The sequence below is a fragment of the Pseudomonas sp. UBA6562 genome, assembly GCF_002434265.1.
Taxonomy (GTDB): domain Bacteria; phylum Pseudomonadota; class Gammaproteobacteria; order Pseudomonadales; family Pseudomonadaceae; genus Aquipseudomonas.
Window position 1 is genome coordinate 253079 of sequence record NZ_DJJS01000004.1, and the last position, 112758, is coordinate 365836.

A 112758-nucleotide genomic window follows, 5' to 3' on the forward strand; every position below is an offset into this window, starting at 1 on the left:
AGATCGCAGGTAGGGGCTTGTCCAGGCGGGGGGCGCCGGATCGGCAGGTTGACCATGCTGACGAGTGGCGTGGTCGGAGAGTGCAGCGTGGGCGTTTGCAAACGCCCACGCCATGGGCCTCAAAGCGCGCCGAAGACTTTCTTGGCCAGGCTGGTAGCGGCCTGGGCCGGGTTCTGGCGAATGCTCTGTTCTTGCTTGGCGATGATCTCGAACAGACCGTCCAGGGCCTGCTCGGTCACGTAGTTCTCGATGCTGGCGCTCTTGGCGTCGACCACGCCCAAGGCCATGGCCTGGCCGGCGAAGTTGTTGTACTGCTTGGCCAGCCCCACCTGGTCGGTGGCCTGCTTGACGATCGGCAGGAACTTGGCGCGGATCTGTTCGCGGCTGGTCTTGTCGAGGTATTGCGTAGCCGAATCCTGGCCGCCGCTGAGGATGCCTTTGGCGTCGGCCACGCTCATCTTCTTCACGGCGTCGAGCAGGATCGCCTGGGCCTGCGGAACGGCGGCTTCGGCGGCTTTGTTCATACTGGCTTCCAAGGCATCGACCTGTTCGCCTTTGCCGAACATCTTCATGGCCTTGGCGGCCTTGCCCAACTTGCCGGGCAGCTCGATGCGCACCTGCGGATCGTTGCTGAAGCCGCCGGGCGTGCCCAGTTGCTTCACGGCCACTTGGGCGCCTTGGGTGAGAGCGTCCTTGAGCCCGCTGGAAGCGTCGCTCTGACTGAGGTCGCCAAGGGACAGCGCCAGCGCGCTGGCCGAAAGCAACAGGCCGGCGCACAGGGTGGTCAAGCGCAGAGAGGTACGGATCATGGATGGGTCCTTGGTAAACGGGTGGAGATCTTAGCGGGCCGGGTCGACCTTGATGCGCAGCGGTTGCGGATCATGGCCGTCGAGCGCTACGGCCTGTTGCGAGGTGCTTGTGAACAGCAGCTCGCCCTCCAGTTCGATACGGGCGCTGATCGCGTAGCGATGGCCGGGTTTGATCTGGGCGGGGTCGTAGCTCAGCTGGAATGGCAGCGGAACGTTGCCCTTGACCGGGCCTGCCTGGCGCGCCAGAACTACGGCGGGGGCGTCCATCAGGGAAACGTCCTGCAACTGCACGCTCAGCGTGGCGGCAGGTGGCAAAGCCATGCGTTGCAGGTAGAAGACCTCGCCATGCAGGCTGGCCTGGGCAGGCGGGGTAGGGCTGGAACAGGCTGCGAGCAAGGAGGCGCAACACAGCATAAAGAGCTTTTTCATGGAATCTCCGATGTCCAGGGGTCGGCTTACCGCCAACGCCCAAGACTGTAACGGATTTCCCTCGACGAATCAGCGTGGCGGCAGCTTGAGTGTGATGGCCGAGAGGTCGGGCGGATTGCTCAGGTCCAGATTCTTGAAGTTTTTCCCCGCATAGACTTGAGTGCCCTCATGGTCGTACAGACCAAGGTTAAGGCGCAGCGGTCGATCGACAGGAACACTGTCGGCGTCGACGAACAGCGAAAAGGCCGCCTCCGAGCCGGTGATGTGCAACGAGTGCTCGGCCAGGTTGCTGGAGGCCTGATTGACATAGCCATCCGCCTGGACTGCCAGCAGCGTCACGTCGAGCTTGTTCGTGGCTTGAACCACTTCGGGCGGAATATGCACGTGTCCGCTCAGTTCGATCAGGCTCATTTCGACAGGCTGCTTGCGGTCGGGACTTTCGAAGCCCTCAGGCGTCTCAAGCTCCAGGTCTACGGGGGCCTGGGTGGCTTGCGCCAGCGCCAGTACAATGCTGGCATCGGCGATTATCAGCGACGACCCGACGGCCGCCCGGCAGCGCGCCTTGAACGTGATCGGGGCATCGTCTGCCAGCGACGAACGGTCGATATGGATACGAAACGGCAGCGGCGACCCACTGACCTGCGCGCCTGCGCCACCCAACACGACCCCGTCGGCATCGAGCGCTTCGATGCACAGCCAAGGCAGGTCTGGACCCGGACTTGGCAAGTAGGGGGTGCTGAGGGTACCGGTTATTTCAACAACGTCGGACATGTCGTCGTTTCCTTGAAAGCGTGGGGAGTGTACAGGCGAGCCGGGGTTCGATGGGCGCGTGGCGGTCCATTGGCCAGGACGCCTGTTTGTTGCATCGATCGATCAGGATGCGAACCTGTATCGAGCTGCCGATGGGATCAGTTATCCGCGCTCCGCAGCACCAAGGCCGACAGGTCAGGCAGGTTGTCGAGGTCCAGCGGAAGCTGACCTCCAACGTAGATTTCGTTCCCGGTCTGGTCGCACGATGTCATGTCCAGAACGACTGGCCGACCGTCGGGAATGACAGCGGGGTCGACGAACAGGGCGAAGGGCACGTCGTCGCCCGACGCACTTACGGCATATTCGGCCACATTGCTAGTACGCTGGTTGCTTTGACCGTCCTCCTGCACGACGTACAGAGCTACAAGGAGCAGTGCGTCGGCATGGCGCAACTCGGGCTGGACCGAGACGCGCCCGCTGATTTCGACGAAGTGCGCTTGTGTGGGGTGCTCTTGCCATACGGGATCGATGTCCGGCAGCGTCTGCAAAGCCAACTGCAGAGGCTCACGCGTTGCCTCGGCAACGGTCAGAGTGCGTTCGCAGCGAGCCACCTCAAAATCCGAAGATATAGCTGTATCGCATGTCGCTGTGAGCGTCAGCAGGCTGTCCGGCGTGAAGGCTTCACGTGCGAGCTGGATTCTAAACGGGACCTGGGTGCCACTGGTTTGGGCGAAGCTGCTGGCAAGCCTCACCTTTGCCGCATTCGTCACCTTGATACTTATAGGCGGATAGCCCCAGGGCGCGAAGGGCAGGCGCGAGAGGTTGAGGGTACCGGAGATTTCAATAAATTCAGACATGTGTCATTCCTCGAGCAGATTGTCGTGATGAAACATGCCGATGCTCACATCCGGCGCCTCCATGTATCAGGCTGAAAGCCTACCCTTGCACGACATCCGCCGGCTCGTCGCGGTGCAGCGCCACCTGCCGGATCGACAAGCGCAGTTCGGCCGACAGCACCCGTTTGGCCACGCCTTCGGCCAGCTCGCCCAGGCGGTCGGAGTAGTCCAGCGTGCCGTGCTCGTCGACGCGCAGCACGCCTTGGTCTAGCAACGTCTGGATGAAATGGCGGAACAGGCTCTTGTCGAAAAATTCCGGGGCGTTCAGCCCATGCAGGATCGACAGCCGCTGGGCCATGGTGACGCACAGGTTCTCCAGCCCTTCGGCGCTCAGGCTGTGCTTGCCGCTGCTGAGCAGCAGCGAGGTGGCCATGTAGAAACGCTGCAAGGTCTGGGTGATGGTGCGCGCCAGCAGGGTCAGCAGCACGAAGGCGCGCGAACTTGGGGCCGGCCGCAGGTATATGTTCCGCTCGCAGCGCAGCAGGCCCTGTTCGACCAGCGCGGCCAGCCATTGGTCGATGACCTCGTCCAGTTCCTCGGGTGTCCAGCGTAGGAACAGCTCGGCTTGCAGATACGGATACAGGGCGCGCACGTACTGGCCCAGCAGCTCGCGGCTCATGCGCGAGCTGCTGAGGAAGAAGCTGGCCAGCAGCGCCGGCAGGGCGAAGATGTGAAGGACGTTGTTGCGGTAGTAGGTCATCAGTACCGCGTTGGTTTCATCCAGGTAGAGGATGCGCCCGAGCGCGTCCTTCTGTTCTGCCAGCAGGTCCATGGCGCGTACGTGTTCAATCAAATGCTGGCCATCGCCTTCAGGCAGCGTGGTGTGCGCCGAGTAGGGCACTTGGCGCAGCAAGGCCAGGTACAGGTCGAGCACTCGCACCAGCGCCTGTTCGTCCAGGGCCAGGCGGCTGGTGGACAGCAGCGCCAGGGCCACCAGGTTGACCGGATTGATCGCTGCGGCTTCGTTGAGACGGCGGGCCACGGTGGCGCCAAGTTCGGTCGTGGCCCTGCTCAGCCATGCCGGGCGAAAGTCCGGCCCGTGGACCTGCTCGCGCCACCCCGGCTGACGTTCGTCGAGAAACGCGCCCAGGCGGATCGGTTCGCCAAAGTTGACGTAGACCTGGCCGAAGCGTTGGCGCAGGGCGCCGAACACCTTGAAAAGATCGAAGATCGACTCTTTCTTTTTGCTCGCTCCGCGCAGCTCGCCCAGGTAGGTGCGGCCCTCCAGCACACGCTCGTAACCGATGTACACCGGCACGAAGGCGATGGGCGTGCGCGAGGAGCGCAGAAAGCTGCGCAGGGTGATCGCCAGCATGCCGGTGCGCGGCTGCAGCATGCGTCCGGTGCGCGAACGCCCGCCTTCGACGAAGTACTCCACCGGAAAGCCTTTGCTGAACAGGGTATGCAGGTACTCGTTGAACACGGCCGTGTACAGCGGGTTGCCCTTGAACGTGCGGCGCATGAAGAACGCGCCGCCACGGCGCAGCAAGCCCCCGATCACCGGCATGTTGAGGTTGATGCCGGCCGCGACGTGGGGCGGCGTCAGGCCGTTGCGAAACAGCAGGTACGACAGCAGCAGGTAGTCGATATGGCTGCGGTGGCAGGGTACGTAGACCACTTCGTGGTCCGGCGCGATGGCCTGCACCTGCTCGATGTGGTTGACCTTGATGCCATCGTAGATCTTGTGCCAGAACCAGCTCAGCACCACTTCCAGAAAGCGGATGGCGGTGTAGGTGTAGTCCGAGGCGATCTCGTTGGCATAGCGCAGCGCTTGGGCCTCGGCTTTGGCCTGGCTGATGTGCTGGCGCTGCATCTCGTCGTCGATAGCCTGGCGTACCAATGGCCCGTGCACCAGGCCCTTGACCAGGTTGCGCCGGTGCGAAAGGTCCGGGCCGATGACCGCGCTCTTGAGATTGCGAAAGCGCACGCGCAGCAGGCGCTGGGCCATGCGCACCGTGCGTTCGGGGCTCTTGTTGTGGCGCACCAGCTCGCCCAGGGAGAGGGGCGTGGAAAACTGCACGCGAGTCTTGCGCCCCAGGATCAGCACGGTCAACAAGCGCCGCAGCCGCCCGGTGACGGCCCAGCTGTCGGCGAACAGCAGCCGCCAGGGGCTCGATTCACTCTCCGGGGACTGCCCCCAGAACACACTGACCGGAATGACCTGCGCATCTTCTTCGGCATGTTCGCCCAAGGCCTCGATCACCCGTTCCAGGGTCGGCGGGGCGCCACGCTTGTCGTGGCGGCCGAGCCAGTCGGGGTCGGGGGTGAGGTAGAAGAAGGCCGCCGGCTCGCGCAGCGTGCCGACGTCGACCGGCAACACTGGGCGTGGCAGCCCGGCTTTGGTGCATTCGTGGTCGAGCACCGCCAGGTCGGTCAGTGCCGGCGAGGGCAAGACATAAAATACCGGGCGGCTGCGGTCCAGGTTCAACGAGGTCGAAGACTGGTTGATGGTCTCGGAGCGCACCCATAGGTACAGCGCACGGCGCAAAATGCTGAAGATCAGGCGACGCAGGGGGGAACGTGTCATTGGCGGCAGGCCCTGGGCAATAAGGTACGGTCGAGGTGCAAGCAGTTAGTCCGCGTGGTCGGCATAAGTTCAGCGGAGCCCAGACCGTCAGCTTGGTAAATTTTCTCTACGGGTTATCGAATATCCGGCCTGTCACTTGCAGGCATTTTCCTACGCTTGGCCGATCAGCCCATTGGACCTGTCAGTCAACGCGCTCTTCATAATAAAAGCGGAGTAGTTCAGATGTCGTCTCGTGAGACTGGGAATGTCAAATGGTTCAACGATGCCAAGGGCTTTGGCTTCATTCAGCGCGAAGGCAGTGCCGACGTGTTCGTCCATTATCGGGCGATCCGCGGTGAAGGGCATCGCTCGCTGAGCGAAGGGCAGCGCGTGGAGTATGCCCTCGTGCAGGGCCAGAAGGGTCTCCAGGCCGAGGATGTGGTCGGCCTGTAAGCACCGGGCCAGAGGTGTTGGGGCGATGCAGTCGGAACTCCGTCGCCCCACCTTCGCAGCGCTCCTCACGCCGTGCGCCAGACGATCTCCTCTTCGCCGTCGGCGCTCACGCGGATCCAGCGGTCGGCGTCTTCCTCGCCGTCGGCTTCGCTCCAGCTTCCCGGCGCACAGCGCACTTCCACCGCCAGTGCGGCGTGGGCGGCCCGCGCGCAAGCGATGTCGTCCTCCCATGGGGTCTGGTCGCTTTCCAGCAACAAGCTGTTCCATTTTCCTACAGCTTTGGGAATCCAGGTGACCGGGATGTTACCGGCCTGGCATTTCCAGGTGTGACCGCGTTGCTGCCAAGGGCTGCACGGGCCGAGGGCGCGTCCGAGCCAATCGGCGATCTGTTGATGGCCGACGTCGGCGTCCTTGAGGTAGATCTCGATATCAGGTTGGCGCATGGGAAGGGCTCCGGTTGTGCTCAGGCTTGGCGCACGAAATAGTCATAACGCATGGAAACCGTGACCTCGAACGGTGCGGTCTGTTCGATCACGCGAGTGCGGCGTTCGGCGCTGGCGCGCCAGCCGTGCGGGGTCATGGCCAGCAGATCGGCACGGGCCTTGGCCTCGCTCAGGCGCAGGCGCCATTGCAGCACTTCGCTGTGCGCGTGGCGCATGCCGTCGGGGACCAGCGCCAGGTGCTTGTCGTCGGCGTAGGGGCGCACCTCGTCGTAGAGCGCCTCGCGCAGCTCCATCAGGTGGCCCTCGGTAGGGCCGACTCGCATCAAGCCGCCGCCCGGCGCCAGCAGGCGCTTGGCTTCGGCCCAGTCGAGCGGGCTGAAGACGCTGGCGATGAACTGGCAACTGGCATCGGCCAGCGGCACGCGTGCCATGCTCGCGACCATCCAGGTCAGCCGCGGATCGCGCCGGCAGGCACGTTTGACCGCTTCGCGGGAGATGTCCAGCGCATAGCCGTCGGCCGCCGGCAACGCCTGGCCGATGCGGGCGGTGTAATAGCCTTCGCCGCAACCGATGTCCAGCCAGGTGCCCGGCGCGCGCTCCTGGGCCAGTTGCGCCAGGCGCTCGGCCACTGGCGCGTAATGGCCGGCGTCGAGAAAATCGCGCCGGGCCTCGACCATGGCCTGGTTGTCGCCCGGGTCGCGGCTGTTCTTGTGCTGCACCGGCAGCAGGTTCAGGTAGCCCTGGCGGGCGCGGTCGAAACGGTGCCCGGTCGGGCAGACGACACCGTTGTCGAGGCGGCTCAGCGGGCCTTGGCAAAGCGGGCAGGTGAGCATCAGGCGAGCAACCGTACCAGGGTCTGGTAGTAGATTTCGGTCAGCAGGTCGAGGTCGCTGGCCAGAATGCGTTCGTCCACCTGGTGGATGGTGGCGTTGACCGGCCCGAGCTCCACTACCTGAGTGCCCATGGTTGCGATGAAGCGCCCATCGGAGGTGCCGCCGCTGGTGGACGGTCGGGTCTCGCGGTCGGTGACCTGCTTGATGCTGGCGGCGACGGCGTCGAGCAGCTCACCCGGTTCGGTGAGGAATGGCAGGCCCGACAAGGCCCAGTCGATCGACCAGTCCAGTTGGTGGCGGTCGAGGATCGCGGCGACCCGCTGCTGCAAGCCTTCGACGGTGGACTCGGTGGAAAAGCGGAAGTTGAACAGCGCCGTCAGCTCGCCCGGCACCACATTGGTGGCACCGGTACCGGCGTTGAGGTTGGAGATCTGGAAGCTGGTCGGCGGGAAGAACGCGTTGCCTTCGTCCCAGTGCTCGCCGGCCAGCTCCGCCAGCGCCGCGGCAGCCAGGTGGATCGGGTTACGCGCCAGGTGCGGATAGGCCACATGGCCCTGCTTGCCGCGCACGGTGAGGGTCGCGCCGAGCGAGCCACGCCGACCGTTCTTGACCACGTCGCCCAGCAGGTCGGTGCTTGACGGCTCGCCGACGATGCACCAGTCGAGCCGTTCGTTGCGCGCCTTGAGGCGCTCGACCACGGCCTTGGTGCCATGGTGGGCAGGGCCTTCTTCGTCGCTGGTGATGAGAAAGGCAACCTTGCCGCGGTGGTCAGGGTAGTCACGCACAAAGCGCTCGCTGGCGACCACCATCGAAGCCAGGCTGCCCTTCATGTCGGCGGCACCGCGCCCGCAGAGCATGCCGTCGGCGTCGATCAGCGCGTCGAACGGCTCGTGCTGCCACTGCTGCACGGGGCCGGTGGGCACCACGTCGGTGTGGCCGGCGAAGCACAGCACTGGGCCGTCCTGGGTGCCGTGGGTGGCCCAGAAGTTGTCGACGTCTTCGATGCGCATCGGCTCCAGCGCGAAACCCACCGCGCCCAGACGGTGCATCATCTGCGCCTGGCAGTCGGCATCGACCGGGGTGACCGAAGGGCGGCGAATCAGGTCGCACGCCAGTTGAAGGGTGGGTGAGCGCTCGGCTGAGGCCGTCATGAAGAACTCCGGGCAAGGCAAGGCAAAAACGGGGGCGTTATCTTATAGCAATGTGCGCGTCCTTGCGCCTGTAGAAGCGGCCGGTCGGCTCCTTCTACGCCTTCTCCACGGGCTTTGGCAGTGACGACAGCAGCGCCATCACCAGCGCCGCCAGGTAGGGCAGCGACTGCACCAGCAGCATCGCCACCCAGAAACGCATGTCCGAGCTGGGCAGGCCCTGCACCAAGTAGATGCCCCCGGCGGCGCCCCACAGCAGCAACATGATGAACACCTCTTCCCGAGCCTCCGACAATGCCTTGAAGAACCCGTGGCTGTCGGCATGTTTGGGTGTGCGGATGAACGGCATGCTGCTGGTGAAGAAACCGTACAGCACCGCTTTGGCGATGGTGTGCGACAGCGCCAGCCCCGCCAGCGCCGCGGCGAAGGCATCGCGCAGATCGACGCCCACCGCGCGGCGGTAGAGGAACACGATCTTGCCGACCTTGAAGAAAAACAGCGCCAGCGGCGGAATGGCGAAGATCATCAGCGGCGGATCGACCCGGTGCGGCACGATGATCATCGCCGCCGACCACAGCAACGCACCCACGGTGAAGAAGATGTTCATGCCATCGGCCACCCACGGCAGCCAGCCGGCCAGGAAGTGGTAGCGCTGGCCACGGGTCAGCTCGCTGCCCTTGCCGCGCAGCAGGGCGCTGGCGTGGTGCTTGATGATCTGAATGGCCCCGTAGGCCCAGCGGAAACGCTGCTTCTTGAAGTCGATGAAGGTGTCGGGCATCAGGCCCTTGCCATAGCTGTTGTGGGCGTAGGCCGCCGACAGCCCTTTCTCGAACACCCGCAGGCCCAGTTCCGCGTCTTCGCAGATGCACCAGTCGGCCCACCCCAGTTCGTCGAGCACCGCGCGCCGGGTCATGGTCATGGTGCCGTGCTGGATGATCGCGTCGCGGTCGTTGCGGGTGACCATGCCGATGTGGAAGAAGCCTTTGTATTCGCTGTAGCAAAGCTTCTTGAACGCGCTTTCGTGCTGGTCGCGGTAGTCCTGCGGCGATTGCACCACGGCGATCTTCGGGTCGGCGAAGTGCGGCACCATGTGCTTGAGCCAGTTGCGGTCGACGCAGTAGTCCGAGTCGATCACCGCGATCACTTCGGCATCGGGTGCGGTATGCGGCAGCAGGTAGTTCAGCGCGCCGCCCTTGAAGCCCGCCAGCGGCGCGACGTGGAAGAAGCGGAAGCGCTCGCCCAGGGCCTCGCAATGGGCCTTGAGCGGCTCCCACACGGCCGGGTCCTTGGTGTTGTTGTCGATCACCAGCACTTCGAAGTCGGGGTAGTCCAGCGCGGCCAGGGCGTCGAGGGTCTGCTTCACCATCTCCGGCGGTTCGTTGTAGCAGGGCACGTGCACCGACACTTTGGGCCGGTAGGGCGAGTCGCCCTCCACCGGCAGGAATTCGCGGCGCCGCTTGTGCGTCCAGACCGCCTCGGCCAGCTCGTGCGCCTCGGTCAGCAGGACGATGAACACCCCGAGCGCGCCCAACGCCAGCAGCACCCCCACCGAGAGGCTGAACCAGGTGCTGTACTGCTGGCTGTAGTCGTAGGCGATCCACACCAGCACCGAGCCGCACAGGAAGGTAATGAAGGTCAGGAAGGTACGGCCGCGCTGGCGCAGCGACGAGCCATCGATCAGCAGCACCGCCAGGGCGATCATCGCCAGCACCACCGAAGCGACCGCCAAGGCGCGCCATTGCGGAATCGCCACCACCGGCCCTTCGAAATTGAATTTCTGCTGCCGCGCGGCGTTGAACACGCCCCAGTAGGCGCCCACCGAACCTTCGTCGCTGGCCTTCCACGGCTGGTCATAGGCCTCGATGACGAAGTAGTTGTAGCCCTGGCGGTTGAGGGTGTTGACCAGGGTTCGCAGGTAGATGGCCTGGTCGGCCTGGGTGGCATCGGCGCCGCCGCGCATGCGGCCGTTGCTCGGCCAGCCGACTTCCGACAGCAGCAACGGCTTGCGCGGGAACTGCTGCTTGAGTTCGCGCGCGCGCTCCAGCACGAAGGCGATGGAGTCGCGCATCGGAACGAACTCCCAATACGGCAGGATGTGCGCGGCGATCAGGTCGACGTGCTTGGCCAGTTCCGGGTGCTCCTTCCAGATGTGCCACTGCTCGCTGGTGGTGACCGGCACCTTGACCGCGGCGCGAACCCGGTCAAGGTACTGGATCAGGCCCTCGGGTGTGACCTCCTCGCGGAACAGCGCTTCGTTGCCGACCACCACACGCACCACGCTGCGGCTGGTATTGGCCAGCTCGATGGCGGTGGCGATCTCGCGCTCGTTGCGCTCCAGGTCGGGGCTGATCCAGATGCCGACGGTGACCCGCAGGCCCAAATCCTCGGCCAGGCGCGGAATGTTGGCCTGGGTGCCCTCGACGGTGTAGATGCGGATGCTGTCGGTGAGCTTGCTCATCTGCTCGAGGTCTTGGCGCATCTCCTCGTCGGTCGGGTATTGCCCGCGCTGCGGGCTTTCCCCGAGGCGAAACGGCGAATAGGAAAAGCCGGAAATCTGCTCGGGCCAGGCCGGCGCCGACACCGGGCGGTTGATCAGCGCCCAGAAGCCGGTGAACAGGGCGGCGATGGCCAGGACCACCACCAGGTTGAGGCCGAGTTTGCGTGAAGACATAGGGATGCGTCGGTTCCGATGAAGCGGGGTCAGGTCAGTGACCGGCTGGGTGCAAGGACTGCGGACAGGCGCGAGGCCGCTCCTGAAGAGGTAGCCGAGATCCCGCTTTGTTGTCGTCCATTTCTGATTCTTCAGAGGGCATTAAAGCAGGGTTCTGCGTGTCTTTCCTAACCCGATACGGCCGATGGCGCCTGCAGTGGGTGTCGGTCGACCCGTGCGTGGCCTATACTGCGCGCCGTTTTTTCGGAGGTGAGCCATGAGCACAGAAGATCCGCGCTTCGCCGGAGTTGCCCGCCTGTACGGCGATCAGGGGCTGGAGCGCCTGCGCCAGGCCCATGTCGGCGTGGTCGGTATCGGCGGCGTGGGCTCCTGGGTGGCCGAGGCGCTGGCGCGCAGCGGCGTGGGCGAGATCAGCCTGTTCGACCTCGACGACGTCTGCGTCAGCAACACCAACCGCCAGGCCCATGCCCTGACCGGGCAGGTGGGGCGGGCCAAGGTCGAGGCCACCGCCGAGCGCCTGCGCGCCATCAACCCCGAGTGCGTGGTGCATGCGGTGGCCGACTTCGTCACCCGCGAAACCATGGCCGACTACATCACCGAGGGCATGGACTGCGTGGTCGATTGCATCGACAGCGTGATGGCCAAGGCCGCGTTGATCGCCTGGTGCCGGCGGCGCAAGATCGCCGTGGTCACCACCGGCGGCGCCGGCGGGCAGATCGACCCGACCCAGGTGCAGGTAGGCGACCTCAACAAGACCTTCAACGATCCTTTGGCCTCGCGAGTACGCTCCACGCTGCGCCGCGACTACAACTTCTCGCGCAACGTCAGCCGCAACTACGGGGTGCCGTGCGTGTTCTCCAGCGAGCAACTGCGCTACCCCAAGGGCGACGGCAGCGTATGCCTGCAGAAGAGCTTCGTGGGCGAGGGTGTGCGCCTGGACTGCTCCGGCGGGTTCGGTGCGGTGATGATGGTCACTGCGACCTTCGGCATGGTGGCGGCGAGCAAGGCGGTGGAGAAGCTGGTGGCCGGCGCGCGGCGGCCATCGGAGCGTGTTCGGGTGTCGGGGCCGGATACCTCGGTGTAGCGAGCCTCACTCGCAAAGGCCGGCGCAGCTAGCCGCGCCAACACGGGTTCTGACCATCGGGTTGCTGCGCGTTGTCGTCGTACGCTGGACGTGTTGGAGCGGCTTCAGCCGCGATGGGCCGCAAAGCGGCCCCCGTCCAGGCGCTGCGCAATCACCTCAAGGAACTGGGTTGGATCCATTGGAGCGGCTTTGCCGCCCATCGCGGCTGAAGCCGCTCCAACAAGCTTAGGCCATCGGGGCTGCTACAGAGCGGCGTGCTTCGGCTCGATAGCCTGCGTCGTCAGCCCTTCGTTAGCAACTCTGCCATCCGCAGCACCACCGCATGCAAGCCATTACTGCGCGACGGTGACAACTGCCGCTCCAGGCCGAGCTGGGCGAACCATGCGCGTAGGTCGAGTGCCGCCAACGCATCTCGGTCCAGGCCTTCCACTCGCACCAGCAACAGCGCAAGCAGCCCGCGCAGCAGGCGTGCATCGCTGGTGGCCTTGAACTGCCAGTCAGTGCCGTGATGCCGAGCGCCATTGTGCAGGGCGTCGCTGCGCTGCACCACCAACCACACCTGGCTCTCACAGCCATGCACCCGGTTGGCCTCGGTCTTCTCGGCCTCGGCCATGGGCGCCAGGTGCTCGCCCCACTGCATCAGCAGGCGTGCCCGCTGCTCCCAGCCTTGTGCTGCGGCGAAATGCTCCAACGCGTCTTGCGCTTCGTTCGGCAGGTTCATCGCAGCAACTCCAGGCCTTGGTCCAATGCGTCGAAGAAGCGCTGCACGTCGTCGCTGTCGTTGTACAGCGCCAGCGATACCCGTATCGCACCGTTGAGCCCCAGCCGAGCGAACAGCGGCATGGCGCAGTGGTGCCCGGCGCGGACGGCGATGCCCTGTTCGGTCAGCACATGGGCGATGTCGGCGTTGTGCACGCCTTCGACCACGAAACTGGCCAGCGCCGTCTGCGGCGCACCCAGCACGCGAATCCCCTGGCGCTGGTCGAGGCCGTGCAGCAACTGCTGGTGCAGACGCGCCTCATGCAGGGCCACTGCATCGCCATCCAGGCCGGCCAGGTAGTCCAGGCTCGCGCCCAGGCCGATCACCCCGGCGATCGGCGGCGTACCGGCTTCCAACCCTAGAGGTGCGTGGCGAAAGCTCGCCTCGTGGTAGTCGGCCAGGTGCACCATCTCACCGCCGAACTGCCAGTGCTTCACATGCGCCAAGGCCTGGGCACGGCCGTACAGCACACCGACGCCGTCGGGGCCATAGAGCTTGTGGCTCGACAGCACATAGAAGTCGCAGCCCAATTGCTGCACGTCGTGCCGGCCATGCACCACACCCTGGGCGCCGTCGACCACGCTCAGCGCGCCTTGCGCCCTGGCATGGGCCAGCAGCGGGGCCAGGGGCTGCCAGGTGCCGAGCACGTTGGACAGTTGGCTGATGGCGACCAGACGCGTACGCGGCCCGATCAACTGCAAGGCGGCATCCACCTCGATCCGGCCTTGTTCGTCGATCGGCAGGATCACCAGGCGCAGACCGCGCCGTTGCGCCAGCTGCTGCCAGGGCAGCAGGTTGGCGTGGTGCTCCAGGGCGCTGACGGCGATTTCGTCGCCTGCCTGGAAGCCATGTTCCAGGCCATAGGCGAGCAGGTTCAGCGCCGAGGTGGCGCCGTGGGTGAAGACGATCTGCTGGGGGCTGGCGGCATTGAGCCAGGCCGCGACCTTTTCGCGGCTGCGCTCGAACGCCTCGGTGGCGAGCGCGCCGGGCAGGTGCTGGGCGCGGTGCACGTTGGCGGCGCCGTGGCCGTAGTAGTGCGCCAAGGCGTCGAGCAACGCTTGCGGCTTCTGACTCGTGGCTGCGCTGTCGAGGTAGGTCTGCTGCTGGGCTTGCAGGGCGGCGATGGCCGGAAAATCGGCGCGCCACGGAGAGGGCTGGAACATGATCGCGGGGCCTGGAAAGAAAACGGGGCCGGCATTGAGCCGGCCCCGAATCTTAGCACTTCGAACCGCGAGGTTCTCAGTTGTGCGCGTGCAGCGCCTCGTTCAGCTCGATGGCCGACTGGTGCGTTTTGCACTCGACCGCACCCGAAACCGAGTTGCGGCGGAACAGCAGGTCGGTCTTGCCGGCCAGGTCGCGCGCCTTGACCTCTTTGACCAGCTGGTTCTGGCCGTCGAGCAGTTGCACCTTGGTGCCGGCGGTGATGTACAGGCCCGCTTCCACGGTATTGCGGTCGCCCAGCGGGATACCGATACCGGCGTTGGCGCCGATCAGGCAGCCTTCGCCCACGGTGATGACGATGTTGCCGCCGCCCGACAAGGTGCCCATGGTCGAGCAGCCGCCGCCCAGGTCCGAGCCTTTGCCGACGAACACGCCGGCCGAGACACGCCCTTCGATCATGCCCGGGCCTTCGGTGCCGGCGTTAAAGTTGACGAAGCCTTCGTGCATGATCGTCGTGCCTTCGCCGATGTAGGCGCCCAGGCGCACGCGGGCGGTGTCGGCGATACGCACGCCGGCCGGGACCACGTAGTCGGTCATCTTCGGGAACTTGTCGACCGAGAACACCTCCAGCAGCTCGCCTTTGAGGCGCGCTTCGAGTTGGCGCTCGGCCAGCTCGCCGAGGTCGATCACGCCCTGGCTGGTCCAGGCCACGTTCGGCAGCAGCGGGAAGATGCCGGCCAGGGACACGCCATGGGGTTTGACCAGGCGATGCGAGAGCAGGTGCAGCTTGAGGTAGGCCTCGGGGGTGGAGGTCAACGCGCCGTCTTCGGCCAGCAGGGTGGCGACCAGCGGCTTGTGGCTTTCGGCCAGACGGGTCAGCAGTGCGCCTTGCGCGGCATCCAGGGGCTTGACCGCTTCGGCCAGCTGCGCGGCCTGCGCGGTGCTGAAGGCGATGGCCTGGTTGCCGCCCTGGTAGCCCAGGATCGGTGCGATGGCGGCCACCAGCTCGGCGCTGGGGTTGAGCAGAGGCTGCGCGTAGAAGACTTCCAGCCAGTTTTCCTGACGGTTCTGGGTGCCGACCCCGAAGGCCAGGCTGAACAGGGTAGTGGACATGGGATTACCTCATGCAAATGGGGAATGAGACGGCTGGCGTTCAGGCCAGCGCGGCGGCGTAGGTCTCAGGCTTGAAGCCCACCAGCGTGCGCTCGCCCAGGTCGAGGACCGGACGCTTGATCATCGACGGTTGGGCGAGCATCAGCTCGATGGCCTTGGCCTGGTCGAGGTCGGCCTTGCTGGCTTCGTCGAGCTTGCGGAAGGTGGTGCCGGCGCGGTTGAGCACGACTTGCCAGCCGTGCTCGTCGCACCAGCGGCCCAGGCGTTCACGGTCGATGCCTTGGGTCTTGTAGTCGTGGAACTGGTAGTCGAGCGACTGTTGCTCCAGCCAGCTGCGCGCTTTTTTCATGGTGTCGCAGGCTTTGATGCCGTAGAGGGTGTAGGCCATTGAATGCTGAGGGCAGTGCCGGTCGGGCCGGCGCTTGCCCGCGATCTCCGGGGAAAAATTGATGGGCGATTATGCGGGAATGGGTCGGCGAGCGCCACGGGGGCGGGAACCGAACCCCGGTGGCAGGCCTCTACACCGTTCGACCCGTGGGCGCGTCGAGGCCGACGCCTGTACCTGTCCGTCTTCGACGAAGGTGCAACGGTATCCCGCCCGCTGCTGGCGCTAGGCTCTTGAGCCCAAGATGCCTGTATCGGTCGGCCAGCCGTCCCGCGCAGGCCGACCCGCCGTCGTCATCTCTCCGTTACCCGTAAAGGAACTCCGCCCCATGCAGTCCGCCTACACCGTCCTCATCCTGCTGACGCTGGTGAGCCTGTCGAAATTGCTCGGACGCATGATCCCGCTACCGGTGCCGTTGCCGCTCCTGCAGATCGCTGCCGGGGCGCTGCTGGCCTGGCCTACGCTGGGCTTGCACGTAACGCTGAACCCCGAGCTGTTCCTCTTTCTGTTCCTGCCGCCGCTGCTGTTCGTCGATGGTTGGCGCATGCCCAAGCGCGAGCTGTGGCGCCTGCGCGGGCCGGTGGTGGCGCTGGCCGTGGGGCTGGTGCTGTTCACCGTAGTGGGCGCGGGCTACTTCATCCACTGGTTGTTGCCCAGCATTCCCTTGCCGGTGGCCTTTGCGCTGGCGGCCATCCTGTCGCCCACCGACGCCGTCGCCGTGTCGGCGATCACCCAGAACCGTTTGCCCACGCCCTTGATGCACATGCTGCAGGGCGAGGCGCTGCTCAACGACGCCTCGGGGCTGGTGACCTTCAAGTTCGCCTTGGCGGCCGCCATCACTGGCGCTTTCTCTCTGGCCGAAGCCAGCGTCACCTTCATGCTGGTGGCGCTGGGCGGCCTGGCCGTAGGTGTGGCCTTGAGCTGGCTGGTAGGCAGGCTGCGCATGTGGATGATCACCCGCGGCTGGGACGACCCGGCCACCCATGTGGTGTTCATGCTCTTGCTGCCGTTCGCTGCCTATGTGCTGGCCGAGCGTTTGGGCGCGTCGGGTATTCTCTCGGCGGTGGCTGCCGGCATGATGCAGAGCTGGCTCGACCTGCTGCCGCGCCAGACCAGCACGCGCTTGCTCAACCGCAGTGTGTGGTCGTTGCTGGAGTTCGCCTTCAACGGCTTGATCTTCCTGCTGCTGGGCTTGCAACTGCCGGACATCGTCAAGGCAGTGGCAAGCCACGAACCGTCGCTGTGGCCCACGTTGGCCTATCGCTGCCTGGACGTGCTAGCGATCTTCGTGGTGCTGGTGGTGCTGCGCTTCGTCTGGGTGCAGAGCATCTGGCGCGCCATCGGCGCGTGGCGGCACTGGCGCGGCAAGTCGGCCCTGGTGCTGTTGCCCAGCGCCCGTTCCTGCTGGTTGCTGACGTTGGGCGGCGTGCGCGGCGCAGTAACCCTGGCCGGCGTCATGTCGGTACCGCTGTTGATCGGCGCAGACCAGGCCTTCCCCGAGCGCGACCTGCTGATCTTCATCGCCGCCGGGGTGATCCTGCTGTCGCTGGTCAGCGCCTGTGTGGCCTTGCCGTTGCTGCTGCGCGGGGTGGACAAGAGCCCGGACGAGCGCCGGCAAAAGGAAGTGCAGGACGCTTGGCGCCGCACTGCCGAAGCGGCCATCCACGCCTTGGAAGCGCAGGAGGTGGTCGACGCCGAAGCGCCGCAAGACGCCACCCAGGCGACCCTGGCCGTGGAACTCAAGGCGCGTCTGATGGCCGAGTACCGTGCCGAGCTGGACCGCTTCGAAGACACCGCCGAGGCCCGCGCGGTCGCGCAGCAGATGGACGCCCTGGAGCGCCGCCTGCGACTGCACGCCTTGCGGGCGCAGCGTCTGGAACTCTACAAGCTGCTGCGGCAACGGCAGATCGGCGATGAGGTGGTGCGGCAGATATTGGGGGAGCTGGACTTGAGCGAGGCCAATCTGGGCTCGGGCAAGTAATTTCGGGGGCGGTACTGCTGCTGAAGAGCACTGTCGCGCAAGGCTTTGGCAGCGCCTCGCAACCGGTCATACACCTTGCCATCCAAGGAAAGCGGATTTGAATCCAACGTACCCCTCATGGACAATCGCTGCTTTTGGCCCGAAAGGATGCGGTGATGAAGTTCGAGGGTACTTTTCAATATAGGGGTCATCACGGAATCGTCTTCAGCGTATCGCAGATCACCCTTATGGAGAGCGACCGCGGACGTCTGCGCGAACTGCACTTTGGCGAAGCGAAAAGCGCTCACTACGAAGTGAGCCGTAAGGTCGTCGAGGTGTATGACAAGATGCTGGCAAAGGATTTGCCCTGTTTGATGATGATCGGCATTTCCACGCCCTTGACTCGAGGCCAAGCCGACACGCTCAACGCTCAACGCACCCAGATCGCCAACCTCGCAGCCTCGGCCTTCGCTGGCGCAGCCTCCTCGGTAACCTCTCCTTATGTAGGCGTTCCTGTGGGTGCCGGAGTACGTATGTACGTGAACGAAATCCTGCCTACCTACCATGCCGGCGACGTGCTGGTCAGCATCGAAGCGCAAGTCAGCGGTGGCATCGGCCCACAGCGCAGCACTTCCACCTTGATCATCAAGACCTAAAGGAAGCGACACATGCCTGACTTTATCCAGTTGATCATTGCGCTCGTGGTGTTCTTTTTGCTCGATCAATTTCTCAAAGCGTACCCACTCCGCGCATGGCTGGGCGTGGTATTGATGGCAGTGGGTGCGTTTGGCTGCATCGCGGCCAGCCAAACGCGCCTGTTCGGACTCGACCTGGGCCTGCTGTCAGTCTTTGCCGTGGCACTGGGCGTCGGGTTGTTTCTCAAGCGGCGACGGTTCGAAGACATGGACTGAAGCGTCGCGCTTTGTGCTGTGCCGTTCCTAGGCGAGGAACCGACGGATGCGTTGCGCCGCCTCGATGCACTCGGCCAGTGGCGCGACCAGCGCCATGCGCACGCGCCCAGCCCCTGGATTGACGCCATCGACCTCACGCGATAGGTACGAACCCGGCACCACGGTCACATGCTCGGCCACGAACAGGTCGCGGGTGAATTCGGCATCGCAACCCGGCACCTTGGCCCACAGGTAGAAGCTACCATCGGGACGCTGCACGTCCATCACCGGTTGCAGGATCTCCAGCACCGCATCGTACTTGGCCCGGTACTGATCGCGATTGGCGCGCACGTGCGCTTCGTCCTGCCAGGCGGCGATGCTGGCCAACTGGGTCTGCACGGGCATGGCGCAGCCATGGTAGGTGCGGTACAGCAGGAACGGCTTGACGATCTCGGCGTCGCCGGCCACGAAGCCCGAGCGCAGCCCCGGCAGGTTGGAGCGCTTGGACAGGCTGTGGAACACCACGCAGCGCTTGAAGTCGCTGCGCCCGAGCTCGGCGCAGGCGCTGAGCAGGCCCGGCGGCGGGGCGTCTTCGTCGAAGTACAGCTCGCTGTAGCATTCGTCGGCGGCGATCACGAAGTCGTGTTCGTCGGCCAGGGCGATCAGCTTCTTCAACGTTTCCAGCGGCACCAGCGCCCCGGTCGGGTTGCCGGGCGAGCACAGGAAAAGAATCTGGCAGCGCTGCCAGACGTCGGCCGGCACGGCGTCGAAGTCCGGGTTGAAGCCGTTGCCTTCCAGGCAGGGCAGGTAGTGCGGGGTCGCCCCGGCGAGCAGGGCCGCGCCTTCGTAGATCTGGTAGAACGGGTTCGGGCTGACCACCAGGCCATCGGCCTCGCGGTCCACCACGGCCTGGGTGAAGGCGAATAGCGCCTCGCGTGTGCCGTTGACCGGCAGGATGTGCCGATCGGCCTGCAACCAGCCGGCCGGTACGCCGAAGCGCCGTTCGCACCATTGGCCGATGGCCTCGCGCAGCGCAGGCAGGCCGAGGGTGCTGGGGTAGACGGCGAGCTTGTCGAGGTTGTCGCTCATGGCCTGGGCCACGAAGGCCGGCGAGGTGTGCTTGGGCTCCCCGATCGACAGCGCGATGGCGCGCTTGTCGGCCGCGGGGGTGACGCTGCCCAGCAGGGCGCGCAGTTTCTCGAACGGGTAGGGCTGCAACTGGGTCAAGGCAGGATTCATTGGCGCAAGGTCTCGGCAAAGGTCTCGGCGGGCATTAGATGTTCACGCGGGTCGGGCTGGCCTCTGCGGCTTGGCCTGCCTGCAACTGCTGGATGATCGCCTCCTGCAAGCGCAGGCACAGTTGCGCGTCGGAGAGCGGCTGGTTGTGGGCGTCGGTGACGAAGAACACGTCTTCGACCCGTTCGCCCAGGGTGGCGATCTTGGCGTTTTGCAGCGACAGGTCGAACTCCAGGAAGATCCGGCCCAATCGGGCCAGCAGGCCAGGGCGGTCGGGGGCGGTGATCTCGAGGATGGTCACCGGTCGCTGCGCGTCGTTGTGGATGGTCACCTGCGGGGCGAAGGTGAAGTGTTTGAGCTGGCGCGGCACGCGGCGCTGGATGATGGTCGGGTAGTCTTCCGGGTGGCGCAGGGCTTCGCTCAGGCCATCGCGGATCTGCCGCACGCGCTGCGGGTTGTCGCCGATCGAACCGCCGTCGTTGTCCAGCACGATGTAGGTGTCGAGGGTGAACTGACTGCTCGAGGTGATGATCCGCGCGTCGTGGATGTTGAGGTTGAGCTGGGCCATGGCCGCCACCGTCACGGCGAAGAAGTCGTGCTGGTCGGGCGCATAGATGAAGATCTGCGTGCCGCCTTCGAATTCGCGTTGGGTGGTTTCCTTGATCAGCACCAGCGGGCCGCCGTCGGCCGGTTGCCGGAGGATCGCATCGGTGTGCCAGGCCACGTCCGCGGCGGTGTGGCGCAGGAAGTAGTCGTCGCCCAATTGCGACCAGAGCTGTTCGACGTCGTCGGGGTCGGTGCCTTCGCGCACCAGGGTGTCGAGTGCGGCACCCTGGGTCTGGCGGATCAGCTCTTCGCGGTCCAGCGGGTTCTCCAGGCCGCGGCGCAGGGCGCGCTTGGTCTCGTTGTAGAGCTGGCGCAGCAGGCTGGCGCGCCAGGAGTTCCACAGGCTGGGATTGGTCGCGTTGATGTCGGCCACGGTCAGCACGTAGAGGTAGTCCAGGCGCGTGTCATCGCCCACCAACAGGGCGAAGTCGTTGATCACCTGCGGGTCGGACAGGTCCTTGCGCTGGGCGGTGGTGGACATCATCAGGTGGTTCTGCACCAGCCAGACAATCAGCCGGGTGTCCCAGGTCGGCAAATGATGGCGCTCGCCGAAGGCCTGCGCATCGATCGCGCCCAGGTCGGAGTGGTCGCCCTGGCGGCCTTTGCCGATGTCGTGGTAAAGCCCGGCCAGATAGATCAGCTCGGGCTTGGGCAGGCGCCCCATCAGCTCGCTGGCCAGCGGGAATTTCTCCGACACTGGCGTATAGCGCAGCTTGCGCAGGTGCTTGATCAGGTTGAGCGTGTGCGCGTCGACCGTATAGATGTGGAACAGGTCGTGCTGCATCTGCCCGACGATGAAGCCGAACTCGGGCAGGTAGCGGCCGAGGATGCCGTAGCGGTTCATGCGCCGCAGGTTGCGGTGGATACCCGTCTCGCACTTGAACAGCTCGATGAACAGGCTGGTGTTGCGCAGATCGCTGCGAAAATCGTCGTCGATCAGGTGCCGGTGCTCGCGCAGCAGGCGCACGGTGTCGGCGCGCACGCCCTTGATCTCCGGATGCTGGGCCATGAGCACGAAGATTTCCAGCATGGCGAACGGCGTGCGCTCGAAGATTTTGGCGTGGGCCGCTTCGATGTAGCCGTCGTGCAGGCGGAAGCGCGCGTTCAGGGGCTGGGTGGTGCCGCTGTCGTCATCGGCGAGGATGACTTCCTCGAAATGCTGGATGATCAGGTCGCACAGCTGGCTGATGCTCATCACCACCCGGTAGTACTGCTGCATGAACTGCTCGATGGCGCGCTTGGGGTTTTCGTCGGTGTAGCCGAGCAAGGTCGCCACGCTGCGCTGGTGGTCGAACAGCAGGCGGTCTTCGGCGCGCCCGGCAAGCATGTGCAGGGCATAGCGCACTTTCCACAGGAACGCCTGGGAGGAGGCCAGCACCGCGTTCTCGCTCTCCAGCAGGAAACCCTCGCCGGCCAGTGCGTGCAGGTTGAGCGTGCCGTATTGGCGGCGTGCCACCCAAAGCACGGTCTGGATGTCGCGCAGACCGCCCGGCGAGCCTTTGACGTTGGGCTCGAGGTTGTATTCGGTGTCGTTGTACTTGTGGTGGCGCGCTTGCAGTTCGGCGCGCTTGGCCAGGAAGAACGCCTTGCTCGGCCACAGGTGCTCGGTGCCGGTGGCCTCGAGCATGCGCTTGCGCAGGGATTCGGGGCCGGCGATGGTGCGGCTTTCCATCAGGTTGGTGATGATCGTCAGGTCGGCTTTGGCCTGCTCGGCGCATTCCTCGATGCTGCGCACGCTCTGCCCGACCTCCAGGCCAATGTCCCAGAGCAGGGTGAGCAGACGCTCTATGGGGTCGCGGTACTGCTCGTGGCGGGCGCCGTCGAGCAGGATCAGCAGGTCGATGTCCGAGTGCGGGTGCAGCTCGCCGCGGCCGTAGCCGCCGACCGCCACCAAGGCGATGCCGGACGCATCGCCCCAGTCGAACTGGCTCCAGGCCTGCTGCAGGATGTTGTCGACCAGCCACGCGCGATCCTCGATCAGGCGACGGATGTCACGGCCTTCGCCAAAGCGCTTGTCGAGCACCTCGCTGGCCTGACGGATGGCTTTCTTGAACGCGGCGATGGGGCTCGCCTTGAGCGCCAGTTCCGCCTGGAACTGGCCGCGGTCGAACAGCTCTGGGTCCACCTGGGGCATCGGTTCGCTTTCCTGTGCTGAATGTAGGCCTGGTCGGGCTCAGGCGGAGGTGCGGGCGATGGTGTCGTCCTTGCGCAAGGTGAAGATCTCGTAGCCGGTGGCGGTCACCGCCAGGGTGTGCTCCCACTGCGCCGAGAGCTTGCGGTCCTTGGTGATGGCGGTCCAGCCGTCGCCCAGCACCTTGGTCTCGGCCTTGCCTTGGTTGATCATCGGCTCGATGGTGAAGGTCATGCCTTCTTTGAGCTCCATGCCGGTGCCGGCCTTGCCGTAGTGGACGATCTGCGGCTCTTCGTGGAACACCTTGCCGATGCCGTGGCCGCAGAAATCGCGGACCACCGAGAAACCGTTCTTTTCGGCATGCTTCTGGATCACTTCGCCGATGTCGCCCAGGCGGCAGCCCGGCTTGACCAGCTCGATGGCCTTGTACAGGCATTCCTGGGTGACCACCGACAGGCGTTCGGCCCAGGCCGCGACGGTGCCGACGTGGAACATGCGGCTGGTGTCGCCGTGGTAGCCGTCCTTGATCACGGTGACGTCGATGTTGAGGGTGTCGCCGTTCTTCAAGGGCTTGTCGTTGGGAATGCCGTGGCACACGACATGGTTGATCGAGGTGCAGACCGACTTGGGGTAGCCCTTGTAGTTCAGCGGTGCGGGAATGGCCTGCTGCACGTTCACGATGTAGTCGTGGCACAGACGGTTGAGCTCCTCGGTCGTCACCCCGGGCTTGACGTGGGGTTCGATCATTTCCAGCACATCGGCGGCCAGGCGGCCGGCCACGCGCATCTTCTCGATCTCTTCGGCAGTCTTGATGGTTACGGTCATTGCAGGCTCTCTACGGCGCAGGCTAGGCGCGGGCAAACGGGAAACGCGAAATTCTACCAGAGCCTCGGCATACCGGCCGGGCCAATCGGTGAATCCCATGGCGATGGCGGGCATTCTGAGGGCAATGGCCGGGCGCTGCAAAAAAGGCTGACGGGCGCGTCAGCACGCAGTTCCGTTTCCGGCAGGCCTGTGGTATAACATGCGCCGCTTTCGGGGACCCCTGAAAGCTCAAACCCACACACGTGTCGACACGATGGCCTGGGTGCCCCGGATCCACAGGATTCGCGGGTTGGTCATTGGGATGCGTGGAGGCCCAACCCGACTTACCAAGGAACTATCATGTCCCAAGTCAACATGCGCGATATGCTGAAGGCCGGTGTGCACTTCGGCCACCAGACCCGTTACTGGAACCCGAAAATGGGCAAGTACATTTTCGGCGCGCGCAACAAGATCCACATCATCAACCTGGAAAAAACCCTGCCGATGTTCAACGACGCTCTGGCGTTCGTAGAGCGTCTGTCCCAGGGCAAGAACAAGATCATGTTCGTCGGCACCAAGCGTTCGGCCGGCAAACTGGTTGCCGAGCAGGCTGCTCGTTGCGGTTCGCCTTACGTTGATCACCGTTGGTTGGGCGGCATGCTCACCAACTACAAGACCATCCGTGCCTCGATCAAGCGCCTGCGCGACCTGGAAACTCAGGCCGAAGACGGTACCTTCACCAAGCTGACCAAGAAAGAAGCGCTGATGCGTTCGCGCGATCTGGAAAAGCTGGACCGCAGCCTGGGTGGTATCAAGGACATGGGCGGCCTGCCTGACGCACTGTTCGTCATCGACGTCGATCACGAGCGCATCGCGATCACCGAAGCCAACAAACTGGGCATCCCGGTTATCGGCATCGTCGATACCAACAGCAGCCCTGAAGGTGTTGACTACATCATCCCAGGTAACGACGACGCCATCCGCGCCATCGAGCTGTACATGACTTCGATGGCTGACGCCGTCATCCGCGGTCGCAACAACGTTGCCGGCGGTACCGAAGTCTATGTTGAAGAAGCGGCTGCACCTGCTGCCGAGTAAGTGACGCCTGGCGTCTGACTTGGCACGCGAAAAGGGGGCTTTGCCCCCTTTTTGCCACCTTGAAATCCTGCTGTCAGCAACAGGCTCCCATCATGGGCGTGCTGAACCCGACAGCGGATTAGCAGAATTGAACGCCCGTGACGAGCGGGTGGAATGGTTGAAAAACTTTCCAAGAGGATTTTGAAATGGCAGCAATTACTGCAGCGTTGGTCAAAGAACTGCGCGAGCGTACCGGCGAAGGCATGATGGATTGCAAGAAGGCCCTGGAAAAGGCTGACGGCGACATCGAAAAAGCCATTGATGACATGCGTGCTTCCGGCGCCATCAAGGCCGCCAAGAAAGCTGGCAACGTCGCCGCTGAAGGCGCCATCGCCATCAAGGCCGACGACAAGTCCGCCGTCCTGCTGGAAGTGAACTCGCAGACCGACTTCCTGGCGCTGCAAGACGACTTCAAGACTTTCGTCGCCGAAAGCGTCGAACAAGCTTTCAACGAGAAGCTGACCGACGCCGCGCCGCTGATCGCTGCCCGCGAAGCTGCCCGTGAAGCGCTGGTCGCCAAAGTCGGTGAGAACGTCAACATCCGTCGTCTGGTGCGTGTTGAAGGCGACGTCGTAGGTGCCTACCTGCACGGCAACAAGATCGGTGTTGCAGTGGTTCTGAAAGGCGGCGACGTACAGCTGGCCAAAGAAATCGCCATGCACGTCGCGGCTTCCAACCCCGAGTTCCTGGATTCGTCGGAAATCTCCGCCGAAGCCATCGAGCGCGAAAAAGCGGTCTTCCTGCAGCTCAACGCTGACAAGATCGCCGGCAAGCCGGAAAACATCGTTGAAAACATGATCAACGGCCGCATCACCAAGTTCAAGGCCGAAGCTTCGCTCAAAGAGCAGGCGTTCGTCATGAACCCGGAAGTCAAGGTCGGCGAGCTGGCCAAGAAAGCCGGTGCTGAAATCGTTTCCTTCACCTACTTCAAGGTCGGCGAAGGCATCGAGAAGCCAGTCGACAACTTCGCCGAAGAAGTTGCCGCGCAACTGGCTGCCGCCAAGCAGTAAGACAGACCCGTCTGTCGCCCCCAAGAGGCTGCCCGCTCACGCGCGCAGCCTCTTTGTCAAAGCGGGCAAGGGGTTTATCAGGCCCCGTTCCGCTGGCGCCCAAACGGCGCCGCGCTACAGTAAGCAGGCCGGCAACGGCCGCATGAATTCTAGAAAACGCCGCAGGAGAGACACGCAATGGCTCAGCAGGTGAGTGGTCGCCAACCTCGCTATAAACGCATTTTGCTCAAACTTAGCGGCGAAGCCCTGATGGGCTCCGAAGACTTCGGCATCGACCCCAAGGTGCTCGATCGCATGGCCCTGGAAGTGGGCCAGCTGGTCGGCATCGGTGTGCAGGTCGGTCTGGTGATCGGCGGTGGCAACCTGTTCCGTGGCGCGGCCCTTAGCGCGGCCGGCATGGACCGCGTCACCGGTGACCACATGGGCATGCTCGCTACGGTCATGAACGCCCTGGCCATGCGCGACGCCCTGGAGCGTTCGAACATCACCGCGCTGGTCATGTCGGCCATTTCCATGACCGGTGTCACCGATCATTACGATCGCCGAAAAGCAATTCGTCACCTCCAATCGGGGGATGTGGTAATTTTCTCCGCCGGTACCGGCAACCCGTTCTTCACCACCGATTCCGCAGCCTGCCTGCGTGGCATCGAAGTCGATGCAGATGTGGTGCTGAAGGCGACCAAGGTCGACGGTGTCTACACCGCCGACCCGTTCAAGGACCCACACGCCGAGAAGTTCGATTACCTCACGTACGACGAAGTGCTGGATCGCAAGCTCGGTGTCATGGACCTGACCGCCATCTGCCTGTGCCGCGACCACAAGATGCCATTGCGCGTTTTCAACATGAACAAGCCCGGCTCCCTGCTCAACATAGTGGTGGGTGGCGCCGAAGGCACCTTGATCGAGGAAAGCCAAGCATGATCAACGATATCAAGAAAGACGCCCAGGACCGCATGGGCAAGTCCCTCGAGGCGCTGGGCCGCAACCTGGCGGCCATCCGTACCGGCCGCGCCCACCCAAGCATCCTGGACACCGTCAAGGTCACTGCCTGGGGCAGTGAAATGCCGCTCAACCAAGTGGCCGCGATTTCCGTCGAGGACGCGCGCACGCTGAAGATCGTCGCCCACGACAAGAACCTCAGCGCCGCCATCGAGAAGGCCATCCTGACCTCCGACCTGGGTCTGAACCCGAGCAGCGCCGGCACCACCATCCGCGTGCCGATGCCCGCGCTCACCGAAGAGACGCGCAAGGGCTACACCAAGCAGGCGCGCGGCGTCGCCGAAGACGCCAAAGTCGCCGTGCGCAACGTGCGCCGCGATGCCCTGGCCGACTTGAAGAAGCTGTCCAAGGACAAGGCCATCAGCGAGGACGAAGAACGTCGCGCCGCTGACGAGCTGCAGAAGCTGACCGACAAGTTCGTCGGTGAAGTGGACAAGACCCTGGAAGCCAAGGAAAAGGACCTGATGGCCGTCTAAGGCCGAGGCTCTTTCATGGAAAAGACCAAGCTGGCGGCACCGGGTCCGGTGCCGCGTCATGTCGCGATCATCATGGACGGCAACAACCGCTGGGCGAAGAAACGCCTGCTGCCTGGCGTCGCCGGGCACAAGGCCGGCGTCGATGCGGTGCGTGCGGTGATCGAAGTGTGTGCCGAAGCCAAGGTCGAGGTGCTGACCCTGTTCGCCTTTTCCAGTGAAAACTGGCAAAGGCCGGCAGACGAGGTCGGTGCCTTGATGGAGCTGTTCTTCTCGGCCCTGCGCCGTGAGGCGCGGCGGCTCAATGAAAATCAGATCTGCCTGCGCATCATCGGCGATCGCTCACGTTTTCATCCCGAATTGCAGGCGGCCATGCGTGAGGCCGAGGCGCTGACCGCTGGCAACAACCGCTTCATCCTGCAGGTCGCCGCGAACTACGGCGGCCAGTGGGACATCGCCCAGGCCGCCCAGCGCCTGGCGCGCGAAGTGCAGGCTGGCCATCTGCAGCCCGAGGACATCACGCCCGGCCTGCTGCAGACCTGCCTGGCCACCGGCGATCAGCCGTTGCCCGACCTGTGCATCCGCACGGGCGGCGAGCATCGCATCAGCAATTTCCTGCTGTGGCAATTGGCCTACGCCGAGCTGTATTTCTCCGACCTGTTCTGGCCGGACTTCAAACACGAGGCCATGCGCACTGCGCTGGCCGATTTCGCTTCGCGCCAGCGCCGCTTCGGGAAGACCAGCGAGCAGGTCGAAGCTGGAGCCCGCGCCTAATGCTCAAACAACGCATCATTACTGCACTGATCATGCTGCCGGTCGCCCTGTGCGGCTTTTTCCTGTTGCAGGGTTCGGCGTTCGCGCTGTTCATCGGCCTGGTGGTGACCGTAGGCGCCTGGGAATGGGCGCGCCTCGCGGGCCTGGTGGCGCAACCGTTGCGCCTGGCTTATGCGGCGGTGGTCGCTGGGGCGCTGATGCTGCTCTACCTCATGCAGGAGCTCGCGCCCTGGGTGCTGGGCGCCTCGGTCATCTGGTGGGGGCTGGCCACCTGGCTGGTGCTGACCTATCCGCGCAGCAGCGAGCTGTGGTCCAGCGCCGCCTGCCGTTTGCTGATCGGCCTGTTGGTGCTGTTGCCGGCCTGGCAGGGTTTGCTGTTGCTCAAGCACTGGCCGCAAGGCAACGGCTTGATCCTGATGGTGATGCTGCTGGTCTGGTCCGCGGACATCGGTGCGTATTTCTCGGGTAGGGCCTTCGGCAAACGCAAGCTGGCGCCTCACGTCAGCCCTGGCAAGAGCTGGGAAGGGGTGTATGGCGGTCTCGCCGTGAGCCTGTTGATCACCTTGGGCGTGGCGCTGTACCGCGATTGGAGCCTGGGCAGCCTGCTGCTCGGTCTGCTGGGCGCCGCCGTGGTGGTGATGGCCTCGGTGATCGGCGATCTGACCGAAAGCATGTTCAAGCGCCGCGAAGGCATCAAGGACAGCAGCAACCTGTTGCCGGGCCACGGCGGCGTGCTCGACCGCATCGACAGCCTTACTGCGGCGGTGCCGATGTTCGCCGTGCTGCTGTGGGCCGCCGAATGGGGTGTGATGTGAGCCGTACGCAACGGATCAGCGTGTTGGGTGCCACCGGCTCGATCGGTCTGAGCACCCTGGACGTCATCGCCCGCCACCCCGAGCAGTACCAGGTGTTCGGCCTCAGCGGCCATACCCGCATCGACGAGCTGCTCGCCCTGTGTCTGCGCCATCGGCCCGCGTATGCCGCCGTGCCGGGCGCCGAAGCGGCGGCTTCGCTGCGCGCCGGCCTGCAGGCAGCCGGGTGCGCCACCGAGGTGCTGGAAGGCGATGCCGGGCTTGCCCACATCGCCAGCGCGGCCGAAGTGGATGCAGTGATGGCCGCCATCGTCGGCGCCGCTGGGCTCAAGCCGACGCTTGCGGCCGTCGAAGCCGGCAAGAAAGTGCTGCTGGCCAACAAGGAGGCGCTGGTGATGTCCGGCGCCCTGTTCATGGACGCGGTGCGGCGTAGCGGGGCGGTCCTGTTGCCGATCGACAGCGAGCACAATGCGATCTTCCAATGCCTGCCGGGCGACTATGCGCGTGGCTTGCAAGCGATCGGTGTGCGGCGGATTCTGCTGACCGCCTCGGGCGGGCCATTTCGGGAAACGCCCCTGGCGCAGCTTGCCGACGTCACGCCGGCGCAGGCTTGCGCCCACCCCAACTGGTCGATGGGGCGCAAGATTTCGGTCGATTCGGCCAGCATGATGAACAAAGGGCTGGAGCTGATCGAGGCCTGCTGGCTGTTCGACGCGGCGCCGGCCAAGGTCGAAGTGGTGGTGCACCCACAAAGCGTCATCCACTCGTTGGTGGACTATGTGGACGGTTCGGTGCTGGCCCAACTGGGCAACCCGGACATGCGTACGCCCATCGCCAATGCCCTGGCCTGGCCGCAACGCATCGATTCGGGCGTGGCGCCGCTGGACCTGTTCGCCATCGCCCGCTTGGACTTCCAGGCCCCTGACGAACAGCGCTTCCCGTGTCTGCGCATCGCCCGCGAGGCGGCCGAGGCCGGTCGGAGTGCGCCTGCCGTGCTCAATGCCGCCAACGAAGTGGCGGTGGAGGCCTTCCTGGCTGGGCGTATTCGCTTCCCGGAAATCGCCAGCCTGATCGAACGCGTGCTGCAACAAGAGCCTGTGGTCGCACTGACGTCGCTCGACGCCGTGTTCGCCGTCGATGGGCGGGCCCGCGCACTGGCGCAGGAATGGCTGGCGCGCCATGGTCGTTAACTCCATCGTTTCGCGCTGAACCTTTTGCGGAGAAGCCTATGTCTGCGCTTTACATGATTGTCGGCACCTTGGTGGCCTTGGGTGTGCTGGTCACCTTCCATGAGTTCGGCCATTTCTGGGTGGCGCGTCGCTGCGGGGTCAAGGTGCTGCGGTTCTCCGTAGGCTTCGGTACGCCTCTGGTGCGTTGGCATGACCGCCACGGCACCGAATTCGTGGTAGCGGCGATTCCGTTGGGCGGCTACGTGAAAATGCTCGACGAGCGCGAGGGCGACGTTCCGGTCGGCCTGGAGGCACAGTCGTTCAACCGCAAACCGGTGCTGCAACGCATCGCCATCGTCGCTGCCGGGCCGATCGCCAACTTCTTGTTGGCGATCGTGTTCTTCTGGGGCGTGGCCATGCTCGGCAGCCAGCAGGTGCGTCCGGTGATCGGCGCCGTCGAGTCCGGAAGCCTGGCGGCGCAGGCCGGTTTGAAGGCGGGCGAGGAAATCGTCTCCATCGATGGCAAACCGACCAATGGTTGGTCGGCGGTCAACCTGCAGCTGGTGCGACGGCTGGGCGAGAGCGGAACGCTGCGTCTGGGCGTGCGCGAAGAGGGCGCAAGCGTCGAGCAGCCGCGCGAGGTCAAGCTCGATCGATGGCTCAAGGGCGCCGACGAGCCGGACCCGATCCAGTCGCTGGGCCTGCGTCCGTGGCGGCCGAACGTGGTGCCCGTGCTCGCCCAGCTCGACCCCAAAGGCCCGGCCGCCGCCGCAGGGCTGAAGACCGGTGATCGCCTGGTGGCGCTCGACGGCGTCGCCTTGAGCGACTGGCAACAGGTGGTGGATGCCGTGCGCAGCCGTGCCGATACCCAGGTCCAGGTGCGTGTGGAACGCGACGGCGCGCTTGTGGACATGCCGGTGACCCTGGCCAAGCGCGGCGAAGGTGCCGCTGCTGGCGGCTACCTAGGGGCGGGTGTCAAAGGCGGCGAGTGGCCGGCCCACATGCTGCGCGAGGTCCGCTACGGGCCGCTCGAAGGCTTGGCCGAAGGGTTGTCGCGCACCTGGAACATGAGCGTCCTGACCCTCGAATCCTTGAAGAAAATGTTGTTCGGGGAGCTCTCGGTAAAAAACTTGAGCGGACCGATAACCATTGCTAAAGTGGCGGGCGCTTCGGCCCAGTCGGGCTTGGGAGATTTTTTGAACTTCCTGGCCTACCTGAGCATAAGCCTAGGGGTTCTGAACCTGCTGCCCATCCCGGTACTGGATGGGGGGCATTTGCTGTTCTACCTGATCGAATGGGTGCGTGGTCGCCCGCTGCCGGATCGGGTGCAAGGTTGGGGGATTCAGATCGGTATCAGTTTGGTCATTGGCGTCATGTTGCTCGCCCTGGTCAACGATCTGAGTCGACTTTAACGATCAAGCTCAATTGCAGACCTGCCGCCTCATCGCGGCGGGTCGTTTATTGCCAGTTGGAATAAAGGACTTCATGAAACGTCTGCTGCTAACCACGGTGCTCACCGCACTGATGATCACTGAAGTTCACGCCGAGTCCTTCACTATCTCCGATATCCGTGTCAACGGCCTGCAGCGGGTATCCGCCGGCAGCGTGTTCGGCGCGCTGCCGCTCAATGTCGGTGATCAGGCTGACGACCGGCGTCTGGTCGACTCCACCCGTTCGCTGTTCAAAACGGGCTTCTTCCAGGACATTCAGCTCGATCGCGACGGCAACGTCCTGATCATCAACGTGGTCGAGCGTCCGTCGGTATCGAGCATCGAGATCGAAGGCAACAAGGCCATCAGCACCGAAGACCTGATGAAGGGCCTCAAGCAGTCGGGTCTGGCCGAAGGCGAAATCTTCCAGCGCGCGACCCTCGAAGGCGTGCGTAACGAACTGCAGCGCCAGTACGTCGCCCAGGGCCGCTACTCGGCCGAAGTAGACGCCGAAGTGGTGCCCGAGCCGCGCAACCGCGTCGGCCTGAAGATCAAGATCAACGAAGGCACGGTCGCGGCCATCCAGCACATCAACGTCGTGGGCAACACCGTGTTCGACGACGACGAGCTGAGCAGCCTGTTCGAGCTCAAGACGTCCAACTGGCTGTCGTTCTTCAAGAACGACGACAAGTACGCCCGCGAAAAACTGTCCGGCGACCTCGAGCGTCTGCGCTCCTACTACCTGGACCGCGGCTACATCAACATGGACATCGCCTCCACCCAGGTGTCCATCACGCCAGACAAGAAACACGTGTACATCACCGTCAACATCAACGAAGGCGAGAAGTACACCGTTCGCGACGTGAAACTGTCCGGCGACTTGAAAGTGCCTGAAGACCAGGTCAAGTCGCTGTTGCTGGTCCAGCCGGGCCAGGTGTTCTCGCGCAAGGTCATGACCAGCACCTCCGAGCTGATCACCCGCCGTCTGGGCAACGAAGGCTATACCTTCGCCAACGTCAACGGCGTGCCGCAGGCGCACAACGAAGACCACACCGTCGACATCATGTTCGTCGTCGACCCGGGCAAGCGTGCCTACGTCAACCGCATCAACTACCGCGGCAACACCAAGACCGAAGACGAAGTGCTGCGCCGTGAAATGCGCCAGATGGAAGGTGGCTGGGCCTCGACCTACCTGATCGACCAGTCCAAGACCCGTCTCGAGCGTCTGGGCTTCTTCAAGGACGTCAACGTCGAAACCCCGCCGGTGCCGGGCACCGACGACCAGGTCGACGTCAACTACGCGGTCGAAGAGCAAGCTTCCGGTTCGATCACCGCCAGCGTCGGCTTCGCCCAGAGCGCCGGCCTGATCCTGGGCGGCGCCATCAGCCAGACCAACTTCCTCGGTACCGGTAACAAGGTATCGGTCGGTCTGACCCGCTCGGAATACCAGACCCGCTACAACTTCGGCTTCGTCGACCCCTACTTCACGCCCGATGGCGTGAGCCTGGGCTACAACGCCTTCTACCGCAGCACCGACTACGATGACCTCGACGTCGACGTGGCGAGCTATGCGGTCGACAGCCTGGGCGCCGGTGTCAGCCTGGGTTACCCGATCAGCGAAACCTCGCGTCTGACCTACGGCCTGACCGTGCAGAAGGACGAGATCAAGACCGGCCGTTACACCGTCGATGAGATCTTCGACTTCCTCGACAAAGAAGGTGAGGACTTCCTCAACTTCAAAGGATCGGTGGGCTGGTCCGAGTCGACCCTCAACAAGGGCGTGCTGGCTACCCGCGGTCACTCGCAAAGCCTGACCCTGGAAACCACGCTTCCTGGCAGCGACCTGTCGTTCTACAAGATCGACTACCGTGGCCAGCTGTTCAAGCCACTGACGCCTGACTACACCCTGCGCCTGCACACCGAGCTGGGCTACGGTGACGGCTTTGGCGGTACTTCGGGTCTGCCGTTCTATGAGAACTACTACGCCGGTGGCTTCAACTCGGTGCGTGGTTTCAAGGACAGCACATTGGGGCCGCGTAGTACGCCGAGTACTGGTAACAACGGTACCGAGAAGGACCCGGACCAAGATCCGCTTCCCTTCGGCGGCAACATCCTGGTGCAAGGCGGCGTAGAACTGTTGTTCCCACTGCCCTTCGTCAAGGACCAGCGCTCGCTGCGCACTTCCGTGTTTTGGGACGTGGGTAACGTATTCGACAGCAATTGCAGTGACAAGCCCGCCACAGCCGAACGCGGAAAAGTCGATTGCGCCAAACTTGGCTTCGCCGACATGGCCAGCTCCGTTGGCCTGGGTGTGACCTGGGTCACCGCGCTGGGCCCGCTGAGCTTCAGCCTGGCGATGCCGATCAAGAAGCCTGACGATGCCGACACCCAAGTGTTCCAATTCTCCCTGGGCCAGACCTTCTAAGGTCGGCCCCTGCTCAACGACAACGGTTTATTCAGGAGTGCATCGTGCGTAAGTTGACCCAACTGGCCTTCGTGGCCGCGGCGCTGGTCGCCACCCCCGCTTTCGCCGACATGAAAGTGGCTGTTCTGAACTACCAAATGGCGTTGCTCGAATCCGACGCTGCCAAAAGCTATGCCGTTGACGCCGAGAAGAAGTTCGGCCCGCAACTCAACAAGCTGAAAAGCCTGGAAACCAGCGCCAAGAGCATCCAGGACCGCCTGATCAAGGGCGGCGACAAGATGGCCCAGCCCGAGCGCGAGCGTCTGGAACTCGAGTTCAAGCAAAAAGCCCGCGACTTCCAGTTCCAGTCCAAGGAACTGAACGAAGCCAAGGCCACCACCGACCGCGAGATGCTCAAGAAGCTCAAGCCCAAGCTCGACGGCGCCGTGGAAGAAGTCATCAAGAAGGGTGGTTTCGATCTGGTGCTCGAGCGCGGCGCGGTCATCGATGTCAAACCACAGTACGACATCACCCGCCAAGTCATCGAGCGCATGAACCAAGCGCGTTGATATGACCCAGACCCTCACGCTCGGCCAGCTGGCCGAAGCGCTCGGAGCCACCGTGAAAGGCTCCGCAGCGCTGCCGATCACCGGGCTTGCCACCTTGCAGGAGGCAGGCCCGCAACAGTTGAGCTTCCTGGCCAACCCGCAGTACCGCAAGTACCTGGAAACGACCCAGGCCGGCGCGGTACTGCTCAAGGCTGCGGATGCCGAAACCTTCTCCGGCAATGCGCTGGTGGTGGCCGACCCGTATCTGGCCTATGCCCGTATCTCGCACTTCTTCGACCCCAAACCCAAGGCTGTGGCGGGTATCCATCCCAGCGCCGTGGTGGCCGACGATGCGCAGGTCGATCCCAGTGCCAGCGTCGGTGCGTTCGCCGTCATCGAAAGCGGCGCGCGCATCGACGCGGGTGTGAGTATCGGCGCGCACTGTTTCATCGGCGCGCGCTGCACGATCGGCGAAGGGGGTTGGCTGGCACCGCGGGTGACGCTCTACCACGACGTCACCATCGGCAAGCGAGTGGTCATCCAATCGGGCGCGGTGATCGGCGGTGAAGGCTTCGGCTTCGCCAACGAGAAGGGCGTGTGGCGCAAGATCGCCCAGATCGGCGGCGTGACCTTGGGCGACGACGTGGAAATCGGCGTGAACACGGCCGTGGACCGTGGCGCGTTGTCCGATACGCGCATCGACGATGGCGCCAAGCTCGACAACCAGATCCAGATCGCCCACAACGTGCACATCGGCGCACACACGGCCATGGCGGCGTGCGTGGGCATTTCGGGCAGTACGCGCATCGGCAAGCACTGCACCATCGCGGGGGGTGTGGGCATGGTCGGGCACATCGATGTGTGTGACAACGTGTTCGTCTCCGGCATGACCATGGTGACCCGTTCGATCACCGAACCGGGTGGTTATTCTTCCGGTACGGCAATGCAACCCCTGGCCGATTGGCGCAAGAGCGCCGCGAGGATCCGCCAGCTCGACGACATGGCCAAGCGCTTGCAGCAGCTGGAAAAACGTGTCGATACCGTGACCTTGGAGAGTCAGCCGGCATCAGATGCCTGACAGCAATTTCCTGGCAAGCATGATGCGTCGCTAGCTGGCTCCTTCTTGGATGGCAAAAGGAGCGTGTGGTCAGCGCCTACGCTCCCTATTCTTATTACAGGCTTCCCCCCGAAATGATGGACATCAACGAGATTCGCGAATACCTGCCTCACCGTTACCCGTTCCTGCTGGTGGACCGGGTCACGGAGCTGGACTACGAGGCCCAGAGCATTCGTGCCTACAAGAATGTCAGCATCAACGAGCCGTTCTTCAATGGCCATTTCCCGGCGCATCCGATCATGCCGGGCGTGCTGATCATCGAGGCCATGGCCCAGGCTGCCGGGATTCTCGGATTCAAGATGCTCGACGCCAAACCGGCCGACGGCACGCTGTACTACTTCGTCGGCTCCGACAAGCTGCGCTTCCGTCAGCCTGTGCTGCCAGGCGACCAGCTGGTCCTGGAAGCCACCTTCCATAGCCGCAAGAGCATGATCTGGAAGTTCAACTGCCGTGCGCTGGTCGACGGCAAGACCGTCTGCTCGGCGGAAATCACCTGCGCGGAACGCTCCCTATGAATTCGATTGATCCACGGGCCATCATCGATCCGTCGGCCAAGTTGGCCGACGGCGTCGAGGTAGGCCCGTGGTCGATCGTTGGCCCCGATGTCGAAGTCGGGGAGGGGACCGTGATCGGTCCGCATGTGGTGCTCAAGGGCCCGACCCGCATCGGCAAGCACAACCGGATCTACCAGTTCTCCTCCATCGGTGAAGACACACCCGACCTCAAGTACCGGGGCGAACCCACGCGCTTGGTGATCGGCGACCACAACGTCATTCGCGAAGGCGTGACCATTCACCGTGGCACCATTCAGGACCGCGCGGAAACCACCGTCGGCGACCACAACCTGATCATGGCCTATGCCCACATCGGCCACGACAGCGTGATCGGCAGCCACTGCATCCTGGTCAACAACACGGCGCTGGCCGGCCATGTGCATGTGGGCGATTGGGCCATCCTCTCGGGCTTCACCCTGGTGCACCAGTATTGCCATATCGGTGCCCATGCGTTTTCCGGCATGGGTACGGCGATCGGCAAGGACGTCCCGGCGTTCGTCACCGTGTTCGGCAGCCCTGCCGAAGCGCGCAGCATGAATTTCGAAGGCATGCGTCGTCGCGGTTTCAGCGACGAGGTGATCCACTCGCTGCGCCGCGCGTACAAGACCGTCTATCGTCAGGGCCTGACCGTCGACAATGCGGTGGCCGAGCTGGCCGAACTGGCCGGCAAGCACCCTGAGGTCGAGCTGTTCCGCCAGTCGATCGTGAATTCCGCGCGCGGCATCACTCGCTGATATGGCGCGGCTCTGCATCGCACTGGTGGCCGGCGAGGCCAGCGGTGACATTCTAGGTTCCGGCCTGATGCGCGCCCTCAAGGCCCGCCACCCGGATGTGCGCTTCATCGGCGTAGGCGGCCCGTTGATGGAAGCCGAGGGCATGCAGTCCTACTTCCCCATGGAGCGCCTGGCGGTCATGGGCCTGGTCGAAGTGCTCGGCCGCCTGCGCGAGCTGCTCAAGCGGCGCAAGGATCTGATCGACACGCTGCTCGGCGAACGGCCCGACGTTTTCATCGGCATCGACGCGCCGGACTTCACCCTCAACATCGAGCTCAAGCTGCGTCAGGCCGGGATCAAGACCGTACATTACGTCAGCCCGTCGGTCTGGGCCTGGCGGCAGAAGCGGGTGCTGAAGATTCGCCAGGGCTGCGACCTGATGCTGACCCTGCTGCCGTTCGAAGCGCGCTTCTACGAAGAGCAGGGCGTGCCGGTGCGTTTCGTTGGCCATCCGCTGGCCGATACCATCCCCCTGCAGGCCGATCGCGACGCCGCACGGCTGGCGCTGGGCCTGGGCCTTGAGCCTGTGGTGGCGCTGATGCCCGGCAGTCGCGGCGGCGAAGTGGGGCGTTTGGGTGCGTTGTTCCTCGAAGCTGCCGAGCGCCTGTGCGAGCGACTGCCCGGTGTGCGTTTCGTGCTGCCCTGCGCCAATGCCACTCGCCGCGCGCAGATCGAGCAGATGCTCGAAGGCCGCGACCTACCGTTGACCCTGCTCGACGGCCAGTCGCACCAGGCCTTGGCCGCCTGCGATGCGGTGCTGATCGCCTCGGGCACCGCCACCCTCGAAGCCTTGCTGTACAAGCGGCCGATGGTAGTGGCCTACCGTCTGGCGCCGCTGACCTACTGGATTCTCAAACGCATGGTCAAGAGCCCCTACGTTTCGCTGCCCAACCTGCTGGCCCAGCGCCTGTTGGTGCCCGAGCTGCTGCAAGACGCAGCGACCAGCGAGGCGCTCGCCGCCACCCTGGCACCCCTGGTGCAGGACGGTTCGGCGCAGACCGAGCCGTTCGACCAGATCCACCGTACCCTGCGCCGCGACGCCTCGAACCAGGCCGCCGACGCGGTGCTGGCCTTGCTGGAGACGCGCTGATGCAGATGGGCCTGGACTTCAGCCTGGTCGAAGAGCTCGTGGCCGGTGTCGACGAAGTGGGCCGTGGGCCGCTGTGCGGCGATGTGGTCACTGCGGCGGTGATCCTCGATCCGCTGCGGCCGATCCTCGGCCTGAACGATTCGAAGAAGCTCACCCATGCCAAGCGTGAGGCGCTGTTCGACGAGATCTGCGAGAAGGCCCTGAGCTTCTGCATCGCCCGGGCCGAGGTCGAGGAAATCGACCGGCTCAACATCCTGCACGCCACCTTGCTGGCCATGAAGCGGGCGGTCGAAGGTCTGCACATCACGCCGAAACTGGCGCTGATCGACGGCAACCGCTGCCCGGTGCTGACGGTGCCCGCCGCACCGGTGGTACAGGGTGACGGCAAGGTGCCGGCCATCGCCGCCGCCTCGATCCTCGCCAAGGTCACCCGCGACCGCGAAATGAGCGTGTTCGAAGGGCTGTACCCCGGTTACGGCATCGGCGCGCACAAGGGCTATCCCACCCCCGTGCACCTCGAGGCCCTGGCCCGCCTGGGGCCGACGCCCATCCACCGGCGCTCCTTCGCGCCCGTGCGGCTGGCCTTCGAGCGGCGCGAGACGAGCTTCAGCAGGCTGCTCTAGCCGTCCATGCCCATCACTGCACCAGCACCGCCCCGTACGGCACGCTCGTCTCCCGGAACGGCATCCGCTTGACCATTACGGTACAATCGCGCCCCTCGTTTCACACTGCCACAGGATCATCAATGCCGGTCTCTTTCGTTCACCTGCGCGTGCATTCCGAATTCTCCCTGGTCGACGGTCTGGTGCGGGTCAAACCGCTGGCCAAGGCTCTGGGTGCGATGGACATGCCGGCCGTGGCGATCACCGACCAGAGCAACATGTGTTCGCTGGTGAAGTTCTACAAAGCGGCCATGGGCGCCGGCATCAAGCCGATCTGCGGCGTCGACCTGTGGCTGGCGGGCAACGAGCCGGATGCGCCGCTGTCGCGCATCTGTCTGTTGGCGATGGATCCCAAGGGCTACCGCAACCTCACCGAGCTGCTGTCGCGCGGTTGGGTGGAAGGGCAGCGCAATGGCCTGGTGATCATCCAACGTGACTGGATTCCACCGGCCAGCGAAGGGCTCATCGCTTTGTCGGCGGCGCGCGAGGGCGACATCGGCATGGCCTTGCTGGCCGGACGCGAGCAGGAAGCGCAGGCTTTGCTGCAAGACTGGATGCAGATGTTCCCCGAGCGCTTCTACGTGGAGCTGCAACGCACCGGCCGCCCGGGCGACGAAGAGTACGTACACGCCGCCGTCGCCCTGGCCGACCGCCTGGGCGCGCCCTTGGTGGCCACCAACGACGTGCGCTTTCTCAAGCAGTCGGACTTCGACGCCCACGAGACCCGCGTCTGCATCGGCGAGGGCTGGACCCTGGACGACCCGCGCCGGCCGCGCCTCTATAGCGATCAGCAGTACCTCAAAAGCGCCGAGGAAATGGCCGAGCTGTTCAGCGACCTGCCCGACGCCCTGGCCAACACTGTGGAGATCGCCAAGCGCTGCAACATCCAGGTGCAGCTAGGCAAGGCCTTCCTGCCGGACTTCCCGACCCCCAACGGCATGGGTATCGACGACTACCTGCGTCATGTGTCCTACGAAGGGCTGGAAGAGCGTCTGGCGGTGTTGTGGCCTAAAGACACCACGCCCAACTACGAAGAGAAGCGTCAGGTCTACCTTGACCGGCTGAAGTTCGAACTGGACATCATTATCCAGATGGGCTTCCCCGGTTACTTCCTGATCGTCATGGACTTCATCAAGTGGGCCAAGAACAACGGCGTGCCGGTGGGTCCGGGCCGGGGTTCGGGCGCCGGCTCGCTGGTCGCCTACGTGCTGAAGATCACCGACCTCGACCCGCTGGCCTACGATCTGCTGTTCGAGCGTTTCCTCAACCCCGAGCGGGTGTCGATGCCCGACTTCGACGTCGACTTCTGCATGGACGGCCGCGACCGGGTCATCGAATACGTGGCCGACGCCTACGGGCGCAACGCGGTGAGCCAGATCATCACTTTCGGTACCATGGCGGCCAAGGCCGTGGTGCGCGACGTGGCGCGGGTGCAGGGCAAGTCCTATGGTCTGGCCGACCGGCTGTCGAAGATGATTCCCTTCGAAGTCGGCATGACCCTGGCCAAGGCCCACGAGCAGGAAGAAATCCTGCGCGACTTCCTCAAGGCCGACGAGGAAGCCCGGGAAATCTGGGACATGGCGCTCAAGCTCGAAGGTGTGTGCCGCGGCACCGGCAAACACGCCGGGGGTGTGGTCATCGCGCCGACCAAGCTCACCGATTTCTCGCCGGTGGCCTGCGACGAAGAGGGCGGCGGCCTGGTCACCCAGTTCGACAAGGACGACGTCGAGGCCGCCGGCCTGGTCAAGTTCGACTTCCTCGGCCTGCGTACCCTGACCATCATCAAGTGGGCGATGGAGACCATCAATCGCGAGCAGGCCAAGGTCGGCCAGCCCGACCTGAACATCGACTTCATTCCGCTGGACGACCGCAAGACCTACGAGCTGCTGCAAAAGGCCGAAACCACGGCGGTGTTCCAGCTCGAATCGCGCGGCATGAAGGAGCTGATCAAGAAGCTCAAGCCCGACTGCCTGGAAGACCTCATCGCACTGGTGGCGCTGTTCCGTCCGGGGCCGCTGCAATCGGGCATGGTGGACGACTTCATCAACCGCAAGCACGGCCGCGCCGAGCTGGCCTACCCGCACCCCGACTACCAGTACGACGGCTTGCAGCCGGTCCTGGCGCCGACCTACGGCATCATCCTGTACCAGGAACAGGTGATGCAGATCGCCCAGGTCATGGCCGGCTACACCCTCGGCGAGGCCGACATGCTGCGCCGGGCCATGGGCAAGAAGAAGCCCGAGGAAATGGCCAAGCAGCGCGGCGGTTTCGTCGATGGCTGCGCGAAGAACAACATCGACGCCAACCTGGCGGGCAACATCTTCGACCTGGTGGAAAAATTCGCCGGTTACGGCTTCAACAAATCCCACTCCGCCGCCTATGGCCTGGTGTCTTACCAGACTGCCTGGCTCAAGACGCACCACCCGGCGCCGTTCATGGCCGCGGTGCTTTCGGCGGACATGCACAACACCGACAAGGTGGTGGTGCTGATCGAGGAAGTGCGCAGCATGAAGCTGCGCCTCGACGCGCCTGATGTGAACAGCTCGGATTTCAAGTTCACGGTCAACGACGATGGCCGTATCGTCTATGGCTTGGGCGCGATCAAGGGCGTAGGCGAGGGACCGGTGGAGGCCATCGTCGAAGCCCGCGCCAGTGGCGGCCCGTTCAAGGACCTGTTCGACTTCTGCAAGCGCGTCGATTTAAAGCGCATCAACAAGCGCACCCTCGATGCCTTGATCCGCAGCGGCGCCCTGGACCGCCTCGGGCCGCATTTCCACGACGAGATCAAGGCGTACCACGCCAGCATCGACAGCAACCGCGCGGTGCTGCTGTCGGCCCTCGAAGAAGCGATCAAGTCGGCCGAGCAGATCGCCCGCACCGAAGAAAGCGGCCATGTCGACCTGTTCGGCGGACTGTTCGTCGAACAGGACGCCGATGTCTATGCCAACCACCGCAAGGTGCGCGAGCTGACCCTCAAGGAGCGGCTGCGCGGCGAGAAGGACACGCTCGGTCTATACCTGACCGGCCACCCGATCGACGAATACGAAAGCGAGATCCGCCGCTTCGCCCGCCAGCGCATCATCGACTTGAAGCCCTCGCGCGAAGTGCAGACCGTGGCCGGGATGATCATCGCCCTGCGCGTGATGAAGAACAAGAAAGGCGACAAGATGGGCTTCGTCACCCTCGACGACCGCTCCGGGCGCATCGAGGCCTCCCTGTTCGCCGACGCCTTCATGGCCGCCCAGGCGCTGTTGCAGACCGATGCCATGGTGGTGATCGAAGGGGAGGTGAGCAACGACGACTTCTCCGGCGGGCTGCGCCTGCGCGTCAAGCAGGTCATGACCATGGAGGATGCGCGCACGCGCCTGGCCGAGAGCCTGCGCCTGAAACTCAGCCATGAAACGCTCAAGGGCGATCGCCTGACCTGGCTGGGCGAGCTGATCACCCGCCACCGTGGGGGCTGCCCCATCACGTTGGAGTACACCGGCAGCGATGCCAAGGCGATGTTGCAGTTCGGCGAGCAGTGGCGGATCGACCCGGCGGACGGGCTGATCCAGACCCTGCGTGACCAGTTCGGACGTGAGAACGTCTTTTTGCAATATCGTTGAACCGACCTACTTTAAACTCGACCTCAACGCGCCTGATCCCGTAAGGTATGGCGCCAAACGGATCAACCGGCCGGCCGCCTGGCCGTAGACCCAAGACGGATGCTTATGAACCCGAATTTCCTTGATTTCGAACAGCCGATTGCCGACCTGCAAGCCAAGATCGAAGGCCTGCGCCTGGTTGGCAACGACAATTCGCTGAACATCAGCGATGAAATTGCCCGTCTGGAAGACAAGAGCAACAGCCTCACCGAAAGCATCTTCGGCAATCTGACCAGCTGGCAGATCGCGCGCCTGGCGCGCCATCCGCGTCGCCCCTACACCCTCGACTACTTGCAGCACATCTTCACCGAATTCGAAGAGCTGCACGGCGACCGCCACTTCTCCGACGATGCCGCCATCGTCGGTGGCACCGCGCGCCTGGACGGCAAGCCGGTCATGGTCATCGGCCACCAGAAAGGCCGTGAAGTGCGCGAGAAGGTGCGCCGCAACTTCGGCATGCCGCGCCCCGAGGGCTACCGCAAGGCCTGCCGCCTGATGGAAATGGCCGAGCGCTTCAAGATGCCGATCCTCACCTTCATCGACACCCCGGGCGCCTACCCTGGCATCGACGCCGAAGAGCGCAACCAGAGCGAAGCGATCGCCTGGAACCTGCGGGTCATGGCGCGCCTGAAAACGCCGATCATCGCCACCGTCATCGGTGAAGGCGGTTCGGGCGGCGCGCTGGCCATCGGCGTGTGCGACCAACTGAACATGCTGCAGTACTCCACCTATTCGGTAATTTCGCCGGAAGGCTGCGCCTCGATCCTGTGGAAGACCGCCGAGAAGGCGTCCGATGCCGCCGAAGCCATGGGCATCACCGCCGAGCGCCTGAAAAGCCTGAACATCGTCGACAAGGTCATCGGCGAGCCACTGGGCGGTGCCCATCGCGACCCGGCGAAAATGGCCGAAAGCGTGCGCGAAAGCCTGGTCGAGCAACTCGACCACCTGTCGACGTTCGACAACGACGCACTGCTTGCGCGCCGTTACGAGCGCCTGATGAGCTACGGTCTGTAAGACCCATCGCCGGAGCGTGGCGCTTGCTTGTGCCACGCTCCGCAGGCAGGCCGCATGCCCGACCTCACCTCCTTCCTTCGTCCCTGGCTGAACGCCCCCCGCTGGTACGTCGCCTTTTCCGGCGGTCTCGATTCCACTGTTCTGTTGCACGCATTGCATGCCTACGGGCAGCGCCATGGTGCGCCGCCATTGTGCGCGGTGCATGTGCACCATGGCTTGCAAGCGGTGGCCGACACTTGGCCAGACCACTGCCGGCAAGTGTGCGAACACCTGGGTGTCGAACTGCGCGTCGTCCGGGTCCAGGTCGAGTCGGGCGCCAGCCTCGAACAGGCGGCGCGCACCGCGCGCTATGCGGCATTCGCCGAGGTGCTGGAGGAGGGTGCGGTGCTGTTCACCGGCCAGCACCGCGACGATCAGGCCGAAACCCTGCTCCTGCGTCTGCTCAGAGGCGCCGGCGTGCGCGGCTTGACCGCCATGCCGGCGGCGCGCAGGCTGGGCCGCGGGCACTTGCTGCGGCCCTTGCTCGACTTCTCCCGCGAACAATTGCGCGAGCATGCCGAGCAGGCGGGCCTGGTGTGGATCGAAGACCCATCCAATGACGATGTGCGCTTTGCGCGTAACTACCTGCGTGGCGAAGTGCTGCCTGTACTGCGCCGGCGTTGGCCACAGGTCGGGCTGAGCCTGGCGCGCAGCGCAGCGCATCTGGGGGAGGCCCAGGACCTGCTCGACGAGCTGGCACGGGACGATTTGCAGACGGCATCGGCAGGGCAGGCCTTCGCCTGGTCGGGCGTCGATTCCTTGGGCTTGCAAGCGCTCAAGGACCTGTCGCCCGCCCGACAGCGCAATGCGTTGCAGTACTGGCTCGCGCCGCGCACGCGCCTCCCCGACACGCGCCACTGGGCGGGCTGGGAGGCGTTGCGCGATGCAGCCGTCGATGCGCAACCGGTCTGGCGGCTCAGCGACGGGCAACTGCTGCGCAGCCAAGGCCGCCTATGGTGGTTGCAGGGCAGTTGGCTGCGGCCCCCGCAAGGCGGCCTGACCTGGCCGAATCCCGACGTGGCGCTGGCGTTGCCCAACAACGGTCGGCTGCAACTGCTCGGTGCGCCGCCGAGTGGCGCGTTGCGCGTCGAGTATCGCCAGGGCGGGGAAATGCTCGAAGTGCCCGGGCGCGGCCGGCGCGACCTCAAACGTCTGCTCAACGAGCAGCAGGTGCCGACCTTCATCCGCCAGCGCCTGCCGCTGGTATGGCAAGGCGAGCGGCTGCTGGCGGTGGCCAACCTGCCCGAGCTGGCGGAGACGGCCGTGCGAGCCCATTGGACGCCACCGGACAGCGCGCAGTATTTGAGCTGATCTGGACATTCCGGTAGACTACCCTCCCTTCTTGATACAACTTCTGCGCTTTGTCCGAAAACGCAGCGGTTGCCGATTACCAAGCAGTTTTTTGCTGGGCTGAATTTCTGAAAATGACAAGCGAGCTCCATGCCGGGACTACCCCGGTCTGTACAGACGCGGCAGTTTTTCGAGATGCACTGTGATTGACGCAGGTGATCGGGGGCTTCGGCCTTCCTTCGCTTTCTCCGGCGGCGCTGGCCGCTTTAACGCAGACTTCTAGGGTTTTTCATGACGCGCTACATATTCGTCACGGGCGGTGTTGTTTCTTCATTGGGGAAAGGCATTGCCTCGGCTTCCCTGGCGGCCATCCTGGAAGCGCGGGGCCTGAAGGTCACCATGCTCAAGCTGGACCCGTACATCAACGTCGATCCGGGCACCATGAGCCCGTTCCAGCATGGTGAAGTGTTCGTCACCCAAGACGGTGCCGAGACCGACCTCGACCTGGGCCACTACGAGCGGTTCATCCGCACCACCATGACCCAGAACAACAACTTCACCACCGGCCGTGTCTACGAGCACGTGCTGCGCAAAGAGCGCCGCGGTGACTACCTGGGCGCGACCATCCAGGTCATTCCGCATATCACCGACGAGATCAAGCGCCGCATCATCAAGGGTGCCGGCGATGCCGACGTGGCTCTGGTGGAAATCGGCGGTACGGTCGGCGACATCGAGTCGCAGCCGTTCCTCGAAGCCATCCGCCAACTGCGCGTCGAAGTCGGCTCCAAACGCGCCATGCTGATGCACCTGACCCTGGTCCCGTACATCGCCACCGCAGGCGAAACCAAGACCAAGCCGACCCAGCATTCGGTCAAGGAACTGCGCTCCATCGGTCTGCAGCCCGACGTGCTGATCTGCCGTTCCGACCACCCGGTCGACGCTTCGTCGCGGCGCAAGATCGCCCTGTTCACCAACGTCGAAGAGCGTGCGGTGATCTCCCTGGAAGACGTCGACACCATCTACAAGATCCCAGGCGTGCTGCATGCCCAGGGCCTGGACGACTTCGTCACCGAGCGCTTCGGCCTGCAATGCGACAGCGCCGATCTGTCCGAGTGGGACCAAGTGGTCGACGCCAAGCTCAACCCCGAGCATGAAGTCACCATCGCCATGGTCGGCAAGTACATGGAGCTGCTCGATGCCTACAAGTCGCTGATCGAAGCGATGAGCCACGCCGGCATCCAGAACCGCACCAAGGTCAACCTGCGCTACATCGATTCCGAAGACATCGAGAACCAGGGCACCAGCCTGCTCGAAGGCGCCGACGCCATCCTCGTACCGGGCGGCTTCGGTCTGCGCGGTGTCGAAGGCAAGATCCAGGCGGTGCAGTTCGCGCGCGAAAACAAGGTTCCCTACCTGGGCATCTGCCTGGGCATGCAAGTGGCGGTGATCGAATTCGCCCGCAACGTGATGGGCTGGACCGACGCCAACTCCACCGAGTTCGACCGCAACAGCGTGCATCCGGTCGTGGGCCTGATCACCGAGTGGTCGGACAACACCGGTGCCGTGGAAACCCGTACCGAAACCTCCGACCTGGGCGGCACCATGCGCCTGGGCGCGCAGGAATGCCAGCTGGTCGGCAACTCCAAGGTGCACGACTGCTACGGCCAGGACGTGATCGTCGAACGTCACCGCCACCGTTACGAAGTCAACAACGTGCTGCTGCCGCAGATGGTCGATGCCGGTTTGCAAGTGTCCGGTCGCTCGGGCGACGGCGCGCTGGTGGAAGTGGTCGAGTCCAAGGACCACCCATGGTTCGTCGCCTGCCAGTTCCACCCGGAGTTCACCTCCACCCCGCGTGACGGTCACCCGCTGTTCAGCGGCTTCGTCAAGGCGGCCTTGGCGCAGAAGCAAAAGGCCTAAGACGGCCCGTACGTCGCTCGTCCATCGTGCAAGCGGTGGAAGGGCGACGCTTCCTACCCCCGCCGTCGCTCGATGGCTCAGGTAGCTGAAAAGTTTTCTGACGGTAGAAGCCGCATGATGCCGGTTTCTCCGGTAAAGTACCGCCCGTTCGCCCTCTGACCCTGAAGTCAGCGGGCAGCGGTCGTCAGGCCTGCCGCTTCATCCCTGCCTGGCCCGCAGCCGAATTTTCCTAGTTGCGTCGTTTTCGTCAATTCTGGAGTGCTTACAACAATGGCAAATATCGTCGACATCAAAGGTCGTGAAGTTCTCGATTCCCGTGGCAACCCCACCGTGGAAGCCGACGTACTGCTCGACAACGGCATCATCGGCAGTGCTTGCGCGCCGTCCGGTGCTTCCACCGGCTCGCGCGAAGCGCTCGAGCTGCGCGATGGCGACAAGAGCCGTTACCTGGGCAAAGGTGTGCTGAAGGCCGTCGCCAACATCAACGGCCCGATCCGCGACCTGCTGCTGGGCAAGGATCCATCGGACCAGAAAGCGCTGGACCGCGCCATGATCGAACTGGACGGCACCGAGAACAAGGCCAAGCTGGGCGCCAACGCCATCCTGGCGGTGTCCCTGGCCGCTGCCAAGGCTGCCGCCCAGGACCAGGACCTGCCGCTGTACGCGCACATCGCCAACCTCAACGGCACCCCGGGCCAGTACTCCATGCCCGTGCCGATGATGAACATCATCAACGGCGGCGAGCACGCCGACAACAACGTCGACATCCAAGAGTTCATGGTCCAGCCGGTCGGCGCCAAGACCTTCTCCGACGGCCTGCGCATGGGCACCGAGATCTTCCATCACCTCAAGGCCGTGCTCAAAGAGCGTGGCTTGAGCACCGCCGTCGGTGACGAAGGTGGCTTCGCGCCGAACCTGGCTTCCAACGAAGACGCCCTGGCCGCCATCGCCGAAGCCGTGGAAAAGGCCGGCTACAAGCTGGGCACCGACGTGACCCTGGCCCTGGACTGCGCCGCTTCCGAGTTCTACGAAGACGGCAAGTACAACCTGTCCGGCGAAGGCAAGTCGTTCGACGCCGAAGGTTTCGCGGATTACCTCAAGGGCCTGACCGAACGCTTCCCGATCATCTCCATCGAAGATGGCCTGGACGAGTCCGACTGGGCAGGCTGGAAGATCCTCACCGACAAGATCGGCGAGAAGGTGCAACTGGTCGGCGACGACCTGTTCGTGACCAACACCAAGATCCTCAAGGAAGGCATAGACAAGGGCATCGGTAACTCGATCCTGATCAAGTTCAACCAGATCGGCTCGCTCACCGAAACCCTGGAAGCCATCCAGATGGCCAAGGAAGCCGGCTATACCGCGGTGATCTCGCACCGCTCCGGTGAAACCGAAGACTCCACCATCGCCGACCTGGCCGTCGGTACCGCTGCGGGCCAGATCAAGACCGGCTCGCTGTGCCGTTCCGACCGCGTCTCCAAGTACAACCAACTGCTGCGCATCGAAGAGCAGCTGGGTGCCAAGGCCGTCTACCGGGGTCGCGACGAGTTTCGCGGCTGATTCGGAGATGGTAAAAAGGCAGCACCTGCAACTGCCCGAGCGGTGTCGTTGAACCGGTCGGGCATTCGTAAGGTCTCTGTCGACGGAGCCTGGCCTCGGCCAGGCTTCGTGCTATGTGGGCCACGCGTCTGCTGCCCTTCACACCCCTGGATATCCTGATGCGCAGTCCTTATTGGTTGTTCCTCGTTCTGCTCCTGCTGCTGGCCGGCCTGCAGTACCGCCTGTGGGTGGGCAACGGCAGCCTGGCGCAAGCGGCCGAGCTCAAGCAGCAAATCGACGACCAGCATGTCGAGAACGAGCGCTTGCTGGAGCGCAACCGCGTGCTCTATGCCGAAGTGCTGGAATTGAAGAAAGGTATGGAAACCGTCGAGGAGCGCGCCCGGCACGAGCTGGGCATGGTCAAGGAAGGCGAAACCCTCTACCAACTGCCGCAGAAATGAGTGTGCCTTTGCCCACGTTCTGGGCCGTGCTGCCCGCAGCCGGGGTCGGTGCGCGCATGGCGGCCGACCGGCCCAAGCAATATCTGGCGCTGGGTGGCAAGACCCTCATCGAACACGCGCTGGACTGTTTTCTCGACCACCCCCAGCTCAAGGGCGTGGTGGTCAGCCTGGCCGAGCACGACCCGTACTGGCCAGGTTTGCGTTGCGCCAGCGACCCGCGCATACAGCGTGCGCCCGGTGGCCGCGAGCGTGCCGACTCGGTGCTCAACGCCCTGCTGCACCTGCATGCGCAAGGGGCATCGGATGCCGACTGGGTGCTGGTGCACGATGCGGCGCGGCCCAACCTGGCCAGGGCAGACCTGGACACGCTGCTGGGCGAACTGGCCGACGATCCGGTCGGCGGTCTGCTGGCGGTGCCCGCCAAAGACACGCTCAAACGCGTCGGTGCCGATGGCCGGGTCGCGGCGACGGTGGATCGCAGCACCATCTGGTTGGCCTACACCCCGCAGATGTTTCGCCTGGGCGCCTTGCACCATGCGCTCGCCGAGTGCCAGGTGGCCGACGTCGCGGTCACCGACGAAGCCTCCGCGATGGAATGGTCCGGCCAGGCGCCGCGCCTGATCGAAGGGCGCGGCGACAACATCAAGGTCACCCGCCCCGAAGACCTCGAATGGCTGCGCCAACGCTGGTCCAGCCGCGCTTGAGTCGGCGCCCGCTCAGGCCTGGCAATACTCCGGCCGCTTGGCCAGTTCTTCCTTGAGGTAGTCCACCAGCCGCCGCACCTTGGGCGACAGGTGACGCTGCTGTGGGTACAGCGCCCACACCGCCGTGTTGGGCGGCTGGTGGGCGTCGAGCAGCGACACCAGGGCGCCGCTGCGCAAATGCTCGAGCACGTAATAGTCCGGCAACTGGCCCAAGCCCATGCCTTGCAGCGCTGCGTCCAACACCGCCTGGCCGCTGTTGCAGCGCCAATTGCCCTGCACCCGCTGGCTTAACTCACGGCCGTCCTGTTGCAGGCTCCAGATGTCGGAACTGCCGATCAGGCAATTGTGCCGCGCCAGCTCTGACAGGCTGTGCGGCCTGCCGTAGCGTTCCAGGTAGGCAGGGGAGGCGCAGACGTACATGCGCCGCGGCGCCAGGCGGCTGGCCACCAGCCGCGAGTCCTGCAAGCGGCCCAGGCGGATCGCCAGGTCCATGCCCTCGTGCAGCAAGTCGAGGTTGCTGTTGCTCAGCTCCACTTCCAGACGCAATTGTGGGTAGAGCGCCATGAACCGGGTCACCAGCGGCACGATGAAGCGCTCGCCATAGGCCACCGCGCAGGTCATGCGCAAAAGGCCCTTGGGCTCGCTGGACAAGTCACCCATGGCGCGCAACGCTTCTTCGCGGCCGTCTTGCAGGCGCTGGCAGTGGTGCAGGAAGGTCTGCCCGGCTTCGCTCAAGGTCACCCGGCGTGTGCTGCGGTACAGCAGGCGCGTCTGCAAACGCTCTTCCAGGCGCGCGATCTGCCGGCTGATATGCGACGAAGACACGCCCAGGCGCTCGGCCGCCGCAGTGAACTGCCCATGCTCGGCCACCGCCACGAATTCGTCGATCCCTTCCCAACGACTGCTCATGATTGTCCCTGTACGGCAATAATGTTTTGACGGGAGCGGGATTATTCATCAAAAGCCGGTTAATTACACTGCCCCCTGGATCGACCCTTTCCTACAGGAGACCTTTGATGATCAAGTCCCGTGCTGCTGTTGCCTTCGAGGCCAAGAAACCCCTTGAGATCGTCGAAGTCGACGTGGCCATGCCCAAAGCGGGCGAAGTGCTGTTGCGCGTGGTAGCCAGCGGCGTCTGCCACACCGATGCCTATACCCTGTCGGGTGCCGACCCGGAAGGCATCTTCCCATCCATCCTCGGTCATGAAGGCGGGGCCATCGTCGAGGCGGTGGGCGAGGGCGTGACCTCGGTCGCCGTGGGCGACCACGTGATCCCGCTGTACACACCCGAGTGCGGCCAGTGCAAATTCTGCCGCTCGGGCAAGACCAACCTCTGCCAGGCCATTCGCGCCACCCAGGGCAAGGGCCTGATGCCTGACGGCACCACGCGCTTTTCCTACAAAGGCCAGCAACTGTTCCACTACATGGGCACCTCGACTTTCTCCGAATACACCGTGCTGCCGGAAATTTCCGTGGCCAAGATTCAGAAGGAAGCGCCGCTGGAAAAGGTCTGCCTGCTCGGCTGTGGCGTAACCACCGGCATCGGCGCGGTGCTCAACACCGCCAAGGTCCAGCCCGGTGACACGGTAGCGGTGTTCGGCCTGGGCGGCATCGGCCTGTCGGCGATCATCGGTGCGGTCAAGGCCAAGGCTTCGCGCATCATCGCCATCGACATCAACCCGGCCAAGTTCGAGATCGCCAAACAGCTCGGCGCCACCGACTGCATCAACCCCAAGGAATACGACCGCCCGATCCAGGAAGTCATCGTCGACCTCACCGACGGCGGCGTGGACTACTCCTTCGAGTGCATCGGCAACGTGCAGCTGATGCGCGCGGCATTGGAGTGCTGCCACAAGGGCTGGGGCGAGTCGGTGATCATCGGCGTGGCCGGTGCCGGTCAGGAAATCGCCACCCGTCCGTTCCAGCTGGTCACCGGCCGCGTCTGGCGCGGTTCGGCTTTCGGCGGCGTGCGTGGCCGCAGCGAGCTGCCGAGCTACGTGGAAATGTCGGAAAAGGGCGAAATTCCGCTGGATACCTTCATCACCCACACCATGGGGCTGGAAGACATCAACAAGGCCTTCGACCTGATGCATGAAGGCAAGAGCATCCGCAGCGTGATCCACTTCTGAGGTCGAACATGAGCCTGGAAAACATCTCCTGTCAGAAAAGTTTCGGCGGCTGGCACAAGCGCTACCGGCACAGCTCCAAGGTGCTGGGTTGCGACATGGTGTTCGCTGTGTACCTGCCGCCACAGGCCGAGCAGGGCGAGAGGCTGCCGGTGCTGTACTGGCTGAGCGGCCTGACCTGCACCGACGAGAACTTCATGCAGAAGGCCGGTGCCCAGCGCCTGGCCGCCGAGCTGGGGCTGATCATCGTCGCGCCCGACACCAGCCCCCGTGGCGACCAGGTGCCGGGCGACCCGGACAACGCCTGGGACTTCGGCAAGGGCGCCGGCTTCTACGTCAACGCCACCCAGCAACCCTGGGCGCAGCACTACCGCATGCACGACTACGTGGTGGACGAACTGCCGGCGTTGATCGAGGCGCATTTCCCCGCTTCCGAGCAGCGCAGCATCAGCGGCCATTCCATGGGCGGGCACGGTGCCCTGGTCTGCGCACTGCGCAATCCGGGGCGCTACCGGTCAGTGTCGGCGTTCTCGCCGATCAGCAATCCCATGGACTGCCCATGGGGCGAGAAAGCGCTGTCGCGTTACCTGGGCGAAGACCGTGCGCGCTGGCGCGAGTGGGATGCCAGCGTACTGCTCGCGTCCACCCCGGCCGGGGAGTGCCCGCCGTTGCTGGTCGATCAGGGCGACCGCGACGACTTCCTCGACAACCAGCTCAAGCCGCAGGCGCTGGAGCAGGCTGCGCGCAAAGGGGGGCATGCGTTGACCCTGCGGTTGCAGCCGGGTTACGACCACAGCTACTTCTTCATCGCCAGCTTCATCGACGAGCATTTGCGCCATCACGCCGTGGCCCTGGGCCGCGTTTGAGGTAGCGCGCGGGCTGTCGCCCACCCCCGCCGTAAAGCGGGTAGAATCACGCCCTGATTTTTTTCGGGGCGTTTTTCTATGCGTATTGGCCATGGCTACGATGTGCACCGTTTCACCGATGGCGATTTCATCACCCTGGGTGGGGTGCGCATTGCCCACTCCCGCGGCCTGCTGGCCCATTCCGATGGCGATGTGGTACTGCATGCCTTGAGCGATGCGTTGCTCGGCGCTGCGGCCCTGGGCGACATCGGCAAGCACTTCCCCGACACCGACCCGCAGTTCAAGGGCGCCGACAGCCGTGCGCTGTTGCGCCACGTGGTCGGCATCGTCCGGGCCAAGGGCTGGAAGGTCGGCAACGTCGACGCCACCATCGTCGCCCAGGCGCCGAAGATGGCGCCGCACATCCAGCACATGCGCGAATGCATCGCCCAGGACCTGCAGGTCGAGCTCGACCAGGTCAACGTCAAGGCCACCACCACCGAGAAGCTCGGTTTCGCCGGGCGCGAGGAGGGCATCGCGGTCCACGCGGTCGCCTTGTTGCTGCCGGCATGAACGAACAGCAACTGCTCGGCCCGCGCGCATGGGGCGCCGCCTTGGGCAGCGCCGTGCTCAAGGCGGTGGCCGAAGACTTCCAGGTCGACGAAGTGCTCGACATTCCATTGTCGGGCCAGGGCGAACACCTCTGGCTGTGGGTGGAAAAGCGCGACCTCAACACCGAAGAAGCGGCGCGGCGCCTGGCCCGGGCCGCAGGTGTGCCGCTGCGCGCGATCAGCTATGCCGGGCTCAAGGATCGCCAGGCGCTGACCCGCCAATGGTTCAGCCTGCACCTGCCGGGCAAGGCCGACCCCGACCTGTCGCGTGCCGAGGATTCGACCCTGCGCATCCTCGAGCGCACCCGTCACCAGCGCAAGCTGCAGCGCGGCGCCCACGCCGCCAACGGTTTCACCCTGCGCCTGACCCAACTGAGCGTCGACCGCGCGGCGCTCGATGCGCGTCTGGAGCGGCTCAAGGCCGAAGGTGTGCCGAACTATTTCGGCGCGCAGCGTTTCGGTTTCGACGGCGGCAACGTGCATGACGCGCTCGACTGGGCGCAGCGCCAGGCCTTGCCCGAACAGCGCAATGTCCGTTCGCGGTTGCTGTCGGCAGGGCGCAGCTACCTATTCAATCAGGTATTGGCCGCGCGCGTGGCCGACGGCTCCTGGCAGCAGGCGCAAGTCGGCGACCTGCTGGCGTTCACCGACAGCCGCAGCTTTTTCGCCGCCGGCGAGGCCGAATGCAGCGATCCGCGCCTGGCCATTCTCGACCTGCACCCCACCGGCGCGCTATGGGGGGAGGGCCAATCCCCCGCAAGCGGTGCGCCAGGCGAGCTGGAAAACGCCGTCGGCGGGCAGCACCAGGCGCTCTGCCAATGGCTGGCACGTGCGGGCATGGAGCACGAACGGCGTATTCTTCGACTCCCTATCGGGCGCCTGACGTGGCATTATCCCGAGCCTGATACCCTGCAAATGGAATTCGTCCTGCCGGCCGGATGTTTCGCCACCGTGGTGGTGCGCGAACTCGTTGATCTGGTGCCGGCGGGGCAGACGGACAGCCCATGCGTATTCTGATTTCGAACGATGACGGTGTGACGGCACCCGGTCTCGCGGCGCTGCATGCCGCGCTGGCGGACTATGCCGAGTGCTCGGTCATCGCCCCTGAGCAAGACAAGAGCGGCGCCGGTAGCTCGCTGACCCTCGACCGGCCTCTGCATCCGCAGCGGCTGGGCAACGGTTTCATCAGCCTCAACGGTACGCCCACCGACTGCGTGCATCTGGGCATCAACGGCCTGCTCGCCGAAACGCCCGACATGGTCGTTTCGGGCATCAACCTGGGCGCCAACCTGGGCGACGACGTGCTCTATTCGGGCACGGTGGCCGCCGCTTTCGAGGGGCGCTTCCTGGGCGGCACGTCGCTGGCGTTTTCATTGCTCTCGCGGCTGCCCGACAACCTGCCCACCGCAGCCCACGTCGCCCGGCGCCTGGTCGAGGCGCAGGCGCGCCTGAGCCTGCCGCCACGCACGGTGCTCAACGTCAACATTCCCAACCTGCCGCTGGCGCACATCCGCGGCATCCGTCTGACCCGCCTCGGCCATCGCGCCCGTGCCGCAGTGCCGACCAAGGTGGTCAACCCCCGCGGTAAGGAAGGCTATTGGATCGCCGCCGTGGGCGATGCCGAAGATGGCGGCCCCGGCACCGATTTCCACGCGGTGATGCAGGGCTACGTGTCGGTTACCCCGCTGCGCCTGGACCGTACCTTCAACGAAGCTTTCGAGCAGTTGGATGGCTGGTTGGAGGGTGTGCTCTGATGCGCGAGCAGGACGACTTGATGCGCCGAGGCATCGGCATGACTTCGCAACGCACTCGCGAGCGCCTGATCCAACGCCTGAGCGAAGAGGGCATCAGCAACCCCAGGGTGCTCGAGGTGATCCGCGGCACGCCGCGCCACCTGTTCGTCGACGAAGCCCTGGCGCACCGCGCCTATGAAGACACGGCGCTGCCCATCGGCAACAACCAGACCATCTCGCAGCCTTACATCGTTGCGCACATGAGCGAGGTGCTGCTGCAGGCGGGGCCGCTGGACAAAGTGATGGAGATCGGCACCGGCTCGGGCTATCAGACCGCGATCCTGGCGCAATTGGTGGAACGGGTGTTTTCCGTGGAGCGCATCAAGAGCTTGCAAGACCGCGCCAAGGAGCGCCTGACCGAACTCAACCTGCGCAACGTGGTGTTTCGCTGGGGCGATGGCTGCGAGGGTTGGCCGGCCCTGGCGCCGTACAATGGCATCATCGTGACGGCAGTGGCGGCGCAGGTGCCGCAGGCGCTGCTCGATCAACTGGCGCCGGGCGGTCGTCTGGTGATACCGGTAGGCTCGGCAGGCGACGTCCAGCAATTGATGCTGATCGTACGCGAAGAGCATGGCTTCTCCCGCACGCTGCTCGGCCCGGTGCGTTTCGTACCGCTGTTGAACGGATCGGTAAACTAGGCGCAGCGCGGGAAAATTTCCACCGGCGGCGAATTCTCGCCGGGTCGTTGTGTCTATCTGGCGTGTGCCTGCCAGGCAGCAGTCAAAGGCGCCCCATGATCGATCGCCCGTAACGGGCACATGGGTATAAACAGAAGGGCGACCTATGCCCACGGCACATTCATTTCGGCAGCATGAGGGGAGCGGCGGGTGGTTCACACAGTCATGCGGCAGCGCAAGGAACGGGCGGGATTCAAACTTCTGGTGATTGCGCTGGCCATGGGGACGTTACTTGCCGGCTGTTCGAGTACCAGCTCCAACAGCGCGAGTGTAGTGGACCGCAATGCGGCGACTGCCAAACGTACGCCTGTTACATCCGGACAATATGTGGTCAAGCCGGGCGATACGCTGTTTTCCATCGCCTTCCGTTACGGTTGGGACTACAAGGAGTTGGCCGCGCGCAACGGTATCGCCGCGCCCTATACCATCCGGCCGGGGCAAGCCATTCGCTTCAACAGCGGATCGGGAGGCACTCGGGTGGTGTCCAGCCCTTCGTCGAAGACCACCGTCACGCGGCGTCCTGCGGGTACTGTCGCCCCTACGCCGGTGATGACCAAAACCGTATCCACGCCGTCTTCCAGCACCACCACCACAGTCACCCAAGTGCCGGCTTCGGAGCGTACGGCGGGGGGCTGGATGTGGCCCGCCAACGGGGTAGTGATCGGCAAATTCGCTTCAAACGGCAGTTTGAATAAAGGCATTGATATCGCCGGGGATTTGGGACAGCCTGTTTTCGCTGCGTCCAATGGTTCAGTGGTGTATGCCGGTAGTGGTCTGAGGGGCTACGGCGAACTGATCATCATCAAGCACAACGATACGTACGTCAGCGCTTATGGCCATAATCGCAGGCTTTTGGTTCGGGAAGGGCAGCAAGTCAAGGCAGGGCAGACGATTGCTGAAATGGGGTCCACGGGCACTGATCGAGTAAAGTTGCACTTTGAAATCCGCCGTCAGGGTAAACCCGTAGATCCGCTACAGTTCCTGCCACGCCGTTGATTTGTAACACCCGGCCTGTTCCTTCTTATTAAGGGGACAGGCTCCAGCGATGCCAGGGAAGTAGGCGTCGCTAGAGTCTGAGTTCGAACTCAGCAAAGGGACTATAACAATGGCTCTCACGCATGAAGTGCCGAAGTTTGACATCGACGATGACGTGCTCCTCATGGAGACCGGCATCGTTCTGCAAACGGATGTGGTGTCAGACGAACCTGCTGTATCTCCGGTTCGGACCAAGTCGAAGCCTAGCGCTTCGCTCAAGCAACACAAGTACATCGATTACAGCCGGGCGCTCGACGCTACCCAGCTCTATCTGAACGAAATCGGATTCTCGCCGTTGCTCTCTCCCGAAGAGGAGGTGCATTACGCGCGCCTGTCGCAAAAAGGCGATCCGGCCGGACGCAAGCGCATGATCGAAAGCAACCTTCGCCTGGTGGTGAAGATTGCACGGCGCTATGTGAACCGTGGCCTGTCGCTGCTCGACCTGATCGAAGAGGGCAACCTGGGACTGATCCGCGCGGTCGAGAAGTTCGATCCCGAGCGCGGCTTCCGCTTTTCCACCTACGCCACGTGGTGGATTCGCCAGACCATCGAGCGGGCCATCATGAACCAGACCCGCACCATCCGCCTACCCATCCACGTGGTCAAAGAGCTGAACGTCTACCTGCGCGCCGCCCGCGAGTTGACTCAAAAGCTCGACCACGAGCCTTCGGCCGAAGAGATCGCCGCACTGCTGGAGAAGCCAGTGGCCGAGGTCAAACGCATGCTTGGGCTCAACGAGCGGGTGTCTTCGGTGGATGTGTCGCTGGGCCCGGACTCCGACAAGACCCTGCTCGATACCCTGACCGATGACCGGCCGACCGATCCGTGTGACCTGCTGCAAGACGACGATCTGTCGCGCAGCATCGACCAATGGCTCGGTGAGCTGACCGAGAAACAGCGTGAGGTGGTCATCCGCCGCTTTGGCTTGCGCGGTCATGAAAGCAGTACGTTGGAAGATGTCGGTCTGGAGATCGGCCTGACCCGCGAGCGGGTACGGCAGATTCAGGTCGAAGGGCTCAAGCGTCTGCGCGAAATTCTCGAGAAAAACGGCCTTTCCAGCGAGTCGCTATTCCAGTGATACGCCTGTAGCGCCCCAAGCCCCGGCGTCTTCGGGGCTTTTTTTCGCCAATAGAAAATGCGGCAAATTCCATCGGTGCGTCATCGCATGTAAGTGTTTTCGCACTCAAGCTGTAGGTAAACGCTGTAGGAAAGGGTAATTGCTTATCTAATAGTGCCGTTGTGATTTCCTAAGCATCTGAATTCGTTGGTCTTTGTAGGTTTGTGAAAGTGTTTCGGCCGTAGCGTTTTGTAAACCGAGGCCGTTGTTCTCTCCCAGGGAAACGGTACTATTCAACTGTGCCGACGGACAGGCACAGGCCCTCACGGACGAAGGCCAAGGACATCGCAAGACGCGATTCATCAGGACGATGTGCAGGAGAGCAGGGACAAATGGAGAAAATGTGGGCGGGTCAAACCGCCCCTTTTTTTGTCCGCTGAAAACTGGAAAAGGCCCCTATAGGGCCTTTTCCGTATGCGCGGGGAAAAGTTCAGCGTTGCAGGTCGGCGATCTTGCCGGGAGTGCCATCGAACTCGGCGGCGTCTGGCAGTGCGTCTTTCTTCTCGGTGATGTTCGGCCAGATTTCCGCCAGTTCAGCGTTCAGCTCGATGAAGTTTTCCATACCGGATGGAATTTCGTCTTCCGAGAAAATCGCTTGAGCCGGGCATTCGGGCTCGCACAAGGCGCAGTCGATGCACTCGTCGGGGTGAATGACCAGGAAGTTCGGGCCTTCGTAGAAGCAGTCCACCGGACAGACTTCGACGCAGTCGGTGTACTTGCACTTGATGCAGTTGTCGGTGACGACGAAGGTCATTTCTAATTCTCTCCTCAGGCGACGGCAGCATGCCCATCCTTCCAGGGCTGCACGGCTTACGAATGGGGCTGCAGGCCAGGCTAATAACCTGCAGCACTCGCAAACCGCGGCGGATTCTACCAGCTTGCGCGTCGTGGCGTTATAACAGGTTTTTTAGTTGATATAGCATTTCGATAGCTTGGCGCGGCGTCGTGTTGTCCAGGTCCAGCTTGCCCAGCTTCTCGATGGCCGGGTGCGGCAAGCTTGCGAACAGATCGCTCTGGTGCGGGGCTTGTGGCTGGGTGGGCGACGATGCGACCAGGGGTTGTGGCGGCAGGCTGTTGGTTTCCAGCCTGCCCAGGTGCTCGCGGGCACGCAGGATGACTGGAGAGGGTACGCCTGCCAACTGCGCCACGGCCAGGCCATAACTCTGACTGGCGGGTCCTGGCAATACGTGGTGCAAGAAGACGATCCGATCGTTGTGCTCGGTGGCGTTGAGGTGAACGTTGGCGACCAGCGGTTCGCTGTCGGGCAGCACCGTCAATTCGAAGTAGTGGGTCGCGAACAGCGTATAGGCACGCAGTTGCGCCAGGCGCTCGGCCGCTGCCCAGGCCAGCGACAGGCCATCGAACGTGCTGGTGCCGCGGCCCACTTCGTCCATCAGCACCAGGCTGCGGTCGGTGGCGTTGTGCAGGATGTTGGCCGTTTCGCTCATCTCCACCATGAAGGTCGAGCGGCCGCCGGCCAGGTCGTCGCTGGAGCCGATCCGGGTGAAGATCCGGTCGACCAGCGACAGCTCGCAGCTTACGGCGGGCACAAAGCTGCCGATGTGCGCCATCAGCACGATCAGCGCCGTCTGGCGCATGTAGGTCGACTTACCGCCCATGTTGGGGCCGGTGATGATGAGCATGCGCGTGTCGTCGTCCAGCGCCAGGTCGTTGGCCACGAAGGGTGTGGTCAGTACTTGCTCGACCACCGGGTGACGCCCCTGAGCGATGCGCAGGCAGGGCGTCTCGACGAAGCTGGGGCAGTTCAGGTCGAGGGTCAGGGCACGCTCGGCCAGGTTGCTCAATACGTCGACTTCGGCCAGGGCCGCGGCGCTGTCCTGCAGCGGCGCCAGGTGTTCGATGAGGGTTTCGAGCAGTGCGTCGTAGAGCAGTTTCTCCCGGGCCAGAGCGCGGCTCTTGGCCGACAGCGCCTTGTCTTCGAACGCTTTGAGTTCGGGCGTGATGAAGCGCTCGGCGCCTTTCAAGGTCTGGCGCCGGATGTAGTCGCCGGGCGCCTGTTCGGCCTGCTTGCTTGGCAATTCGATGAAGTAGCCGTGTACCCGGTTGTAGCCCACCTTGAGGTTGGCAAGGCCCGTGCGGGCCTTTTCCCGGGCTTCGAGGTCGATGAGGAACTGGCCGGCGTTTTCGCTGATGGCCAGCAGTTCGTCGAGTTCGGCGTCGTAACCGGTCTTCAACACGCCGCCGTCGCGAATCACTGCGGGCGGTGTGTCGATGATGGCCCGTTCCAGCAGGCTGGCCAGCTCCGGATAGGTGCCGGCGATGGCGGCCAGGCGTGCCAGGTGCGGGGCTTCCAGTTCCGAGAGGGCGTTCTGCAATTCCGGCAGTGCGCCCAGAGCATCGCGCAGGCGCGCCAGATCACGGGGACGGGCGTTGCGCAGGCCAATGCGCGCCAGAATCCGTTCGATGTCGCCGATGTCCTTGAGCTGCGGTTGCAGCTTCTCGAAACGAAAGCCGTCGAGCAGGCAACGAATGGAGTCCTGACGGGCCTTGAGCACCTTCAGGTCGCGCAGCGGCCGATTCAGCCAGCGTGCCAGCAGGCGGCTGGCCATGGCGGTCTGGCAGCGGTCGATGACCGACTGCAGGGTGTTGTCGCGCCCGCCGGCCAGGTTGACGTCCAGTTCCAGGTTGCGACGGCTGGCGCCGTCGAGGATCACCGTGTCGTCCAACCGCTCGTGGCGCAGGCTGCGCAGGTGCGGCAGGGCGGTGCGCTGGGTTTCCTTGGCGTAGGTCAGCAGGCAGCCGGCAGCGCCGATGGCCAGGGTCAGCTTGTCGCAGCCAAAGCCCTTGAGGTCCTTGGTCGCGAACTGCTGGCACAGGCTCTTGCGCGCAGAATCCCGGTCGAAGTCCCAGGGCGCGCGGCGGCGAGCGCCGCGGCGCTTCTCGGCAGGCAGGCCGGCTGGCCAATCGTCCGGGAACAGCAGCTCGACGGGGTTGATGCGCTCCAGTTCGGCGAGCAGGTTTTCCCAGCCCTTGATCTCCTGGACCATGAAATTGCCACTGGTGATGTCGAGCACCGCCAGACCGAACAGGCGCTCGTCGCCCAGCAGGGCGGCGATCAGGTTGTCGCGGCGCTCGTCGAGCAGTGCTTCGTCGCTCACCGTGCCAGGCGTGATGATGCGCACCACCTGGCGTTCGACCGGGCCCTTGCTGGTAGCCGGGTCGCCGATCTGCTCGCAGATCACCACCGATTCGCCGAGTTTGACCAGTTTGGCCAGGTAGCCTTCGGCGGCGTGGAACGGGATACCGCACATGGGAATCGACTGTCCCGCCGACTGGCCGCGCGCAGTGAGGGTAATGTCCAGCAGCTTGGCCGCTTTCTTCGCGTCTTCGTAGAAGATCTCGTAGAAATCGCCCATGCGGTAGAACATCAACTGGTCCGGATGCTGATTTTTCAGCTTCCAGTACTGTTGCATCATCGGGGTGTGTGCGGCGAGGTCGGACATTACGGGGCCTTACAGCGGTGATTCGATGGGCGATTTTGAAAAGCGCGAATGTTACAGGCTTTTCGGCCAAGTTGCAGGAACCGCCACGCGATCGTCGGAGACCGAAGGTGCAACCAAGCGTGTCCCGCGATTGTCTGTTGTGCGGAGAGTGCTAGGGTAATCCGACCCCTCCAAGGAACCTGATCATGGAACCACTCACACGGCTGGGCGAGCGCCTCGGCGAACATTTGCAACGGCTTCAGGCTCAGGTCGCGACGGCCGAGTCCTGCACGGGCGGTGGCATCGCCGAAGTGATCACCCGCGTTGCCGGCAGCTCGGCCTGGTTCGAGGCCGGCTTCGTCACCTACTCCAACGCACAGAAAACCCGGCAACTGAACGTGCCGGCGGCACTGTTCGAGCGGGTGGGAGCGGTCAGCCAGCCCGTGGTAGAGGCCATGGCGCGCGGCGCCCAGGCCGCCAGCGGTGCGCGTTTCGCGGTGGCGGTGAGCGGGGTGGCCGGGCCCGGTGGCGGTTCTGCCGAAAAGCCCGTAGGCACGGTGTGGCTGGCCTGGGCCGATGGCGCGCACGTGCGCAGCGAATGCCGTCTGTTCGCGGGCGACCGCGAGGCGGTGCGCCGGCAAACGGTGCAGCGGGCCTTGGAAGGTTTGTTACAGCTTGGCGTTGAGTAAATCGAACACAGGGGGTTTGCGGAAACGCTTCCCTGTGGAATAATACTGGCTACTTATACAGTACACGGCCGTCAGGGCCAGTCGATCACGTGAGGATATCAATGGACGACAACAAGAAGCGCGCCTTGGCTGCGGCCCTGGGGCAAATCGAGCGGCAATTCGGTAAAGGCGCTGTGATGCGCATGGGCGACCATGAGCGTCAACGCATTCCGGCCATCTCCACCGGCTCCCTGGGCCTGGACATCGCGCTGGGCATCGGCGGTCTGCCAAAAGGCCGTATCGTCGAAATCTACGGCCCGGAATCTTCCGGTAAAACCACCCTTACGCTGTCGGTCATCGCCGAAGCGCAGAAGGCCGGTGCCACCTGCGCCTTCGTCGACGCCGAGCACGCCCTCGACCCGGAATACGCCGGCAAGCTGGGCGTCAATGTCGACGACCTGCTGGTGTCGCAGCCCGATACCGGTGAGCAGGCTCTGGAAATCACCGACATGCTGGTGCGCTCCAACGCGGTCGACGTCATCATCGTCGACTCCGTGGCGGCTCTGGTGCCCAAGGCCGAGATCGAAGGCGAAATGGGCGACATGCACGTCGGCCTGCAGGCGCGTCTGATGTCCCAGGCGCTGCGCAAGATCACCGGCAACATCAAGAACGCCAACTGCCTGGTCATCTTCATCAACCAGATCCGTATGAAGATCGGTGTGATGTTCGGCAGCCCCGAAACCACCACCGGCGGTAACGCGCTGAAGTTCTACGCCTCCGTGCGCCTGGACATCCGCCGCACTGGCGCCGTGAAAGAGGGCGACGAAGTCGTGGGCAGCGAAACCCGCGTCAAGATCGTCAAGAACAAGGTATCGCCACCGTTCCGTCAGGCTGAGTTCCAGATCCTGTACGGCAAGGGTATCTACCGCAACGGCGAAATCATCGACCTGGGCGTTGCCCATGGCTTCGTCGAGAAGTCCGGTGCCTGGTACAGCTACCAGGGCAACAAGATCGGTCAGGGCAAGGCCAACTCGGCCAAGTACCTGGCAGAAAACCCAGCGGTGGGTGCAGAGATCGAGAAGCTGATTCGCGACAAGCTGCTCAACCTCGATGCCGCAGCCGCCGCAGCAGCCGCAGCGAAAGCCGATGCTAGCGCAAAAGCCAGTGACGTTGCCGACGTTGATGCCGACGCGGACGCCTGACCTGAGCCATGTCCGTCGTACTTGACACCCCTGTTGCCGTACGGCGGACCGCCATGGACCTGCTCGCACGCCGCGAGCACGGACGTGTCGAGCTGACGCGAAAACTGCGTCAGCGGGGCGCCTCCGACGAGTTGATCGAGCCCGCGCTGGATCGGCTTGCCGAGGAAGGCCTGCTTAGCGAAGCGCGCTATTTGGAAAGCTTCATCCGTTACCGCTCCAACTCGGGTTACGGCCCCGCGCGGATCCGTGAGGAATTGGGGCAGCGCGGTCTTGATCGCGGCGACATTGACCAGGCACTACGCGAAAGCGGGATCAGTTGGGCCGAGAAGCTGCGAGACGCCTGGCAGCGCAAGTTCGATGGGCTTCGCCCCGAAGACCCGCACGCGCGCGCTCGGCAGACGCGCTTTCTGGCCTACCGCGGTTTCTCCATGGAGATGATCGGCCGCTTGCTCAGCGGCCGTGACCTCGACGACTGAATTCCAGTCAGACTCAAATTCCCCCTTCTTTTCTCTTTGGGCCTAGGCTCCGGCCGGCTGCGCCCAATTTTCTGTGCGGTTGATGAAATCGACCAGCGCGCGAAGGCGTCCCTGGTCGCGGCCGGGAAAGGCGAACGTCAGGCGCGTCAAGTGACCGTAGTCCTCGCTTTCGTGGCCGACAGGGCTGTCGGATGCTTGGCGATAACCGCCGCCGACATTCAAATCTCCGAATGCTTCTCCCAGTTCATCGAGCGCCGTTTCGCTCAATGGGTGTCGCATGCGGATCATGAAGTCCCGTTCCAGCCAGCGACTGGAGTGGTAGTTGGCGTAGAAGCGCTCGATCTCGTCCACCGCTTCTTCGGGCCGAGCGACCAGCTTCATCAGGTTGAGATCGTTGGGCAGGATGTAGCGGTTGTCTTTGAGCTGCTTACTGAGGAAGTCCAGGCAGTCGCGCCAGAACGTGCCATCCGGCGAGTCCAGCAGTACCACGGGCACCAGCGGGCTTTTTCCGGTCTGGATCAGGGTCAGCACCTCCAACGCTTCGTCGAGGGTGCCGAACCCGCCTGGGCAGAGCACCAATGCATCCGCCTCCTTGACGAAAAACAGCTTGCGGATGAAGAAGAAATGGAAGGGCAGCAGTTTATCCGTGCCATCCACCGTGGCATTGGCATGCTGCTCGAAGGGCAGGGTGATGTTGAAGCCCAGACTGTGGTCGCTACCGGCGCCTTCGTGGGCCGCAGCCATGATGCCGCCGCCTGCGCCAGTGATGACCATCAGGTCCGCTGCCGCCAAAGCGGCGCCCAGTTGTCGTGCCAAGTCGTATAAAGGGTGCTCGAGCGGCGTACGCGCCGAGCCGAACACAGTGACTTTGCGCCGGCCTTTGTAGCGGTGCAGTGTGCGAAACGCCTGCTCCAGCTCACGCAAGGTCTGCAAGGTGATCTTGGCATTCCAGCGATCGCTGTCCTCGTGCGCCATGCGCAGCACGGTCAGCAGCATGTCGCGGTACAGCGGCAGGTTCACGCTGTTGGGGGCGACCAGTTGCAGTTGTGCATCGATGTTGTCCACATCGATACCGTTTTCCTGGAAGTGGCTGAATAGATGGTCGTTAGGCTGGTAGGGCATTCAACGTCTCCTTGTGCAGCGAATGCGCGACGGACGGTGAGACCTTGGCACAAAGTGCATCGAGCGTGCACGCCCTACCGCACCGCGCAGGCGTTGCAGGAAGCATCGAAGGGGCAGCACTAGAGAAGCGTTCGGGCGGCGTGTGGCTAAGCGAAGCCTAGGGGGGTGGCCTCAGGGGAGGTGTCTTCGTTACGCAATGCGCGCCGCCCTTTGGGACGGCGGCGCTTGGGAAGCTGGGCTTCAGCCCTTTTTCAGCTTGATGCTGCAGCTGGCGGCGTCGAACGCCTGGTCGCCGATCTGGCGATTGGTCTTGTACTCGCTGAAGCGATAGACCATCACCGCGCCGCGTGCCATCAGTTGGCGATAACCGCCGTTGTTGCAGACGCTGGCGCCGAGTTGGTCGCGTACCTTGTCCGGGTTCACCGCCATTTCACGCGCTTGGCCTTCGCGCACGCTCAGGTGGTTGATCAGCGCCTTGCCTTCGACGGTGTAGCCTTGGTCGAGAATGTCTTCGTTGATGGCGCGAGGGGTGCCGACGCTGCTTTCCTTGGCGACCTTCTGCAGCATTTGATTCAGCTCGTAGTCCTGCTTGGAAGCGGCCTGGGCCACCAAGGGCAGGGCGAGCATCAGGCTCAGGGTCGGGACGATAAAGCGCAGCATGAAATTCTCCTGGTTCGATAACTGGCGGTTGGACCCGCACCAATCGGCGGCGTTCCCTGATGCATGGAACCGGCCCATGCAGCCTTGGCGGGTAGGATCGGCTGATTATAGAAGGGGTAGGGCCTGGCCCGCACGGCAAAACGAGCGGCCTCTGGTAAACTGCCGGCCCTGCCTTCCATCGAGTCGCAACCGTGTACGTTTTCCCTCTTGATTCCGGCCAGCGGGCATGAGCCATGCCGTCGCGCGTCTTCGCGCCGAGCGCCTGGCGCGTAGCAACAAACCCTTCATCGCCCGTGGCTCGCGCGCCGTGCGCTGTGCCGACTGCCGGGTGATCGCCAGCCATTGCCTATGCGCCTTGAAGCCCAAGGTGCAGGCAGGTTCGGGCATGTGCCTGATCATGCACGACACCGAGCCGTTGAAGCCCACCAACACCGGCTGGCTGATCGCCGACCTGATCGAAGACACGCAAGCGTTCGGCTGGCAGCGTACCGAGGTCGATGGCGGCTTGCTGGCGTTGCTGGAGCATCCGCAGTGGCAGCCTTACATCGTGTTCCCGGGTGAGTTCGTCGCCAGCGAGCGCGTGGTCCATGAGGTGGCACCTGTGGCCGGCAAGCGCCCGCTGTTCATTCTGCTCGATGCCACCTGGACCGAAGCGCGCAAGATGTTTCGCAAAAGCCCTTACCTGGACCGTTTCCCGGTGTTGAGCCTGGAAGCCGAACAGATGTCGCGCTACCGCCTGCGGCGCTCCAAGCGTGACGATCACTTCTGCACTGCGGAAGTCGCCGCCATGTGCCTGGATTTGGCCGGCGACACCCGGGCCTCGCAAGCGCTCGACGCCTACCTGGACGTCTTCAGCCTGCATTACCTGAGCGGCAAGCGACACCTGCCGCTCGACCTGCACGATTTGCCCCATGAACGTTTGCAGGCTTTCCTGCAATGAAGGAGGCGCCGGGTAATTGGCTTGACCACCTGCGGTGCGCTGGGCATGCTGGGCGCCGCTCGTGGCGCCGTGCTGTCATGCAGCCGCTGAACCCGTAGCGTCCGTCCCCCGGCGAACCTGCCTCCACGCCTTGAGTTGCCTGCCGGGCGCCGCGCTTCATCATTTGCATACCTGACACAGAACAGGATCAACAGATCGATGGCCACATACGAAATCCTGATAGCCGATGACCACCCCCTCTTTCGCAGTGCCTTGCGCCAAGCCGTGACCTTGGGCCTGGGGCAGGGCGTGCGCCTGGTCGAAGTGGCGAGCATTGCCGAACTGGAAGGGCGTCTGGCGGAGAAGTCCGACTGGGACCTGGTGCTGCTCGACCTGAACATGCCCGGTGCCTACGGGTTTTCCGGGCTGGTGCTGCTGCGTGGACAATACCCGCAGATTCCGGTGGTGATGGTCTCGGCCCAAGAGGAAGCCGCCGTGGTGGTGAAATCGCGCGAGTTCGGCGCCAGTGGCTTCATCCCCAAGTCCAGCCCCCTGGAAACCTTGCAGGATGCGGTGCAAAAGGTCCTCGACGGCGAGGTCTGGTGGCCGCCCCAGGCGTTCGACAAAGTCGACGTGTCGGCGGAGGCCAAGGCCGCCAGCGAAGGGCTGGCCAGCCTGACCCCGCAGCAGTTCCGCGTGCTGACCATGGTCTGCGAAGGGTTGCTGAACAAGCAGATCGCCTATGAGCTAAGTGTGTCCGAGGCCACCATCAAGGCGCACGTCACGGCCATCTTCCGCAAACTGGGCGTGCGTACCCGCACCCAGGCGGCCTTGCTGCTGCAACAACTGGAGTCGGTGGCTGGCCACTGAGCCGGGCCCACCGCGTCGCCCACCGGCCTGCGGGCCTCCACCTTCGTGAACTGATCGACATGTCGCCATTCAAGGGCCAGACCGGCCTGAAACGTATCTTCAACGCCGCCACTTATTCATTTGACGGGTTGTCCGCCGCCTTCAAGGGCGAAGCGGCTTTTCGCCAGTTGGTGCTGCTCAACGCGATCCTGATTCCGCTGGCCTGCTGGCTGTCGGTCAGCCGTGCCGAGCGGGCGATCCTGATAGCCGTGTGCCTGCTGGCCTTGATCGTCGAGCTGCTCAATTCGGCGATCGAAGCGGCCATTGACCGTATTTCCCTCGACCGCCATCCGCTGTCGAAGAACGCCAAGGACATGGGCAGCGCTGCGCAGCTGGTGGCGCTGACCACCATCGCGCTGGTCTGGGGCGTGATCCTGCTGTAAGGCTCAGGCGATGGTCGGCAGCACGATTTCGTCGCTGCGCCGCATACCTTGGGTGAAGCGGCGGCACAGGGCCAGGAACTCACGCATGGCCGAGGTCTGGTATTTCTGTTTGTGCCAGATGAAGTAGAACTGGCGCGACAGGTCCAGCTCTGGCGTTTCCAGGGCCACCAGGCTGCCCCGGCGAAAGGCGTCGCGCAGCGCCAGGCGCGAGATGCAGCCGATGCCCAAGCCCGATTCCACCGCGCGCTTGATCGCCTCGGTGTGCTCCAGCTCCAACCGCACGTTCAACCCCGCGCGATGATGGCGCATGGCCTGGTCGAACGTGAGGCGGGTGCCCGAGCCCTGTTCGCGCAGGATCCAGGCTTCCTTGGCCAAGGCCTGTAGATCGGCCTGGCCGCGTTGCGCCAGCGGATGCTGCGGCGCACAGAACACCACCAGTTCGTCTTCCACCCAAGGCTGCACTTCCAGATCCGGATGGTTGCAATCGCCTTCGATCAGGCCCAGATCAATTTCGTGGTGCGCCACCTGTTGCACGATGTGCGCAGTGTTCTGCACATGCAGCTTCACCTGGCTTTGCGGGTGCTGTTGCATGAAGTTGCCGATCAGCAGGGTGGCCAGATAATTGCCGATGGTCAGCGTCGCGCCCAGCGACAGCGAGCCGAAGGCCGACTTGCCTTGCAACAGGTCTTCGATTTCCTTGGCCTGGTCGAGCAGGGCCACCGCCTGCGGCAACAGTTGCTGACCCAAGGCATTGAGCGACAGGCGCTTGCCGGAACGGTCGAACAACTGGCAACTGGATTGGCGCTCCAATTCGGTGATGGACGTGCTGGCAGCCGACTGCGACAGCGCCAGCACGAGCGCGGCTTTCGAGACGCTCTGCTGCTGGGCGACGGCGACGAATACCTGAAGTTGACGGAGTGTGAATCGCATATCGATATAACCGATTACATATATCTTGATAATCCAGTTAACAGATATTCTCAACCTCCTTACACTATCGCGCAACTGCGTGCTTGGTCCGCGCTGCGTCTTTTTTCCAGGAGCCCCACTCGATGAGCAACATGAACCACGAACGTGTCCTCAGTGTTCACCACTGGAACGACACCCTGTTCAGCTTCAAGTGCACCCGCGATCCCGGTCTGCGCTTCGAGAACGGTCAGTTCGTGATGATCGGCCTGCAACAGCCTAACGGCCGTCCGCTCATGCGCGCCTACTCCATCGCCTCGCCCAACTGGGAAGAGCACCTGGAGTTCTTCAGCATCAAGGTCCCCGATGGCCCGCTGACCTCGCAGCTGCAACACCTCAAGGAAGGCGACGAGGTCATCATCAGCAAGAAGCCTACCGGCACCCTGGTGCTGGACGACCTCAACCCCGGCAAGCACCTCTACCTGCTCAGCACCGGTACCGGCTTGGCGCCGTTCATGAGCGTCATCCAGGACCCGGAAACCTACGAGCGCTTCGAGAAGGTGATCCTCATCCACGGTGTGCGCTACGTCAACGAAGTGGCCTACCGCGAGTTCATCACCGAGCACCTGCCGCAAAACGAATTCTTCGGCGACGCGGTGCGCGAAAAGCTCATCTACTACCCCACCGTGACCCGCGAGCCCTTCGAGAACCAGGGCCGTCTGACCGACCTGATGCGCAGCGGCAAGCTGTTCAGCGACATCGGTCTGCCACCGATCAACCCGCAGGACGACCGTGCCATGATCTGCGGCAGCCCGAGCATGCTCGACGAAACCAGCGAAGTGCTCGATAGCTTCGGCCTGAAGATTTCCGCCCGCATGCGTGAGCCAGGCGACTACCTGATCGAGCGCGCTTTCGTCGAGAAGTAAGCTTCGCCCAGAAAAAACGCAGGCCTGGCCTGCGTTTTTTTATGCCCGTCGATTCATGCCTCGCGGCAGACCTCGATGACCTCGATGGTCTGCGGGGTGGGGTAGCGCCAGCGCACCTGAACGTCCCAGAACCTGACGCCGTACACGCGCTCGGCCGGGGGGACCTGGTACGCAGGGCGTGGGTCCTGCGCCAGACATTGCTCGATCAGCGCCACCAGCGGCTCGCCGAGGCGCTCGCCATGCGCCCTGGCCTGTGGCAGCGCGCGCTCGGCCCAGGACACGCCTATGCACGCAGGCGCTGCATCGGCCATGGCGTTGTGCGCGTCCGGCACGCTGTCGGCATAGGGTACGTAGGGCTTGATGTCGAGCACCGGCGTGCCGTCCAGCAGGTCGATGCCCGACAGCAGCAGGCGCCCAGGCGCCACACCTTCCAGACGCACCACCGACTGCCCGATGCCATTGGGCCGGTGGGTGGCGCGGGTGGCGAACACGCCCATGCTCTTGTTGCCGCCCAGGCGTGGCGGGCGAACCTTCAGCCGTGGTTTGTCTTCCAGCGCCTGATGGAACAGAAACAACAACCAGACGTGGCTGACCTGCTCCAACCCGGCGACCGCTTCGCCACCGTCGAAAGGCGGCAACAGCTCCAGCACGCCGCGGGCGGCGGGCGCCAGTTGCGGCTGACGCGGAATGGCGAATTTCTCCTTGAAACAGGAGCGCACGATACCGACCGGGGTCACGCCATACTGCATGTCAGCCGCGCACTCGCTGGGTCAGGCCCTTGAGGAAGTTGCGCAGCAACTGGTCGCCGCACGCACGGTAGTTGTCGTGGCCGACTTTGCGGAACAGCGCGCTCAATTCCGGCTTGGACACCGGAAAATCGACGCTTTTCAGGATGGCGTGCAGATCATCTTCCTTGAGTTCGAACGCCACCCGCAGTTTTTTCAGAATGGTGTTGTTGGTCACCGGCAGTTCGATCGGCTGCGCTGGACGGCTGTCGTCGCGGCCGCGGCGCTCGATCACCAGACCGTCGAGAAAGTGTGCCAACACCGGCTGTGGGCACAGCGCGAAGCCGGCTTCGTCTTCTTTCTTGACGTAGGTGGCGATGGCCGCCGGTGCGACGGTGAGGCCGGACAAGGCGATGATGTCGGCCATCTTCGCGTCGTTGGCCTTGATGAGGTAGCGCAGGCTGCGCAGAACGTCGTTGTGAATCATGGTGCAAATCCTGTCAGAAGCCGCTGGCGACGGCGGTGTGATGCGCGGTGTGAAGGGTCGCGGTGCGGCTCAGAAACGTTCGCTGCTGGCGACGTAGCGCCACTGACCGACCGGCAACTTGCCCATCGACACCCCGCCCAGGCGAATGCGGCGCATGCCCAGCACCTCCAGGCGCAGAGCCGCGCAAAGCTCGGAAATGAGGCCGGGGTAGGGGTTCTTCACTACCAGGCGCAGGTGCGTTTCGTTCTGCCAACTGGCCTTGGCCTTGGGCAGTTCCCGGTCGTTGCGGGTAATGCCACGGGCCAGACGCTCCAAGGCTTGCGGCGAGGCTTCGCCGCGCACTTCGATGATGTATTCCTGCTCCAGCTTGCGCAGGTCGGCCTCGATCTTGCGGCTGACGCGCCAGTCCTGGGTGAAGACCTGCATGCCAGTGGCGCGCGGCTCCAGGGGTGCCACGCTGTTGAGGCGGTTGAAGTGCCCGTGCAAAGGCCGCACGCCCTCGCGATGGGCTTCGCTCAAGGTGGCCAGGCCGATGGTGGCGCGTCCGGCTTCGGCATCCATCCCCGCAGGCTGATGCAGCAGCAGAGTGACCGGCTCCAAGGCATCGGCGCGTGCGCCGGGCAAGAGCTCGACACGCTGGTCGGTGACTTTGAATTGCGGCTGCTCGACCACCACGCCATCGACGGCGACCCAGCCACCCTCGATGTACAGCTCGGCCTCGCGGCGGGAGCAACCCAGTTGTTCGATCAGGTGTTTGGACAGGCGCGTGGGTTCGGACATGAGCAGGTATTCGCAAGACGGAAAGACCGCCATTGTACCCGGCCCGACGCGCATCGGGCTGTGAATCTCGGGTTTTGTCCGACGACGGCGCTCAATCGGCCGATGCCGACTTCAGGCGCAGATGCAGCAATGGGTACGGCTGGCCCAGACCATCGGTAGCCGAACGCCCACCGATCTCGAAGCCCTGACGCTGATAGAACGCCAATGCCTCGGGGTTCTGCTCGTTGACGTCCAGACGCGTGGCACCGAGCCGATGCACGGCATGGGCGAGCAGGCGTTTGCCCATGCCCTGGCCGCGGTACTCATCGGCCACGAACAGCATGTGCACATCGCCATTGGCCACGCCGGCGAATCCTCCGATGCGCCCTTGGTCGTCCTTGCAGCAGATCAGGGTCACGGCCTTCAGGTACTCGGGTAGCAATTTGTCGCGCAGCACCAGCAGGTAATGCTCCGGCAGAAAACCGTGGGTGGCGCGTACGGAAGATTCCCACACCCGAATCAGCTCGGGATGGTCGCTGGCCGTGGGTGTCAGCACATTCAAGGAAGGGTCCATGTCCGTCTCACTTGCTCAGAGGCCGCTTATCAAACGGCGGATAAACGCAACGTAAAAAAAAGCCCTGCGCGGAGGCAGGGCATTCTAGCGTCATGGGCTCAGATCGGCTCGGCCCACAGGTCGTACTCGTCGGCATCGACCACCCGGCAGCGCACCTTGTCGCCCGGTTTGAAGCCATGGTCGCCGTCGATGAACACACTGCCGTCGATTTCCGGCGCGTCGAAGAAGCTGCGGCCGACCGAGCCTTGCTCTTCCACTTCGTCGATCAGCACTTCGATTTCCTTGCCGACCCGCAGTTGCAGACGCGCGCTGCTAATCGCCTGCTGGTGGGCCATGAAGCGGTCCCAGCGGTCCTGCTTGATGTCGTCCGGCACCTCTTCGAGGCCCAGGTGGTTCGCCGGTGCGCCTTCGACCGGTGAGTACTGGAAGCAGCCGACGCGGTCGAGCTGCGCTTCGCTCAGCCAATCGAGCAGGTACTGGAAGTCCTCTTCGGTTTCGCCGGGGAAGCCGACGATGAACGTGGAGCGGATGACCAGTTCAGGGCACTGCTCGCGCCAGTGCTTGATGCGCGCCAGGGTGCGGTCTTCGAAAGCCGGACGCTTCATCGACTTGAGCACTTTGGGGCTGGCGTGCTGGAAGGGGATGTCGAGGTACGGCAGGATCTTGCCTGCGGCCATCAGTGGAATCACATCGTCGACGTTCGGGTAGGGGTACACATAGTGCAGGCGTACCCAGGCACCCAGGCTGCTCAGCGCTTCGCACAGTTCGAGCATGCGCGTCTTGACCGGGCGGCCGTTCCAGAAGTCGGTCTTGTACTTGACGTCCACGCCGTAGGCGCTGGTGTCCTGGGAAATCACCAGGATCTCCTTGACGCCGGCCTTGACCAGACGCTCGGCCTCGCTCAGCACTTCGCCGACCGGGCGGCTGACCAGCTTGCCGCGCATCGACGGGATGATGCAGAAGCTGCAGCTGTGGTTGCAGCCTTCGGAAATCTTCAGGTACGCGTAATGCCGCGGGGTGAGCTTGACGCCTTGGGGCGGCACCAGGTCGATCAGCGGGTTGTGGTCCTGGCGCGGCGGCACCACCTGGTGCACCGCATTGACCACCTGCTCGTACTGCTGCGGGCCGGTCACCGACAAGACGCTTGGGTGCACGTCACGGATGCTGCCTTCCTCGACGCCCATGCAACCGGTGACGATGACCTTGCCGTTTTCCTTGATCGCCTCGCCGATCACTTCCAGCGACTCGGCCTTGGCGCTGTCGATGAACCCGCAGGTGTTGACCACCACCACGTCAGCGTCTTCGTAGGTGGGCACGACTTCGTAGCCCTCCATGCGCAGCTGGGTCAGGATGCGTTCGGAATCGACTAACGCCTTGGGGCAACCCAGGCTGACGAACCCGACCTTGGGCGTGGTGGGCGCGGGAGTGGTGGACATGACTAACCTCGGTATTGAAAGCCGTTGCACCGCCGATGGCGGGCAAACCTGACGGGCGCTTGGGCGCCTCTGGTCAAAAAGTGCGCAATTCTAGCGGCAGCTTCGGGCCTTGACCAGTAAAAATGCGTGGAAATCGACGGGGTGCGGGGAGGGTTTGGACAACACGCCAGTACTCGTGTTTTCCCAAGAGACTGCGGGTTGAAATCGAGTGGCAGAGAATCAGGGTTTCAACGTGCGCGTTCAGGTGCCCAATATAATTTGTAGACGTCAGCGTATGACGCGGCGAGGAGTGGCGGAAAATACAATGACACACGGAGCGTCATGAAGCGTTCGACTTCGTACTGAACAAGACTGGTTGCCCCCATCCTCAGAGCAAAGCCACATTCAGCTTAGCGCAGCGAGAACATGCTCCGGGTCATTATGGATCGCACGGAGCAAGGCACGAGCAGGACCTTCAGGCTCGCGTCGACCCTGTTCCCAGTTCTGCAGTGTTCCCAGTGCAACATCTATACGCTTGGCGAATTTGGCTTGCGAGAGCCCCGTCGCTTGACGAATCTTTTTCACTTGAAGGGCATCGATGTGGAACTCACGCGATGGCTGACGCTCGCCGCGGTCGATCTCATCCATCTGAGTCATACTTTCCACGAGACGATCAAAGAGACCTTTTTCCATTATTTCCACCCTTTGTTGAGTTCGCAAAGTTGCGCTTTCTGTCGATCGGTCAACGTATCCATAATTCCTTTTTTGTAGATCAGGATCATCCGGATTTGTTGCGCTGCGACGACATGATAGTAAATCGCTCGAACACCTCCACGCTTACCTTTTCCCTGGGCTGCCCAACGGATTTTTCTGAGGCCGCCTGTGCCTTCGACGAGAGGGCCCGCCTCGGGATGATCGGCCAAATGGGTTTGCAGGGCTCGGTATGCTTCATCGTCCAGATACGCCTTTACATCGGAGGTGAAAATCGGGGTTTCGATGAAGATCATGCTATCCCTTTTGTACGTCATTGGCGTATGCGAATTCTAGGCCGTCGATCTTTTCTGCACAAGGCCACACGGGTACCAGCTTGTGTTTCTCATTTGAGGGACAAGCAGTAGCCTAGTGATGACAGGCTACGATGGGCCTGTGCTTATAGCTGCATCGGAGCGATAGCCCACAGTTATTGCCGAATGCCCTCCTAGCGCCATCCCAGCAGAAAATCCCGCGACGCTGCGCTATGCTTCGCCGCGTTCTGCTGCGGGCCTTGACCCAGAGCAGTAGCGCGGTTCGGGCACGATCGCCCGGTGCTATGTCTAGCGGCCCGAAGGGCCGGATGCGGGAGTGGTCGATGGTTCAGGCAAGTCATGCCCAAGGCGGGCAGGGGGCGACGCGCTCGCTCGGCCTGCTGGTGGCAGCTGTCGGGGTGGTCTATGGCGATATCGGGACCAGCCCGTTGTATACCCTCAAGGAAGTCTTCACCGGCGGTTACGGGGTGCCGGTCAACCACGACGGTGTGCTGGGCATCCTCTCGCTGATCTTCTGGTCGTTGCTGTGGGTGGTGTCGTTCAAGTACGTGATGTTCATCCTGCGCGCCGACAACCAGGGCGAGGGCGGCACCATGGCCCTGACCGCCCTGGCGCGGCGGGCGGCGGCGCCCTATCCGTTGCTGCGCAAGGTGGTCATCGCCTGTGGCCTGATCGGTGCGTCGCTGTTCTATGGCGACAGCATGATCACCCCGGCGGTCTCGGTGCTGTCGGCGGTCGAGGGCATGGGCCTGGCGTTCGACGGCATCGACCATTGGGTGGTGCCGATTTCCCTGGTGGTGCTGGTGGCGCTGTTCGCAGTGCAGAAGCACGGCACCGAGAAGATCGGCAAGTTGTTCGGCCCAGTGATGGTGGTCTGGTTCCTAGTGCTGGCGGCTTTGGGCTTGAACGGCATCCAGCAGAGCCCGGAAGTGCTCAAGGCTTTCAACCCGGCTTGGGCGGTACGCTTCTTCGTCGTCCATCCGGGCATCGGCGTGGCCGTGCTCGGCGCCGTGGTGCTGGCGCTGACCGGCGCCGAAGCCCTGTATGCCGACATGGGCCACTTCGGCCGCAAGCCGATCGCCCGTGCCTGGTTCGCTCTGGTGCTGCCGGCGCTGGTGCTCAACTACTTCGGCCAAGGCGCGTTGCTGCTGCAGAACCCGGAAGCGGCGCGCAACCCGTTCTACCTATTGGCGCCGAGCTGGGCGCTGCTGCCGTTGGTAGGCTTGGCCACATTGTCCACGGTGATCGCTTCGCAGGCGGTGATCTCCGGGGCGTTCTCGCTCACCCGCCAGGCCATCCAGCTGGGCTACATCCCGCGCATGCACATCCAGCACACCTCCAGCGACGAACAAGGGCAGATCTACATCAGTGCGGTGAACTGGGCGCTGATGGTCGGCGTGGTGCTGCTGGTGCTCGGCTTCGAGTCCTCCAGTGCGCTGGCGGCGGCCTACGGTGTGGCGGTCACCGGCACCATGCTGATGACCACCCTGCTGGTGGCGGTGGTCATGCTGTTGTTGTGGAAATGGTCGCCGCTGCTGGCCGTACCGGTGTTGCTGGGCTTCCTGCTGGTCGACGGCCTGTTCTTCGCCGCCAACCTGCCCAAAGTGTTGCAAGGCGGCGCCTTCCCGGTGCTGGCGGCGATCGTGCTGTTCACCCTGATGAGCACCTGGAAGCGCGGCAAGCAGATCCTGGTCGAGCGCATCGACGAAGCCGCTTTGCCGCTGCCGATCTTCATCGCCAGCATCGGCGTGCAACCGCCGCACCGGGTCGAAGGCACTGCCGTATTCCTCACCGCGCGGCCCGATGCGGTGCCCCATGCGCTGTTGCATAACCTGCTGCATAACCAGGTGCTGCATAGCCAGGTGGTGTTGTTGACGGTGGTCAGCGAGGATCGGCCACGGGTGCCGGCCCACGAGCGTTTCGAGGTCGAGGACCATGGCGACGGCTTCTTCCGCGTGCTGCTGCACTTCGGTTTTATGGACGAACCGGACGTACCCCAGGCGCTGACCCTGTGCACGCTGCAAAGCCTGGACTTCACGCCCATGCGCACCACCTACTTCCTCAGCCGCGAAACGGTGATCGCCTCGCGTCTGGAGGGCATGATGCGCTGGCGCAGCAACCTGTTCGCCTTCATGTTGAAGAACGCCAACGGCAATCTGCGCTTCTTCAACCTGCCGCTCAATCGGGTGATCGAGCTGGGAACGCAGGTCGAGATCTGATCGATGGACAGGCGGGCCGATGTGTTCAACGCACCGGCCCGCCGTCGTTTCAAGGTTGCGCGGTGCCCGGTTTGCCCTGACGGGCGTCGATCGCGTCGGTCAGGCGTTTGGCCAGGGCAGGGTAGTTCTCGTCGAAGTGGTGCCCGCCGGGCAGCTTCATGCGCTGGCCGACCGCCGTGCTGTCGGTGCAGCCGCTTTCGTCGGCTTCTTCTTCACCATAGATGCAGACCACCTTGGCGCTTGGCAGCTTGGCCATTTCCGGCCCGGTGGGCGCTTCCTGGCCTTCCTTGCCCAACCAGCCCTCGACTTCGATCTCGAAGCTGCCGCTGCGCGCGAAAGCCAGCAGGATGATGGCGTCGACGCGCTGCTGGTCTTCGGCGGCGAGACGGTTGTAAATGGCCGGAAGCACGTCGGCGCCGAACGAATAGCCGGTCAGCACGAAACGCTTGGTGCCCCATTTTTGACGATAGTGGTGCATCAGCTCCGACAGGTCGGCGGCGCTTTGCTCTGGGGTCTTGTGCTGCCAGTAGTAGCGCAGGGTGTCGATGCCCACCACCGGGTAGCCCAGCTTGGCCATTTCCCCGGCGACGTCGCGGTCCAGGTCGCGCCATCCGCCGTCGCCCGAAAGGAACAGGGTGACGGTGTCGGTCGCCTGGCCGGCGGGCACTTCCACCACCGGGATGCTCAGCGAAGTGCCGTCACGGCCCACCAGGGCCTGGGTCAGCTGCGATTTGAGCACTTGCGGCAGGTGGATGTCGTAGTCGGCGATGCTGGTCTCGGCGTTGGGCTGGTCGCGCACGAAACCTGCGCTGGCGTCGTCCGGGTTGTCGTTCCAGGCCACGCTCCAGTGGCCGTGGTCGGCACGTTTGGGCAGGGGCGAGGTGCAGCCGGGCTGTTCGAGGGCGAAGCCCACGGAAATGGCGCGGGCCTGGTCGTCGTTCTGCGTGGCCAGCCAGCGCCAAGCCTCGGCGGCGCCTGGGCCGATGCCGGCGACCAGGTTCGGCGCGCCGCCGAGCTGGGCGATGGCTTCCTGCATGGCTTTACCTTGCGCCACGCAATCGTCTGCAGGCAGCAGGACCTGCACCAGTTGCGCCTCGCCGGCGCTGCTGAGGTCGAGCAGTTGCTTCTCGGTCAAGGCCTGGTCTTTGGGTACGCCGATGGCCACGCGGGTCTTGGCCTTGACGCCCGGCGTCACGCGCACGATGGCGGCGCCGCCGGCCAAAGTGAGGTGTTCGGCGTGGGCCTCGGGGGCAGGCCGGGTCCATAGCCAGAAAGCCACGCCTGCGGCCGCAGCGGCCAGGGCCAAGGCCAGCACCAGGTACATCCAGTAACGTCGGATCATCAGCGTTTCACCAATCCAGTCAGGCCGCCTGCGATCAGGGCGGCGGTATCGGCCAGTGCCACCAGTGGGTCGAGCCCGGCCGGCACGGCCATGTAACGAGGTTCCCAATCGGGTTGGAACTTGTCCTTGAAGCGGCGCAGGCCCTGGAAGTTGTAGAGCTGCTCGCCGCGCTGGAACACCATCGAGCCCAGGCGTTGGGTCAGGGGGGCACCACGGCGTGGCTGCAAGCCCGACAGCGGGACCATGCCCAGGCTGAACCGTGCGTAGTCGTGGCTTTTGTAATGCAGGATCAGGCCGACCATCATGAACTCCATGGTCAGCTTCGGTGCCTCGGGGTGGGCACGCATCAGGTCGAGGCTGGCCAGTTCGTTGCTGTGGGTTTCCAGCAGGTTGGCGAATGCCACCGGCTTGCCTTGGAAGCGGATCAGGGCGATACGGAAGTGCTTGAGGTAGTCGAGGCTGAAACGCCCCAGCGAGAAGCCTTTCTCACGCACGTTCTTGCCGCTCAGCCAGGCATCGGAAATGACCTTGAGCTCGTCCATCGGCGCCTGGCCGGGCTCGTGCACCTCCAGGGTCAGACCGTCGCGCCCACCCCGGTTCCAGGTGTAGCGCAGGTCCTTCATTTCCTTGCCCTTGGCTTCGAGGTCGAAACGGCGCAGGTCGACCCGCGCCTCTTCGCCCAGCTTGATCGCGGTCAGGCCGATGTCCATGTAGAACGGCAGGTTCTCGGCGCGTACCTGGTAGAACACCGGACGGGCATGGTGCACGTCGCACAGGTCGCGGAACTGCCAGATCATTTCGGCGCGCTCTTGGGCCGGGCCGATGGGGTCGTACAGCGCGACCAGGCTGCGGCCGCGGCGGGCATACATCAGGAAGGCATCGCCGTCGGGGTGGAACAGCAGCGCCTTGTCGCCGGTCAGGGCCAGACCACCGTCGGGCTGGTCGGAGGCTTGCAGAATGGCGCTGGCGCGCAGCAGCTCTTGTTCGTCGGGCAGATGGATGACCGGGCGAGCTGTGCGCAGCAGCCAGGTCAGCGCCACGATCACCAGCAGCACCGCGCTGCCCATCGCCGCGCGCAGGGCGCGGGGCGCATCGGCGTCGAGAGTGAACTGCCACCACAGTTGGTGGTTGTAGGGCACGTCCTGATAGGCGAACAGCAGCAGCCAGATCGACGCGCCGACCGCGCACGCGCTGGCCACCAGATACACCGGCGAGAAGGGCAGTTCGAGCAGCCGGCTAGGGCGGTAGAAGGAGCGGCGGAACAGCGCCAGCAGCGCAGCGGTGAACACCAGGATGCTGGCTTCTTCCCAATCGAAGCCTTTGAGCAGCGACAGCACCGCGCCCACCAGCAGCAGTACGGTGGTCAGCAGCCAAGCCGCCGACAGGCGCCGGCGCAGCCCCTGGGCGAGCAGCAGGCAGAGTACGCCGATCAGGCTGGCGCCAAAGTGCGAGGCGTCGATCAAGCGGTGCGGGACCAGAAAGCCCATGTGCTCCAGGCGTGTGTCGATCTCCGGGGTGGCCCCAGAGAACAGCAGCACCACGCCCGAAAGGAACACCAGAATCGCCAGGATCGGCGCGGCCAGGCCCGAGGCCGCGCGAATCGCCTGCTGGGCGAACAGCAGGCGCCGCGCTTCGTTGACCAGCAGGGCCACACAGGCCAGCAACAAGGGCAAGACCACGTAGATCAAGCGGTAGAGCAGCAGAGCCGCCGCCAGAGGTGCCGCACCCAGTTGGTCGGCGAAGGCGGCCAGCAGGATGGCTTCGAACACGCCGACGCCACCGGGTACATGGCTCAGCACGCCGGCCGCCAGGGCCAGCAGGTAGACCATCAGGAAGGCGCCGAACGGCGGCGCTTCGGGCAGCAGCAGATAGAGCACGGTGGCCGCAGCCGCCACGTCCAGCGCGGTGATCAGCAATTGCAGGGCGGCCAGTCTGCCGCTCGGCAGGCGCAGGGTACGGCGGCCGAGTTTAACCAGCAGGTTGTCGCGCAGGGGCTGTTCGTGCAGACGGCGCCTGTAGAGGCCGGCTACCAGTAGCACACTCAGCAGCAGCACGGCGGTGGCGACACTGCCCAGCAACACCGGCGACAAATGCAAGGCCCGCGAAGCGGCGCCCAGGTCGCTCAGCGTCGCCAACGCGGCCAGCGGCGGCAGGGCGCAGCCGAGCGACAGGCTGGCGAACACCGTCATGCGCGCGACTTCTGCGGCGCCCAGCCCGTGGCGGGCATAGAGCCGATAACGCACCGACCCCCCTGACAACATCGACAGGCCGATGGCGTTGCCGATGGCGAACGCGCTCAAGCCGCCCATCACCAGCGTGCGCGGCGGCAGTTGGACGCCCGCGTAGCGGCTGGCCGACCATTCGTAGCCCAGCAGCACGACGAACCCCGCCACAGTGGCCAGCAGCGCGCCGATCAGGGCGCTGGCCGGCACGCTGAGCATGGCGTCGTGCAAGGCATAGATGTCCAGTTCGCTGAGCAGGTGCCTACAGGCGATCAGCGCCATGGCGAACAGTGCCAAGGTCAACGCCAGGCCCAAGGGTTGTCGGTAGGTGCTGAGCCATTCGAGCCAGGGCAGGCGTTTGGCCGCTGTGGGAAGCGCCGCGGTCAGCGGTGCAGGCGATTCGGGGGTGGGGGAGGTCATAGAGAGCCTCGTGCCAACAGCGCGAGAGCAGAGCGAGAAGCGGCCAAGTGAAAGTCCCTTTGAAAAAGTATCCAGATACTACTCCGGCCGATGGCCCGAAGCGTTAAAGATAGTTCATTCATAGGTATCGGCATGGCCGGGTGTTACGAGAGGGCTGCGCGGGCAGGACGCCACAACGAAAAGCCCCGCGCTGTTTCGCAACAGGCGGGGCTTGTTCTGACGAATATGGTTGCGGGAGCCGGATTTGAACCGACGACCTTCGGGTTATGAGCCCGACGAGCTACCAGACTGCTCCATCCCGCGTCAGAGGGGCGCATTCTACAGATTCGAATGGGTGTGTCAAACGATTTGCCAAAAATCATTGAGCTGGTAGCGATTGCCAGCTGAATGCCAAGCAACAAAAAAGGCCACTGCATAAACAGTGGCCTTTCTTTTAAAGCTGGTTGCGGGAGCCGGATTTGAACCGACGACCTTCGGGTTATGAGCCCGACGAGCTACCAGACTGCTCCATCCCGCGTCTGTGGGGCGCATTCTACACGCCTGTTCGATACTGGCAAGCCTTTAATGCATTGATTTGCAAAAAGATTTCTAGCAGACAACGAAAAAGGCCACTGCGTGTGCAGTGGCCTTTTTCTTGAATCTGGTTGCGGGAGCCGGATTTGAACCGACGACCTTCGGGTTATGAGCCCGACGAGCTACCAGGCTGCTCCATCCCGCGCCTGTGGAACCGAATTCTACGGATATCCTTCCTGGTGTCAAGCTATTTCCTTGGAAAAGTCTTTTTCCCTCAACCCTTTAGCGCGATGCGGCCTCTCGGCCCAGCGCATTTGCAGGCGAACTGCCGGTAATCGGGCATGGCGGGCGCGCTACTGGTTGCTCGATCGTCCCTTACGCTATGATCTGTACAAATTTACAGTGTCGGTTGTCAGTCATGTCCTTGCGCAAAATCATCCATGTCGATTGCGACTGCTTCTATGCAGCCATCGAAATGCGTGACGACCCTAGCCTGGCGGGTCGGCCGATGGCGGTCGGCGGCTCGGCGGATCGGCGTGGCGTGATCGCCACCTGCAATTACGAGGCACGCGCTTATGGCGTGCGTTCGGCCATGTCGTCGCGCCATGCGCACAAGCTGTGTCCGGACCTGCTGATCGTCAAACCGCGGTTCGAGGCTTATCGCGAGGCCTCTCGGGAAATCCAGCAGATCTTTCGCGACTACACCGACCTGATCGAGCCGTTGTCGCTCGACGAGGCCTACCTCGACGTCACCGACAGCCAGTGGTTCGCCGGCAGCGCAACGCGCATCGCCGAGGACATCCGCCGGCGTGTGGCCAAGACCCTGCACATCACCGTTTCCGCAGGCGTGGCCCCCAACAAGTTCCTGGCCAAGATCGCCAGCGACTGGCGCAAACCCAATGGTCTGTTCGTCATCACGCCTAACGAAGTGGAGGCCTTCGTCGCCCAGTTGCCGGTGAATCGACTGCATGGCGTCGGCAAGGTGACCGCCGACAAGCTCAGCCGGTTGCGCATCGAGACCTGCGAAGACCTGCGTGCCTGGACCCGCCTGTCGCTGGTGCGCGAGTTCGGCAGTTTCGGCGAACGTCTGTGGGGCTTGGCCCATGGCATCGACGACCGTGTGGTGCAGGCCGACAGCAGGCGGCAGTCGGTCAGCGTCGAGAACACCTACGACACCGATCTGCCCGATTTGAACAGTTGCCTGGAACGTCTGCCCGACCTGCTGGCGAGCCTGACCGAGCGGCTGGGCCGCATGGACAGCAGCTATAAGCCGGGCAAACCCTTCGTGAAGGTCAAGTTCCACGATTTCAGCCAGACCACCCTGGAGCAGGCCGGGGCAGGGCGCGACCTGCACAGCTACCAGCAACTGCTCAGCCAGGCGTTCGCCCGCGGCGGCAAGCCGGTGCGTCTGCTGGGAGTAGGGGTAAGGCTGCTGGATTTGCGCGGCGCCCATGAACAGCTCGAGCTGTTCACGGAGCCCCACGCAGGGTAGGTGCGTTACTGAGCGCCGGGGTCGGCGACCAGGCGGCCGGTCTGCTTGGCCAGTGCGCGGACCAGTTCGCTTTGCAGTTCCGGGTCGTTGCGGGTCAGTTCGACCAGGCTTTGTTCCAGTTCGCTGGCTTCTTCTTCCAGGCCCAGCTCCGACAGACGCTTGACCCGATATACCCATTGGCCCACATCGTCGTCTTCCAGGTCGTCGAAGATCAGCTCATGGGCTTCGCGCAGCTTGCCGCGCAGGCTGCTACCGACCAGCAGGCTGCCATCGCCCCGTACGCCGCTGTCTTCGTCGTTCACCTGTAGGTGCAAGGTGCCGACCTTGTTGAGGTTCTGCTCGGCGAAGGGGCTGTCGAGCAGATTCAGGCGCAGCACGCCGCTCTGGTCGGTGCTCAGCTCATGGTTGGCTTTGCCGGCCTTGACCTCCACCGGGCGCTCGCTCCAGGGCAGGCTGATCGACTCCTCGCGCTGCTCTTTGCGCACTTCGCTGATGCCTGCCAGGTTCTGCTGCGCGCGGCCGTTGGACTGCACGTTCATGAACGGGTTGAGCCCGGCGATGCCGTACTCCAGCCAGCCATGGGTCACGCTGTCGGGCAGGTTGCCGAGCGCGATCAGGTTGACCACGTTGGCGCCCACGCCCGCGACCACGGCCACCGCACCCAGCGGCATCTCGTAGAGTTCGCGCCAGGGTTGGTAGGGGGTATAGCGGTCGTAGTGGCGGGTCACTTCGAATTCCGTCACTTCGAAACGCTTGCGCTCGGTGATGCGCACCCGGCGCTGCGGCAACTCCATCACCTTGGGCTCGCCCACATCGACGTGCAGACTGTGTTCGAGCAATTTGCGCTCGACACGGTCCTCGTTGTCGCTGCGTTGCGACATAGGGTTGGCGCAGCCGCCCAGCAACAGGGCGCCGCTGAGCGCGGCGCCCCCCAGGGCAAAGGTACTTCGCTTGAACATGGTCACCCAGGCATTGGCTATCAGCGGCGCACTCGCGCTTGCAGGAAGGTCAGCACCTCGTCGACCGCCAGCGGTTGGGCGTCTTGTTCGGTGCGGTGCTTGTACTCCAGGTTGCCCTCGGCCAGCGAACGGTCGCTGACGACGATACGGTGCGGAATACCGATCAGCTCCATGTCGGCGAACTTGATGCCGGGGCTGGTCTTCTTGTCGCGGTCGTCGAGCAGCACTTCGAAGCCGGCAGCGGTCAGCTCGGCGTACAGCTTGTCGGTGGCCTCGCGTACCGCTTCGGTTTCATAGCGCAGCGGCACCAGGGCGATCTGGAAGGGTGCCAGGGCGTCGTTCCAGACGATGCCTTTCTCGTCGTGGCTCTGCTCGATGGCGGCGGCTACCACGCGCGATACGCCGATGCCGTAGCAACCCATCGACAGCACCACCGGCTTGCCGTTTTCACCCAGCACCTGGCACTTGAGCGCTTCGCTGTACTTGGTGCCGAGCTGGAAGATGTGGCCCACTTCGATGCCGCGCTTGATCACCAGGGTGCCTTGGCCATCGGGGCTTGGATCGCCCTCGACCACGTTGCGCAGGTCCGCGACTTGCGGTACCGGCAGGTCGCGCTCCCAGTTGACGCCGAAGTAGTGTTTGTCGTCGATGTTCGCACCAACGGCAAAGTCGCTCATCAGGGCCACCGAGCGGTCGATGATGCATTCGAGCGGCAGGTTGAGCGGGCCGAGAGAGCCTGCACCCGCGCCGATGGCGGTACGCAGGTCGTCTTCGGTGGCCATGACCAGCGGTTCTGCGACCTGTTCCAGCTTGACGGCCTTGATCTCGTTGAGCTCATGGTCGCCGCGCACCACCAGGGCGATCAGCTTGCCTTCTTCGGCGCCACGCACGATGAGGGTCTTGACGGTCTTCTCGATCGGCAGGCCGTGCTCTTCGACCAGTTGCGCGATGGTCTTGGCATTGGGCGTGTCGACCAGGCGCAGCTCTTCGCTGGGCATCGGCCGCACGCTTTCACGCGGCAGGGCTTCGGCCTTCTCGATGTTGGCGGCGTAATCGGAGCTGTCGCTGAAGATCACATCGTCTTCGCCGGACGAGGCCAGTACATGGAATTCGTGGGAGTAGCTGCCGCCGATCGAGCCGGTGTCGGCCTGTACCGGACGAAAATCCAGGCCCAGGCGCGTGAACACGTTGGTGTAGGCCTGGTGCATGCGGTCATAGGTGTCCTGCAGCGACGCCTGGTCGGCATGGAAGGAATAGGCGTCCTTCATGATGAATTCGCGACCGCGCATCAAACCGAAACGCGGACGGATCTCGTCGCGGAATTTGGTCTGGATCTGGTAGAGGTTCAGCGGTAGCTGCTTGTAGCTCGACAGCTCGTTGCGCGCCAGGTCGGTGATGACCTCTTCGTGGGTCGGACCGACGCAGAACTCGCGGTTGTGGCGATCCTTGATGCGCAGCAGTTCCGGGCCATATTGCTCCCAACGGCCGGATTCCTGCCACAGCTCGGCAGGCTGCACGCTGGGCATCAGCACTTCCAGGGCGCCGGCGGCGTTCATTTCCTCGCGGACCACCTGCTCGACCTTGCGCATGACCCGCAGGCCCATGGGCAGCCAGGTGTACAGGCCAGAGGCCAGCTTGCGGATCATGCCGGCACGCAACATGAGCTGGTGGCTGATGACCACGGCGTCGGCCGGGGTTTCTTTTTGGGTGGCGAGCAAATATTGACTGGTGCGCATGGGGAGCCGTGTCGATTGCCTAATGTTTGAAATGACCCCGCATTGTACGGGGGTGAGTCGAAGCCGTACAGGATGCCCCAGGGGCGCGGCCTTGTCAGCCAAGAAAAAGCCCGGCAGGGGCCGGGCTTTCTCGGGTGCTGGGCAATGCAGGCCTGGGCTTACAGGATGCTCAGCGGGTACTCGACGATCAGGCGCAGTTCGTCCAGCGAAGCCGAACCGTAGTAGACGCCATCGGAAGAGCGGTAGGTGGCTTGGCGCACGCGGAAGCTGAGGTCCTTGGCCGGGCCTTCCTGCAAGACGTATTTGACGTCGATGTCGCGTTCCCATTCCTTGCCGCTGGTGGTGCCTTCGACGTGAGCGTCGGAGCCGCGGACGTAACGGGTCATGAAGGTCAGGCCGGGAATGCCGTACTCGGCCAGGTTCAGGTCGTAGCGCGCCTGCCAGGATTTTTCGTTCTCGGCGTTGAAGTCCGAGCGCGCCACGGAGTTGGCCAGGAAGACGGTGCCGCCACCGTCTACGCCGTAGGCGTAGTCGCCGTCACCGGTGACGCGCTGATGCGCCAGGGTGAAGGTGTGCGCGCCGATCTTCCAGGCGCCCGACAGGCTGTACGCGGTGTTGTCGAGCTTGTCGCCGTCGTAGGCGCGGATGTTGTTCGAGCCGTCACCTTTGGTGTTGTAGACGTTGAAGTCGAACACCAGGCCTTGGTTGTCGGACAGGGGCAGTGCCCAGTTCACGTTGCCGTACCATTTGCGCCAGTAGTCTTCGACGTTGGAGTGGTAGACGCTGGCGGACAGGCCGTCGGTGATGGCGTAGGTACCACCGATGACGTCGGCTTCGGTGAGGTTGAGGCTGTCGTGGCCGGTACGGTTCTGGGCGTTCAAGCCGGTGAAGCGACCCGCTTGCAGGACCAGGCCCTTGATCTCGCTGCTGGTGATCAAGGCGCCTTCGGCGACTTCCGGCAGCAGACGGCTGTCGTCGGTGGCGAACACGGGCATCGCGGTGAACTGGTTACCGACTTTCAACACGGTGTCGGAGACGCGGAACTTGATCGCTGCGCCGCCTTCGGAGAACTCGTCCTGCGAGCGGCCGTCGGAGCCGGTGGGGAACTGGCCGGTGCCGGAGCGGCCTTTGCCGCTGTCCAGCTTCAGGCCCAGCAGACCGATGGCGTCGACGCCAACGCCGACGGTGCCTTGGGTGAAGCCGGATTCGTAGGTGCCGATGAAGCCCAGACCGGTTTCTTCCACGCGGCTCTTGCCGGATTCGTTGTTACGGAAGTCGCGGCTGAAATACAGCATGCGGGTCTTGACGTTGAGCTTGCTGTCTTCGATGAAACCTTTCGATTCGTCTTGCGAAGAGGCGACTGCCAGCTGCGAGGTCCCTGCCGCAACGGCCAGGGCGATCATGCTCCACTTCATCACGCGCATCGTGATTTGCTCCTTTGGTTTTAGGAAGAGTCCGCTGCACCCGGCTTTTTAGTTATTGGGGCAGCTCTTTCTTTTTATGTCGCCGCGGCGGTGTCGCCACTGTGACTTGTACGTTTCGGCAGGTCGGGTCGACCCATGCCGATCACAACCCATCTGTGTTACAGGCAAGGGTCCAAACAGTGAACCCATCGCCTTGCGTGCCAGATGACGACCTTCGCTCGAATCGGCGGGATCGACGGTGCAAGCGTTGCAAATGTAAAGCGTCCTATCGTTTCAGGACGGCCCCTGCCTTAACCCCAGGTTCGCGGGAGCCTCCTGAACTGATTGAATGCAAATGCAACAAGCGTGCTCATTTTCACATCCTATTGATGTTTTTTTCACATTCGCGGTCGGGGCAGGCTGCGGATGGCCGTATTTGCTCGGTCCGCCTCGGTTTGCAGCAGGGCCGCGCGGGGGTGGATCCGGTCGTCTCGCACATCCTTGCAAGTCAAGGTGTTACCGGCCTTTGTTGAGGTTGAGTATTTTGCGCGTGCCCAATCGAGGGTAAGTCTCATTTAGCCGATTCGACTGGTGCGAAAAGTAGCGAGTGTTACCCATCTGCGTGCACGAGGCGTCCCTCTCGCACGCTTATGGTGCGCTGAGCCCGACGTGCTTGCTGGCAGTCCTGTACTCGCGCGCCAAGCGAGGTATCCTTGCGGCCCATTGTGGATGTCGGTGTGGAGGAGGTTGTTCGTGTTTGTTCTGGATTCGCGTTTGCAGCAGGATTCGATCGAGTTGGGCCGTCTGCAACTGTGCAGTGTGTTGTTGAGCAAGGATGCCAACTATCCGTGGTTCATTCTGGTGCCGCGTCGACCGGACGTCAGCGAGCTGTTCGATTTGAATGCAGCCGATCAGCAACAGTTATGGAAAGAGACCACCTTGTTGGCCGAGGGGCTGAAGGCCGCCTATGCCGCCGACAAGATGAATGTGGCCACCTTGGGCAATGTGGTGAGCCAACTGCACATGCACGTAATCGTGCGTAAGCGCGACGACGCAGCCTGGCCCGCGCCGGTGTGGGGCCGAGTGCCGGCGATCGCTTACGCGCCCGGTCAAGTGCAGGCGCTGCGTGTTCGCCTTGCGCAGTTGCTGGGCAGCGAATGGGTCGAGGTGCGCGATGACGCTTGAGAGTCAGGTCATCGAACTGGAAACGCGTCAGGCGTTTCAGGACGACACCTTGCAGGCCCTGAACGAGGTGGTGTTCGAGCAGGCGAGGCAGATCGAGCGCCTACAGCAGCAGATGGCGCATCTGCTCAAGCGCTACGACGATCTGGTTGGGCAGTTGGGCAGTGAAGGCGACGAAGCGCCGCCACCGCATTATTGAGAGGGGCAGCGCCACGTGGAGCAATGCCACGTAGCGCCGCTGCGATCAACGTCGGTTGATGGCGACGACGTCTTCGGCCTGTAGGCCCTTATCGCGGTGCATTACCGAGAACTCCACGCGCTGGCCTTCCACGAGTACGCGGTGGCCTTCGCCGCGGATGGCGCGAAAGTGCACGAAGATGTCATCGCCCGAGTCGCGCGATATGAAGCCAAAGCCCTTGGAGGTGTTGAACCACTTGACGGTGCCGGTATCGCGGCCGCTGTCCTCGCTGGGAGTGGCCTGTTGGCTCTGGGCCTTGCGCGGTTTGCGCACGAAGCCGGCGGCCAGGTGCAGGGCAACGGCGAGGGCCGCGCAGAGCAGTGCTGGCAGGTTGCCCAGTTCTGGTCGGGCCAGCAGGGTGACCGTTTGCAGGATGACGGCCAGTACCAGCAGCGCGCTGGCCAGGCGCTGCAAGACCCGGCGCGAACCGCGGTAATACAGCGGCACAACAGGCGCCAGCAACAGGTTGAGCAGGCCGAGCAAGGCCAGGTAGACCGCTTCGGGTAGCTGCAGGGAAAGGATGGCTTCGGTTCTGAGGCTTGGGATCGAGGCAAGCAGCAGCGCTGCAACGCCCGTCACCAGATGGACGATCTTGAACATGGGGGTTGGCTCACATTGATATGGTCAATCACAGGGAGAGCTGGTGGCGCGGTGCGCAAGGGTATTAGGCGCGGTCACGTGGCAGTCCAGCCTATGCACCCGGCATTATTGATCCGCACGGGTGGCACGCTGCCTATTTAACCGTAAAGGCGCCGGCTTCTCAAACGGCCGGGGCGGGCGGTGCGCTCGCATCGCGGAACCCGGCATCTGCGCACGAGTCTTGATACAGTATCGGCTTGCTCATCAAACGTTATGCAAAAGGGGAGATCCATGGCTATTGATATCGGTATCAAAGAAGAGGACCGCAAGCAGATCGTCGACGGTTTGTCCCGGTTGCTGTCCGACACCTACGTGTTGTATCTGAAGACCCACAACTTCCATTGGAACGTCACTGGCCCGGCGTTCCGTACCCTGCACCTGATGTTCGAGGAGCAGTACAACGAGCTGGCCCTGGCCGTGGACGCCATCGCCGAGCGCATCCGTGCGCTGGGCTTCCCGGCGCCAGGCTCCTACGCGTTCTACGCCAAGCATTCGACCATCAAGGAAGAAGAGGGCGTACCGTCGGCCGAAGAAATGATCCGCCAACTGGTCGAAGGCCAGGAAGCGGTCACCCGCACCGCCCGCAGCGTGTTCCCGGTGGTCGACGAGGCCAGCGACGAGCCGACTGCCGATTTGCTGACCCAACGCATGCAGGTCCACGAAAAAACCGCGTGGATGCTGCGCGCGCTGCTCGAAGGCAAATAAGCTTCGACCGCTCAGCCTTTTCGCCGCACCGCGAGTGCCCGGCCCGAGTCATCGGGTCGGGCACTTTCGCATCGGGCGCAACTACTTCCCGCTGCATCCCTTGCACCCTTCAAGGCCTGATTGCAGAACGCCCGCAGCTTGAGGCGGGTAACTCGAGCGAGGAAGTAGGCAATGGAAGCAAGGGAAGCGGTTTCTCGGCAGGCGCCCATGCAGCGCGGTTGGCCAGGCAAGCAATGCATCGATCCGTTTGCGCAGGACTTCGATATGCGACGTGCCTGCCCTGTCTCGCGGTCGGTGCGGCTCAACGGCTTTTCCACCTGTTTGAGGCTGGAGCGTGTGTATTGGGGCATCCTCGACCGTATCGCCGAGGCCAATCGGTGTTCGGTCAGTGCGGTGTTGTCCTATCTGGATCGCGAGGTGCACCTGCGCCACGGCGGCGTAAGAAATTTCAGTGGATTGGTCAGGGTGGTCTGTGTCGCCTGGTTGCTCGACCCGCCCGACGCTCGACGGCCGATGAACAGTGAGCTGCACGGCACCCCTTAACCATATATAATCGGCGTTTTTGGCTGCTCCGGCAGTCAGCATTGTGTTGATGAGAAACGTCGATGCCCCTTTATGACTATCAATGCGCCGCCTGCGATCACCGGCTGGAGGCGCTGCAGAAAATCAGTGCAGCGCCGCTGACCGATTGCCCCGCCTGCCAGGCGCCCGAACTCAAGAAGCAGTTGTCCGTTCCCGGGTTCCGCCTGGGCGGGTCCGGTTGGTACGAAACCGACTTCAAGACCGGGACCAAGAAGAACCTGGCCGGCGACAACAAGCCCGACTGAGTTGAATTGCAGTGCGCAGGTCTTGCAGTATGGCCCCCTGGGCCGGCGAGCCCCCACCGAACACACGATCACGAGAAGCGAACCACCATCATGATGCGCAGCCACTATTGCGGCCAACTGAACGAGAGCCTGGATGGCCAGGAAGTCACCCTTTGCGGTTGGGTCCATCGTCGCCGCGACCACGGCGGGGTGATCTTCCTCGACATCCGTGACCGCGAAGGCCTGGCCCAGGTCGTCTTCGATCCGGACCGCGCCGAAACCTTCGCCGCCGCCGACCGCGTGCGCAGCGAGTACGTCGTGCAGATCACCGGCAAGGTCCGCCTGCGTCCTGCCGGCGCGGTCAACGCCAACATGACCTCCGGCGCCATCGAGGTGCTGGGCTACGAACTGACGGTGCTCAACGAAGCCGAAACGCCGCCGTTCCCGCTCAACGAATTCTCCGACGTCGGCGAAGAAACCCGCCTGCGCTATCGCTTCATCGACCTGCGCCGTCCGGAAATGGCCGACAAGCTGCGTCTGCGTTCGCGCATCACCAGCAGCATCCGCCGCTTCCTCGACGACAACGGCTTCCTCGACGTCGAGACGCCGATCCTGACCCGCGCCACGCCCGAAGGCGCGCGCGACTATCTGGTACCTAGCCGTACCCACGCCGGCAGCTTCTTCGCCTTGCCGCAGTCGCCGCAGTTGTTCAAGCAACTGCTGATGGTCGCCGGCTTCGACCGCTACTACCAGATCGCCAAGTGCTTCCGCGACGAAGACCTGCGCGCCGACCGCCAGCCCGAATTCACCCAGATCGACATCGAGACCAGCTTCCTCGACGAAACCGAGATCATGGGCCTGACCGAAAGCATGATCCGCAAGCTGTTCAAGGAAGTGCTGGACCTCGAATTCGGCGACTTCCCGCACATGACCTTCGAAGAAGCCATGCGCCGCTACGGTTCCGACAAGCCCGACCTGCGCAACCCGCTGGAACTGGTGGACGTCGCCGACCAGCTCAAGGACGTCGACTTCAAGGTCTTCAGCGGCCCAGCCAACGATCCCAAGTGCCGCGTCACCGCGCTGCGCCTGCCAGGCGGCGCCAGCATGCCGCGCAGCCGCATCGACGAATACACCAAGTTCGTCGGCATCTACGGTGCCCGCGGCCTGGCGTACATCAAGGTCAACGAGCGCGCCAAGGGCGTCGAAGGCCTGCAATCGCCGATCGTCAAGAACATCCCCGAGGCCAACCTCAACGTGATCCTCGATCGCGTGGGTGCGGTGGACGGCGACATCGTCTTCTTCGGTGCCGACAAGTTCAAGGTGGTCAGCGAAGCGCTGGGCGCACTGCGTATCCGTCTGGGCCACGACTTCGAACTGTTGACCTGCGAGTGGGCGCCGATGTGGGTCGTCGACTTCCCGATGTTCGAAGAGAACGAAGACGGCAGCTTCACCGCGCTGCACCACCCGTTCACCGCACCCAAGTGCTCGCCCGAAGCGCTCGAGGCCAACCCGGCCACCGCGCTGTCGCGCGCCTACGACATGGTGTTGAACGGCACCGAGCTTGGCGGCGGTTCGATCCGTATCCACCGCAAGGAAATGCAGCAGGCGGTGTTCCGTCTGCTGGGCATCGAAGCGGCGGAACAGGAAGAGAAGTTCGGCTTCCTGCTCGACGCGCTGAAGTTCGGTGCGCCGCCCCATGGCGGTCTGGCCTTCGGCCTCGACCGTCTGGTGATGCTGATGACCGGCGCCCAGTCGATCCGTGAAGTGATCGCATTCCCGAAAACCCAGAGCGCGGCCTGCGTCATGACCCAGGCTCCAGGCCTGGTCGATGCCAAGGCTCTGCGTGAGCTGCACATCCGTCTGCGCGAGCAGACCAAGGTCGAGTAAGCTCGGCACCAGGGGTGGCTAGCAGCGGCAGCCACCCCTGTGACATACCGCAAGTTTCCCGTTCCGCCCCGTCCAGGGGCGGGGCTGTTTCTGTTTCAAGGATTTGGAGTCGTTATGGCTGGTCATTCCAAGTGGGCGAACATCAAGCACCGCAAAGAGCGCCAGGATGCCAAGAGAGGCAAGGTCTTCACCAAGTGGATTCGTGAGCTGACCGTCGCGGCCAAGCAGGGCGGCGGCGACCCGGCCTCCAACCCGCGCCTGCGTCTGGCGCTGGACAAGGCGCTGGGCGCCAACATGAGCCGCGACATCATCGACCGTGCCGTGGCGCGCGGTGCCGGCACCAACGAAAGCGACAACGTCGAAGAGCTCAGCTACGAAGGCTATGGCCCAGGCGGTGTAGCGGTCATGGTCGAAGCCATGACCGACAACCGCAACCGCACCGCCGCCGCCGTACGCCATGCGTTCTCCAAGTGTGGCGGCAACCTGGGCACCGACGGCTCGGTGGCCTACCTGTTCGAACGCAAGGGGCAGATCAGCTTCGCCCCCGGCGTGGACGAAGACGCACTGATGGAAGCGGCGATGGAAGCCGATGCCGACGATGTGGTGGCCAACGACGACGGCTCTTTCGACGTGTTCGCCTCGTTCAACAGCTTCTATGCCGTGCGCAATGCCCTGGAGGAGGCCGGCTTCAAGGCCGCCGACGCGGAAATCGTCATGCTGCCCACGACCAGCGCCGAGCTGGACCAGGACGGCGCCGAGAAGGTGCTCAGGCTGATCGACATGCTCGAAGACCTCGACGACGTACAGAACGTCTACTCCAATGCGCAGATCTCCGACGAGGTCATGGAGCAGTTGGGCTAGCGCCCAAACGAATACGGGCTTGCTCGTGCCTCGATCAGGGGGTGCGAGCCGGTCCGGGCCTGTTACGCGGCACTCTGGGTACTCCGGCGCAATCCTGCGCCTTTTTTGCATTGCAGGCGTTATGACTTTGATTCTTGGTATCGACCCCGGCTCGCGCATCACCGGTTACGGTGTGGTGCGGCAGACGGCCCGTGGGTGCGAGTACGTGGCTTCGGGCTGTATCCGTACCGGTGACGGCGAGCTGCCCTCGCGTTTGCAGGTCGTCTTTCGCGGGGTGGCCGAGGTGATCCGCCTGCATGGGCCGGTCACCATGGGCATCGAGCGGGTGTTCATGGCGCGCAACCCCGATTCCGCCCTGAAGCTGGGCCAGGCCCGAGGCGCGGCGATCGTCGCGGCGGCCGAGGCCGGGCTGGAGGTGGCCGAATACAGCCCCACGCAGATCAAACAGGCGGTGGCCGGCACAGGTGGGGCGAACAAGGAGCAGGTGCAGTTGATGGTGATGCACCTGCTCAAGCTCACCCAGAAGCCGCAGATCGATGCGTCCGACGCCTTGGCCATCGCATTGTGCCACGCCCATACCCGCTCCAGCCTGGTGCCCCACGGCCTGGGCACGGCCCGCCGGCGCGGCGGGCGCTTGCGGCTGTAGAGGCTTCATGCGTTGATACATATTTCGCCCCAGGGAAGCACTTACCCTGGGCATTTGCTGATAGGGTGAGGCGGTCACGAGCCACCCGCCCCGATTAAAGGAACGACACGTGATTGGACGTTTGCGCGGCACCCTGGCGGAAAAACAGCCGCCGCACCTGATTATCGACGTCAATGGCCTGGGCTATGAGCTGGAAGTGCCCATGACGACGCTCTATCGCCTGCCCAAGGTCGGTGAGATGGTCACGCTGCACACCCATCAAGTGGTGCGTGAAGATGCGCACCTGCTGTACGGCTTTTTCGAAAAGCGCGAGCGTGAGCTGTTCCGCGAGCTGATCCGGCTCAATGGCGTTGGCCCCAAGCTGGCCCTGGCGCTGATGTCCGGGCTGGAGGTAGACGAGTTGGTGCGCTGCGTGCAGGCTCAGGACGCCTCGGTGCTGGTGCGCGTGCCGGGTGTGGGCAAGAAGACCGCCGAGCGGCTGCTGGTCGAGCTCAAGGACCGCTTCAAGGCCTGGGAAACCTCGCCGGCCATGTTCACCCTGGTGTCCGACGGGCCGCTGCCGTTGGCAGTCGACTCCAGTGCCGAGGCCGATGCCGTCAGCGCACTGGTGTCTTTGGGCTACAAGCCGCAGGAGGCCAGCAAGGCCATCGGCGCGATCAAGGACAAGGCCGGCCTGAGCAGCGAAGAGCTGATCCGCCGTAGCCTCAAAGGGATGATCGTCAAGTGATCGAAGCCGACCGACTGATCGCCGCCAGCGGCCGCGATCGCGAAGAGGTCCAGGACCGCGCGATCCGTCCGCTCAGCCTGGACGACTACATCGGCCAGCCGGTCGTGCGCGACCAGATGGGCCTGTTCATCCAGGCAGCGCGCGGGCGCAACGAATCCCTCGACCACACCTTGATCTTCGGCCCGCCGGGCCTGGGCAAGACCACGCTGGCCAACATCATCGCCAACGAAATGGGCGTGTCGGTCAAAAGCACCTCCGGGCCGATCCTCGAACGGCCGGGCGACCTGGCGGCGATGCTGACCAACCTCGAACCCCACGACGTATTGTTCATCGACGAAATCCATCGCCTGCCACCGGTGGTGGAAGAAGTGCTGTACCCGGCGATGGAAGATTTCCAGCTCGACATCATGATCGGCGAAGGCCCGGCGGCCCGTTCGATCAAGCTCGACCTGCCGCCGTTCACCCTGGTCGGCGCCACCACCCGCGCCGGCATGCTGACCAACCCGCTGCGCGACCGCTTCGGGATCGTCCAGCGCCTGGAGTTCTACAGCAACAAGGACCTGAGCACGATCGTCTCGCGTTCGGCAGGGATTCTCGGTCTGCCGATCGATCCCGAAGGGGCGTTCGAGATCGCCCGGCGCGCGCGCGGCACCCCGCGTATCGCCAACCGTCTGCTGCGGCGCGTGCGCGACTTCGCGCAAGTGCGCGGGCAGGGCCATATCACCAAGTCCATTGCCGACATGGCCTTGAACCTGCTCGATGTCGATGAGCGTGGTTTCGACCACTCCGACCGGCGCCTGCTGTTGACCATGATCGAAAAGTTCGACGGCGGCCCGGTCGGTGTCGACAACCTCGCGGCGGCCATCAGTGAGGAACGCCACACCATCGAAGACGTGCTCGAACCCTACCTGATCCAGCAGGGCTACATCATGCGTACGCCACGCGGGCGCGTGGTCACGCGGCATGCCTATCTGCACTTCGGTCTGAACATTCCGGGGCGCTTCGCCGAAGGTGGGGAATTTTCCGATCCAGGCGACGAGTAGTCGATCAAAACCGCTTTTGCGTGGTCCTACCGCTGGCGCTCGGCGAGCGGGCCGAACCTGCGACAAAGCCTGCGAAAAAACAGTTGTTCTGCCGGATTGGCAAGCCGAGGAGTAAGCACTAGAGTATGCGCGCGCAAAATGAGCTGGAACCGTTCGCACACCGCTGTCGCGTCTACTACGAAGATACCGATGCCGGCGGCGTGGTCTACTACGTCAACTACCTCAAATTCATGGAGCGCGCGCGCACCGAACGGCTGCGTCACCTTGGCTTTTCCCAGGCACAGCTGGCAACACAAGATCTTCTGTTCGTCGTCCACTCCAGTGAAGCGCGCTATCTGGCGCCGGCCCGGCTGGACGACGAACTGCGGGTAACCGCGCACGTGTGTGAGCTCAACCGGGCCAGCCTGCGCTTCATTCAGCAGGTATGGCGGGAGCGCGATCGGACTTTGCTCTGCGAGGGGCGATTCCTGATCGCCGCCGTGCGCGCCGACACTTTCAAACCCCGAGCCATTCCCCCGGAACTGCGCGATGCGTTCCAGGCGGACTGCTCGGGTCATCAATCGAACGCAGGAGAATAAGCGTGGAAGCAAACGTCGTCGACCATACCTCCATGTGGAGCCTGGTCGCCAATGCCAGTGTCGTGGTGCAGTTGGTCATGCTGACCCTGGTCGCCGCCTCGGTGACCTCGTGGATCATGATCTTCCAGCGCAGCGCCATGCTGCGTGCCGGCCGTCGCGCGCTGGACGCCTTCGAAGAGCGGTTCTGGTCGGGTATCGACCTGTCCAAGCTGTATCGCCAGGCCGGCAGCAACCCCGACCCGGATTCGGGTGTCGAGCAGGTGTTCCGCGCAGGCTTCAAGGAGTTCTCGCGCTTGCGCCAGCAGCCGGGCGTCGATCCCGATGCGGTGATGGAAGGGGTAGGGCGGGCCATGCGCGTCGCCATCTCCCGCGAGGAAGAGAAACTCGAGCAGAGCCTGCCGTTCCTGGCCACCGTCGGTTCCACCAGCCCGTACATCGGTCTGTTCGGCACCGTATGGGGCATCATGAACTCGTTCCGCGGCCTGGCCAGCGCCCAGCAGGCGACCCTGGCCACCGTAGCGCCCGGCATCGCCGAAGCCTTGATCGCCACCGCGATCGGCCTGTTCGCCGCCATCCCCGCCGTCATCGCCTACAACCGTTTTGCCGCGCGCAGCGAGACCCTGATCGGCCGTTACTACACGTTCGCCGACGAGTTCCAGGCCATCCTGCACCGCAAAGTACACACCAGCGAAGAGTGATCAGGTAGAAACCCATGGCCCGAGTTCGCCACAAACGCAAGCCGGTCGCCGAGATGAACGTGGTGCCCTACATCGACGTGATGCTGGTGCTGCTGGTCATCTTCATGGTGACGGCACCCATGCTCAACCAGGGCGTGAAGGTGGATCTGCCCAAGGTGTCCAGCGAGGCCTTGCCCCAGGACAACAACGTGCAGATCCTCACCATCTCCATCAAGGCCGACAAGACCTACTACTGGAACCTTGGCAGCGAAGTCGACACCGACAAGCAGATGGACAAGGCCATGACCTTGCCGGACATGACCAGCGCCGTGACCAAGATCATCGCCGCCGGCCGCGACCAGGGTAAGCAGACCCAGGTGTTCATCCGTGGCGACAAAGCCGTGGACTACGGTTCGGTCATGGGCGCCATGGGCGGGCTGCAGCAAGCCGGCGTCGGTAACGTTGGCCTGATCACCGAGGCGCCCTGATGCAGCAGCGAGAGCCCTCCGCCTCGGAAAGCTACTTCTGGCCCAGCGTCTGGGCCATTGGCTTGCACGTGCTGGTCTTCGGCATGCTGTTCGTCAGCTTCGCCATGACGCCGGAACTGCCGCCGTCCAAGCCCATCGTTCAGGCTACGCTGTACCAGCTGAAGTCCAAGAGCCAGGCGACCACCCAGACCAACCAGAAGATTGCTGGCGAGGCCAAGAAGACCGCTTCACGGCAGACCGAAGTCGAGCAGCTCGAACAGAAAAAGGTCGAGCAGGAGGCCGTGAAGGCCGCGGAACAAAAGAAAGCCGACACCGCTCAAAAGGCCGAAGAAGCGCGCGAGGCCGCCGAAGCCAAGAAAGCCGAGGAAGCGGCCAAGGCTGCCGAGGCGAAAAAAGCCGCCGAAGCCAAGAAAGCCGACGAGGCCAAGAAGGCCGACGAGGCCAAGAAAGCCGACGAGTCGAAGAAGGCCGCCGAGAAGCAACAGGCCGACATCGCCAAGAAGAAGGCTGAAGAAGAGGCCAAGAAGAAGGCCGAAGAAGAAGCCAAGAAACAGGCTGCGGAAGAGGCGAAGAAAAAAGCCGCCGAAGACGCTAAAAAGCAGGCAGCCGAAGAAGCCAAGAAAAAAGCAGCCGAGGACGCCAAGAAGGCAGCGGCGGCCGAGGATGCGAAGAAGAAGGCAGCCGAAGAGGCCAAGAAAAAGGCCGCTGCGGACGCTCAGAAGAAAAAAGCCCAGGATGCGGCGCGCAAGGCGGCGGAAGACAAGAAGGCTCAGGCGTTGGCCGAGCTGTTGTCCGACACCACCGAGCGGCAGCAGGCCCTGGCCGACGAGCAGGGTGACCAGGTAGCCGGCGATTTCGACGACCTGATCCGCATGCGAGCCGCCGAAGGTTGGGCGCGTCCACCGTCCGCTCGCAAGGGCATGACCGTGGTGCTGCAAATCAACATGCTGCCCGATGGCACCGTCACCGCCGTGAAGGTCGCCAAGTCCAGCGGCGATGCGTCGTTCGACAGTTCGGCCGTGGCAGCAGTGAAGAACATTGGTCGCTTGACCGAAATGCAAGGCTTGAAGCCGAACGAGTTCAACCCGTACCGGTCATTCAAGATGACATTTACACCTGAGGATCTTGCGTTGTGATTAAACGTCTGAGAGGACTGCTTGTCTTGCTCTGCTGCGTGGCAGGCATGGCAGTGGCAGATGAAAAGAACATCCTGGTCACCAGCGGTAGCGACCGGGCCACTCCCATCGCCGTAGTGCCCTTCGGTCTGCAGGGCGGCAGCGTGCTGCCCGAAGACATGGCCGAGATCATCGGCAATGACCTGCGCAACTCCGGCTACTACTCGCCGATCCCGCGGCAGAACATGATCAGCCAGCCGAGCCAGGCCAGCGAAGTCATCTTCCGCGATTGGAAAGCCCTGGGTGCGCAGTACGTCATGGTGGGCAGCATCGTACCTTCCGGTGGTCGTCTGCAGGTGCAGTACGCCCTGTTCAACGTGGCCACCGAGCAGCAAGTGCTGACCGGCAGCGTGTCGGGTACCACCGACCAGCTGCGCGACATGTCGCACTACATCGCCGACCAGTCGTTCGAGAAGCTCACCGGCATCAAGGGCGCGTTCTCCACCCGCATGCTGTACGTGACCGCCGAACGCTTCTCGGCCACCAATACGCGCTACACCCTGCAGCGTTCCGACTACGACGGTGCCCGTGCGGTGACATTGCTGCAATCGCGCGAGCCGATCCTCTCGCCGCGTTTCGCGCCGGACGGCAAGCGTATCGCCTATGTGTCGTTCGAGCAGAAGCGCCCGCGCATCTTCGTCCAGCACATCGATACCGGTCGCCGCGAGCAGGTCACCAACTTCGAAGGCCTCAACGGCGCACCGGCATGGTCGCCCGACGGTTCGCGCCTGGCGTTCGTTCTGTCCAAAGACGGTAACCCCGACATCTATGTCATGAACATGGGTTCGCGTCAGATCAGCCGCGTCACCGCAGGCCCGGGTATCAACACCGAACCGTTCTGGGGTAAAGACGGCAACACCATCTACTTCACATCCGACCGTGGCGGCAAACCACAGATCTATAAAACGTCGGCCAGCGGCGGTGGTGCCGAACGCGTTACTTTCGTGGGTAACTACAATGCCAACCCCAAGTTGTCGGCCGATGAAAAAACGTTGGTCATGATTCACCGCCAGCAAGGTTTTACCAACTTCAAAGTGGCGGCACAGGACTTGCAGCGCGGAAGTGTAAAGATTCTCTCCGAGACCAGTCTTGATGAGTCGCCTACTGTTGCGCCCAACGGCACCATGCTAATCTACGCCACCCGCCAGCAGGGCCGGGGAGTCTTGATGCTCGTGTCCCTAAACGGACGCACGAGGCTCCCGCTTCCTACCGCTCAAGGCGAAGTCAGAGAACCGTCCTGGTCCCCTTACCTGAACTGATTGCGGCGTAATACTTTTGCTTAACACACTGGGGTTTCATTAGGAGTTTCACGATGGAAATGCTGAAGTTTGGTAAATTCGCTGCGCTGGCTCTGGCCATGGCCGTAGCTGTAGGTTGCTCCTCCAAGGGCGGTGACAACGCAGGTGAAGGCAGCAACGCTGGTGCTGTCGACCCTAACGCCGGTTACGGTGCCAACACTGGCGCTGTCGATGGCAGCCTGAGCGAAGAAGCTGCTCTGCGCGCAATCACCACCTTCTACTTCGAATACGACAGCTCGGACCTGAAGCCAGAAGCCATGCGCGCTCTGGACGTTCACGCCAAGGACCTGAAGTCCAACGGCAGCCGTGTCGTGCTGGAAGGCAACACCGACGAACGCGGTACTCGCGAGTACAACATGGCTCTGGGCGAGCGTCGCGCCAAAGCCGTTCAGCGTTACCTGGTGCTGCAGGGCGTTTCCCCTGCTCAGCTGGAACTGGTTTCCTACGGCGAAGAGCGTCCAGTTGCTACCGGCAACGACGAGCAGAGCTGGGCCCAGAACCGTCGCGTAGAACTGCGTAAGTAAGTCCTATGCGTAAGTGCCGCCTTGCTGTAACCGTCCTCGCTCTCGGCCTGCCGTTCTCGGCACTGGCCGCGGTTCCTATCGTCGGTGACAACGCGAGCAGTTATCCGCCCGCGGGTTATGGCACGAGCGGCGCTTATGCCGGCGCAGGGGCTTCCGCCCCTGCCTCGGCACAAGGGCAGCTGTTCATGCAGTTGCAACAGATGCAAGACCAGATATCTCGCCAGCAGGGCATCATCGAAGAGTTGCAGAACGATGTCGCCCGTATGAAGCAAGAGGGTCTGGAGCGTTACCAGGATCTCGACCAGCGCATCAACAGTGCTGCGCAAGCGCCGAGCTCCAATAATTCTTCCGCCGGCAGCGCACCTGCTGCGGGCACTGCGAGTGGCGACAGTGGCGCCAGCGCGAAACCGACGCCTTCGAGCGAACCGGGTGATCCGGCCAAAGAGAAGCTGTATTACGACGCTGCCTTCGACCTGATCAAGCAAAAAGACTTCGACAAGGCCAGCCAGGCGTTCGGCGCTTTCTTGCGCAAGTACCCCAACAGCCAATATGCCGGCAACGCGCAATACTGGCTGGGTGAAGTCAATCTCGCCAAAGGCGACTTGCAGGGCGCCAGCCAGGCATTCGCCAAAGTCGGCCAACAGTATCCGAAACACAGCAAGGTACCCGATTCCCTGTACAAGCTCGCCGATGTCGAGCGTCGTCTGGGGCATACCGACAAAGTCAAAGGCATCTTGCAACAAGTGGTCAGCCAATACCCCGGAACGTCCGCTGCGCAATTGGCCCAGCGCGACTTGCAACGGCTCTGATCCCTACCGTTCGAAAGAAACCCGCGCCTGTCGCGGGTTTTTTCGTTAGACTCTGCGCCCTTTTTCAATCACTACGCTGTCGCGGATAACGCCATGTCGAGTTCGCGCCAGTGCCTTACGGAGGCGGGCAGCCTGTGTAGCTGCCTGGCCCTGGGCGGACCATGCAAGACACATTACGCATCACCGAAGTCTTCTACTCGTTGCAGGGTGAGACGCGAACGGCCGGCTTGCCCACCGTATTCGTGCGCCTCACCGGTTGCCCGCTGCGCTGCCAGTACTGCGACAGTGCCTATGCGTTCAGCGGCGGCACCCTTCGTACGCTGGACTCGATCCTCGAGCAGGTGGCCGCTTTCAAGCCTCGTTTCGTCTGTGTCACCGGCGGCGAGCCACTGGCCCAGCCCAACGCCTTGCCCTTGCTTCAGCGATTGTGCGATGCCGGCTACGAGGTCAACCTCGAAACCAGCGGCGCCTTGGACATTTCGGCGACTGATACCCGCGTGAGCCGGGTAGTGGACCTCAAAACGCCAGGTTCGCTGGAATGCCATCGCAATCTGTACGAAAACATGGCGCATCTCACGCGCAACGACCAGGTGAAGTTCGTGATCTGCTCGCGTGAGGACTATGACTGGGCGGTCTCCAAGCTGATCGAGTACAACCTCGAACAACGCGCGGGCGAAGTGCTGTTTTCGCCTAGCCACGGTCAGGTCAATGCCCGCGAGCTGGCCGACTGGATCGTCGCCGACAACCTGCCCGTACGCTTCCAGTTGCAGTTGCACAAACTGCTGTGGAACGACGAACCTGGCCGCTGATTGAGGAACAACCAACCATGAACGAGAAACGTGCTGTCATCCTGCTGTCGGGCGGGCTCGATTCCGCCACTGTGGTGGCGATGGCCAAGGCCGAAGGCTACCAGTGCTACACCATGAGTTTCGACTACGGCCAGCGCCATCGTGCCGAGCTCAACGCTGCGGCGCGCATTGCCCGCGACTTGGGCGTAGTCGAACACAAAGTCATCGGCCTGAACCTCGACGGTATCGGCGGCTCGGCCTTGACCGACTCCAGCATCGACGTTCCCGAGGCGCCAGCCGAAGGCATTCCGGTCACCTACGTGCCGGCACGCAATACGGTATTCCTGTCCCTGGCCTTGGGCTGGGCGGAAGTGTTGCAGGCGCGGGACATCTTCATCGGCGTCAACGCGGTGGACTATTCGGGCTACCCCGATTGCCGTCCCGAGTTCGTCGAGGCTTTCGAGCGTATGGCCAACCTGGCGACCAAGGCCGGCGTGGAGGGCAACGGCTTCACCATCCGCGCGCCCCTGCAGAACATGAGCAAGGCGCAGATCATTCAAGCGGGTGTGGTCCAAGGTGTGGATTACGGGCTGACCGTCTCGTGCTATCAGGCCGACGACGACGGCCGCGCCTGCCGCAAGTGCGACAGTTGCCGACTGCGCGCCGACGGCTTCCAGCAGGCAGGGGTGCAGGATCCGACGCCTTATTTTCAATAATTTGGCTGTAGGGTATTGATTTCCTTCTGGAAATCATTAAGATACGCGCCATCCAACGGGTCGTTAGCTCAGTTGGTAGAGCAGTTGGCTTTTAACCAATTGGTCGTAGGTTCGAATCCTACACGACCCACCATCTTCACAGCGGTTGCTGATGTACTAGAGAAGACGGCACGCCAGCCAGTTTTCAGTCTTGCAGCCGTATGGAACGAACCTAAGGTTCGATTCAGTGTGGTATCAATACAGAAAAGCCCGCCTTCATGGCGGGCTTTTCTGTTTCTGCGCCAAAAAATCAATGGCCCAACGGATTGCGGACTACTCAGCTCCGCGAAACCTCGCCCCTAGGGTTTGCAGAACTGATCTTCTTGACCGCTACATATCGACCAGACTCCGTACGTCGTTCACGTTCACCTGTACGCGAGTTCGGTGCAGCACGCTCATCTACCCGCCACACAAAACGTCGTGATCCTGTTTTGCTCCCCGCTCGTGAAACATGTCTCGCGTGGAATCATAGATGGCTGCGATGAGCCCAAACGGGTGCCACCCGATGCGCCATTACACTTCGAGTTGTCACGATCTTTCCGTTTTCTGTCCGATTCCCTGCTTACTCGGTGTTACGCCCAAACGGTTAAATCCTTGCCTGAACGAACACGGATTTACACCATGAACCTCTCCCTTTCTTTAGAAGCGCAGGGCTCACCCGAGCCGCAACTGCAATGGCTCCGTCGAGCCGACAGCGGTATCACCCAGGACATCATCGAACTGGTCAACAGCACGGTTGGAGATGGCGGTGTTCTGGGCTACGAGCAAGAAATGTCGGCGGCTCAAGGTGCTGATTTCACCGCTGCGTTACTGGCGCGCATCCAGGGTGGGGATACCCACGCGTTGTTGGGTCGTTCCCTTGCCGGGCCGGCTTGCCTGGTGATCGTGTCGCGCAGCAGCATGCCCAATTGCCGTCACATCGCTGACCTGAGCAAAGGCGTCGTACATCCCGATCACCGAGGCACCGGGCTGGTGGCCCGCGCTTTCGTGGAGATCGTGCAGATGTGTCAGGCGACAGGTATCGAACTGCTGACGCTCGATGTGCGCGAAGGCACGCGCGCTCACCGCCTTTGGCAACGCTTCGGGTTTCAGACCTATGGCGTGCTCGAGGACTACGCGCGGGTCAACGGAGAGAAACATCGCGGCCATTACATGGCCCAGTCCGTGGAAAACCTGGCGCTGCGACTCAACTGACCTGACTCGCCATCGTTCGTCCGCGCTCATCGTCACCAAGGCCTTCCATTCAATCATTCAAGGATCATCGCCATGGCCTTAGCCACTGCAGCCTTTCGCGATCAGCTGGAACAGAGACTCCACCACCACCTGACGTTGTCCCACCCGATATTCCAGGCATTACTGTCACCCGAAGGCAACAAGCCGTTGTTGCGCAAGGTTGCGCTACAGGGCTATCAACTGACCAAGTACTTCCTGACCTACGTCGAGCACCTGTTCTTTCATTGCCCGTTGCCTGCCCATAAACGGGCGTTGATCACCAATTGCTTCGAAGAGGAAACCGGACGGCTGTCGCGCACCGACAACCATGTGGTGCTCATGCAGAACTTCCTGCGTGCACTGGGCATCAGCGATGCCGAGCGCGATGCCGAGCAACCGCTTCCGGCCACCTGGGAGCTGATCGACTTCCGTTTGCAAGCGGTCCGCGACCCGGCGCGTTATCACATCGGTGCCGCAGCGGTGATGGTCGCCAGTGAAGGGCAAAACCTCGAAACCGTTGCCGGCGATGCGCGTCATGTATTGCTGGGGCGTGCCTATGGCCTGACCGAACACGATTTACTGTTCTTCTCCGTGCACCAGAAAGAAGACGTCGGCCACGTCAACGAAGGGCTGGATCTGGTTTCGGAACTGTGCACCACGGCGCAGATGCAAGAGGAGGCATTGCACGCGGTAGACCATACCTGTCAGTTGTTCTACGCGATGTACGAAAACATGTACCAGGCGTATTGCCGGGTTCCTGATACCGAAGCGGTGTGATACCCCGCGAAAAGGATTGGTCATGAACCAGAAATTCAGCTCCGCCCTGATCGTCTCGGTGCTGGTAGTCGGCTTCGTGGTGATGTTCCTGTCTAGTGCCCTGAAAGGGCTGTACCAGGTGTATTTCGTCGACCTCGCCACGCATTTCGGCGAGGGGCGTGCAGCCCTGGCCACGGCCGGTTCGTTGTTTGTCCTGACCATCGGCCTGGTATCGCCAGTGGTGGGTTGGCTGAGTGACCGCGTTGGCCCCTTGGGTACGGTGGCCTTGGGCAGTGTCAGTGCCGGCGTGGTGCTGCTGGGGGTGACCGTAGTGGGCACCCAGCTGATGCTGTTCACCCTGTTATACGGCTTGCTGGGTGCTTTTGCCCTGGCGGCGATGACCTACGTACCCATGGGCATCCTGGTCGATCGCCTGGTCGCGGAACGCTTCAAGGCCTTTGCGTTCGCGTTCGTGACCAATGGCACGTCGATCGGATTCATCGTGCTGTCGCCTTTGTGGATCGTGTTGCAGCAGCGCGTAGGCTGGCAGCCGGTGTTCTCGTGGGTAGGCTTGATCTTTCTGGTGCCGTTGAGCCTGGCGCTTTACTGGGTGGCCCGCACCGTGCCGCTCAAGCCCGATCCGCAGGCCGCACTGGTCAAGCACTCGATGACCTTTCTGCTGCGTGACCCGCGTTTTTTCGTGTTGGCGCTCAGTTTCGCCAGCTGCGGAGCGACCATGGCTTTCATCGACGTCCATCTGGTGTCGTTCTGGCAGGACGAAGCACTGCCCAGCTCGGTACAAGCCCGTGGCCTGAGCCTGCTGGGGGTGCTGGAGCTGATCAGTGGCCTGTTGGCCGGGTGGCTGGCGACCCGCTACAACAAAGGGCTGTTGTTGATGATGTTCTACCTGCTGCGCACAGCGGCGGTGATTGTTCTGCTGACCACGCCGGGGCCGCTTGGCACCTATCTGTTCGCTGTGCTGTTCGGTGCCAGCTACCTCGGCACGGTAGTGCTCACTTCAGCCTTTTGCTTTGCCCTTTATGGCGCAGAAATCAAAGGCAAAGTGTTCGGGCTCCTGTTTCTGGTGCATCAGCTGGGCGCTTTGCTGGCCACGCAGCTCGGCGCATTGGATTTCGACAGGCATCACAGCTACGCCTTGACCCTGGCTGGCTTGGCGACGGCCACCTTGGTAGCTGCCGTGGCTTCCCTGTGGCTGGTATCGGCACGTGCGGCACCAGAGGCTACGGCCTCGCCAGTGGCTGAACCTGAGTAGTCCACCGATCAATTGCGCATAGTTCAATGCAAACAAGGAGGTACCCCATGCAATCGTCTGCGATTGAACTGGAGTGTTTTGACGCAACTTCGGCGCTGCATAGCAACCGGGTCAGCGATTTGTCGGATGTCTTCTGCGAGCCGCTCGCCATGACGTCCGCCTACACCTTCGCTTCGGCTGAGGAAGCTGCGCAACGCTTCAGTGGGCAAAGGCCGGGCAATGTGTACACCCGCTTCACCAACCCGACGGTACAAGCGTTCGAAAGCCGCGTGGCGGCGCTCGAACAGGCTGAAAGCGCCGTGGCGTTCGCCTCCGGGATGGGCGCGTTCACGGCGCTTTGTCATGCGTTCCTGCAGCAAGGCGACAACATTGTCTGCAGCCGCGATGTGTTCGGGACTACCGTCAATGCCTTCAGCCTCTACATGGCGCGCTTCGGGATCGAAGCGCGCTTCGTCGACCTGACCGATCTAGCCCAGTGGCAGCAGGCGATCGACGGCAAAACCCGCCTGGTGGTACTCGAATCCCCTTCCAACCCGGTGCTGAAAATCGGTGACATTCGTGCCATCAGCGCACTCGCCCATGCAAAGGGCGCTTTGCTGGTGGTGGACAACACCCTGTTGACACCGGTGTTCCATCGGCCGCATGGCCTGGGCGCGGACCTGGTCATCCATTCGGCCGGTAAGTACATGGATGGTCAGGGACGTGCTTTGGCGGGTGTGGTGACAGGCTCACGAAGCAACATGGAGGCACTGCGCGGCGTTCTGCGGACCTTGGGTATTTCCTGCAGCCCATTCAACGCCTGGTTGCTGCTCAAAAGTCTGGAAACCCTCGAGGTCAGGATGCTGCGAGTGCAGCAGAGTGCCTTGGAGCTGGCCCATTGGCTGAACGAACAGCAGCTGGTCAGCGCTGTGCACTATACCGGTCTGGCTGAGCATCCCCAGCATGCCTTGGCATGCAGCCAGCAGGACGGTCACGGCGGGCTGCTGAGTTTCGAGATCGTCGGTGGGCAGGCCGCCGCCTGGCAATGGATCGACGCACTGCGTTGTGTGGCCCGCTGCACCAACATTGGCGATACCCGCAGCATGGTCACGCATCCGGCGAGCACCACCCACGGCCGTCTGAGTGCAGACGCGCGGCGGCAGGCCGGTATCACCGATGGCCTGATCAGGTTGTGCGTGGGCCTGGAGCGTGTGGCCGATATCAAGGCCGATCTACAACGGGCCTTCGACGCCGTGCACCTTCAACGAACGGCGCAAGGGCTGTCGCGGAGTGCGCTGGTCAATGGCTGAAGTGCTCACGTCAGGTTTCAGTGTCGGGGTGTTTGCAGTGGGGGTGCAGCTACTCGCTCTGCTCGCGGTGTATGGCGCAGGCTCCGGCAAGCAAGCGTGTCGATATGCCGTGGCGTTCGGGGTGGGGTGCTGTGTGCTGATAGGCATGGTGGTGGCGGACCCTTTGGCCCTCAGCCGCTGGCATCTCGATGATCTGGCGATAATGGCGATGTGCGGCTGATGCCTGCATCGTTTCCTTGATGAAAAAGGCAGGACTGGAATCTGCCTGGGCGTTTAGAGGTAGCTAAATGTACAAAGTAATTGCCTTCAGCGTGTTGTTGGGGTGGGCGCTACCGTTCGCTGCGCAAGGTGAAGTTGTATCAAGCGCGAACGGCAGTGCCGCCAGTGTCAGCAAGCGTCTGGTTTCGTTCCCCAGTCGCCCCGTCCCTTCGGCCGGCGAGTTGGCACAGCTACGGGTGCCGGCGGTGCTGTCTCTGCCTTCCAACGTGACGGGTCCAGTACCGACTGTGGTGATCCTGCACGGCTCGGCGGGCATGGATTCGCGCGGGCCGCTGCACGCCGGTGACCTCAATGCCCGCGGCATCGCCACGCTCGAACTGGACATGTGGGGTGCACGCGGTCTTGCAGGTGGTGCGAAAGGGCGGCCGGCCCGTGTCCACGATACCCTGCCGGACCTGGCCGGTGCCTTGGCCTATTTGGCCACTCAGCCTGGCGTCGACAGCCACCGAGTGGGCGTGCTCGGCTTCTCCTGGGGCGGTGTTCAAGCCGTGCTCGCGGCTTCTGCGCCTATCAGCGACGAGCTGCAGCAGGCTTCCGGCGTACGTCCCGTCGCACTGGCCGCCTTCTATCCCGTGTGCTGGGGATACAACCGTGTGCCCGGCTACGATCTGAAGCATCTGGCGCCGGCGCGCCTGTTGGTCCTCACAGGGGCGAAGGACCAGTACGATGATGACCCGAGCATGTGCACGACGCTGGTTTCAAGCCTGCCTGCCGAAGACCAGGCACGCGCGCAGGTAGTGGTCTACCCGGGCGCGCAGCATGGTTTCAATGGATTGGAGGCCGCCCAAGAGTACGAGGATCCATTCCTGCACCGCGGCAAGGGCGGCCTGGGGCGTTCGGCGCCGGACCCAGCGGCGCGGGACGCATCGCGCAAGGCCGTAGTGGCGTTCTTCACGGGCAGTCTTGCCCCGACCGCCGCGAGTGGCCGATGACGACGCGTACTTAGGCGTGTTCCTGGGTCGTCACGCTGCGAAATTGCAGCGGCGGTTGCGGCATCTCTCGGCGCCATGCCAAGCGAAAGGCGTGGCTGCTGCCGTAACCGCAGCGCTCGGCGATCTGTTCCACATTCAGGCGGCTACCGCGCAAAAGCTCTCGGGCCAGGTCGATGCGTTGGGCGCGTAGGTAGTCCTGTAGGGTTTGCCCGGTATTGTCGCGGAACAGCCGCGCGAGGTGCCGGTAACTGACGTTGAATTGGCTGGCCAGCTGTTCGAAGCTCAAAGGGGTGTCGAGGTGAGTATCGATATGGTCCTGGGCTAGGTGTACCAAGGGGTGGATGTGGTTGCGCGCGAGGTCCGCCGAACGCAACTGCACATCTTCGCCCGCCCGGCGACGATAGATGACCAGTTCCTGCGCCACCTGGTTGGCCACCGTTTTTCCATAGTGCGCAGACACAACGTGCAAGGCCAGGTCGGTTCCGCTGGATACCCCTGCCGAAGTGAACACGCCGTCGTCCTCCACGAAAAGGCGATTTTCCAGCACCTTGGCTTTTGGATAGCGTGCCTGCAGCAAACCGACGTAACGGTGGTGCGTGGTGCATTGGCGGCCATCCAGCAGCCCGGCTTCGCCCAGCAGAAAAGCCCCTGTGCAAATGGAACACAATTGCAGCCCAGGCGTTTGCCCGACCACCTTCGCCAACCACTGGGCGGTGGTGGCCATTATCGCGGCCTCGGTGGGGCTTGCAGACAGCTTGTTGCCAACGACGAACAGCAGGTCTTGGGACGCGAGTCGTTCTGGTAAATCGTGCAAGCCGCTCAAGGTCACGCCCTGAAAGCTGCTGACCTGCTGTTTGGCCGCTATGCAGCGCACGCGGATCGGGGCCAGTTGGAGTTCTTCGAGGCTCGCCATGATCTGCAACGGGCCGCCGAGATCCAGAATGTGCGTGCCTGGGAGTAACAAGAACCAGATGGTGCGCATGACGGTATTCCTTATAGGCCCGAGCCCCCGCTTTTGAGCGGTACCTTACCAAAATACTGTCAGAAGGCTATGCAGCGAAAGTCTGCTGCGCCCATGGGGTCAGGACGTGTACGTTTGCGCACCAGAGCAGCGGCCCACGCGCCTTGGCAGGCTGCCGATACCGCCAAAGTCGAGGCCTCATGGCAGCTTTTTCGTCTGCGCATGCCATCCAACCCGTCGTTCGACTCAAGCTTGCATGGCTTGACGTACCCACGCCCGTGATCCGATGCTGCCCGCTGCATCGCCATGCGGAGCTGACCTATGCTGCCTACCGTTCCATCGCATTCCAGCGCAGAACGCGCGCGCCTGCGCGTGCTCAACGGCCGGGTCGGCCTGGCCTTAGTCGCTGCCTTGTCGTTTCTGGCGGGGATGACCGATGCCATCGGCTTTCTGGCCACGGGCGACTTCGTCTCGTTCATGAGCGGCAACACCACGCGCATGGCGGTTGCCATCAGCCACGGCGAAGTGCAGGGCCTGCTGCGTCTGGGCCTGGCCATCGTCTGTTTCGTTCTGGGCAATGCCCTGGGGGTGATGCTCGCACGTGCGTTGCGGCGTCGCGCTGCGCCGCTGCTGGTCGTCGTGGCCTTGGTACTGGCCAGTGCGGTGTTGCCGGGGCTGGGGGCGTCTGCCGCACTGGCCTTGGCCATCGTCGCCATGGGCATGCTCAATGCTGTGGTGGAACAGGTCAATGGCATGGCGATCGGGCTCACCTATGTCACCGGTGCGCTGTCGCGCTTCGGGCGGGGCCTGGGGCGCAGGCTGATGGGCGAGCGCAACGGGGGCTGGCGCGTACAGTTGGTGCCTTGGAGTGGCATGCTGCTGGGCGCGGTATGGGGCGCTTGGTTGCAGGAGCGGCTAGGTATCGATGCGCTGGCGGTGAGCGCAGCGATGACGTTGGCGCTGGCCGGTACCGTGCTGTTGATTCCCCGCGCCTGGCAGCGAGGCTACATGGTGCGGTAGCAGGCCGGTCCGAACGCACCTCGCCGGCCACACCTCGCCGGCCACACCTCGCCGGCCACACCTGGGCAAACACACCGCTTCGACCCAATGGCATGCAGGACAAGTCTCCAGAAAACTTGCCAGACAGCGTCAGGCCATGCAGATTCGTCGCTTTGCCATGACACGGTGCATTCCATGATCGAGCCCTACCAGGACGTAGCCCCATGAGTGACTCTTCGCAGTTCGGCCTGCTCGGCAAGCGGCGTTTCCTGCCGTTCTTCGTGACCCAATCGCTGGGCGCCCTCAACGACAACCTGTTCAAGCAATCGCTGATCCTGGCCATTCTTTACAAGATCAGCCTGGAAGGCGACCGCTCGATCTGGGTCAACCTCTGCGCGTTGCTGTTCATTCTGCCGTTCTTCCTGTTCTCGGCCCTGGCCGGGCAGTTCGGCGAGAAGTTTGCCAAAGATGCTTTAATCCGCGCGATCAAGCTGGCCGAGATCGTCATCATGGCCGTCGGCGCCACAGGCTTTCTAACCAATCATCTCGAACTGATGCTGCTGACCTTGTTCGCGATGGGCACGCATTCGGCGTTGTTCGGGCCGGTCAAGTACTCGATCCTGCCGCAGACGCTGCGCGACGACGAACTGGTCGGCGGCAACGGCCTGGTGGAGATGGGCACCTTCCTGGCGATCCTGGCCGGCACCATCGGTGCCGGGATCATGATGTCCTCGACCCATTACGCCCCTGTGGTCGCCAGCGCCGTGGTCGGCACTGCGCTGTTGGGCTACCTGGCCAGTCGCTGGATTCCCCATGCCGCCGCCGCCGCGCCGCAGATGAAGCTGGACTGGAACATCTTCAAGCAGTCCTGGCTGACCCTGCGTTTGGGCTTGGGGCAGACGCCGGCCGTGTCGCGCTCGATCGTCGGCAATTCATGGTTCTGGTTCGTCGGCGCCATCTACCTCACGCAGATTCCGGCCTATGCCAAGGACTGGCTGCACGGCGACGAAACCGTGGTCACCCTGGTGCTGACGCTGTTTTCGGTCGGTATCGCCGCCGGCTCGCTGCTGTGCGAGCGACTCAGCGGCCGCAAGGTGGAAATCGGCCTGGTGCCGTTCGGCTCGTTCGGCCTGACGGTGTTCGGCCTGCTCTGGTGGTGGCATTCAGGCGACGTGCCGGCGCCGGCGGTGCCTTACGACTGGCTGGCCCTACTGGGCTTGAGCAAGGCCTGGTGGATCATGCTGTCGATCGTCGGCCTGGGCGTGTTCGGCGGCTTCTACATCGTGCCGCTGTACGCGCTGATCCAGGCGCGCACGCCCGAAGACCAACGCGCGCGGGTGATCGCCGCCAACAACATCCTCAATGCGTTGTTCATGGTGGCCTCGTCACTGTTGACCATCCTCCTGCTGAGCCTGGCCGATCTGAGCATTCCACAACTGTTCCTGGTGGTGTCGCTGCTCAACGTCGCCGTCAACGCCTACATCTTCCGCATCGTGCCCGAATTCACCATGCGCTTTCTCATCTGGCTGCTCAGCCACTCGATGTACCGTGTGGAGCATCGCGAGTTGCAGCGCATTCCGGACGAGGGTGCGGCATTGCTGGTGTGCAACCACATCTCCTACGTCGATGCCTTGCTCTTGAGCGGCGCGATTCGTCGGCCGATTCGCTTCGTCATGTACTACAAGATCTACCGTTTGCCGGTGCTCAACTTCGTCTTCCGCACCGCTGGCGCGATACCCATCGCCGGGCGCGGCGAAGATGCCGTGATCTACGAACAGGCGTTCGCCCGTATCGCCCGATCGCTGCAAGAAGGCGAACTGGTGTGCATCTTCCCCGAGGGCAAGTTGACCGCCGATGGCGAGATCGATGTGTTCAAGAGTGGGGTCAAGCGCATCCTGCGGGAAACGCCGGTACCGGTGATCCCCTTGGCGTTGCGAGGGTTGTGGGGCAGCTTCTTCAGTCGCGATCCGAACAAAGGGCTGTTCAAACGGTTGTGGTCGCGGGTCACTGTGGTGGCGGGGGAGGCCATCGCGGTCGAGGCGGCGCAGCCGGACGTGTTGCGCGAGCGAGTCGCCGCCTTGCGCGGCGACCGCCGTTAAGGGGGAGGGGTGAAGGTCAGCCGGCGCTGACCTTCAGGCCGACCAGGCCGGCCACGATCAGGGCGACGCTGGCCACGCGCATCAGCGTCACGGCCTCGCCGAACAGGATGATGCCGGCGATGACCGTACCGACCGCACCGACGCCGGTCCACACGGCATAGGCCGTGCCCAGCGGCAGCTCCTTGACCGCCATGCCCAGCAAGCCGATGCTCACGGCCATGGCGCCGATGGTCAATGCAGTGGGCAGTGGGCGGGTGAAGCCGTCGGTGTACTTGAGGCCGACGGCCCAGCCGATTTCGAACAGGCCGGCGCAGAACAGGATGATCCAGGACATGGGGTGGCTCCATCTTGAGTGTCGAAGAGGGGGCCGTCCCCGAATGATCACGCCGAAGCGTCGTGAGGTCGTCCTCAACAGTGGGGCTATCCTGCCTCGCCTAGCCGAAGCAGGCAACCCTCCCTATTGACGCTGCTCAGGCTGCTCGTTCGATGCCGCAGGCTCTTCCAGCTTGCGGAACCAGGTCGACAGAAGTGCCCCGGAAATGTTGTGCCACACGCTGAACAACGCGCTGGGCACCGCGGCCAGCGGCGAGAAGTGCGCCGCCGCCAGCGCCGCGCCCAACCCCGAGTTCTGCATGCCCACTTCCAGCGCCAGCGATTTGCGCTGCGCCAGCGGCAGCTTGCAGAACTTGCCGGTGAGGTAGCCGAGCAAGAAGCCGAAGCTGTTGTGCAGCACCACCACCGCCATGATCAGCAGGCCGGATTCGGCGATCTTAGCCTGGCTGGCCGCCACCACCGCGCAGACGATCAGCACGATGCTCACCACCGACACCAGCGGCAGCACCTGCACTGCCGCGTGTACCTTGCTGCCGAGCAGGCGCTGGGCCAGCACGCCGAGCACGATCGGCAGCATCACCAACTGCAGGATCGACCAGAACATGTCCATGAACGAGACCGGCAGCCAGGCCGAGGCCAGCAGCCAGATCAGGGCAGGGGTGAGCAGCGGCGCGAGCAAGGTGGTCACCGCAGCGATGGCCACGGCCAGGGCCAGATCGCCCTTGGACAGCCAGACCATCACGTTCGACGCCGTGCCGCTCGGGCAGCAACCGACCAGGATGACGCCGACGGCGATCTCCGCCGGCAGGTGGAACAGTTGGCACAGCAACCAGGCCATGCCCGGCATGATCACGAAGTGCGCGACCACCCCCAGCAGCACGCGCCAGGGTTGCCGGGCCAGGGCGGCGAAATCGTCGAGCTTGAGGGTCAGGCCCATGCCGAACATCACCAGGCCCAGCAGCGGCACGATGGCGCCTTTGAGGCCGAGGAACCACTGCGGTTGCAGGAACGCCAGGCAGGCGAACACCAATACCCACAGGGCGAAGGTATTGCCGA

The 112758-nt window shown here is 63.4% G+C and carries 109 protein-coding genes, 4 tRNA genes and 1 pseudogene (1 of these 114 running past the window's edge); 72 read left to right on the plus strand and 42 right to left on the minus strand.

The genetic code is table 11. The features are described 5' to 3' along the window. Positions 1–119: 119 nt before the first annotated feature. From B4M43_RS05330 to plsB, 5 genes are all read right to left on the minus strand, one after another. The gene (locus B4M43_RS05330) at positions 120–809 is read right to left on the minus strand and encodes a DUF4197 domain-containing protein (protein WP_296264860.1); all 690 of its coding nucleotides are present in this window, start codon (positions 807–809) and stop codon (positions 120–122) included. Positions 810–839: 30 nt separating this feature from the next. Continuing rightward, complete coding sequence (locus B4M43_RS05335) at positions 840–1238, minus strand: YbaY family lipoprotein (RefSeq protein WP_296264861.1); 399 nt, start codon at positions 1236–1238, stop codon at positions 840–842. A 69-nt stretch (positions 1239–1307) separates the two neighbouring features. Next, a complete protein-coding gene (locus B4M43_RS05340) occupies positions 1308–2009 on the minus strand; it encodes a hypothetical protein (protein ID WP_296264862.1) in 702 nt (233 codons plus the stop codon). Between the two features lie 137 nt (positions 2010–2146). After that, positions 2147–2845, minus strand: a complete 699-nt coding sequence (locus B4M43_RS05345) for a hypothetical protein (protein WP_296264866.1) — start codon at positions 2843–2845, stop codon at positions 2147–2149. 79 nt (positions 2846–2924) lie between these two features. Then, complete coding sequence (plsB, locus tag B4M43_RS05350; protein WP_296264868.1) at positions 2925–5411, minus strand: glycerol-3-phosphate 1-O-acyltransferase PlsB; 2487 nt, start codon at positions 5409–5411, stop codon at positions 2925–2927. 222 nt (positions 5412–5633) lie between these two features. On the opposite strand from plsB, the gene B4M43_RS05355 reads away from it, so the two are divergent. Next, entirely contained in the window at positions 5634–5843 is a 210-nt protein-coding gene (locus tag B4M43_RS05355) for a cold-shock protein (protein WP_296264871.1), read from the plus strand. A 65-nt stretch (positions 5844–5908) separates the two neighbouring features. Here the strand turns inward: B4M43_RS05355 and B4M43_RS05360 are convergent, their stop codons facing one another. From B4M43_RS05360 to B4M43_RS05375, 4 genes are all read right to left on the minus strand, one after another. Next, positions 5909–6286 (minus strand): hypothetical protein, encoded by a 378-nt coding sequence (locus B4M43_RS05360; RefSeq protein WP_296264873.1) that lies wholly within the window; start codon positions 6284–6286, stop codon positions 5909–5911. A gap of 20 nt (positions 6287–6306) precedes the next feature. Next, positions 6307–7119, minus strand: a complete 813-nt coding sequence (locus B4M43_RS05365) for a putative RNA methyltransferase (RefSeq protein ID WP_296264875.1) — start codon at positions 7117–7119, stop codon at positions 6307–6309. Beyond that, positions 7119–8270 (minus strand): succinyl-diaminopimelate desuccinylase, encoded by a 1152-nt coding sequence (dapE, locus tag B4M43_RS05370; RefSeq protein ID WP_296264877.1) that lies wholly within the window; start codon positions 8268–8270, stop codon positions 7119–7121. Before dapE ends, B4M43_RS05365 begins: the two co-directional genes overlap by 1 nt. Positions 8271–8364: 94 nt before the next feature. Then, positions 8365–10938, minus strand: a complete 2574-nt coding sequence (locus B4M43_RS05375) for a glycosyltransferase (RefSeq protein ID WP_296264878.1) — start codon at positions 10936–10938, stop codon at positions 8365–8367. Positions 10939–11194: 256 nt separating this feature from the next. Between B4M43_RS05375 and tcdA the strand changes: the two genes are divergently transcribed. Then, a complete protein-coding gene (tcdA, locus tag B4M43_RS05380; protein ID WP_296264879.1) occupies positions 11195–12022 on the plus strand; it encodes a tRNA cyclic N6-threonylcarbamoyladenosine(37) synthase TcdA in 828 nt (275 codons plus the stop codon). Positions 12023–12302: 280 nt separating this feature from the next. On the opposite strand, the gene B4M43_RS05385 is transcribed toward tcdA, so the two are convergent. The 4 genes from B4M43_RS05385 to B4M43_RS05400 form a co-directional block, all read right to left on the minus strand. Next, positions 12303–12743, minus strand: a complete 441-nt coding sequence (locus B4M43_RS05385) for a SufE family protein (protein WP_296264882.1) — start codon at positions 12741–12743, stop codon at positions 12303–12305. Then, positions 12740–13945: a cysteine desulfurase gene (locus B4M43_RS05390; RefSeq protein WP_296264883.1), complete on the minus strand. Its 1206-nt coding sequence runs from the start codon at positions 13943–13945 to the stop codon at positions 12740–12742. Before B4M43_RS05390 ends, B4M43_RS05385 begins: the two co-directional genes overlap by 4 nt. A 76-nt stretch (positions 13946–14021) precedes the next feature. Beyond that, the gene (gene dapD / locus B4M43_RS05395) at positions 14022–15056 is read right to left on the minus strand and encodes a 2,3,4,5-tetrahydropyridine-2,6-dicarboxylate N-succinyltransferase (RefSeq protein ID WP_296264885.1); all 1035 of its coding nucleotides are present in this window, start codon (positions 15054–15056) and stop codon (positions 14022–14024) included. A 40-nt stretch (positions 15057–15096) separates the two neighbouring features. Then, a complete protein-coding gene (locus B4M43_RS05400) occupies positions 15097–15444 on the minus strand; it encodes an ArsC family reductase (RefSeq protein ID WP_296264886.1) in 348 nt (115 codons plus the stop codon). A gap of 325 nt (positions 15445–15769) precedes the next feature. Here B4M43_RS05400 and B4M43_RS05405 point away from each other — a divergent pair, with 325 nt between their 5' ends. The 3 genes from B4M43_RS05405 (at position 15770) to B4M43_RS05415 (ending at position 18312) form a co-directional block, all read left to right on the plus strand. Further along, positions 15770–17422, plus strand: a complete 1653-nt coding sequence (locus B4M43_RS05405; protein WP_296264887.1) for a Na+/H+ antiporter — start codon at positions 15770–15772, stop codon at positions 17420–17422. Between the two features lie 155 nt (positions 17423–17577). After that, positions 17578–18057: a hypothetical protein gene (locus B4M43_RS05410; protein WP_296264888.1), complete on the plus strand. Its 480-nt coding sequence runs from the start codon at positions 17578–17580 to the stop codon at positions 18055–18057. A 12-nt stretch (positions 18058–18069) separates the two neighbouring features. After that, entirely contained in the window at positions 18070–18312 is a 243-nt protein-coding gene (locus B4M43_RS05415; RefSeq protein WP_296264889.1) for a hypothetical protein, read from the plus strand. 27 nt (positions 18313–18339) lie between these two features. Here B4M43_RS05415 and dapC read toward each other — a convergent pair whose 3' ends face one another. The 3 genes from dapC to map are packed head-to-tail and all read right to left on the minus strand — an operon-like array spanning position 18340 to position 23089. Further along, a complete protein-coding gene (gene dapC, locus B4M43_RS05420; RefSeq protein WP_296264890.1) occupies positions 18340–19530 on the minus strand; it encodes a succinyldiaminopimelate transaminase in 1191 nt (396 codons plus the stop codon). 34 nt (positions 19531–19564) lie between these two features. Further along, positions 19565–22267: a [protein-PII] uridylyltransferase gene (locus tag B4M43_RS05425; protein ID WP_296264891.1), complete on the minus strand. Its 2703-nt coding sequence runs from the start codon at positions 22265–22267 to the stop codon at positions 19565–19567. Between the two features lie 39 nt (positions 22268–22306). Next, positions 22307–23089: a type I methionyl aminopeptidase gene (gene map, locus B4M43_RS05430; protein ID WP_296264892.1), complete on the minus strand. Its 783-nt coding sequence runs from the start codon at positions 23087–23089 to the stop codon at positions 22307–22309. Positions 23090–23428: 339 nt separating this feature from the next. On the opposite strand from map, the gene rpsB reads away from it, so the two are divergent. From rpsB to ispD, 22 genes are all read left to right on the plus strand, one after another. Continuing rightward, positions 23429–24166, plus strand: coding sequence for a 30S ribosomal protein S2 (gene rpsB, locus B4M43_RS05435; RefSeq protein WP_296264893.1), 738 nt, complete (start codon positions 23429–23431; stop codon positions 24164–24166). Positions 24167–24351: 185 nt separating this feature from the next. Continuing rightward, positions 24352–25215 (plus strand): translation elongation factor Ts, encoded by an 864-nt coding sequence (tsf, locus tag B4M43_RS05440; RefSeq protein ID WP_296264894.1) that lies wholly within the window; start codon positions 24352–24354, stop codon positions 25213–25215. Positions 25216–25392: 177 nt separating this feature from the next. Continuing rightward, positions 25393–26136 carry a UMP kinase gene (gene pyrH, locus B4M43_RS05445; RefSeq protein ID WP_296264896.1) on the plus strand — a complete coding sequence of 248 codons (744 nt, stop codon included), beginning with the start codon at positions 25393–25395 and terminating at the stop codon, positions 26134–26136. Beyond that, on the plus strand, positions 26133–26690 hold the full coding sequence (frr, locus tag B4M43_RS05450; RefSeq protein ID WP_296264898.1) for a ribosome recycling factor: 558 nt from the start codon (positions 26133–26135) through the stop codon (positions 26688–26690). The genes pyrH and frr overlap by 4 nt, the downstream gene beginning before the upstream one ends. A 15-nt stretch (positions 26691–26705) precedes the next feature. Continuing rightward, positions 26706–27461: a polyprenyl diphosphate synthase gene (gene uppS / locus B4M43_RS05455; protein WP_296264900.1), complete on the plus strand. Its 756-nt coding sequence runs from the start codon at positions 26706–26708 to the stop codon at positions 27459–27461. Further along, positions 27461–28276 (plus strand): phosphatidate cytidylyltransferase, encoded by an 816-nt coding sequence (locus B4M43_RS05460; RefSeq protein WP_296264902.1) that lies wholly within the window; start codon positions 27461–27463, stop codon positions 28274–28276. The genes uppS and B4M43_RS05460 overlap by 1 nt, the downstream gene beginning before the upstream one ends. After that, positions 28273–29463 (plus strand): 1-deoxy-D-xylulose-5-phosphate reductoisomerase, encoded by a 1191-nt coding sequence (ispC, locus tag B4M43_RS05465; RefSeq protein WP_296264904.1) that lies wholly within the window; start codon positions 28273–28275, stop codon positions 29461–29463. The genes B4M43_RS05460 and ispC overlap by 4 nt, the downstream gene beginning before the upstream one ends. Positions 29464–29501: 38 nt before the next feature. Beyond that, positions 29502–30854 carry an RIP metalloprotease RseP gene (gene rseP / locus B4M43_RS05470; protein WP_296264906.1) on the plus strand — a complete coding sequence of 451 codons (1353 nt, stop codon included), beginning with the start codon at positions 29502–29504 and terminating at the stop codon, positions 30852–30854. Between the two features lie 73 nt (positions 30855–30927). Then, entirely contained in the window at positions 30928–33297 is a 2370-nt protein-coding gene (gene bamA / locus B4M43_RS05475; protein WP_296264910.1) for an outer membrane protein assembly factor BamA, read from the plus strand. A gap of 44 nt (positions 33298–33341) precedes the next feature. Further along, the gene (locus tag B4M43_RS05480) at positions 33342–33845 is read left to right on the plus strand and encodes an OmpH family outer membrane protein (protein WP_296264912.1); all 504 of its coding nucleotides are present in this window, start codon (positions 33342–33344) and stop codon (positions 33843–33845) included. A gap of 1 nt (position 33846) precedes the next feature. Beyond that, positions 33847–34902: a UDP-3-O-(3-hydroxymyristoyl)glucosamine N-acyltransferase gene (gene lpxD, locus B4M43_RS05485; RefSeq protein WP_296264914.1), complete on the plus strand. Its 1056-nt coding sequence runs from the start codon at positions 33847–33849 to the stop codon at positions 34900–34902. A 113-nt stretch (positions 34903–35015) separates the two neighbouring features. Further along, positions 35016–35456 carry a 3-hydroxyacyl-ACP dehydratase FabZ gene (fabZ, locus tag B4M43_RS05490; protein ID WP_296264916.1) on the plus strand — a complete coding sequence of 147 codons (441 nt, stop codon included), beginning with the start codon at positions 35016–35018 and terminating at the stop codon, positions 35454–35456. Beyond that, positions 35453–36229 carry an acyl-ACP--UDP-N-acetylglucosamine O-acyltransferase gene (gene lpxA / locus B4M43_RS05495; protein WP_296264918.1) on the plus strand — a complete coding sequence of 259 codons (777 nt, stop codon included), beginning with the start codon at positions 35453–35455 and terminating at the stop codon, positions 36227–36229. Before fabZ ends, lpxA begins: the two co-directional genes overlap by 4 nt. Position 36230: 1 nt before the next feature. Continuing rightward, complete coding sequence (lpxB, locus tag B4M43_RS05500; RefSeq protein ID WP_296264920.1) at positions 36231–37358, plus strand: lipid-A-disaccharide synthase; 1128 nt, start codon at positions 36231–36233, stop codon at positions 37356–37358. Continuing rightward, positions 37358–37981, plus strand: coding sequence for a ribonuclease HII (gene rnhB, locus B4M43_RS05505; RefSeq protein WP_296264922.1), 624 nt, complete (start codon positions 37358–37360; stop codon positions 37979–37981). The genes lpxB and rnhB overlap by 1 nt, the downstream gene beginning before the upstream one ends. A 122-nt stretch (positions 37982–38103) precedes the next feature. Continuing rightward, positions 38104–41628, plus strand: coding sequence for a DNA polymerase III subunit alpha (gene dnaE / locus B4M43_RS05510; RefSeq protein WP_296264923.1), 3525 nt, complete (start codon positions 38104–38106; stop codon positions 41626–41628). A gap of 105 nt (positions 41629–41733) precedes the next feature. Continuing rightward, complete coding sequence (locus tag B4M43_RS05515) at positions 41734–42681, plus strand: acetyl-CoA carboxylase carboxyltransferase subunit alpha (protein WP_296264924.1); 948 nt, start codon at positions 41734–41736, stop codon at positions 42679–42681. Between the two features lie 54 nt (positions 42682–42735). After that, positions 42736–44031, plus strand: coding sequence for a tRNA lysidine(34) synthetase TilS (tilS, locus tag B4M43_RS05520; protein ID WP_296264926.1), 1296 nt, complete (start codon positions 42736–42738; stop codon positions 44029–44031). A gap of 270 nt (positions 44032–44301) precedes the next feature. Then, entirely contained in the window at positions 44302–45930 is a 1629-nt protein-coding gene (locus B4M43_RS05525; protein WP_296264928.1) for a CTP synthase, read from the plus strand. Positions 45931–46200: 270 nt separating this feature from the next. After that, the gene (gene eno, locus B4M43_RS05530) at positions 46201–47490 is read left to right on the plus strand and encodes a phosphopyruvate hydratase (RefSeq protein WP_296264930.1); all 1290 of its coding nucleotides are present in this window, start codon (positions 46201–46203) and stop codon (positions 47488–47490) included. A 158-nt stretch (positions 47491–47648) separates the two neighbouring features. After that, entirely contained in the window at positions 47649–47930 is a 282-nt protein-coding gene (gene ftsB, locus B4M43_RS05535; protein ID WP_296265338.1) for a cell division protein FtsB, read from the plus strand. Continuing rightward, the gene (gene ispD / locus B4M43_RS05540; RefSeq protein ID WP_296264931.1) at positions 47927–48634 is read left to right on the plus strand and encodes a 2-C-methyl-D-erythritol 4-phosphate cytidylyltransferase; all 708 of its coding nucleotides are present in this window, start codon (positions 47927–47929) and stop codon (positions 48632–48634) included. Before ftsB ends, ispD begins: the two co-directional genes overlap by 4 nt. Positions 48635–48646: 12 nt before the next feature. Here the strand turns inward: ispD and B4M43_RS05545 are convergent, their stop codons facing one another. After that, a complete protein-coding gene (locus B4M43_RS05545) occupies positions 48647–49543 on the minus strand; it encodes a LysR substrate-binding domain-containing protein (protein WP_414707813.1) in 897 nt (298 codons plus the stop codon). A 107-nt stretch (positions 49544–49650) separates the two neighbouring features. Here B4M43_RS05545 and B4M43_RS05550 point away from each other — a divergent pair, with 107 nt between their 5' ends. The 8 genes from B4M43_RS05550 to rpoS all read left to right on the plus strand — a co-directional run bounded on the left by B4M43_RS05550 (position 49651) and on the right by rpoS (position 56799). Further along, positions 49651–50763, plus strand: a complete 1113-nt coding sequence (locus B4M43_RS05550) for an S-(hydroxymethyl)glutathione dehydrogenase/class III alcohol dehydrogenase (RefSeq protein WP_296264932.1) — start codon at positions 49651–49653, stop codon at positions 50761–50763. Positions 50764–50771: 8 nt separating this feature from the next. Continuing rightward, on the plus strand, positions 50772–51626 hold the full coding sequence (fghA, locus tag B4M43_RS05555; RefSeq protein WP_296264934.1) for an S-formylglutathione hydrolase: 855 nt from the start codon (positions 50772–50774) through the stop codon (positions 51624–51626). 78 nt (positions 51627–51704) lie between these two features. Next, positions 51705–52178, plus strand: coding sequence for a 2-C-methyl-D-erythritol 2,4-cyclodiphosphate synthase (gene ispF / locus B4M43_RS05560; protein ID WP_296264935.1), 474 nt, complete (start codon positions 51705–51707; stop codon positions 52176–52178). Then, entirely contained in the window at positions 52175–53233 is a 1059-nt protein-coding gene (gene truD / locus B4M43_RS05565) for a tRNA pseudouridine(13) synthase TruD (RefSeq protein ID WP_296264936.1), read from the plus strand. Before ispF ends, truD begins: the two co-directional genes overlap by 4 nt. Continuing rightward, positions 53221–53970, plus strand: a complete 750-nt coding sequence (gene surE, locus B4M43_RS05570; RefSeq protein ID WP_296264937.1) for a 5'/3'-nucleotidase SurE — start codon at positions 53221–53223, stop codon at positions 53968–53970. The genes truD and surE overlap by 13 nt, the downstream gene beginning before the upstream one ends. Positions 53971–54008: 38 nt before the next feature. Continuing rightward, positions 54009–54647 carry a protein-L-isoaspartate(D-aspartate) O-methyltransferase gene (locus tag B4M43_RS05575; protein ID WP_296265340.1) on the plus strand — a complete coding sequence of 213 codons (639 nt, stop codon included), beginning with the start codon at positions 54009–54011 and terminating at the stop codon, positions 54645–54647. A gap of 189 nt (positions 54648–54836) precedes the next feature. Further along, positions 54837–55682, plus strand: coding sequence for a peptidoglycan DD-metalloendopeptidase family protein (locus tag B4M43_RS05580; protein ID WP_296264938.1), 846 nt, complete (start codon positions 54837–54839; stop codon positions 55680–55682). A gap of 109 nt (positions 55683–55791) precedes the next feature. Next, entirely contained in the window at positions 55792–56799 is a 1008-nt protein-coding gene (gene rpoS, locus B4M43_RS05585; protein WP_296264939.1) for an RNA polymerase sigma factor RpoS, read from the plus strand. Positions 56800–57268: 469 nt separating this feature from the next. On the opposite strand, the gene fdxA is transcribed toward rpoS, so the two are convergent. Together fdxA and mutS are read right to left on the minus strand one after the other, a co-directional pair. Next, positions 57269–57592 carry a ferredoxin FdxA gene (gene fdxA, locus B4M43_RS05590; protein WP_296264941.1) on the minus strand — a complete coding sequence of 108 codons (324 nt, stop codon included), beginning with the start codon at positions 57590–57592 and terminating at the stop codon, positions 57269–57271. A gap of 139 nt (positions 57593–57731) precedes the next feature. Then, a complete protein-coding gene (gene mutS, locus B4M43_RS05595) occupies positions 57732–60302 on the minus strand; it encodes a DNA mismatch repair protein MutS (protein WP_296264942.1) in 2571 nt (856 codons plus the stop codon). A 185-nt stretch (positions 60303–60487) separates the two neighbouring features. Here mutS and B4M43_RS05600 point away from each other — a divergent pair, with 185 nt between their 5' ends. The 3 genes from B4M43_RS05600 to recX all read left to right on the plus strand — a co-directional run bounded on the left by B4M43_RS05600 (position 60488) and on the right by recX (position 62627). Next, positions 60488–60970, plus strand: coding sequence for a CinA family protein (locus tag B4M43_RS05600; RefSeq protein ID WP_296264943.1), 483 nt, complete (start codon positions 60488–60490; stop codon positions 60968–60970). Between the two features lie 101 nt (positions 60971–61071). Further along, a complete protein-coding gene (gene recA / locus B4M43_RS05605) occupies positions 61072–62151 on the plus strand; it encodes a recombinase RecA (protein WP_296264944.1) in 1080 nt (359 codons plus the stop codon). An 8-nt stretch (positions 62152–62159) separates the two neighbouring features. After that, entirely contained in the window at positions 62160–62627 is a 468-nt protein-coding gene (recX, locus tag B4M43_RS05610) for a recombination regulator RecX (RefSeq protein WP_296264945.1), read from the plus strand. Positions 62628–62669: 42 nt separating this feature from the next. On the opposite strand, the gene B4M43_RS05615 is transcribed toward recX, so the two are convergent. Further along, positions 62670–63749, minus strand: a complete 1080-nt coding sequence (locus B4M43_RS05615; protein WP_296264946.1) for a TIGR00730 family Rossman fold protein — start codon at positions 63747–63749, stop codon at positions 62670–62672. Between the two features lie 240 nt (positions 63750–63989). Continuing rightward, positions 63990–64409, minus strand: coding sequence for a quorum-sensing-regulated virulence factor family protein (locus B4M43_RS05620; protein WP_296264948.1), 420 nt, complete (start codon positions 64407–64409; stop codon positions 63990–63992). A 226-nt stretch (positions 64410–64635) separates the two neighbouring features. Here B4M43_RS05620 and B4M43_RS05625 point away from each other — a divergent pair, with 226 nt between their 5' ends. The 3 genes from B4M43_RS05625 (at position 64636) to B4M43_RS05635 (ending at position 66620) form a co-directional block, all read left to right on the plus strand. Beyond that, complete coding sequence (locus tag B4M43_RS05625) at positions 64636–65349, plus strand: tRNA-uridine aminocarboxypropyltransferase (protein WP_296264950.1); 714 nt, start codon at positions 64636–64638, stop codon at positions 65347–65349. A gap of 198 nt (positions 65350–65547) precedes the next feature. Further along, a complete protein-coding gene (erdR, locus tag B4M43_RS05630; RefSeq protein ID WP_296264952.1) occupies positions 65548–66198 on the plus strand; it encodes a response regulator transcription factor ErdR in 651 nt (216 codons plus the stop codon). A gap of 53 nt (positions 66199–66251) precedes the next feature. Then, positions 66252–66620, plus strand: a complete 369-nt coding sequence (locus B4M43_RS05635; protein WP_296265341.1) for a diacylglycerol kinase — start codon at positions 66252–66254, stop codon at positions 66618–66620. Positions 66621–66623: 3 nt separating this feature from the next. Here B4M43_RS05635 and B4M43_RS05640 read toward each other — a convergent pair whose 3' ends face one another. Continuing rightward, positions 66624–67550, minus strand: a complete 927-nt coding sequence (locus tag B4M43_RS05640; RefSeq protein WP_296264954.1) for a LysR family transcriptional regulator — start codon at positions 67548–67550, stop codon at positions 66624–66626. A gap of 122 nt (positions 67551–67672) precedes the next feature. Between B4M43_RS05640 and fpr the strand changes: the two genes are divergently transcribed. Beyond that, the gene (fpr, locus tag B4M43_RS05645) at positions 67673–68452 is read left to right on the plus strand and encodes a ferredoxin-NADP reductase (protein ID WP_296264955.1); all 780 of its coding nucleotides are present in this window, start codon (positions 67673–67675) and stop codon (positions 68450–68452) included. A gap of 53 nt (positions 68453–68505) precedes the next feature. Here fpr and tsaA read toward each other — a convergent pair whose 3' ends face one another. The 7 genes from tsaA to B4M43_RS05680 all read right to left on the minus strand — a co-directional run bounded on the left by tsaA (position 68506) and on the right by B4M43_RS05680 (position 73419). Further along, positions 68506–69201, minus strand: a complete 696-nt coding sequence (gene tsaA, locus B4M43_RS05650) for a tRNA (N6-threonylcarbamoyladenosine(37)-N6)-methyltransferase TrmO (protein WP_296264957.1) — start codon at positions 69199–69201, stop codon at positions 68506–68508. Position 69202: 1 nt separating this feature from the next. Continuing rightward, positions 69203–69664: a DUF1456 family protein gene (locus B4M43_RS05655; RefSeq protein ID WP_296264959.1), complete on the minus strand. Its 462-nt coding sequence runs from the start codon at positions 69662–69664 to the stop codon at positions 69203–69205. Positions 69665–69733: 69 nt separating this feature from the next. Further along, on the minus strand, positions 69734–70444 hold the full coding sequence (locus B4M43_RS05660; protein ID WP_296264960.1) for an rRNA pseudouridine synthase: 711 nt from the start codon (positions 70442–70444) through the stop codon (positions 69734–69736). 91 nt (positions 70445–70535) lie between these two features. Continuing rightward, a complete protein-coding gene (locus B4M43_RS05665) occupies positions 70536–70997 on the minus strand; it encodes a GNAT family N-acetyltransferase (RefSeq protein ID WP_296264962.1) in 462 nt (153 codons plus the stop codon). A 98-nt stretch (positions 70998–71095) separates the two neighbouring features. Beyond that, entirely contained in the window at positions 71096–72433 is a 1338-nt protein-coding gene (gene rimO, locus B4M43_RS05670; protein WP_296264964.1) for a 30S ribosomal protein S12 methylthiotransferase RimO, read from the minus strand. Between the two features lie 384 nt (positions 72434–72817). Then, complete coding sequence (locus B4M43_RS05675; protein WP_296264966.1) at positions 72818–73105, minus strand: helix-turn-helix domain-containing protein; 288 nt, start codon at positions 73103–73105, stop codon at positions 72818–72820. Next, entirely contained in the window at positions 73105–73419 is a 315-nt protein-coding gene (locus tag B4M43_RS05680; RefSeq protein WP_296264968.1) for a hypothetical protein, read from the minus strand. Before B4M43_RS05680 ends, B4M43_RS05675 begins: the two co-directional genes overlap by 1 nt. Before the next feature lie 341 nt (positions 73420–73760). Between B4M43_RS05680 and B4M43_RS05685 the strand changes: the two genes are divergently transcribed. Beyond that, positions 73761–75656 (plus strand): potassium transporter Kup, encoded by a 1896-nt coding sequence (locus B4M43_RS05685; RefSeq protein ID WP_296264969.1) that lies wholly within the window; start codon positions 73761–73763, stop codon positions 75654–75656. A gap of 49 nt (positions 75657–75705) precedes the next feature. Here the strand turns inward: B4M43_RS05685 and B4M43_RS05690 are convergent, their stop codons facing one another. The 5 genes from B4M43_RS05690 to B4M43_RS05710 all read right to left on the minus strand — a co-directional run bounded on the left by B4M43_RS05690 (position 75706) and on the right by B4M43_RS05710 (position 80358). Continuing rightward, positions 75706–76998 carry a virulence factor family protein gene (locus tag B4M43_RS05690; RefSeq protein ID WP_296264971.1) on the minus strand — a complete coding sequence of 431 codons (1293 nt, stop codon included), beginning with the start codon at positions 76996–76998 and terminating at the stop codon, positions 75706–75708. Further along, on the minus strand, positions 76998–79640 hold the full coding sequence (gene mprF / locus B4M43_RS05695) for a bifunctional lysylphosphatidylglycerol flippase/synthetase MprF (protein WP_296264972.1): 2643 nt from the start codon (positions 79638–79640) through the stop codon (positions 76998–77000). Before mprF ends, B4M43_RS05690 begins: the two co-directional genes overlap by 1 nt. Before the next feature lie 226 nt (positions 79641–79866). Further along, positions 79867–79943 (minus strand) — tRNA-Met (locus tag B4M43_RS05700). Between the two features lie 137 nt (positions 79944–80080). Next, positions 80081–80157: transfer RNA gene (locus B4M43_RS05705), tRNA-Met, on the minus strand. A 124-nt stretch (positions 80158–80281) separates the two neighbouring features. Beyond that, a tRNA-Met gene (locus tag B4M43_RS05710) sits at positions 80282–80358 on the minus strand. Positions 80359–80577: 219 nt separating this feature from the next. Between B4M43_RS05710 and dinB the strand changes: the two genes are divergently transcribed. Further along, positions 80578–81645 carry a DNA polymerase IV gene (gene dinB / locus B4M43_RS05715; RefSeq protein ID WP_296265343.1) on the plus strand — a complete coding sequence of 356 codons (1068 nt, stop codon included), beginning with the start codon at positions 80578–80580 and terminating at the stop codon, positions 81643–81645. A gap of 5 nt (positions 81646–81650) precedes the next feature. Here the strand turns inward: dinB and B4M43_RS05720 are convergent, their stop codons facing one another. The 3 genes from B4M43_RS05720 to B4M43_RS05730 all read right to left on the minus strand — a co-directional run bounded on the left by B4M43_RS05720 (position 81651) and on the right by B4M43_RS05730 (position 85764). Continuing rightward, entirely contained in the window at positions 81651–82604 is a 954-nt protein-coding gene (locus B4M43_RS05720; RefSeq protein WP_296264974.1) for a hypothetical protein, read from the minus strand. A 20-nt stretch (positions 82605–82624) separates the two neighbouring features. Continuing rightward, positions 82625–84340 (minus strand): proline--tRNA ligase, encoded by a 1716-nt coding sequence (locus B4M43_RS05725; RefSeq protein WP_296264976.1) that lies wholly within the window; start codon positions 84338–84340, stop codon positions 82625–82627. Positions 84341–84498: 158 nt separating this feature from the next. Then, positions 84499–85764, minus strand: coding sequence for an OprD family porin (locus tag B4M43_RS05730; protein WP_296264977.1), 1266 nt, complete (start codon positions 85762–85764; stop codon positions 84499–84501). Positions 85765–86496: 732 nt separating this feature from the next. On the opposite strand from B4M43_RS05730, the gene B4M43_RS05735 reads away from it, so the two are divergent. Both B4M43_RS05735 and B4M43_RS05740 read left to right on the plus strand, forming a co-directional pair. Next, positions 86497–86928, plus strand: a complete 432-nt coding sequence (locus B4M43_RS05735; protein ID WP_296264979.1) for an HIT family protein — start codon at positions 86497–86499, stop codon at positions 86926–86928. Beyond that, on the plus strand, positions 86918–87124 hold the full coding sequence (locus tag B4M43_RS05740; protein ID WP_296264980.1) for a SlyX family protein: 207 nt from the start codon (positions 86918–86920) through the stop codon (positions 87122–87124). Before B4M43_RS05735 ends, B4M43_RS05740 begins: the two co-directional genes overlap by 11 nt. 45 nt (positions 87125–87169) lie before the next feature. On the opposite strand, the gene B4M43_RS21085 is transcribed toward B4M43_RS05740, so the two are convergent. After that, on the minus strand, positions 87170–87436 hold the full coding sequence (locus tag B4M43_RS21085) for a cold shock domain-containing protein (protein WP_414707819.1): 267 nt from the start codon (positions 87434–87436) through the stop codon (positions 87170–87172). A gap of 21 nt (positions 87437–87457) precedes the next feature. Beyond that, a pseudogene (locus tag B4M43_RS21090) lies at positions 87458–87763 on the minus strand (cold shock domain-containing protein membrane protein); the annotation flags it as partial. A gap of 270 nt (positions 87764–88033) precedes the next feature. Here B4M43_RS21090 and B4M43_RS05750 point away from each other — a divergent pair. The 24 genes from B4M43_RS05750 (at position 88034) to B4M43_RS05865 (ending at position 107310) form a co-directional block, all read left to right on the plus strand. Then, positions 88034–88507, plus strand: a complete 474-nt coding sequence (locus B4M43_RS05750; RefSeq protein ID WP_296264984.1) for a Dps family protein — start codon at positions 88034–88036, stop codon at positions 88505–88507. A 207-nt stretch (positions 88508–88714) separates the two neighbouring features. Beyond that, on the plus strand, positions 88715–89050 hold the full coding sequence (locus B4M43_RS05755) for a ribbon-helix-helix domain-containing protein (RefSeq protein ID WP_296265344.1): 336 nt from the start codon (positions 88715–88717) through the stop codon (positions 89048–89050). Positions 89051–89112: 62 nt separating this feature from the next. Next, positions 89113–89334, plus strand: coding sequence for an FmdB family zinc ribbon protein (locus B4M43_RS05760; RefSeq protein ID WP_296264986.1), 222 nt, complete (start codon positions 89113–89115; stop codon positions 89332–89334). A 90-nt stretch (positions 89335–89424) separates the two neighbouring features. Continuing rightward, positions 89425–91200, plus strand: coding sequence for an aspartate--tRNA ligase (gene aspS / locus B4M43_RS05765; RefSeq protein ID WP_296264988.1), 1776 nt, complete (start codon positions 89425–89427; stop codon positions 91198–91200). A 114-nt stretch (positions 91201–91314) separates the two neighbouring features. Continuing rightward, positions 91315–92061 (plus strand): YebC/PmpR family DNA-binding transcriptional regulator, encoded by a 747-nt coding sequence (locus B4M43_RS05770; RefSeq protein ID WP_296264992.1) that lies wholly within the window; start codon positions 91315–91317, stop codon positions 92059–92061. Positions 92062–92182: 121 nt separating this feature from the next. Next, the gene (gene ruvC, locus B4M43_RS05775) at positions 92183–92707 is read left to right on the plus strand and encodes a crossover junction endodeoxyribonuclease RuvC (protein ID WP_296264993.1); all 525 of its coding nucleotides are present in this window, start codon (positions 92183–92185) and stop codon (positions 92705–92707) included. Between the two features lie 109 nt (positions 92708–92816). Beyond that, a complete protein-coding gene (gene ruvA / locus B4M43_RS05780) occupies positions 92817–93434 on the plus strand; it encodes a Holliday junction branch migration protein RuvA (RefSeq protein WP_296264995.1) in 618 nt (205 codons plus the stop codon). After that, positions 93431–94477 carry a Holliday junction branch migration DNA helicase RuvB gene (gene ruvB / locus B4M43_RS05785; protein WP_296264997.1) on the plus strand — a complete coding sequence of 349 codons (1047 nt, stop codon included), beginning with the start codon at positions 93431–93433 and terminating at the stop codon, positions 94475–94477. Before ruvA ends, ruvB begins: the two co-directional genes overlap by 4 nt. 125 nt (positions 94478–94602) lie before the next feature. Continuing rightward, positions 94603–95055: a tol-pal system-associated acyl-CoA thioesterase gene (ybgC, locus tag B4M43_RS05790; protein WP_296264999.1), complete on the plus strand. Its 453-nt coding sequence runs from the start codon at positions 94603–94605 to the stop codon at positions 95053–95055. 2 nt (positions 95056–95057) lie between these two features. Further along, entirely contained in the window at positions 95058–95753 is a 696-nt protein-coding gene (tolQ, locus tag B4M43_RS05795; protein ID WP_296265001.1) for a protein TolQ, read from the plus strand. Positions 95754–95767: 14 nt separating this feature from the next. After that, on the plus strand, positions 95768–96220 hold the full coding sequence (tolR, locus tag B4M43_RS05800; protein WP_296265002.1) for a protein TolR: 453 nt from the start codon (positions 95768–95770) through the stop codon (positions 96218–96220). After that, positions 96220–97356 carry a cell envelope integrity protein TolA gene (gene tolA, locus B4M43_RS05805; RefSeq protein WP_296265004.1) on the plus strand — a complete coding sequence of 379 codons (1137 nt, stop codon included), beginning with the start codon at positions 96220–96222 and terminating at the stop codon, positions 97354–97356. Before tolR ends, tolA begins: the two co-directional genes overlap by 1 nt. 47 nt (positions 97357–97403) lie before the next feature. Then, positions 97404–98654 (plus strand): Tol-Pal system beta propeller repeat protein TolB, encoded by a 1251-nt coding sequence (gene tolB, locus B4M43_RS05810; RefSeq protein WP_296265006.1) that lies wholly within the window; start codon positions 97404–97406, stop codon positions 98652–98654. A 53-nt stretch (positions 98655–98707) separates the two neighbouring features. Next, on the plus strand, positions 98708–99217 hold the full coding sequence (gene pal / locus B4M43_RS05815; RefSeq protein WP_296265008.1) for a peptidoglycan-associated lipoprotein Pal: 510 nt from the start codon (positions 98708–98710) through the stop codon (positions 99215–99217). 5 nt (positions 99218–99222) lie between these two features. Next, a complete protein-coding gene (ybgF, locus tag B4M43_RS05820) occupies positions 99223–100026 on the plus strand; it encodes a tol-pal system protein YbgF (RefSeq protein WP_296265010.1) in 804 nt (267 codons plus the stop codon). Positions 100027–100187: 161 nt separating this feature from the next. After that, positions 100188–100835: a 7-carboxy-7-deazaguanine synthase QueE gene (gene queE / locus B4M43_RS05825; RefSeq protein WP_296265012.1), complete on the plus strand. Its 648-nt coding sequence runs from the start codon at positions 100188–100190 to the stop codon at positions 100833–100835. 17 nt (positions 100836–100852) lie between these two features. Then, positions 100853–101530, plus strand: a complete 678-nt coding sequence (gene queC, locus B4M43_RS05830; protein ID WP_296265014.1) for a 7-cyano-7-deazaguanine synthase QueC — start codon at positions 100853–100855, stop codon at positions 101528–101530. Between the two features lie 57 nt (positions 101531–101587). After that, positions 101588–101663: transfer RNA gene (locus B4M43_RS05835), tRNA-Lys, on the plus strand. A 527-nt stretch (positions 101664–102190) separates the two neighbouring features. Next, entirely contained in the window at positions 102191–102763 is a 573-nt protein-coding gene (locus B4M43_RS05840; RefSeq protein ID WP_296265016.1) for a GNAT family N-acetyltransferase, read from the plus strand. Positions 102764–102835: 72 nt separating this feature from the next. Continuing rightward, positions 102836–103558, plus strand: coding sequence for a TenA family transcriptional regulator (locus tag B4M43_RS05845; RefSeq protein WP_296265019.1), 723 nt, complete (start codon positions 102836–102838; stop codon positions 103556–103558). A gap of 22 nt (positions 103559–103580) precedes the next feature. Beyond that, entirely contained in the window at positions 103581–104810 is a 1230-nt protein-coding gene (locus B4M43_RS05850; protein WP_296265020.1) for an MFS transporter, read from the plus strand. Between the two features lie 47 nt (positions 104811–104857). Further along, entirely contained in the window at positions 104858–106099 is a 1242-nt protein-coding gene (locus B4M43_RS05855) for an aminotransferase class I/II-fold pyridoxal phosphate-dependent enzyme (protein ID WP_296265022.1), read from the plus strand. Beyond that, positions 106092–106319, plus strand: coding sequence for a hypothetical protein (locus tag B4M43_RS05860; protein ID WP_296265025.1), 228 nt, complete (start codon positions 106092–106094; stop codon positions 106317–106319). Before B4M43_RS05855 ends, B4M43_RS05860 begins: the two co-directional genes overlap by 8 nt. Before the next feature lie 67 nt (positions 106320–106386). Next, the gene (locus tag B4M43_RS05865) at positions 106387–107310 is read left to right on the plus strand and encodes a dienelactone hydrolase family protein (RefSeq protein WP_296265027.1); all 924 of its coding nucleotides are present in this window, start codon (positions 106387–106389) and stop codon (positions 107308–107310) included. Positions 107311–107320: 10 nt separating this feature from the next. Here the strand turns inward: B4M43_RS05865 and B4M43_RS05870 are convergent, their stop codons facing one another. Continuing rightward, entirely contained in the window at positions 107321–108292 is a 972-nt protein-coding gene (locus B4M43_RS05870; RefSeq protein WP_296265028.1) for a GlxA family transcriptional regulator, read from the minus strand. 300 nt (positions 108293–108592) lie between these two features. On the opposite strand from B4M43_RS05870, the gene B4M43_RS05875 reads away from it, so the two are divergent. Beyond that, positions 108593–109291, plus strand: coding sequence for a YoaK family protein (locus B4M43_RS05875; RefSeq protein ID WP_296265030.1), 699 nt, complete (start codon positions 108593–108595; stop codon positions 109289–109291). Positions 109292–109494: 203 nt separating this feature from the next. Further along, positions 109495–111369 (plus strand): 1-acyl-sn-glycerol-3-phosphate acyltransferase, encoded by a 1875-nt coding sequence (locus tag B4M43_RS05880; RefSeq protein WP_296265032.1) that lies wholly within the window; start codon positions 109495–109497, stop codon positions 111367–111369. Positions 111370–111385: 16 nt separating this feature from the next. On the opposite strand, the gene sugE is transcribed toward B4M43_RS05880, so the two are convergent. Next, positions 111386–111703, minus strand: a complete 318-nt coding sequence (sugE, locus tag B4M43_RS05885; protein ID WP_296265034.1) for a quaternary ammonium compound efflux SMR transporter SugE — start codon at positions 111701–111703, stop codon at positions 111386–111388. Between the two features lie 123 nt (positions 111704–111826). Further along, on the minus strand, positions 111827–112758 hold the 3' portion of the coding sequence (locus tag B4M43_RS05890; protein ID WP_296265035.1) for a bile acid:sodium symporter family protein. Its footprint extends 31 nt past the window's final position; the window shows 932 of its 963 coding nt (coding positions 32–963); the start codon falls outside the window, past its right edge; its stop codon occupies positions 111827–111829.

Coding starts and splice junctions, on each gene's coding strand:
- B4M43_RS05330 (WP_296264860.1), bottom strand. CDS start 809: ATGATCCGTACCTCTCTGCGCTTGACCACCCTGTGCGCCGGCCTGTTG.
- B4M43_RS05335 (WP_296264861.1), bottom strand. CDS start 1,238: ATGAAAAAGCTCTTTATGCTGTGTTGCGCCTCCTTGCTCGCAGCCTGT.
- B4M43_RS05340 (WP_296264862.1), bottom strand. CDS start 2,009: ATGTCCGACGTTGTTGAAATAACCGGTACCCTCAGCACCCCCTACTTG.
- B4M43_RS05345 (WP_296264866.1), bottom strand. CDS start 2,845: ATGTCTGAATTTATTGAAATCTCCGGTACCCTCAACCTCTCGCGCCTG.
- plsB (WP_296264868.1), bottom strand. CDS start 5,411: ATGACACGTTCCCCCCTGCGTCGCCTGATCTTCAGCATTTTGCGCCGT.
- B4M43_RS05355 (WP_296264871.1), top strand. CDS start 5,634: ATGTCGTCTCGTGAGACTGGGAATGTCAAATGGTTCAACGATGCCAAG.
- B4M43_RS05360 (WP_296264873.1), bottom strand. CDS start 6,286: ATGCGCCAACCTGATATCGAGATCTACCTCAAGGACGCCGACGTCGGC.
- B4M43_RS05365 (WP_296264875.1), bottom strand. CDS start 7,119: ATGCTCACCTGCCCGCTTTGCCAAGGCCCGCTGAGCCGCCTCGACAAC.
- dapE (WP_296264877.1), bottom strand. CDS start 8,270: ATGACGGCCTCAGCCGAGCGCTCACCCACCCTTCAACTGGCGTGCGAC.
- B4M43_RS05375 (WP_296264878.1), bottom strand. CDS start 10,938: ATGTCTTCACGCAAACTCGGCCTCAACCTGGTGGTGGTCCTGGCCATC.
- tcdA (WP_296264879.1), top strand. CDS start 11,195: ATGAGCACAGAAGATCCGCGCTTCGCCGGAGTTGCCCGCCTGTACGGC.
- B4M43_RS05385 (WP_296264882.1), bottom strand. CDS start 12,743: ATGAACCTGCCGAACGAAGCGCAAGACGCGTTGGAGCATTTCGCCGCA.
- B4M43_RS05390 (WP_296264883.1), bottom strand. CDS start 13,945: ATGTTCCAGCCCTCTCCGTGGCGCGCCGATTTTCCGGCCATCGCCGCC.
- dapD (WP_296264885.1), bottom strand. CDS start 15,056: ATGTCCACTACCCTGTTCAGCCTGGCCTTCGGGGTCGGCACCCAGAAC.
- B4M43_RS05400 (WP_296264886.1), bottom strand. CDS start 15,444: ATGGCCTACACCCTCTACGGCATCAAAGCCTGCGACACCATGAAAAAA.
- B4M43_RS05405 (WP_296264887.1), top strand. CDS start 15,770: ATGCAGTCCGCCTACACCGTCCTCATCCTGCTGACGCTGGTGAGCCTG.
- B4M43_RS05410 (WP_296264888.1), top strand. CDS start 17,578: ATGAAGTTCGAGGGTACTTTTCAATATAGGGGTCATCACGGAATCGTC.
- B4M43_RS05415 (WP_296264889.1), top strand. CDS start 18,070: ATGCCTGACTTTATCCAGTTGATCATTGCGCTCGTGGTGTTCTTTTTG.
- dapC (WP_296264890.1), bottom strand. CDS start 19,530: ATGAATCCTGCCTTGACCCAGTTGCAGCCCTACCCGTTCGAGAAACTG.
- B4M43_RS05425 (WP_296264891.1), bottom strand. CDS start 22,267: ATGCCCCAGGTGGACCCAGAGCTGTTCGACCGCGGCCAGTTCCAGGCG.
- map (WP_296264892.1), bottom strand. CDS start 23,089: ATGACCGTAACCATCAAGACTGCCGAAGAGATCGAGAAGATGCGCGTG.
- rpsB (WP_296264893.1), top strand. CDS start 23,429: ATGTCCCAAGTCAACATGCGCGATATGCTGAAGGCCGGTGTGCACTTC.
- tsf (WP_296264894.1), top strand. CDS start 24,352: ATGGCAGCAATTACTGCAGCGTTGGTCAAAGAACTGCGCGAGCGTACC.
- pyrH (WP_296264896.1), top strand. CDS start 25,393: ATGGCTCAGCAGGTGAGTGGTCGCCAACCTCGCTATAAACGCATTTTG.
- frr (WP_296264898.1), top strand. CDS start 26,133: ATGATCAACGATATCAAGAAAGACGCCCAGGACCGCATGGGCAAGTCC.
- uppS (WP_296264900.1), top strand. CDS start 26,706: ATGGAAAAGACCAAGCTGGCGGCACCGGGTCCGGTGCCGCGTCATGTC.
- B4M43_RS05460 (WP_296264902.1), top strand. CDS start 27,461: ATGCTCAAACAACGCATCATTACTGCACTGATCATGCTGCCGGTCGCC.
- rseP (WP_296264906.1), top strand. CDS start 29,502: ATGTCTGCGCTTTACATGATTGTCGGCACCTTGGTGGCCTTGGGTGTG.
- bamA (WP_296264910.1), top strand. CDS start 30,928: ATGAAACGTCTGCTGCTAACCACGGTGCTCACCGCACTGATGATCACT.
- lpxD (WP_296264914.1), top strand. CDS start 33,847: ATGACCCAGACCCTCACGCTCGGCCAGCTGGCCGAAGCGCTCGGAGCC.
- fabZ (WP_296264916.1), top strand. CDS start 35,016: ATGATGGACATCAACGAGATTCGCGAATACCTGCCTCACCGTTACCCG.
- lpxA (WP_296264918.1), top strand. CDS start 35,453: ATGAATTCGATTGATCCACGGGCCATCATCGATCCGTCGGCCAAGTTG.
- lpxB (WP_296264920.1), top strand. CDS start 36,231: ATGGCGCGGCTCTGCATCGCACTGGTGGCCGGCGAGGCCAGCGGTGAC.
- rnhB (WP_296264922.1), top strand. CDS start 37,358: ATGCAGATGGGCCTGGACTTCAGCCTGGTCGAAGAGCTCGTGGCCGGT.
- dnaE (WP_296264923.1), top strand. CDS start 38,104: ATGCCGGTCTCTTTCGTTCACCTGCGCGTGCATTCCGAATTCTCCCTG.
- B4M43_RS05515 (WP_296264924.1), top strand. CDS start 41,734: ATGAACCCGAATTTCCTTGATTTCGAACAGCCGATTGCCGACCTGCAA.
- tilS (WP_296264926.1), top strand. CDS start 42,736: ATGCCCGACCTCACCTCCTTCCTTCGTCCCTGGCTGAACGCCCCCCGC.
- B4M43_RS05525 (WP_296264928.1), top strand. CDS start 44,302: ATGACGCGCTACATATTCGTCACGGGCGGTGTTGTTTCTTCATTGGGG.
- eno (WP_296264930.1), top strand. CDS start 46,201: ATGGCAAATATCGTCGACATCAAAGGTCGTGAAGTTCTCGATTCCCGT.
- ftsB (WP_296265338.1), top strand. CDS start 47,649: ATGCGCAGTCCTTATTGGTTGTTCCTCGTTCTGCTCCTGCTGCTGGCC.
- ispD (WP_296264931.1), top strand. CDS start 47,927: ATGAGTGTGCCTTTGCCCACGTTCTGGGCCGTGCTGCCCGCAGCCGGG.
- B4M43_RS05545 (WP_414707813.1), bottom strand. CDS start 49,543: ATGAGCAGTCGTTGGGAAGGGATCGACGAATTCGTGGCGGTGGCCGAG.
- B4M43_RS05550 (WP_296264932.1), top strand. CDS start 49,651: ATGATCAAGTCCCGTGCTGCTGTTGCCTTCGAGGCCAAGAAACCCCTT.
- fghA (WP_296264934.1), top strand. CDS start 50,772: ATGAGCCTGGAAAACATCTCCTGTCAGAAAAGTTTCGGCGGCTGGCAC.
- ispF (WP_296264935.1), top strand. CDS start 51,705: ATGCGTATTGGCCATGGCTACGATGTGCACCGTTTCACCGATGGCGAT.
- truD (WP_296264936.1), top strand. CDS start 52,175: ATGAACGAACAGCAACTGCTCGGCCCGCGCGCATGGGGCGCCGCCTTG.
- surE (WP_296264937.1), top strand. CDS start 53,221: ATGCGTATTCTGATTTCGAACGATGACGGTGTGACGGCACCCGGTCTC.
- B4M43_RS05575 (WP_296265340.1), top strand. CDS start 54,009: ATGACTTCGCAACGCACTCGCGAGCGCCTGATCCAACGCCTGAGCGAA.
- rpoS (WP_296264939.1), top strand. CDS start 55,792: ATGGCTCTCACGCATGAAGTGCCGAAGTTTGACATCGACGATGACGTG.
- fdxA (WP_296264941.1), bottom strand. CDS start 57,592: ATGACCTTCGTCGTCACCGACAACTGCATCAAGTGCAAGTACACCGAC.
- mutS (WP_296264942.1), bottom strand. CDS start 60,302: ATGTCCGACCTCGCCGCACACACCCCGATGATGCAACAGTACTGGAAG.
- B4M43_RS05600 (WP_296264943.1), top strand. CDS start 60,488: ATGGAACCACTCACACGGCTGGGCGAGCGCCTCGGCGAACATTTGCAA.
- recA (WP_296264944.1), top strand. CDS start 61,072: ATGGACGACAACAAGAAGCGCGCCTTGGCTGCGGCCCTGGGGCAAATC.
- recX (WP_296264945.1), top strand. CDS start 62,160: ATGTCCGTCGTACTTGACACCCCTGTTGCCGTACGGCGGACCGCCATG.
- B4M43_RS05615 (WP_296264946.1), bottom strand. CDS start 63,749: ATGCCCTACCAGCCTAACGACCATCTATTCAGCCACTTCCAGGAAAAC.
- B4M43_RS05620 (WP_296264948.1), bottom strand. CDS start 64,409: ATGCTGCGCTTTATCGTCCCGACCCTGAGCCTGATGCTCGCCCTGCCC.
- B4M43_RS05625 (WP_296264950.1), top strand. CDS start 64,636: ATGAGCCATGCCGTCGCGCGTCTTCGCGCCGAGCGCCTGGCGCGTAGC.
- erdR (WP_296264952.1), top strand. CDS start 65,548: ATGGCCACATACGAAATCCTGATAGCCGATGACCACCCCCTCTTTCGC.
- B4M43_RS05640 (WP_296264954.1), bottom strand. CDS start 67,550: ATGCGATTCACACTCCGTCAACTTCAGGTATTCGTCGCCGTCGCCCAG.
- fpr (WP_296264955.1), top strand. CDS start 67,673: ATGAGCAACATGAACCACGAACGTGTCCTCAGTGTTCACCACTGGAAC.
- tsaA (WP_296264957.1), bottom strand. CDS start 69,201: ATGCAGTATGGCGTGACCCCGGTCGGTATCGTGCGCTCCTGTTTCAAG.
- B4M43_RS05655 (WP_296264959.1), bottom strand. CDS start 69,664: ATGATTCACAACGACGTTCTGCGCAGCCTGCGCTACCTCATCAAGGCC.
- B4M43_RS05660 (WP_296264960.1), bottom strand. CDS start 70,444: ATGTCCGAACCCACGCGCCTGTCCAAACACCTGATCGAACAACTGGGT.
- B4M43_RS05665 (WP_296264962.1), bottom strand. CDS start 70,997: ATGGACCCTTCCTTGAATGTGCTGACACCCACGGCCAGCGACCATCCC.
- rimO (WP_296264964.1), bottom strand. CDS start 72,433: ATGTCCACCACTCCCGCGCCCACCACGCCCAAGGTCGGGTTCGTCAGC.
- B4M43_RS05675 (WP_296264966.1), bottom strand. CDS start 73,105: ATGGAAAAAGGTCTCTTTGATCGTCTCGTGGAAAGTATGACTCAGATG.
- B4M43_RS05680 (WP_296264968.1), bottom strand. CDS start 73,419: ATGATCTTCATCGAAACCCCGATTTTCACCTCCGATGTAAAGGCGTAT.
- B4M43_RS05685 (WP_296264969.1), top strand. CDS start 73,761: ATGGTTCAGGCAAGTCATGCCCAAGGCGGGCAGGGGGCGACGCGCTCG.
- B4M43_RS05690 (WP_296264971.1), bottom strand. CDS start 76,998: ATGATCCGACGTTACTGGATGTACCTGGTGCTGGCCTTGGCCCTGGCC.
- mprF (WP_296264972.1), bottom strand. CDS start 79,640: ATGACCTCCCCCACCCCCGAATCGCCTGCACCGCTGACCGCGGCGCTT.
- B4M43_RS05720 (WP_296264974.1), bottom strand. CDS start 82,604: ATGTTCAAGCGAAGTACCTTTGCCCTGGGGGGCGCCGCGCTCAGCGGC.
- B4M43_RS05725 (WP_296264976.1), bottom strand. CDS start 84,340: ATGCGCACCAGTCAATATTTGCTCGCCACCCAAAAAGAAACCCCGGCC.
- B4M43_RS05730 (WP_296264977.1), bottom strand. CDS start 85,764: ATGCGCGTGATGAAGTGGAGCATGATCGCCCTGGCCGTTGCGGCAGGG.
- B4M43_RS05740 (WP_296264980.1), top strand. CDS start 86,918: ATGACGCTTGAGAGTCAGGTCATCGAACTGGAAACGCGTCAGGCGTTT.
- B4M43_RS05750 (WP_296264984.1), top strand. CDS start 88,034: ATGGCTATTGATATCGGTATCAAAGAAGAGGACCGCAAGCAGATCGTC.
- B4M43_RS05755 (WP_296265344.1), top strand. CDS start 88,715: ATGCAGCGCGGTTGGCCAGGCAAGCAATGCATCGATCCGTTTGCGCAG.
- B4M43_RS05760 (WP_296264986.1), top strand. CDS start 89,113: ATGCCCCTTTATGACTATCAATGCGCCGCCTGCGATCACCGGCTGGAG.
- aspS (WP_296264988.1), top strand. CDS start 89,425: ATGATGCGCAGCCACTATTGCGGCCAACTGAACGAGAGCCTGGATGGC.
- B4M43_RS05770 (WP_296264992.1), top strand. CDS start 91,315: ATGGCTGGTCATTCCAAGTGGGCGAACATCAAGCACCGCAAAGAGCGC.
- ruvC (WP_296264993.1), top strand. CDS start 92,183: ATGACTTTGATTCTTGGTATCGACCCCGGCTCGCGCATCACCGGTTAC.
- ybgC (WP_296264999.1), top strand. CDS start 94,603: ATGCGCGCGCAAAATGAGCTGGAACCGTTCGCACACCGCTGTCGCGTC.
- tolR (WP_296265002.1), top strand. CDS start 95,768: ATGGCCCGAGTTCGCCACAAACGCAAGCCGGTCGCCGAGATGAACGTG.
- tolA (WP_296265004.1), top strand. CDS start 96,220: ATGCAGCAGCGAGAGCCCTCCGCCTCGGAAAGCTACTTCTGGCCCAGC.
- tolB (WP_296265006.1), top strand. CDS start 97,404: ATGGCAGTGGCAGATGAAAAGAACATCCTGGTCACCAGCGGTAGCGAC.
- pal (WP_296265008.1), top strand. CDS start 98,708: ATGGAAATGCTGAAGTTTGGTAAATTCGCTGCGCTGGCTCTGGCCATG.
- ybgF (WP_296265010.1), top strand. CDS start 99,223: ATGCGTAAGTGCCGCCTTGCTGTAACCGTCCTCGCTCTCGGCCTGCCG.
- queE (WP_296265012.1), top strand. CDS start 100,188: ATGCAAGACACATTACGCATCACCGAAGTCTTCTACTCGTTGCAGGGT.
- queC (WP_296265014.1), top strand. CDS start 100,853: ATGAACGAGAAACGTGCTGTCATCCTGCTGTCGGGCGGGCTCGATTCC.
- B4M43_RS05840 (WP_296265016.1), top strand. CDS start 102,191: ATGAACCTCTCCCTTTCTTTAGAAGCGCAGGGCTCACCCGAGCCGCAA.
- B4M43_RS05845 (WP_296265019.1), top strand. CDS start 102,836: ATGGCCTTAGCCACTGCAGCCTTTCGCGATCAGCTGGAACAGAGACTC.
- B4M43_RS05850 (WP_296265020.1), top strand. CDS start 103,581: ATGAACCAGAAATTCAGCTCCGCCCTGATCGTCTCGGTGCTGGTAGTC.
- B4M43_RS05855 (WP_296265022.1), top strand. CDS start 104,858: ATGCAATCGTCTGCGATTGAACTGGAGTGTTTTGACGCAACTTCGGCG.
- B4M43_RS05860 (WP_296265025.1), top strand. CDS start 106,092: ATGGCTGAAGTGCTCACGTCAGGTTTCAGTGTCGGGGTGTTTGCAGTG.
- B4M43_RS05865 (WP_296265027.1), top strand. CDS start 106,387: ATGTACAAAGTAATTGCCTTCAGCGTGTTGTTGGGGTGGGCGCTACCG.
- B4M43_RS05870 (WP_296265028.1), bottom strand. CDS start 108,292: ATGCGCACCATCTGGTTCTTGTTACTCCCAGGCACGCACATTCTGGAT.
- B4M43_RS05875 (WP_296265030.1), top strand. CDS start 108,593: ATGCTGCCTACCGTTCCATCGCATTCCAGCGCAGAACGCGCGCGCCTG.
- B4M43_RS05880 (WP_296265032.1), top strand. CDS start 109,495: ATGAGTGACTCTTCGCAGTTCGGCCTGCTCGGCAAGCGGCGTTTCCTG.
- sugE (WP_296265034.1), bottom strand. CDS start 111,703: ATGTCCTGGATCATCCTGTTCTGCGCCGGCCTGTTCGAAATCGGCTGG.